The sequence below is a fragment of the Schwartzia succinivorans DSM 10502 genome, from assembly GCF_900129225.1.
Classification (GTDB): Bacteria; Bacillota; Negativicutes; order Selenomonadales; family Selenomonadaceae; genus Schwartzia; species Schwartzia succinivorans.
The window spans coordinates 344,844-460,186 of sequence record NZ_FQUG01000002.1 but is presented as its reverse complement, the minus strand read 5'-3'; the positions used below and the strand labels follow the sequence as shown (position 1 = coordinate 460,186).

At 48.1% G+C, this 115,343-nt stretch carries 94 protein-coding genes and 1 tRNA gene (2 of these 95 cut by a window edge); 11 read left to right on the top strand and 84 right to left on the bottom strand.

Translation table 11 applies throughout. The annotated features are described in order from the left end of the window. The 8 genes from mraY to BUA83_RS01930 all read right to left on the bottom strand — a co-directional run. Positions 1 to 332, bottom strand: partial view of a phospho-N-acetylmuramoyl-pentapeptide-transferase gene (mraY, locus tag BUA83_RS01965; protein WP_072934492.1) — the beginning only. The gene continues 634 nt to the left of window position 1, outside the view; the window shows 332 of its 966 coding nt (coding positions 1–332); the start codon lies at positions 330 to 332; its stop codon lies beyond the left edge, outside the window. A gap of 193 nt (positions 333 to 525) precedes the next feature. Then, a complete protein-coding gene (locus BUA83_RS01960) occupies positions 526 to 1,899 on the bottom strand; it encodes a UDP-N-acetylmuramoyl-tripeptide--D-alanyl-D-alanine ligase (protein WP_072934491.1) in 1,374 nt (457 codons plus the stop codon). Further along, the gene (locus BUA83_RS01955; protein ID WP_072934490.1) at positions 1,899 to 3,389 is read right to left on the bottom strand and encodes a UDP-N-acetylmuramoyl-L-alanyl-D-glutamate--2,6-diaminopimelate ligase; all 1,491 of its coding nucleotides are present in this window, start codon (positions 3,387 to 3,389) and stop codon (positions 1,899 to 1,901) included. The genes BUA83_RS01960 and BUA83_RS01955 overlap by 1 nt, the downstream gene beginning before the upstream one ends. A gap of 134 nt (positions 3,390 to 3,523) precedes the next feature. After that, a complete protein-coding gene (locus BUA83_RS01950; RefSeq protein ID WP_072934489.1) occupies positions 3,524 to 3,892 on the bottom strand; it encodes a septum formation initiator family protein in 369 nt (122 codons plus the stop codon). A gap of 53 nt (positions 3,893 to 3,945) precedes the next feature. Then, on the bottom strand, positions 3,946 to 4,881 hold the full coding sequence (gene rsmH / locus BUA83_RS01945; RefSeq protein WP_072934488.1) for a 16S rRNA (cytosine(1402)-N(4))-methyltransferase RsmH: 936 nt from the start codon (positions 4,879 to 4,881) through the stop codon (positions 3,946 to 3,948). A gap of 12 nt (positions 4,882 to 4,893) precedes the next feature. Then, complete coding sequence (gene mraZ, locus BUA83_RS01940; protein ID WP_072934487.1) at positions 4,894 to 5,325, bottom strand: division/cell wall cluster transcriptional repressor MraZ; 432 nt, start codon at positions 5,323 to 5,325, stop codon at positions 4,894 to 4,896. A gap of 366 nt (positions 5,326 to 5,691) precedes the next feature. Continuing rightward, positions 5,692 to 6,534 carry a polysaccharide deacetylase family protein gene (locus BUA83_RS01935; RefSeq protein ID WP_072934486.1) on the bottom strand — a complete coding sequence of 281 codons (843 nt, stop codon included), beginning with the start codon at positions 6,532 to 6,534 and terminating at the stop codon, positions 5,692 to 5,694. Positions 6,535 to 6,547: 13 nt separating this feature from the next. Next, positions 6,548 to 7,348 carry a prolipoprotein diacylglyceryl transferase gene (locus BUA83_RS01930; protein ID WP_072934485.1) on the bottom strand — a complete coding sequence of 267 codons (801 nt, stop codon included), beginning with the start codon at positions 7,346 to 7,348 and terminating at the stop codon, positions 6,548 to 6,550. A gap of 171 nt (positions 7,349 to 7,519) precedes the next feature. On the opposite strand from BUA83_RS01930, the gene BUA83_RS01925 reads away from it, so the two are divergent. Further along, positions 7,520 to 7,723, top strand: coding sequence for a DUF1858 domain-containing protein (locus tag BUA83_RS01925; protein ID WP_072934484.1), 204 nt, complete (start codon positions 7,520 to 7,522; stop codon positions 7,721 to 7,723). Positions 7,724 to 7,770: 47 nt separating this feature from the next. Here the strand turns inward: BUA83_RS01925 and dtd are convergent, their stop codons facing one another. Continuing rightward, on the bottom strand, positions 7,771 to 8,235 hold the full coding sequence (gene dtd, locus BUA83_RS01920; protein ID WP_072934483.1) for a D-aminoacyl-tRNA deacylase: 465 nt from the start codon (positions 8,233 to 8,235) through the stop codon (positions 7,771 to 7,773). A gap of 185 nt (positions 8,236 to 8,420) precedes the next feature. Here dtd and BUA83_RS01915 point away from each other — a divergent pair, with 185 nt between their 5' ends. Beyond that, the gene (locus BUA83_RS01915; protein WP_072934482.1) at positions 8,421 to 10,100 is read left to right on the top strand and encodes a DUF4127 family protein; all 1,680 of its coding nucleotides are present in this window, start codon (positions 8,421 to 8,423) and stop codon (positions 10,098 to 10,100) included. A gap of 176 nt (positions 10,101 to 10,276) precedes the next feature. Here the strand turns inward: BUA83_RS01915 and BUA83_RS01910 are convergent, their stop codons facing one another. From BUA83_RS01910 to BUA83_RS01865, 10 genes are all read right to left on the bottom strand, one after another. Then, entirely contained in the window at positions 10,277 to 12,466 is a 2,190-nt protein-coding gene (locus BUA83_RS01910) for a Tex family protein (RefSeq protein WP_072934481.1), read from the bottom strand. Between the two features lie 151 nt (positions 12,467 to 12,617). Further along, a complete protein-coding gene (gene nifJ, locus BUA83_RS01905) occupies positions 12,618 to 16,142 on the bottom strand; it encodes a pyruvate:ferredoxin (flavodoxin) oxidoreductase (RefSeq protein ID WP_072934480.1) in 3,525 nt (1,174 codons plus the stop codon). A 246-nt stretch (positions 16,143 to 16,388) separates the two neighbouring features. Beyond that, complete coding sequence (locus tag BUA83_RS01900) at positions 16,389 to 17,006, bottom strand: hypothetical protein (RefSeq protein WP_072934479.1); 618 nt, start codon at positions 17,004 to 17,006, stop codon at positions 16,389 to 16,391. A 133-nt stretch (positions 17,007 to 17,139) separates the two neighbouring features. Then, a complete protein-coding gene (locus BUA83_RS01895) occupies positions 17,140 to 18,744 on the bottom strand; it encodes a CTP synthase (RefSeq protein WP_072934478.1) in 1,605 nt (534 codons plus the stop codon). 33 nt (positions 18,745 to 18,777) lie between these two features. Next, entirely contained in the window at positions 18,778 to 19,113 is a 336-nt protein-coding gene (gene rpoE, locus BUA83_RS01890) for a DNA-directed RNA polymerase subunit delta (protein ID WP_072934477.1), read from the bottom strand. 42 nt (positions 19,114 to 19,155) lie between these two features. Continuing rightward, on the bottom strand, positions 19,156 to 20,811 hold the full coding sequence (gene argS, locus BUA83_RS01885; RefSeq protein ID WP_072934476.1) for an arginine--tRNA ligase: 1,656 nt from the start codon (positions 20,809 to 20,811) through the stop codon (positions 19,156 to 19,158). A gap of 26 nt (positions 20,812 to 20,837) precedes the next feature. Beyond that, positions 20,838 to 21,281 carry a YwiB family protein gene (locus BUA83_RS01880; RefSeq protein WP_072934475.1) on the bottom strand — a complete coding sequence of 148 codons (444 nt, stop codon included), beginning with the start codon at positions 21,279 to 21,281 and terminating at the stop codon, positions 20,838 to 20,840. Positions 21,282 to 21,432: 151 nt separating this feature from the next. Next, the gene (locus tag BUA83_RS01875) at positions 21,433 to 21,891 is read right to left on the bottom strand and encodes a chemotaxis protein CheX (protein ID WP_072934474.1); all 459 of its coding nucleotides are present in this window, start codon (positions 21,889 to 21,891) and stop codon (positions 21,433 to 21,435) included. Positions 21,892 to 21,895: 4 nt separating this feature from the next. Beyond that, on the bottom strand, positions 21,896 to 22,756 hold the full coding sequence (locus BUA83_RS01870; RefSeq protein WP_072934473.1) for a response regulator: 861 nt from the start codon (positions 22,754 to 22,756) through the stop codon (positions 21,896 to 21,898). Positions 22,757 to 22,936: 180 nt separating this feature from the next. Beyond that, complete coding sequence (locus tag BUA83_RS01865; protein WP_072934472.1) at positions 22,937 to 24,322, bottom strand: NAD(P)/FAD-dependent oxidoreductase; 1,386 nt, start codon at positions 24,320 to 24,322, stop codon at positions 22,937 to 22,939. Between the two features lie 285 nt (positions 24,323 to 24,607). On the opposite strand from BUA83_RS01865, the gene putP reads away from it, so the two are divergent. Next, positions 24,608 to 26,086: a sodium/proline symporter PutP gene (putP, locus tag BUA83_RS01860; RefSeq protein ID WP_072934471.1), complete on the top strand. Its 1,479-nt coding sequence runs from the start codon at positions 24,608 to 24,610 to the stop codon at positions 26,084 to 26,086. 107 nt (positions 26,087 to 26,193) lie between these two features. On the opposite strand, the gene BUA83_RS01855 is transcribed toward putP, so the two are convergent. The 10 genes from BUA83_RS01855 to BUA83_RS01810 form a co-directional block, all read right to left on the bottom strand. After that, on the bottom strand, positions 26,194 to 27,015 hold the full coding sequence (locus BUA83_RS01855; protein WP_072934470.1) for a hypothetical protein: 822 nt from the start codon (positions 27,013 to 27,015) through the stop codon (positions 26,194 to 26,196). Between the two features lie 53 nt (positions 27,016 to 27,068). Beyond that, the gene (locus BUA83_RS01850; protein WP_072934469.1) at positions 27,069 to 30,458 is read right to left on the bottom strand and encodes a DEAD/DEAH box helicase family protein; all 3,390 of its coding nucleotides are present in this window, start codon (positions 30,456 to 30,458) and stop codon (positions 27,069 to 27,071) included. A 38-nt stretch (positions 30,459 to 30,496) separates the two neighbouring features. After that, a complete protein-coding gene (locus tag BUA83_RS12585) occupies positions 30,497 to 30,640 on the bottom strand; it encodes a hypothetical protein (protein ID WP_159430461.1) in 144 nt (47 codons plus the stop codon). A gap of 87 nt (positions 30,641 to 30,727) precedes the next feature. Then, entirely contained in the window at positions 30,728 to 32,815 is a 2,088-nt protein-coding gene (locus BUA83_RS01845) for a restriction endonuclease subunit S domain-containing protein (RefSeq protein WP_072934468.1), read from the bottom strand. A gap of 143 nt (positions 32,816 to 32,958) precedes the next feature. Next, the gene (locus BUA83_RS01840; protein WP_072934467.1) at positions 32,959 to 34,128 is read right to left on the bottom strand and encodes a restriction endonuclease subunit S; all 1,170 of its coding nucleotides are present in this window, start codon (positions 34,126 to 34,128) and stop codon (positions 32,959 to 32,961) included. A 23-nt stretch (positions 34,129 to 34,151) separates the two neighbouring features. Then, positions 34,152 to 35,624 (bottom strand): type I restriction-modification system subunit M, encoded by a 1,473-nt coding sequence (locus tag BUA83_RS01835; RefSeq protein WP_072934466.1) that lies wholly within the window; start codon positions 35,622 to 35,624, stop codon positions 34,152 to 34,154. Between the two features lie 830 nt (positions 35,625 to 36,454). Beyond that, complete coding sequence (locus tag BUA83_RS12450; protein ID WP_094756401.1) at positions 36,455 to 36,787, bottom strand: zinc-ribbon domain-containing protein; 333 nt, start codon at positions 36,785 to 36,787, stop codon at positions 36,455 to 36,457. Positions 36,788 to 36,940: 153 nt separating this feature from the next. Next, the gene (locus BUA83_RS01820; RefSeq protein ID WP_072934465.1) at positions 36,941 to 40,096 is read right to left on the bottom strand and encodes an efflux RND transporter permease subunit; all 3,156 of its coding nucleotides are present in this window, start codon (positions 40,094 to 40,096) and stop codon (positions 36,941 to 36,943) included. Between the two features lie 20 nt (positions 40,097 to 40,116). Further along, complete coding sequence (locus BUA83_RS01815; RefSeq protein ID WP_094756423.1) at positions 40,117 to 41,274, bottom strand: efflux RND transporter periplasmic adaptor subunit; 1,158 nt, start codon at positions 41,272 to 41,274, stop codon at positions 40,117 to 40,119. 238 nt (positions 41,275 to 41,512) lie between these two features. Beyond that, positions 41,513 to 42,223, bottom strand: a complete 711-nt coding sequence (locus BUA83_RS01810) for a LytR/AlgR family response regulator transcription factor (protein ID WP_072934464.1) — start codon at positions 42,221 to 42,223, stop codon at positions 41,513 to 41,515. An 84-nt stretch (positions 42,224 to 42,307) separates the two neighbouring features. Between BUA83_RS01810 and BUA83_RS01805 the strand changes: the two genes are divergently transcribed. Continuing rightward, positions 42,308 to 43,648, top strand: coding sequence for a sensor histidine kinase (locus BUA83_RS01805; RefSeq protein ID WP_072934463.1), 1,341 nt, complete (start codon positions 42,308 to 42,310; stop codon positions 43,646 to 43,648). A gap of 17 nt (positions 43,649 to 43,665) precedes the next feature. On the opposite strand, the gene BUA83_RS01800 is transcribed toward BUA83_RS01805, so the two are convergent. Next, positions 43,666 to 45,852 carry a clostripain-related cysteine peptidase gene (locus BUA83_RS01800; protein ID WP_072934462.1) on the bottom strand — a complete coding sequence of 729 codons (2,187 nt, stop codon included), beginning with the start codon at positions 45,850 to 45,852 and terminating at the stop codon, positions 43,666 to 43,668. Between the two features lie 53 nt (positions 45,853 to 45,905). Further along, the gene (locus BUA83_RS01795) at positions 45,906 to 46,595 is read right to left on the bottom strand and encodes a TIGR00266 family protein (protein ID WP_072934461.1); all 690 of its coding nucleotides are present in this window, start codon (positions 46,593 to 46,595) and stop codon (positions 45,906 to 45,908) included. A 284-nt stretch (positions 46,596 to 46,879) separates the two neighbouring features. Here BUA83_RS01795 and BUA83_RS01790 point away from each other — a divergent pair, with 284 nt between their 5' ends. After that, the gene (locus tag BUA83_RS01790; protein WP_072934460.1) at positions 46,880 to 47,236 is read left to right on the top strand and encodes a hypothetical protein; all 357 of its coding nucleotides are present in this window, start codon (positions 46,880 to 46,882) and stop codon (positions 47,234 to 47,236) included. A gap of 82 nt (positions 47,237 to 47,318) precedes the next feature. On the opposite strand, the gene BUA83_RS01785 is transcribed toward BUA83_RS01790, so the two are convergent. The 10 genes from BUA83_RS01785 to preA form a co-directional block, all read right to left on the bottom strand. Continuing rightward, positions 47,319 to 50,516 carry an autotransporter outer membrane beta-barrel domain-containing protein gene (locus tag BUA83_RS01785; RefSeq protein WP_072934459.1) on the bottom strand — a complete coding sequence of 1,066 codons (3,198 nt, stop codon included), beginning with the start codon at positions 50,514 to 50,516 and terminating at the stop codon, positions 47,319 to 47,321. A gap of 52 nt (positions 50,517 to 50,568) precedes the next feature. Next, positions 50,569 to 54,228, bottom strand: coding sequence for an autotransporter outer membrane beta-barrel domain-containing protein (locus BUA83_RS01780; protein WP_072934458.1), 3,660 nt, complete (start codon positions 54,226 to 54,228; stop codon positions 50,569 to 50,571). Positions 54,229 to 54,489: 261 nt separating this feature from the next. Continuing rightward, positions 54,490 to 55,764: an SPFH domain-containing protein gene (locus BUA83_RS01775; RefSeq protein ID WP_072934457.1), complete on the bottom strand. Its 1,275-nt coding sequence runs from the start codon at positions 55,762 to 55,764 to the stop codon at positions 54,490 to 54,492. Positions 55,765 to 55,922: 158 nt separating this feature from the next. Beyond that, positions 55,923 to 56,663 carry an NADH-quinone oxidoreductase subunit NuoB gene (nuoB, locus tag BUA83_RS01770; RefSeq protein WP_072934456.1) on the bottom strand — a complete coding sequence of 247 codons (741 nt, stop codon included), beginning with the start codon at positions 56,661 to 56,663 and terminating at the stop codon, positions 55,923 to 55,925. Positions 56,664 to 56,678: 15 nt separating this feature from the next. Then, positions 56,679 to 58,199 carry a hydrogenase large subunit gene (locus BUA83_RS01765; protein ID WP_094756399.1) on the bottom strand — a complete coding sequence of 507 codons (1,521 nt, stop codon included), beginning with the start codon at positions 58,197 to 58,199 and terminating at the stop codon, positions 56,679 to 56,681. Continuing rightward, positions 58,199 to 59,701 carry a proton-conducting transporter transmembrane domain-containing protein gene (locus BUA83_RS01760; RefSeq protein WP_072934455.1) on the bottom strand — a complete coding sequence of 501 codons (1,503 nt, stop codon included), beginning with the start codon at positions 59,699 to 59,701 and terminating at the stop codon, positions 58,199 to 58,201. The genes BUA83_RS01765 and BUA83_RS01760 overlap by 1 nt, the downstream gene beginning before the upstream one ends. Positions 59,702 to 59,708: 7 nt before the next feature. Continuing rightward, on the bottom strand, positions 59,709 to 60,338 hold the full coding sequence (locus BUA83_RS01755; protein ID WP_072934454.1) for a hydrogenase: 630 nt from the start codon (positions 60,336 to 60,338) through the stop codon (positions 59,709 to 59,711). A 12-nt stretch (positions 60,339 to 60,350) separates the two neighbouring features. Further along, on the bottom strand, positions 60,351 to 61,241 hold the full coding sequence (locus BUA83_RS01750; RefSeq protein WP_072934453.1) for a respiratory chain complex I subunit 1 family protein: 891 nt from the start codon (positions 61,239 to 61,241) through the stop codon (positions 60,351 to 60,353). Beyond that, the gene (locus tag BUA83_RS01745) at positions 61,241 to 63,223 is read right to left on the bottom strand and encodes a proton-conducting transporter transmembrane domain-containing protein (protein WP_072934452.1); all 1,983 of its coding nucleotides are present in this window, start codon (positions 63,221 to 63,223) and stop codon (positions 61,241 to 61,243) included. The genes BUA83_RS01750 and BUA83_RS01745 overlap by 1 nt, the downstream gene beginning before the upstream one ends. Before the next feature lie 213 nt (positions 63,224 to 63,436). Beyond that, positions 63,437 to 64,936 carry an NAD-dependent dihydropyrimidine dehydrogenase subunit PreA gene (gene preA / locus BUA83_RS01740; RefSeq protein WP_072934451.1) on the bottom strand — a complete coding sequence of 500 codons (1,500 nt, stop codon included), beginning with the start codon at positions 64,934 to 64,936 and terminating at the stop codon, positions 63,437 to 63,439. A 209-nt stretch (positions 64,937 to 65,145) separates the two neighbouring features. On the opposite strand from preA, the gene BUA83_RS01735 reads away from it, so the two are divergent. Continuing rightward, on the top strand, positions 65,146 to 65,613 hold the full coding sequence (locus BUA83_RS01735) for a MarR family winged helix-turn-helix transcriptional regulator (RefSeq protein WP_072934450.1): 468 nt from the start codon (positions 65,146 to 65,148) through the stop codon (positions 65,611 to 65,613). 103 nt (positions 65,614 to 65,716) lie between these two features. Here BUA83_RS01735 and BUA83_RS01730 read toward each other — a convergent pair whose 3' ends face one another. The 18 genes from BUA83_RS01730 to rsmD all read right to left on the bottom strand — a co-directional run bounded on the left by BUA83_RS01730 (position 65,717) and on the right by rsmD (position 80,579). Continuing rightward, positions 65,717 to 66,529: an MBL fold metallo-hydrolase gene (locus BUA83_RS01730; protein WP_072934449.1), complete on the bottom strand. Its 813-nt coding sequence runs from the start codon at positions 66,527 to 66,529 to the stop codon at positions 65,717 to 65,719. 75 nt (positions 66,530 to 66,604) lie between these two features. Further along, entirely contained in the window at positions 66,605 to 67,324 is a 720-nt protein-coding gene (gene rnc, locus BUA83_RS01725; RefSeq protein WP_072934448.1) for a ribonuclease III, read from the bottom strand. Position 67,325: 1 nt separating this feature from the next. After that, a complete protein-coding gene (fabF, locus tag BUA83_RS01720; RefSeq protein ID WP_072934447.1) occupies positions 67,326 to 68,570 on the bottom strand; it encodes a beta-ketoacyl-ACP synthase II in 1,245 nt (414 codons plus the stop codon). Positions 68,571 to 68,586: 16 nt separating this feature from the next. Next, on the bottom strand, positions 68,587 to 69,531 hold the full coding sequence (locus BUA83_RS01715; RefSeq protein ID WP_072934446.1) for an NAD(P)H-dependent flavin oxidoreductase: 945 nt from the start codon (positions 69,529 to 69,531) through the stop codon (positions 68,587 to 68,589). A gap of 92 nt (positions 69,532 to 69,623) precedes the next feature. Continuing rightward, complete coding sequence (locus tag BUA83_RS01710) at positions 69,624 to 69,854, bottom strand: acyl carrier protein (RefSeq protein WP_072934445.1); 231 nt, start codon at positions 69,852 to 69,854, stop codon at positions 69,624 to 69,626. A gap of 46 nt (positions 69,855 to 69,900) precedes the next feature. Beyond that, positions 69,901 to 70,644: a 3-oxoacyl-[acyl-carrier-protein] reductase gene (gene fabG, locus BUA83_RS01705; protein WP_072934444.1), complete on the bottom strand. Its 744-nt coding sequence runs from the start codon at positions 70,642 to 70,644 to the stop codon at positions 69,901 to 69,903. A gap of 1 nt (position 70,645) precedes the next feature. Continuing rightward, positions 70,646 to 71,587 (bottom strand): ACP S-malonyltransferase, encoded by a 942-nt coding sequence (gene fabD / locus BUA83_RS01700; RefSeq protein WP_072934443.1) that lies wholly within the window; start codon positions 71,585 to 71,587, stop codon positions 70,646 to 70,648. Positions 71,588 to 71,610: 23 nt separating this feature from the next. Beyond that, entirely contained in the window at positions 71,611 to 72,558 is a 948-nt protein-coding gene (gene fabK / locus BUA83_RS01695) for an enoyl-[acyl-carrier-protein] reductase FabK (RefSeq protein ID WP_072934442.1), read from the bottom strand. Positions 72,559 to 72,783: 225 nt separating this feature from the next. Continuing rightward, positions 72,784 to 73,821, bottom strand: a complete 1,038-nt coding sequence (gene plsX / locus BUA83_RS01690) for a phosphate acyltransferase PlsX (RefSeq protein WP_072934441.1) — start codon at positions 73,819 to 73,821, stop codon at positions 72,784 to 72,786. Positions 73,822 to 74,009: 188 nt separating this feature from the next. Next, positions 74,010 to 74,189: a 50S ribosomal protein L32 gene (gene rpmF / locus BUA83_RS01685; protein ID WP_072934440.1), complete on the bottom strand. Its 180-nt coding sequence runs from the start codon at positions 74,187 to 74,189 to the stop codon at positions 74,010 to 74,012. A 36-nt stretch (positions 74,190 to 74,225) separates the two neighbouring features. Beyond that, the gene (locus BUA83_RS01680; RefSeq protein ID WP_072934692.1) at positions 74,226 to 74,744 is read right to left on the bottom strand and encodes a YceD family protein; all 519 of its coding nucleotides are present in this window, start codon (positions 74,742 to 74,744) and stop codon (positions 74,226 to 74,228) included. 104 nt (positions 74,745 to 74,848) lie between these two features. Further along, entirely contained in the window at positions 74,849 to 75,730 is an 882-nt protein-coding gene (locus tag BUA83_RS01675) for a YitT family protein (RefSeq protein ID WP_094756422.1), read from the bottom strand. A gap of 158 nt (positions 75,731 to 75,888) precedes the next feature. Continuing rightward, positions 75,889 to 76,689: an ATP-dependent sacrificial sulfur transferase LarE gene (gene larE, locus BUA83_RS01670; RefSeq protein WP_072934439.1), complete on the bottom strand. Its 801-nt coding sequence runs from the start codon at positions 76,687 to 76,689 to the stop codon at positions 75,889 to 75,891. 12 nt (positions 76,690 to 76,701) lie between these two features. Next, entirely contained in the window at positions 76,702 to 78,003 is a 1,302-nt protein-coding gene (gene larC, locus BUA83_RS01665; RefSeq protein ID WP_072934438.1) for a nickel pincer cofactor biosynthesis protein LarC, read from the bottom strand. A 6-nt stretch (positions 78,004 to 78,009) separates the two neighbouring features. Next, positions 78,010 to 78,768 carry a nickel pincer cofactor biosynthesis protein LarB gene (gene larB, locus BUA83_RS01660; protein WP_072934690.1) on the bottom strand — a complete coding sequence of 253 codons (759 nt, stop codon included), beginning with the start codon at positions 78,766 to 78,768 and terminating at the stop codon, positions 78,010 to 78,012. Between the two features lie 176 nt (positions 78,769 to 78,944). Continuing rightward, positions 78,945 to 79,472, bottom strand: coding sequence for an ATP synthase subunit B family protein (locus tag BUA83_RS01655; protein ID WP_072934437.1), 528 nt, complete (start codon positions 79,470 to 79,472; stop codon positions 78,945 to 78,947). A gap of 49 nt (positions 79,473 to 79,521) precedes the next feature. Continuing rightward, positions 79,522 to 80,016, bottom strand: coding sequence for a pantetheine-phosphate adenylyltransferase (gene coaD, locus BUA83_RS01650; RefSeq protein ID WP_072934436.1), 495 nt, complete (start codon positions 80,014 to 80,016; stop codon positions 79,522 to 79,524). Beyond that, positions 80,013 to 80,579: a 16S rRNA (guanine(966)-N(2))-methyltransferase RsmD gene (rsmD, locus tag BUA83_RS01645; RefSeq protein ID WP_072934435.1), complete on the bottom strand. Its 567-nt coding sequence runs from the start codon at positions 80,577 to 80,579 to the stop codon at positions 80,013 to 80,015. The genes coaD and rsmD overlap by 4 nt, the downstream gene beginning before the upstream one ends. A 245-nt stretch (positions 80,580 to 80,824) precedes the next feature. Here rsmD and trpS point away from each other — a divergent pair, with 245 nt between their 5' ends. Then, the gene (gene trpS, locus BUA83_RS01640; protein WP_072934434.1) at positions 80,825 to 81,871 is read left to right on the top strand and encodes a tryptophan--tRNA ligase; all 1,047 of its coding nucleotides are present in this window, start codon (positions 80,825 to 80,827) and stop codon (positions 81,869 to 81,871) included. A gap of 53 nt (positions 81,872 to 81,924) precedes the next feature. Here trpS and ftsZ read toward each other — a convergent pair whose 3' ends face one another. From ftsZ to BUA83_RS01610, 6 genes are all read right to left on the bottom strand, one after another. Next, the gene (gene ftsZ / locus BUA83_RS01635; protein ID WP_072934433.1) at positions 81,925 to 83,184 is read right to left on the bottom strand and encodes a cell division protein FtsZ; all 1,260 of its coding nucleotides are present in this window, start codon (positions 83,182 to 83,184) and stop codon (positions 81,925 to 81,927) included. Positions 83,185 to 83,299: 115 nt separating this feature from the next. Further along, positions 83,300 to 84,571 (bottom strand): hexokinase family protein, encoded by a 1,272-nt coding sequence (locus tag BUA83_RS01630; RefSeq protein WP_072934432.1) that lies wholly within the window; start codon positions 84,569 to 84,571, stop codon positions 83,300 to 83,302. Then, entirely contained in the window at positions 84,568 to 84,945 is a 378-nt protein-coding gene (locus tag BUA83_RS01625) for a VOC family protein (RefSeq protein ID WP_072934431.1), read from the bottom strand. The genes BUA83_RS01630 and BUA83_RS01625 overlap by 4 nt, the downstream gene beginning before the upstream one ends. Positions 84,946 to 84,968: 23 nt before the next feature. Then, complete coding sequence (gene abc-f, locus BUA83_RS01620; RefSeq protein ID WP_072934430.1) at positions 84,969 to 86,858, bottom strand: ribosomal protection-like ABC-F family protein; 1,890 nt, start codon at positions 86,856 to 86,858, stop codon at positions 84,969 to 84,971. Next, positions 86,855 to 88,213 carry a hemolysin family protein gene (locus tag BUA83_RS01615; protein WP_072934429.1) on the bottom strand — a complete coding sequence of 453 codons (1,359 nt, stop codon included), beginning with the start codon at positions 88,211 to 88,213 and terminating at the stop codon, positions 86,855 to 86,857. The genes abc-f and BUA83_RS01615 overlap by 4 nt, the downstream gene beginning before the upstream one ends. 57 nt (positions 88,214 to 88,270) lie before the next feature. Beyond that, a complete protein-coding gene (locus tag BUA83_RS01610) occupies positions 88,271 to 90,643 on the bottom strand; it encodes a DNA topoisomerase III (RefSeq protein WP_072934428.1) in 2,373 nt (790 codons plus the stop codon). Positions 90,644 to 90,829: 186 nt separating this feature from the next. Between BUA83_RS01610 and BUA83_RS01605 the strand changes: the two genes are divergently transcribed. Together BUA83_RS01605 and BUA83_RS01600 are read left to right on the top strand one after the other, a co-directional pair. Further along, positions 90,830 to 91,372, top strand: coding sequence for a DUF4337 domain-containing protein (locus tag BUA83_RS01605; RefSeq protein WP_094756398.1), 543 nt, complete (start codon positions 90,830 to 90,832; stop codon positions 91,370 to 91,372). Positions 91,373 to 91,390: 18 nt separating this feature from the next. Next, on the top strand, positions 91,391 to 92,659 hold the full coding sequence (locus tag BUA83_RS01600; RefSeq protein ID WP_072934427.1) for a diaminopimelate decarboxylase family protein: 1,269 nt from the start codon (positions 91,391 to 91,393) through the stop codon (positions 92,657 to 92,659). A gap of 80 nt (positions 92,660 to 92,739) precedes the next feature. Here the strand turns inward: BUA83_RS01600 and sfsA are convergent, their stop codons facing one another. The 9 genes from sfsA to pyk form a co-directional block, all read right to left on the bottom strand. Next, positions 92,740 to 93,408 (bottom strand): DNA/RNA nuclease SfsA, encoded by a 669-nt coding sequence (gene sfsA, locus BUA83_RS01595; protein WP_072934426.1) that lies wholly within the window; start codon positions 93,406 to 93,408, stop codon positions 92,740 to 92,742. A gap of 311 nt (positions 93,409 to 93,719) precedes the next feature. Next, positions 93,720 to 95,042 (bottom strand): lipase family protein, encoded by a 1,323-nt coding sequence (locus tag BUA83_RS01590; RefSeq protein ID WP_072934425.1) that lies wholly within the window; start codon positions 95,040 to 95,042, stop codon positions 93,720 to 93,722. Positions 95,043 to 95,074: 32 nt separating this feature from the next. After that, positions 95,075 to 95,548 (bottom strand): SsrA-binding protein SmpB, encoded by a 474-nt coding sequence (gene smpB / locus BUA83_RS01585; RefSeq protein ID WP_072934424.1) that lies wholly within the window; start codon positions 95,546 to 95,548, stop codon positions 95,075 to 95,077. Between the two features lie 23 nt (positions 95,549 to 95,571). Next, complete coding sequence (gene rnr / locus BUA83_RS01580; protein ID WP_072934423.1) at positions 95,572 to 98,097, bottom strand: ribonuclease R; 2,526 nt, start codon at positions 98,095 to 98,097, stop codon at positions 95,572 to 95,574. A 3-nt stretch (positions 98,098 to 98,100) separates the two neighbouring features. Next, the gene (locus BUA83_RS01575; RefSeq protein WP_072934422.1) at positions 98,101 to 98,520 is read right to left on the bottom strand and encodes a PaaI family thioesterase; all 420 of its coding nucleotides are present in this window, start codon (positions 98,518 to 98,520) and stop codon (positions 98,101 to 98,103) included. A 1-nt stretch (position 98,521) separates the two neighbouring features. Beyond that, positions 98,522 to 99,271, bottom strand: coding sequence for an alpha/beta hydrolase (locus BUA83_RS01570; RefSeq protein ID WP_072934421.1), 750 nt, complete (start codon positions 99,269 to 99,271; stop codon positions 98,522 to 98,524). An 82-nt stretch (positions 99,272 to 99,353) separates the two neighbouring features. Next, entirely contained in the window at positions 99,354 to 99,566 is a 213-nt protein-coding gene (gene secG / locus BUA83_RS01565) for a preprotein translocase subunit SecG (RefSeq protein WP_072934688.1), read from the bottom strand. An 83-nt stretch (positions 99,567 to 99,649) separates the two neighbouring features. Continuing rightward, a complete protein-coding gene (locus tag BUA83_RS01560; protein WP_072934420.1) occupies positions 99,650 to 100,111 on the bottom strand; it encodes a type III secretion system chaperone family protein in 462 nt (153 codons plus the stop codon). A 19-nt stretch (positions 100,112 to 100,130) separates the two neighbouring features. Further along, positions 100,131 to 101,546, bottom strand: a complete 1,416-nt coding sequence (pyk, locus tag BUA83_RS01555) for a pyruvate kinase (protein ID WP_072934419.1) — start codon at positions 101,544 to 101,546, stop codon at positions 100,131 to 100,133. Positions 101,547 to 101,794: 248 nt separating this feature from the next. Here pyk and BUA83_RS01550 point away from each other — a divergent pair, with 248 nt between their 5' ends. Continuing rightward, on the top strand, positions 101,795 to 103,207 hold the full coding sequence (locus tag BUA83_RS01550) for an alanine/glycine:cation symporter family protein (protein WP_072934418.1): 1,413 nt from the start codon (positions 101,795 to 101,797) through the stop codon (positions 103,205 to 103,207). Between the two features lie 91 nt (positions 103,208 to 103,298). Here the strand turns inward: BUA83_RS01550 and BUA83_RS01545 are convergent, their stop codons facing one another. The 8 genes from BUA83_RS01545 to BUA83_RS01510 form a co-directional block, all read right to left on the bottom strand. Next, positions 103,299 to 105,482, bottom strand: coding sequence for a diguanylate cyclase domain-containing protein (locus tag BUA83_RS01545; RefSeq protein WP_072934417.1), 2,184 nt, complete (start codon positions 105,480 to 105,482; stop codon positions 103,299 to 103,301). Between the two features lie 109 nt (positions 105,483 to 105,591). Further along, a complete protein-coding gene (locus BUA83_RS01540; RefSeq protein WP_094756397.1) occupies positions 105,592 to 106,764 on the bottom strand; it encodes a nitrogenase component 1 in 1,173 nt (390 codons plus the stop codon). Further along, positions 106,765 to 108,084, bottom strand: coding sequence for a nitrogenase component 1 (locus BUA83_RS01535; RefSeq protein WP_072934416.1), 1,320 nt, complete (start codon positions 108,082 to 108,084; stop codon positions 106,765 to 106,767). Then, complete coding sequence (locus BUA83_RS01530) at positions 108,084 to 108,914, bottom strand: nitrogenase iron protein NifH (RefSeq protein WP_072934415.1); 831 nt, start codon at positions 108,912 to 108,914, stop codon at positions 108,084 to 108,086. The genes BUA83_RS01535 and BUA83_RS01530 overlap by 1 nt, the downstream gene beginning before the upstream one ends. 126 nt (positions 108,915 to 109,040) lie before the next feature. Further along, the gene (locus BUA83_RS01525; protein WP_072934414.1) at positions 109,041 to 109,511 is read right to left on the bottom strand and encodes a flavodoxin; all 471 of its coding nucleotides are present in this window, start codon (positions 109,509 to 109,511) and stop codon (positions 109,041 to 109,043) included. Between the two features lie 122 nt (positions 109,512 to 109,633). Then, on the bottom strand, positions 109,634 to 109,960 hold the full coding sequence (locus BUA83_RS01520; RefSeq protein WP_072934413.1) for a hypothetical protein: 327 nt from the start codon (positions 109,958 to 109,960) through the stop codon (positions 109,634 to 109,636). A 243-nt stretch (positions 109,961 to 110,203) separates the two neighbouring features. Next, positions 110,204 to 111,454: a tRNA nucleotidyltransferase/poly(A) polymerase-related protein gene (locus BUA83_RS01515; RefSeq protein WP_072934412.1), complete on the bottom strand. Its 1,251-nt coding sequence runs from the start codon at positions 111,452 to 111,454 to the stop codon at positions 110,204 to 110,206. A gap of 81 nt (positions 111,455 to 111,535) precedes the next feature. Continuing rightward, on the bottom strand, positions 111,536 to 111,808 hold the full coding sequence (locus BUA83_RS01510) for a hypothetical protein (RefSeq protein WP_072934411.1): 273 nt from the start codon (positions 111,806 to 111,808) through the stop codon (positions 111,536 to 111,538). 169 nt (positions 111,809 to 111,977) lie between these two features. Here BUA83_RS01510 and fliD point away from each other — a divergent pair, with 169 nt between their 5' ends. Then, entirely contained in the window at positions 111,978 to 112,760 is a 783-nt protein-coding gene (gene fliD, locus BUA83_RS01505) for a flagellar filament capping protein FliD (protein ID WP_072934410.1), read from the top strand. 139 nt (positions 112,761 to 112,899) lie between these two features. On the opposite strand, the gene BUA83_RS01500 is transcribed toward fliD, so the two are convergent. Both BUA83_RS01500 and BUA83_RS01495 read right to left on the bottom strand, forming a co-directional pair. Next, positions 112,900 to 112,977: transfer RNA gene (locus tag BUA83_RS01500), tRNA-Arg, on the bottom strand. Between the two features lie 161 nt (positions 112,978 to 113,138). After that, positions 113,139 to 115,343 carry the 3' portion of an ATP-binding protein gene (locus tag BUA83_RS01495; protein WP_072934409.1) on the bottom strand. 1,329 nt of this gene lie beyond the right edge of the window, so the window shows 2,205 of its 3,534 coding nt (coding positions 1,330–3,534); its start codon lies beyond the right edge, outside the window — the gene reads right to left on this strand; the stop codon is at positions 113,139 to 113,141.

Sequence of the window (115,343 nt, the reverse complement as noted above, 5' to 3'; positions counted from 1 at the left end):
TGCTTCGCCTTGAGGCCCAGATTCCTTTTCTTTACTACCTTTATATAGTCATCCACAAAACCGATTACACAGTGCCCAAGCATAACAAAAAGTGCCAAAAGCACAGATGGCTCTCCCCCGCTCGTCAGAAGCGATGCCGCAGTAACCGCCGTTACTATCATAAGTCCTCCCATCGTAGGAGTTCCGCTTTTTTTCTGATGGCTCTTCGGACCTTCATCGCGAATGCTCTGTCCGAATTTGAGCTTATGCAGCTCCGGTATAACAAACGGCCCCATTATGAGGACAATGACGAGTGAGAATGCCGCAGCCTGCAGCAGCGTACTCAGTTCCATGAAAAATACAATCTCCTTCCGGCATCACAGTGCCTTTTACTTACAAATTTTCCTGCAAAAAATCCATTAAACAACAAGTTAATATTATAACGCCATTGTTCAAGTTTTGCCATAGGCAAAACATTCTTCTTTGCGTTTCATCAAGCAAAGCTTGATATACCTCTATAATGCAAGTTTTGCCACAGGCAAAATCTCACAGCAGGTCAATTATTTTATCCATGTGCATACCGTGGGAACCTTTGAAAAGAATCGTGTCTCCCGGCTTTAATATTTTTTTCAATACTGCTGCCGCCTCTTCATGTGTCCCGCAGCGATAAACATCCTCAAGCCCTGCACCTTCAGCACCGGCCGCAATTTCTTCCCCCATATCACCGCGTGTTACAAGAGCACATATTCCGGCCTCTGCCGCAAGCCTGCCCACCTTTCGGTGAGCCTCGACAGCTATATCTCCCAGCTCGAGCATATCCCCGAGTACGGCTATTTTTCTACCCGGCGCAACCTCGGTAAGCGTTGCAAACGCAGCCTCCATAGATGCCGGACTTGCGTTGTAAGCATCATTTATGACAGTATACTCTCCGCGCTTTTCGCACTCAAAGCGCTGCTTTGTCATATCAGGCTTCTCCAATCCATCCGCCATTTTCTCAGGAGCTATATTCAAGGCATATCCAACAGAAAGTGCCGCAAGAGCATTCAGCACATTATGGCGTCCTGCCATAGGAAGCCTGATGGGAGCAGTTTTCTTTCCTTCAAATACCGCAGTAAAGCTCTGGGAAAGGCCGTCTGTTTTTATATCCACGGCACGCACATCCGCGTCCTTTTCTATCCCGAAGGTAATAACACGTACACCCTTTGCTGCCTTCCCGGACATTGCTGCCGTATATGGATTATCAGCATTCAAAACTACAGTACCGCCGGGCTTTATTGCCTCAACCATTTCGCCCTTGGCTTTTGCGATATTTTCCATGGAACCGAGCAGCTCCATGTGTGTCTCGCCTACGTTGACAACAACACCTATGGTCGGTGCTGCCAAAGGCGCCATTGCCGCAATCTGTCCCAGTCCACGCATTCCGATTTCAACGACTGCAGCACGGTGTTTTTCCGTGAGATTGAGAAGCGTCATAGGAAGTCCGATTTCATTGTTGAAATTTGCCGCTGTCTTGAGAACAGGGAAAGCCGCCCCGATAACCGATGCGGTCAAATCCTTTGTTGTCGTCTTTCCGTTGGAACCGGTTATCGCCACAACAGGAATATCGAACCTCATACGCCATGCACAGGCAAGCTTCTGATACGCCTCAAGAGTATCAGGAACGCAGAACACCGCGGCAGGAACAGAATCAATAATTTCCTTTTTGCACGCATTGCTCACCACAACGCCCGCCGCGCCTTTTTTTGCCGCCTCTGCCGCAAAATCCTCTCCGTTGAACCTTTCTCCGCGAAGGGCAACAAAAAGCGCACCCTTAGTGATTTTCCTTGTATCAGTCGTCACATCAGTAAAGACAGTATCTTCGCCGTGAGCGCAAACAGCACCTGTCGCTTTTAAAACTTCCTCAGTCGTAAATTGTGCCATCAGACAATTCCTCCCAGTGCCTCACGGGCAACTTCACGGTCATCAAAATGAATTGTTCCCGTCTTCAAAATCTGGTAATTCTCATGGCCCTTTCCTGCAATAACAACCGTATCGCCCGGCTGTGCCATGGCAATCGCCACAAAAATGGCTTCGTGTCTGTCCTGTATCTTTTCATAGGGCTTTGTCCCAATCTTTTCCTCTACACCCTTCATAACATCCTCAAGGATTGCCGCCGGATCCTCTGTGCGTGGATTATCAGAGGTCGCAATTACCGCGTCTGAAAGCTCCGCGGCGATTCTTCCCATAATCGGACGTTTTGTCTTATCACGGTCTCCACCGCATCCGAATACGGTTATAATTTTTTTCTCTGTAATCTGACGTGCTGTACGAAGAATATTCTCAAGTCCGTCAGGAGTATGGGCGTAGTCCACTACAACAGCGAAGGGCTGTCCGCAGTCAACAAGCTCAAACCGTCCCGGAACCCCCATGAAATTCTCCAGTGCCTGTTCAATGATATTCACCGAAACATTTTCGGCAACGGCTGCCCCGACAGCGCCCAGTACGTTATAAATATTGAACATACCTGTAATATGCAGATTCAGCTTAATGCGGCCGAAGCTTCCCTGCACCGCGAGTGATGCCCCTGTCTGACGTACACGGACTTCCACTGCACGGAGATTTGCTTTCTCAGATTCTACCGCATAGGTGATATGCTCACAGGCTGCATGTTCCAGCATATAGGCTCCCGCTGCATCATCTATATTGACAACTGCCGTCTTTCCTGGCTTCAATCCCGGTCCGCCGAGCATATCAAAGAGCTTCGCCTTCGCATCACGGTAATTTTCCATGGTCTTATGGTAATCAAGATGATCCTGCGTAAGATTTGTAAACACTGCCGTGTCAAATTCGCAGCCGGAGATACGGCCCTGGTCAAGGGCGTGGGACGAAACCTCCATAACCGCATACTGCACCCCGTCCTCTACCATCTGATGCAGCGTACGCTGAAGGTCTACTACGTTCGGTGTTGTATTGTGAACCGGAAGAATTTTATCTCCTATCATTATCTGAATAGTTCCGATAAGACCTACCTTATATCCTGCCTGCCGCAGCATAGCCCGCACAAGGTAGCTTGTTGTCGTTTTTCCGTTTGTACCCGTAATTCCAATCATACGGAGCTGCTGTCCCGGATAATCAAAAAATGCCGGGACAATTACCTTAAGTGCCTCATCAAGATTCGGAACAACAAGCACAGCCACTCCGGCAGGTGCCTTTACACCCTTTCTCTGAGTTATAATGGCGGCGGCTCCTTTTTTTGCAACATCACCTATAAAGGTGTGCCCGTCCACATGAGCGCCCTCCATACATACAAACATAGACCCTCTGCCTGCCTGACGGGAGTCCTGTACAATATCAGTGATAAATGTATCAGCATTTCCGATTATTTCAGCACCATCAACAAGTGCTGCCAGATTTTTGAGTTTCTTTCGCATAATATCCCCTTCATTTCAAAATACCTATATATAATAACACTTTGTACCATAATGTATATATTATATCAAAGTTTGTTCCAAACAAAATATCCCCTCAAAAACAAAGGGGTGCCCTGAGGCACCCCTGATTTTTGTTATTTTTCCGCAGCGAAATAAACATCGCGCGGAACGCTCATCCCGAGATCATTCGTCGCAATATTTTTTATACGCTCCGGCGACCGCATCTCTGCAATCTGCAGCTCAAGCTGCTTATTTTCTCTTTCCAGCTGCGCAGCCTGATTCTGTGTCTGCACAAGCTCATACCCGCGCGTCGCATTTATAACGGTACGCGCAACCGTAATCGAAGCCGTAAGCGTCAGAGCAACTGCCAGCACTCCCACGCGGAACCGAAGATTTGTGTTTATATGCGGGCGCTCCTTTAGAGCCCGTTTAGGTGCAGGCTGCACGACTTTCGCAGGCTGTTCTTCATAGTAATAGTCTTCCCGAAGTTGTCTGGCTGGCATTCCTATTCTCCTCCCCTAAGAGCATCCCCGTCATGCTTCCTTACAGACGCCCGTCAAAGTTTTTCGGCTATTCTGAGCTTTGCGCTCCTGCTCCTCGGATTCTCAGCCATCTCATCCTTCCCCGGTTGAACAGCCTTTCCGATTTGCTTTATTTCCGGCTTATGATTGCATACGCACACCGGAAGCTCCGGTGGACATATACAGCCCCTTGCCAATTCTCTCAATGTATTTTTTGCGATTCTGTCTTCCAGCGAATGAAACGTAATAATCGCGATGCGTCCGCCCGGTTTCAAATGCTTCACGGCAGCCCTGAAGGACTTCTCAAGAATCCCAAGCTCATCATTCACCGCAATGCGTACCGCCTGAAACACTCTCTTTGCAGGATGTCCTCCAGCCGCTCTGCGCACCGCTTTTGGAATCGCCCGGCAGATTATATCCACCAGCTCGCCGGTTGTCTCTATGCGTTTTTCGCTCCTTGCCTCAACTATGAACTGAGCAATACGCTTCGACCATCGTTCCTCACCGTATTCGTGAAATATACGGTTGAGCTCATCTTCTTCCCAGTCGTTTATGATATCCTCCGCGGTCAGAAGTCCGTTCGGATCCATTCGCATATCCAGCGGCGCATCCTGCATGTAGGAAAAGCCGCGTTCCGCATCATCTATCTGATGCGAGGATACCCCCAGGTCGAACAGAACCCCGTCAACCAAAGGGGCACCCTGTGCCTCAAGGATCGCATCAAGATTACGGAAATTGTCATGGACTATATCAACACGGCACCGGCTTCCCGCGAGATGTCTTCCCGCTGCCTCGATAGCCTCGGCATCCTGATCGATACCAATGATACGCCCATTTTCAGTCAGCTGTTCGGCGATACGGCCCGAATGGCCCGCTCCGCCCAATGTGCAGTCAACATAGATACCGCTTAAGTCCGTCAAAAGTCCGCGAATGGTCTCCTCCGGCATCACGCTTACATGATGAAATTCCATCGAAGCCCCTCCTCAGATACCCAAATCTGCCAGCGTTGCCGCCATCTGTTCGACAGAAGAAGAAATAGAATCGTTGTAAGTATTCCACTCATCCTTGCTCCACACTTCGATGCGGTTTATAACACCGTTCAGCACGACATCCTTTTTCAATTTTGCGTGCTGGCGGAGATTGCTCGGAATCAGGAATCTTCCCTGACGATCACACTCAAGCTGACGCGCCCCTGAAAGGAAATAACGTACAATAGCGCGTGCCTCAGGATTCGTCGTAGGCAGAGACATAAGCTTCTTGGAAAACTTATCCCATTCCTCTTCCCCGTATACGAAAAGGCAGGTATCAAGTCCGCGTGTGATGACGAAATGCTCCCCCAGATCCGCGCGGAATTCCGCAGGCAGAATGACACGGCCTTTGGCGTCCACCGTATGCGCGTGCTCACCCATTAACATTTCATCATCACCACCTTTCAACCTTTACAACCACATTTTACCACTTTTCCCCACTTTTATCCTCATTTTATTTCATTCCTCCCACCTAATTCCACCAAGCATACGTTCCAAACATTATAAAAACCGTCACAAATCAGGATATTTTTCCTAAAATGTAACGGTTTTATATACATTTCATCTTATTAAATTTTAATTCCGGTCATACTATATTTTTGTGTTATTTTTTTCATAGACACAATATCATGTGTAATTTTGTATAACTTCTGTTATATTTAATTCAAAATAAATGCGCCGTATATATTATCGGCGCATTTGATTGGGACAATTATCTCATTTTTATTTTCTGTGGTCTGAGCGTGGTAAATGTCAGCTTTTAATCCATCCGAGACGCTCAAACACAGGGACATACTGCAGTCTCTCAAGGAACGAACGGTATGTGTCTTCCGTATGGAAAATCGGCACGCGCTCCAGTGCGTAGAGATTGCTTGCACGGTCAACATTTCCGTACTTTATGGTAAATGCTCCCTTGTACCCGGCTTCCTTCACAAGGCTTGCGATGTGAAGATTGAAGGTTCCCGTCGGGTAGGCGATAAAGCCCACTGTCTTTCCAAGGCGCTGCTCTATATCCCGTTTTGACTCAGCCATCTCGTAACGCAGCTGCTCATCCGTCTGCTCTGTCATTGAGCTGTGTGTGACTGTATGGGACTCTATGTTTATAACACCGCTGGATTCCATTTCCTGTGCCTGCCCCCAGGTAATATAGCCCGGCTGGTTTCTGTCAAGAAAGCTGGTAATTACAAATATGGTTCCCTTGAAGCCGTACTTTTTGAGAATCGGATATGCGTACTTGTAGTTGTCATCATATCCGTCATCAAATGTGATGACTACCGGATTTTCTGGAAGCTCCGCCCCCTCAGTCAGAGCAGCGTACATTTCATCCATAGTAATCGTGTGGAAGTTATTATCCTTCAGGTATTTCATCTGACGATCAAAATCCTTTGGAAGAACAGACAGAGATATATTTTGGTTATCAACCTTGTGATAATTCAGAACAAGTATTTTTACGCCGTTCACACGGTCCATTCCCCTAGATGCCGTAAGGCTTTTAGGACTGGACAGCAGAAGCGGCAGCATAGCAATGAAAACAAACAGCAGTATTTTACTGAGTAAACTTACCTGCCCCCTGTTTTTTGGTGTTTCTATTCTCATTCTCTTTCTCCTCTCAGCGGTAAACAGACCACTTTTTCACGCCGCGCCGTGTGATAAAAAGCACTGCACAGGCTGTCATAACAATGAGCGCCGCAATCTGCCCCATATGCAGTCCCGGCTTCGTAGCAAGATAAAAGAAACCGCATCCGAACCGCACCAGAGCCGCAATAAAAATCGACATCAGTGCCAGCCGCCCTGCGTTCATTATATTTCCGCGCGCCTGAAATATCGTCATAACAATTGTAAGCAGGAAAACAATCCCCATAAGCCCTGTCTGATAAAGAGCTACAGGCTTGAAATATTCGTAACCCTCAAATCCCGACGGGCGGTATGAATACTCGACATATTCTGCCAGCGCATCATCATTCGGAATATCAAGGGGCAGCGGCATTCCAACTGTCATTTGCAGGAAAAAGCCGCTGAAGGCATACAGCACCAGCATCAGTGATACAGCAGGCACCATGACATCCATCCAGCGCCAGAAGGATTCCCCCTCCTTTTTGCAGCACAGAAAAAGTGCGGCAACAAATCCAATGCCTGCTCCGTAGGGAGAAAAACCGCCCTCCCAGAAATACATGATTTTTACTGGGTCATCGGCAAAAAATTCCCAAAACCTCAGCACGTGTCCGATACGTCCGAAAATAAGGCCAAGCGGAATGCCCCAAAGTGCCACGTCAACAGCAAACGGGAACGACTCATCATAAAGCCATGCCGTCCACCTTGTCAGCATCAATCCCAGCAAAATCCCCACTGCGGCAATACTTCCGAAAAGATACATAGGAATGCCGCCAATGGAGCCTATCGTCATACTCATAAAAATCCTCCCGAAAATTACTTATCGTTTTATTCTAACGCGTCTTAAACGAAATTTCCATAGGTTTTGTTGATAAGTTGTTCTTTTGCAAATTGCATATTCCCCACGAACATGATATAATTTATTTGCTAATTCAAAAGCAAAGATTATATTAATCAGGAGGTTTATAGCATGACGATTACAAAGGACATGAGCATTATGGAGGTTGTCCAGAAATATCCGGATACCGTTGAGGTATTCATGAATTCAGGAATGGGCTGCCTCGGCTGCGCTGCTGCTCATTTTGAAAACATTGAACAGGGTGCTCTTGCTCACGGCATTGACGTTGATGTACTCATGCAGGGACTCAACGAAGCTGTTGAAGCAAAGGCTTAATTCATCTGAATGATATAACGCTCACGGAATATCCGTGAGCGTTATTTTTATGCATTTTTTCCGCCGCCATCCCTGCGTTCACTGTCAAATAAAAGCGTCACAGGACCGTCATTTACGGACTCCACCTGCATTTCTGCACCAAACTCACCGTGCTCAACATCAAAACCATGTGCGCGGCATGCCTCCATGAATTTTTCGTAAAGCGGCTCCGCAAGTTCAGGCTTCGCGGCCTTGGAAAAACCCGGGCGTCTGCTTTTCAAATCTGCGTACAGCGTAAACTGTGAGACAACGAGAAGCCCTCCCCCGACCTGTTCAAGGCTGAGATTCATCTTTCCTTCCGCATCCTCAAATACACGGAGCGCGCAGATTTTATCTGCCATTTTCTCTACAATTTCTTCGTTATCATCCGGCCCAATCCCAAGCAAAACCAAAAAACCCTGTCCGATTGCCCCGTTCACACTGCCGTCGATTTTTACCGATGCGCTCTTTACCCGCGTTACCACCGCCCGCATAAAACCCCTCCATTATTTGTTCACGCTTACGAGCTATGTTATGATTAATACATAAGCAGATTCTATTCATTTTTGTGTATTACACTAGATGATTATAACGCATTTGATCCAGTTTTGCCAAAGGCAAAACTTCCTCTGCGGCATTTTCTCAAAATGTCCTATTCACATGAGACAGGAGGATTCCCTTGAAGCGAAGGTACAGTGCCGCGCTGCTCGCGGTAATTCTTTGCGTTCTCATCGCAGCCTACAATATCATATATCATCCCGTACAGTCAGGCGTTCCTGTCACCTCATTCCCGAAGGTTACACATCGTATTCTGCTTGTACCTCTGGACAGCCGTCCGCCATGCCGCACCTTCGTAATCGACGCGGCACGTATTGCCGGCTGCGAAATTGTGACGCCTCCCACCGAAATTCTTGATTACTATTCGCAGCCCGGTGAAACTGAGGCTTTGCAGAAATGGACTATGGAGAACATAGCAGGCTGTGATGCCGCCATTCTTTCCATAGACCAGCTGCTGCACGGAGGTCTCCTTGCCTCCCGTGAAGCAAAAAAGACATCAGAGGATGCCGACAGACTGATAGCGTTTCTAAACTCCCTTCATACCGCTTACCCCGCCATACCGCTCTATGCCTTCAACATACTTCCGCGCATACTTCCGCCGGACAGCATTGACGGCCGTGATGAAAAAAAATATCTCATGGAATACTCACGTCTTGCCGACCGCATAGATATTGCAACTGCACCGTCAGAGGATGAGCTTGGCGAGCTTGAGTGGCTCCGTTCAGTTATTCCACCTGAAAGTCTCAGACGTTATGACCTGCTCTTCTCCGAAAACGCGCGTCTTAACAAAAGACTTATTGAGCTTGCCGCAGGTGGGGCACTTAACCGCCTGGTAATCGGGCAGGATGACGGAGAACGCTACGGCATACCCAACCGCGAAAAACGCGAGCTCATCCGCCACATAAAGACCTTGAAGCTTAGTGACGAAAAAGTATTTCTCACCTTCGGAGCAGATGAAATCGCCCTGTCGCTTCTCGCCTATATAGAAGCACAAAGAGACGGATTTTCTCCAGGCATTTCAATAAAATGCAACAGCGAAGCGACACCCTGGCGTATTATGCCATATATGGCCGCCACGATGGAAAACACCGCACAGGAAAAAATCATCCTTGTGGGCGGCCGCCATACCTCTGAAGCAGCGTCAGATTTTACACTGTATCTTTCCGCAAATGACCGCGAAACACTTTCCTCCCGCAGGAAAAATTCCGATGAAATCAAGACCGCAATTGACAACGGAAAACACATTGCCCTTGTAGACCTTGGTTTTGAATTCCGCGGCGATGAAGCGCTGCTTCCGTTCCTGACAAAAAACGGAACGCCTCTTCACGCTCTCTATTCTTATGCGGGATGGAACACGGCAAGCAATGCCATAGGCACTGCCGTTGCCCAGGCCGTCATATTTGAAACAGCGCGCCGCAGGGCAGAATCGCCTGAAGAGCTTGCTGCACTCGCTCATGCGCAGTTCACATATCTCGACCAGCGTTTTCTTGAGGACTATTTTTATCTGAAGGATATCATCGACAGCGTGAACTTTTCACTCATTCGCGCAGGCTATGTAAATACCTCTGACCTGGACCTCGACCATAATTCACGCTGGGCAAATGCCATGCTCCAACGGGCTATGCGTCTTCGCGCGGAATCCTTTTCCGGCTCTTATGCGTGGCGTGCTCCAGTAGAGCTTCATTCAGAAAATTCCTTCGGAACATTCTCAGCCCACCGTCTATCGCAGGATTCATGGTTCCCATGGCCCCGTACATTTGAAATAATGCTGCAGGCAAAAACAGAGCTGCTGCAAAAATAAAAATCCCGAACATATTCCACATTTTGCAATGTGATTATGCTCGGGAATTTTTATGGAATCCAAACCAGAAACAGTGTAGCACACCATCCGTGTCATTGCAAATTAAGTTGCAAATCGAAGCGCAGACTACCGGAGTTGGACGTTTTTATTAAGGTGACCGGTCCAAAAACTGCCTCTCAGACCGCGCTCTGCTCTGCCGGAACCTGCCGAAGTGACAGGCCTATACGTCCCCGCTCCTCATCCACATTGATGACCATGACGTTCAGCACGTCGCCCACGGCGACTACGTCCAGAGGATGGCGCACGCGCTTATTGCTAAGCTCGGAGATATGGATGAGTCCTGCCGTCTTGATACCGATGTCCACGAATACGCCAAAATCAGTAATATTACGCACTGTGCCGCGCATTATGGTACCGGGTTTGATATCAGAGAGCTTGACGATGGCCTGCCGTGTCAGCGGCGCAGGCAGGTCCTCACGGGGGTCGCGGCCGGGCTTCACCAGCGCCGCGAGGATGTCACGGACGGTTGGAACACCAGCGTTCAGCTCCTTAGCCAGCTTTTCCTCATTTACGAGTTTGGCCTTTGCCGCGAGGAAATCTACGGACTTACGATCACCAAGGTCGCTTGGCTCAAGTCCCAGACGGGCAAGTATCTTTTCCGCAAGCTCGTATGATTCGGGATGCACCGGAGTATTGTCAAGGGGCGATGCGCCTCCCCGGATGCGCAGAAAGCCCGCGCACTGGGTAAATGCCGCAGGGCCAAGACGCGGTACCTTCAAAAGCTCCTGCCTTTTCTTGAAGGAGCCGTTTTCATTCCGATATGCTACGATATTCTTCGCAACGTTGGCGTTAACGCCTGAGATGTGGCGCAGTAGCTCACCCGACGCTGTGTTTAGGTCGACACCAACGTGGTTGACGGCAGATTCGATGGTGGCGTCCAGCGTGTGAGAAAGCTCCGCCTGATTGACGTCATGCTGATACTGCCCGACTCCGATGGCCTTCGGATCAATCTTGACAAGCTCGGCGAGAGGGTCCTGCACGCGGCGTGCGATAGACACCGCACCACGTATTGTCACGTCATACTCCGGCAGCTCCTCCTTCGCCAGCTTTGAGGCGGAATAGACAGAAGCCCCTGCCTCGTTTGTAATCAGGTAATGAACGTCTTTAAGATCATGCTCCTTGATGAGCTTCGCGGTGAATTCCTCTGTTTCAAGAGAAGCTGTGCCGTTGCCTATGGATACCAGCGTCACATGGTGTTTCTTTATCAGTCCCAGCACCTTCTGCTCGGCCGCCTGCTTCGCGGCGTCGCTCTGCGTTACCTGAATGACACCGTGGTCGAGAACGTGGCCCGTTGCGTCCACCACAGCCAGCTTGCAGCCCGTACGATAACCGGGGTCCAGTCCCAGTACCACATGACCGGCAAGCGGCGGCTGCAGGAGCAGCTGTTTAAGGTTAGCGCCGAAGACATGAATTGCCTGCGCTTCAGCGCTTTCCGTCAGCTCCGTACGAATCTCGCGCTCCAGCGTTGGAAAGAGCAGCCGTTTATAGCCGTCCGCCACAGCGAGGCGCAGCGGCTCGGCAAAACTCGACGGCTGCTTCAAAACACCACGATAGATAGCCTCGCAGTTTGCCTCATGATCCGTCTTGAGGTGAACCTTGAGACAGCCCTTCTTCTCACCTCTGTTAATAGCCAGCACGCGGTGGGAAGGCAGTGTACGCACAGGCTCCTCGTAATTGTCATACATCAGGAAGGTCCGGCTCTCCTCTGCCTCTTTGTCCAGCTCGGTGACGATAATTCCCGTCTGCCACAACTTCTTGCGCATCTTCTGACGAAGTGCCGCTTCCTCCATAACCGTCTCAGCCACGATATCCTCGGCGCCTGTCAATGCATCCTCCGCTGTGGCAACACCCTTTTCCTCATCGATGAAATCCGCCGCCACATCAAGAGCCTCCCGCACCGTTTCCTGCTGGGCGAGCATCGCCTCCGCCAGCGGCGCGAGACCACGCTCCCTTGCTATCTGCGCACGGGTACGTTTCTTCTGCTTGTAGGGAAGGTATATGTCCTCCAGCTCCTGAAGCTTTTGTGCTTTTCCTATAGCTTCCCGAAGCTCGTCCGTCATCTTCCCCTGTTCCTCAATCTTCGCGACAATCTCCTCCTGCCGCTTCACGAGGTTGCGAAGATACGTCATCCGCTCCTCCACCGTGCGCACCTGCTCCTCGTCCAGCTCTCCCGTCGCCTCTTTACGGTAACGTGAGATGAAAGGCACCGTGTTCCCGCCGTCCAGAAGCTCCATCGCCGCCTCAACCTGCTTTGGTCTTATCTTCAATTCACGCGCGATAACCGCGCCTATATCCTCTATCCGCATCTAGTGTCTCCTTCCGTGTGCATCCGCTGACGCACTGTCATCTGACTATATCCTGCTGCAATGCCGGAATCAGTGTAGCAAACCCTATCTGACATTGCAAACCAAGTAAAAAATACCGACACCCGATAAAGGTGCCGGCATTTTTTATTCTTTACTTGCCTGCAAGCTTCTGATAACCTGCGAGACGTGTCTTTGCATCCTTTTCTGTCTTCTGATAAAGCTCCTCGGCAATATCCGGGAAAGCTCTCTTCAGTGACGAGAAGCGAACCTCTCCCTGCAGGAATTCCTGGAAATCAGCCGTCGGCTCTTTTGAATCAAGCACGAACGGATTCTTATCAGTTCCGACAAGCTCCGGATTGTAGCGGTACGTAGCCCAGTATCCGCAATCAACTGCACGTTTTTCCTCAAGCTGGCTCTTGCCCATACCTGCGCGGATACCGTGGTTGATGCACGGTGCGTAAGCAATAATGAGGGACGGTCCCGGATAAGCCTCTGCCTCCGTGATTGCCTTGATTGCCTGATTCTTGTCAGAGCCCATAGCAATCTGTGCGACATAGACATAGCCATAGCTCATTGCCATCATGCCGAGATCCTTTTTCTTCGTTTTCTTACCCGTTGCGGCAAACTGCGCGATAGCAGCTGTCGGTGTGGATTTCGAGGACTGGCCGCCGGTATTGGAGTAAACCTCCGTATCGAGAACAAGAACATTAACATCCTCGTTGGAAGCGAGAACATGGTCAAGTCCGCCGTAGCCTATATCATAGCTCCAGCCGTCGCCGCCGATAATCCACTGGGAGCGTTTGACGAAGAAGTCCTTCTTGTCATAAATCTTATTAAGAAGCTCATCTGAGCCCTTCTCTTTTTCAAGAAGCGCGGTGAGCTTATCTGCACGCTCGCGTGTTCCTTCACCGTTGTTTATATTATCGAGCCAATCCTGCAAAGCAGCCTTGAGTTCATCAGAGCCTTTTCCTGCTTCAAGCGCAGCACGGAAATCGTCTGCCAGCGTCTCACGGACAGCCTTTGTTCCGAGGAACATACCAAGACCATATTCAGCATTATCCTCAAAGAGGGAATTTGCCCATGCCGGGCCATGTCCCTGCGCGTTTTTCGTGTACGGCATGGACGGTGCGGAAGCGCCCCAGATAGAGGAACAGCCTGTAGCATTTGCAATCATCATGCGGTCGCCGAAAAGCTGCGTGATAAGCTTTGCATACGGTGTCTCGCCGCAGCCTGCGCACGCGCCGGAGAATTCGAGCAGCGGCTGCTCGAACTGGCTGCCCTTGACAGTCTTTTTGTTCATCGGATTCGGTTTTGCAGCAACTTCCTTGACAGCGTAATCGAATACCGGCTGTTTATCAATCTGCTCACCCAGCGGCTTCATAACAAGAGCCTTGCCCTTCGGTGCCGGACATACCTCTGCGCAGTTGCCGCAGCCAAGGCAGTCCTTCTGGGATACAGCGATTGTGAAGTTGAGGTCCTTTGCACCCAGCGCCGGTTTGAATTCCATCGCAGACGGTGCTTTTCCTTTTTCTTCATCCGTTGTAAGAACAGGACGGATAGCAGCATGCGGACATACGAAGGAGCACTGGTTGCACTGGATGCAGAGGTCGCTCTGCCATTCCGGAACCAAAATAGCGACGCCGCGTTTCTCGTATGCGGCAGAGCCTACATCGAAGGTACCGTCAGCATAATCAGTAAATGTGCTGACAGGAAGCTTGTCACCCTCCTGACGGTTCATAACCATCTGAATGTTCTTCACGTATGCCGGTACATCTTCCTCAACCTGCGGAGCATCAGCCGCATCCTTCCAGGAAGCAGGTACCTTGACCTCGATAAGAGCCTCAGGGTCAATACCCTTGTCAATGGCTCCGTTATTCATATCAATGACCTTCTGTCCCTTGTTGCCGTAGGAGGTAACAACGGAATCCTTGAGGTACTTGACAGCTTTATCAAGCGGAATGATATTAGCAAGCTTGAAGAATGCCGACTGCATAATCATATTGAAGCGTCCGCCAAGGCCAAGCTCCTGAGCAATCTTTACCGCGTTGATAATGTAGAATTTAATATTGTTGTTTGCAATGTAACGGCGCATAGCTGCAGGCAGATGCTCGTCAAGCTCAGCCTCAGTCCAGGTCGTGTTCAAAAGGAATGTACCGCCCGGCTTGAGTCCTGCCAGAAGGTCATAGCTCGTTACATAGGACTCCTTGGAGCAGGAGATAAAGTTAGCCTTGTTGATAAGGTACGGGGAACGAATCGGGGACGAACCGAAGCGGAGATGCGAAATCGTGATACCGCCTGATTTCTTGGAATCGTAAGCAAAGTACGCCTGTGCATACATATCCGTATTGTCGCCGATAATCTTGATAGCGCTCTTGTTTGCGCCGACAGTACCGTCTGAGCCGAAGCCCCAGAATTTGCACGCCGTTGTTCCCTCCGGTGTGAGGTCTACATCGCTCTTTGCCGGTGCAATGGAAGTATTCGTTACATCATCCTCAATACCGATTGTAAAATGATTCTTTGGAGCATCCTTCTTGAGTTCTTCAAACACACCGAAAATCTGGTCAGGAGTAACATCCTTACCGCCGAGACCGTAACGGCCGCCTACGACCTTGCGTGCTTCTCCGCTTTCAAAGAAAGCCGAGCATACATCGAGATAAAGCGGCTCACCGAGAGCACCCGGCTCCTTCGTACGTTCGAGGACAGCAATTTTCTGAGCCGTCTTCGGCAGTGCCTTGAAGAAATATTTCAGTGAGAACGGACGATAGAGGTGTACGCAGAGCACACCGACCTTTTCACCGTTCGCGTTAAGATAATCAACAACTTCCTTGGCTGTCTCGCAGAAGGAACCGATTGCGATGATTACACGGTCGGCATCGGATGCGCCGTAGTAATCGAATACATGGTGCTCGCGGCCTGTAATCTTGGCAAGCTCTGCCATTGTTTCCTCAACAAGGTCAGGAATTGCCTCGTAGTAGTTATTTACGCTCTCACGCATCTGGAAATATACATCCGGATTCGTGCTTGTACCGCGGATTACCGGATGGTCCGGATTCAGAGCGCGGTGACGGAACTCCTCAACAGCCTTATGGTCAAGAAGCTTATCGAAATCCGCATAATCAATGACCTCAATCTTCTGAATCTCATGTGATGTGCGGAAACCATCGAAGAAATTAACGAACGGAATACGGCCCTTGATTGCGACAAGATGTGCAACAGCAGCGAGATCCATTACCTCCTGCACGCTGTTTTCAGCAAGCATCGCAACACCCGTCTGACGGGCAGCCATAACATCCTGATGGTCGCCGAAAATGTTCAGCGAGGATGTAGCAAGCGCACGCGCACTGACATGGAACACGCCCGGCAGAAGCTCACCGGAAACCTTATACATGTTCGGAATCATGAGCATCATGCCCTGGGATGCCGTATAGGTTGTTGTGAGCGCGCCTGCCTGCAGAGAGCCGTGTACAGCACCTGCCGCGCCGCCCTCTGATTCCATTTCAATCAGGCGAACCTTCTGGCCGAAAAGGTTCTTCTTGCCATGGGCAGCCATTTCATCAACATGCTCTGCCATCGGTGACGATGGAGTAATCGGATAAATCGCGGCAACGTCAGTGAACGCGTACGATACATACGCGGCAGCTGTATTGCCGTCCATAGTTTTCATGTGTTTACTCATTGAAAAATACTCCTCCTTTGAGTTGCTAACGACCGGGCGGAGGCAATCCACCGCCCTCAGCGCACAGTTTGATTCTGTGCACGCCATCCCTATAATTATACACCGAGCCAAAAAGATTGTAAACGTGAAAAAAATCTTTCGTATTGTACACAAAACACAACACAAAAGATTAAATTAAAAATTTTTGCAACATATTATAACACAATGATTTTTCTAACGAAACCTTTGTTTATTTCTAAAACACAATTACCGGTCTCCTGCCATCCCCGGCACCAAGAGCTCGATATATCTTCCAATGTGAGCAAGGTCGCTGGCTTTTTCTGCCCGAAGGGTGTAGCAGCTGCCACAGTTTGCGCATGAAAGCACAATATAGTGCCCGTGAAGCTCAGCAGAAATATCGCTGTGCCCACAGGAGCATGAAATACATCCGGTGGATGCCATTTCATCCACACGGTTCAGCACTCCGAGAAGTACCCGCTGTTTCTCTATGAAATTCTTTCCGTCGCTTGGGTGCAGTGCTTCAAATTCGGCCTGATTGAAGGAAAGAAGCTCTTCAATCTTTTTTCTGCAGCCGATATAGCCCAGCTCAAAATGATCTTTCCTGCAATATATTTTCTCCAGCTGTACGGAGTGAAGCCTTTTCAGTGAGAACACAAAACGATTATTTTCTCCGCATACCACACAGTCCAGCTCAACGGAAATCCTGCCGCCATTCAGGCGTTCAAGAACAGCCTGCTCATGGCCGCACGTATCACACCGAAGCACAGTTTTTCGCGCATCGGAAAAGTACGGTATTTCATGCACATGAATCTGTCCGCAGCGCTGACAATAAAACGCCGCGCAGCACGCCTCACGAATCAGCATCGCCTTGTACCTCCCATCATTATTTCTACTTATGATTATTCGCTAAATAAAACTAAAATCCTTCTTTTTCTATATTGTATTTTATAAAAAAATACAGCCCATCAAAAAGTGATGAGCTGTATTTATTGTTCACTTACTGAATTTTAAGAGCCGCAGCGACAAAGTCCCTGAACAGCGGATGCGGATTGTTCGGACGCGACTTCAGCTCCGGATGGAACTGCGAACCGACAAACCATGGATGATCCTTTACCTCAACGACCTCAACAAGGCTGTCATCCGGAAGAGTTCCCGCAATAACAAGACCTGCTTCCGAAAGCTGCTTACGGTAAGCATTGTTGAATTCAAACCGATGGCGATGACGTTCCTCAACAAGCTCTTCACCGTATGCGCTGCGTGCGTTTGTGTTTTCTGCAAGCTTGCACGGATAAGCGCCAAGGCGCATCGTGCCGCCCTTCTTGACGACATCCTTCTGGGAATTCATGAGCGCAATAACAGGAGCTTCCGTATCTTCGTTAAACTCCGTGCTGTTGGCATCGGAAAGTCCGCAGACGTGACGGGCAAACTCAATAACAGCGCACTGCATTCCGAGGCAGAGTCCAAGGAAAGGAATTTTATTTTCACGGGCATACTGAATTGCCTTTATTTTTCCTTCTACGCCGCGGTCTCCGAAACCGCCCGGCACCAGGATACCCTTACAGTTGGCAAAAACCTCGGAAAGATCTGTTTCTCCGCTCTCGATTTCCTCCGAATTAACCCACTGGATACGAACATCGCAGTCATTTGCGATACCCGCGTGATGAAGTGCCTCCGTAACAGACATGTAAGCATCAGGCAAAGCAACATACTTGCCGACAACGGCAACCTTGACCTTCTTGGCAGGATGGTTGATTTTATATACCATACGCTCCCAGTCTTCCATGTTTGCGGGGGAAACGTCCATATTCAGCTTCTCAAGGACAATACGGTCGAGGCCTTCCTTCTGCATCATCAAAGGAACCTCATAGATAGTGCTTGCGGTGCGGTTTTCAATAACTGCATTGGCATCAACATCGCAGAAAAGCGCAAGCTTCTCCTTCATTTCCTTGGACAGTTCCTTTTCAGTACGGCATACAAGAACATCCGGCTGAATACCGATGCCGCGGAGCTCTTTGACACTGTGCTGAGTCGGCTTTGTTTTGAGTTCCCCTGCAGCAGAAATGAAAGGAACCAGAGTTACATGAATGTAAAGCACATCATTCTTTCCGACTTCTTTTTTGACCTGACGGATTGCCTCAAGGAAAGGAAGGCTCTCAATATCGCCGACAGTACCGCCGATTTCAGTGATAACAACATCAGCATTGTCAGCCTTCGCGACGTCATAAACACGCTGCTTGATTTCGTTGGTGATATGCGGAATGACCTGTACAGTGCTTCCAAGATAGTCACCTCTGCGTTCCTTGTTCAAAACGTTCCAGTACACCTTGCCTGCTGTAATATTGGACATCTTCGAAAGGTTGATGTCGATAAATCTTTCGTAATGTCCGAGATCCAGGTCTGTTTCCGCGCCGTCGTCCGTAACAAAGACCTCACCGTGCTGATACGGGCTCATAGTACCGGGATCAATATTGATATACGGGTCGAACTTCTGAATCGTGACCTTGATGCCGCGGTTTTTCAGCAAACGTCCAAGAGACGCGGCCGTGATGCCTTTACCAAGTGACGACACAACGCCGCCCGTAACGAAAATATACTTTGCCATGCTTCTCCTCCTAACCTTAAACAAATGACCTGCTTAGTCTTCCTGAATGCTCTCCAAAAGCTTCTCGCGGCGGCGGCTTGACTTGGATGCTGCCGATGCTGAAGACGATGACGAAGACGATGCATGGGAATGCTTGACTTCAGGCGGATTCCATTCTGTCAGTCCCCACATTCCCTTGCCTGTATACTGGAAACGGCTGTCCATGTTAATAAGCGTATAAACCTCTGAAATCGTCTGAGAAAGCGATTGTACCGGTTTTGCCTTCTTCTCTATGACATCCAGCACGAGGTCTTTATAATACATAGACTCACCCTTCTGTGTGAGCACATAATATGCGATATCAGTTTCCGTGCTTTTCAAAAAATCCATTCTTCTTCTTCCTTTCAATACATATTTATTTCGATGGACTTATTACATCTTTTCCGGTGCCGAGATACCAAGAATACCAAGTGCGTGACGGATGACCTGCTGAGCCTTTCCTACAAGCGCAAGACGGGCTGAAGCAAGCTCCGGCTCAATGCCCATTATGCGGCATTTCGCGTAGAAGCTGTGGAACAGCGCCGAGATATCGTAGGCAAAACGCGCAATACGCTGCGGAGCAAGGTCTGCTGCCGCCTTCTCGACTTCCTCAGGATATTCCTCTATTTTCTTTATGAGCGCAAGCTCTGTGTCATCCGTAAGAAGCGAAAGCTTCGGAGACTCCCCGACAGAAAGTCCCGCGCCCTCCGCCTGGCGGAAAATGCTTGCGATTCGTGCATGAGCATACTGTATATAATAGACCGGATTTTCATTTGACTGCTTTTTCGCAAGGTCCAAATCAAAATCAAGCTGGCTGTCAAGGGAACGCATGCAGAAGAAATAACGGGCCGCGTCTGCGCCGACTTCCTCAATAAGCTCTGCAAGCGTAACGCTCTGCCCTGTGCGCTTGGACATCTTCACAAGCTCACCGTTTCTGTAAAGCGCAACCATCTGCAGAAGCAGTACTGTAAGCTTTTCCGGATCCTTTCCGAGAGCCTTCATAGCTGCCTTCACACGGCATACATAACCGTGATGGTCCGCACCCCAGATATTTATGAGACGTCCAAAGCCACGTTCATATTTATCGCGATGATATGCGATATCCGCCGCCAGATATGTCGGAACACCGTTATCACGGATAACAACGCGGTCCTTGTCATCACCGTAATCCGTAGAACGGAGCCAAAGAGCGCCGTCCTTTTCGTATATTGTGCCGTTGGCCTTGAGCTCCTCCACAGCCTCGCGGACTTTATCCGGATGCAGTGTACGCTCGCTGTACCAGAGGTCAAAGGTTACATTAAATGCCTCAAGGTCTTCCTTGAGAGCCGCCAGCTTTTCAACAAGAGCGACCTCCTTGAATACCTTCAGACGCTCTGCCTCATCCATGGCGAGATACTTGTCTCCGTCCTTTTTGATGATACGCTTCGCAGTATCAATAATATCGGCGCCGTGGTAGCCGTTTTCAGGGAACTCAACCGTTTTACCGAACTGCTCAAGATAACGCGCATTAACAGATGCCGCAAGATTATCAATCTGATTGCCGGCATCATTTATATAGTACTCACTTGAAACAGGATATCCCGCAGCCCTCAGAAGATTTACCAGTGCACTGCCGACTGCCGCGCCGCGGCCATGCCCTACATGCAGAGGTCCGGTAGGATTTGCACTGACATATTCCACCTGCGTAGGAGCAATATCCTTTTTAGGAAGATTTCCGAAATCCTCGCCCATTTCAATCGCCTTGGCAAGGCCGTCATAAATGACATTCGATTTCAGATAGAAATTGATGAAGCCCGGGCCTGCAATCTCCGCCTTCTCAAGCTCAGCAAGCTTCAGGCGCTCAACAAGAGCCTCCGCAATCTGACGCGGATTCTTATGAAAAGCACGCGCCGACTGCATAGCAAAATTTGTCGCAAAATCTCCCATTTCCTTCTTAGGCGGAACCTCCAGCACAACGGCCGGAAGCTCTGCCTCCGGGAATACACCGTCGTCAATTCCCTGTTTTGCGGCAGCCTCTATAGCCGCCGACAGTATATCCTTGATTTCCAAAGAAAACTTCCTCCCCAAATGCTCATTCAATTCAAACGTTCAGCCTCACCGGCTGCCATACTGACCTCTATATGAAGCAGATTACGGCTCTGCGGACGGCCGTTTATTGATACATCGTATCCCACATCGACACATCCGGTTGCCGTTCCGTACTCAATAGCAAGCTCATCCGTCCTTATGACCATCTCAAGCTCACCAAAGGGAGTGCGGTACTGACTTACACTCTTTTCCTGCAGCGCAAAATGCTGCTCCATCTCGACTCCGCCGTGACGCAGAAGCGTAAGCGAATCCGGTGATATTTTCAAAACAGCAGCAGTCTTTCCTGCTTCCTCCACCGAAGTATCGTCATAAAGAACGTAATGCTTACCGCCTTTATAATAATGACGTCCTTCCGTTACCATCTCAATTGAGCTTTTTTCGCCCATGAGATCCTTCTGCTCGCCGCGTACCCGTACAATAACACGCTCCAAGCTTTAACCTCGCTTTCAAAACAAAAAGGGGAAATCCCCAAACAAACAATCTTTATTATTATAGTACACACTATCTTTCCCGTCTATGAAAAATTATTTTTTTCACAAAAAAAGAGCAGAATCCCTGTGATGATTCTGCTCCAATTTTTTATTACTGAACTGCGATGTTCAGTTCCATGTTCTCTCCGCCAAGATCCATGACTACAACCAGATACTGCTCTCCGCTGATTTTAATCTGGAAATCCTGACCGACTGTCAAGCTCGGCGTAGAAATATCTACCTCGTAGCCCATCGCCGTAAGATTGGTTGCCGCATTTGCCGTCAGCATATTAGACAGCTCCGAAAGGGCACTCTGTGCCATTTCGTCCAGATTCTCAACCGGCATTCCCATCATCATCTTCGAAGCGATAAATTTCGCGGACTGTTCAGTCATATTGTAGACAACATTGCCGCGAAGACCTTTCGTGAAACCGACGATAAGAGACACGCCAAGACTCTTGCAGGTCTGATTCTGCACGCTCATACTTACACGCTTTGGTACATCAAATCCCATCTGTGGCATGACGTTAACGAGGGCATCAATAAATGGATTAACGAGTTTAGCATCCATCAGTTCATTCCCCCTCCGCGAAACCTATATTCATACAAATATTTCCAAGGCGTGTTTCTGCCGTGATGACAAATGATGCCATCTTGAAATTCGCAATGCGGATATTGCTTCCCGCAATCGTTCCCGGCGGTGAAATACGCATCTCACTGTCGTGCAGGTCATTGATTGTAGACGCGCCGCGTCCGACAATGATGTTGGCAGCTTCCTCTACCGCATCACTTGCCTCCTCCTCGGTAAGCTCAGCGTCGCTTTCCTTACCAAGCAGCACGCACGCGAATTTGCGCATCGTATCATGATCCATATATACAATCGCACGTCCCATCGGCATTCCCGTAAGTCCGATTATGACAGCAATACCGTCAACGTCCAGGTAATTCCCTACCGCAAGATGGGACGATACCTCGCTGTGAACACCGACGAGACTGAAAAGACTCTTCTGAAGCACCTTCACAAAGGCATCAACGTAGAGATCCTTAAGTTCACCAATCTTATCCGATATATCCTGACACAGGAACATCAATGCGTCAATGAGCTCGTTAGGATTGACAGGCTTCTGCAGGAAAGAACTGATACCGGCAGAACGCCCCTGAGCAATCAAGCTGGCATCCTTCATGGCGCTTATCATCAGAATCCTCGCACTTGGATCTATATCCTTAATGCGGCGCGTACACTCGATTCCGTCAGCATCCGGAAGATTCATGTCCATCGTGACGATATCCGGCTTGAAGCTCTGATATTTATCAATAGCTTCCGCACAGCTGCACGCAACTTCACAAGTTCCAAAATTGGTTTTCGACAGAATATTCTGCAGGATTGAACAGCTCACTCTTGAGTCGTCCACGATTAAGACCTTAAGGCGTTCCATTCTTTTCACCCATTTCTTTCAGCATCGAAATATATTTTGAACTTCTAACTTGTATCATACCATATTTATATACGATTTTTCAGCATCCGTATAAAATATTTTATGTCCCAAAAATTCTGCTATTAAGATAATTCGTTAAATATGCCAAAATCCCTGCATGAAAATAAAATTTTTTTAATTTTATTTTTTGTCCATACGCGAAAGAATTGTCCTTCCGACATAAACGCCGCTCGCCCCTGCCTGCGAAAGTCCGCGAGTAACTCCTGCGCCGTCGCCCGCCGCAAAGATGTTTTTAAGCGGCATTTCAAGCTCCTTCGTAAGCGAAATACGGGAGCTGTAGAACTTGACCTCTACACCGTAAAGAAGCGTATCGTCATTTGTCATTCCCGGCGCAATGTTATCAAGCACCTGAATCATTTCCATTATGTTGTCCAGATGACGCTTTGGAAGCACCAGCGAGAGGTCACCCGGGGTAGCCGCAAGCGTCGGCCTCGTGAAGCTCTTGGCAAGACGCTTCGCATCCGTGCGGCGTCCCTTGAAGAGGTCACCGTAGCGCTGCACCAGAGCACCGCCTCCCAGCATGTTGGAAAATGATGCAATACGTTTGCCGTATTTGTACGGCTCATTAAAGGGTTCCGTAAAATGATTGCTGACGAGCAGCGCGAAATTCGTATTATGACTCTGGAGCTTCGGGTCGCTGTAGGAGTGACCGTTTACCGTAATGACTCCGTCAGTGTTCTCCGTTACCACGTGGCCGTGAGGATTCATGCAGAACGTCCGCACAAGGTCTCCGTAGCGTTTCGTGCGGTATACCAGCTTTGCCTCGTACACCTTGTCGGTAATGTGGCTGAACACCGCGTCAGGCACCTCTACACGCACTCCTACATCAACCTGATTATTAAGCAGCTTAACGCCAAGGCGTTTGCACTCGTCGCTGAACCATTCTGCGCCTGCACGTCCAGGCGTCACGATAAGATATTCCGCGGATACCTTCTCCCCGTTTTCAAGAATAAGCTGATTGTCTCCGCTGCCGTCTGACTCTATGTTTTTTACCGGCGCAAGGAAATGGAACTCAACCTTGTCCTTCAGATGCTCATATGTTTTTTTCAGCATGGAAAGATTGTTTTCTGTTCCCAGATGACGCACGCTGGCATCCAGAAGATGAAGGTCATATCCAAGTGCCAGCTTGCCAAGCTCGCTGCCTGCCGTTGTGAAAACCTGCGACGGAGCTCCGTGCTTCATGTTAATCTCATCAACATACCGGATAAGCTTCATGACCTCCTCGTCATCAAGATATTCATTGAGCCATCCGCCGAACTGTGTCGTAAAATTATATTTGCCGTCGGAGAACGCGCCGGCGCCTCCGAAGCCTCTCATGATATTGCAGGGAGTGCAGCAGATGCATGTCTTTACCTTTCCTGCAGATATAGGACACGCACGATGATAAATATCGTTTCCGCTCTCAAATACACCAATCTTCAGATCAGGCTTCTTTTCAATCAGCTCATAGGCAGCAAAAATTCCTGCCGGGCCTGCTCCAACAATAGCAACATCATACTGTTTCATTTTTCTTCACTCCATATGAAAAAATAAACAACCAATTAATGATAGCACATTTTGCCGCAAAGCACCAAATTCCGTTGATTTTTCATACTTTCTTAACATATAACCCGGCAAAAAATATCCCCCATTTCTGTAAGTGGCGACGAGAAAAACAAATGAAATTGAACATATTGCGCCTCGTTGAAATGCCACAGAAGTAAGTTTGCATATGGCAAACTTTGATTAAAGGCATTATAATATATCACGTATGCTATTTATGCCATTATATTATGGAAGGAGTGTCCATTCGTGACACAGAATATCTATATCATCATTGCATTTATTTTTTACCTCTCATGCATGATGATGATAGGCGTTTACTATTATCGCCGCACACACAACATGGCCGACTACATTCTCGGCAACCGAAAGCTTGGGGCATGGGTAACCTCATTGAGTGCCGAAGCATCCGACATGAGCGGATGGATGCTCATGGGACTCCCGGGCTACGCCTATGTCGCAGGCCTCAACGCAGGCTGGATTGCCCTCGGCCTCGCTCTGGGAACCTTTGCAAACTGGAAATTCGTTGCCTCACGGCTCCGAAAATACACCGAGCTTGCGGACAATTCCCTTACGCTTCCGGGATTTTTCCAGAACCGTTTTCACGACAAAAGCAATCTTCTGCGCATTATTCCGGCCGTATTTATCTTAATTTTTTTCATCATCTACACATCATCAGGTTTTGTCGCAGGAGGAAAGCTCTTCGAAACCATATTCGGTCTTCCATATCTCTGGTCCCTTGCCCTCGGCGCCTTCGTTGTCGTGTTCTACACCTTCGTAGGCGGATTTCTTGCAGTCGCATGGACCGATTTTATCCAGGGCGTCATGATGTTTTTTGCGATACTCATCGTACCTGCAATGGGTGCCTGGGCAATCGGAGGCTTCCAGACAACAGCAGAAGCAATCTACACAATCAATCCTTCGTTTTTCAACCCATTCACAAAGCCTGACGGCTCAATGATTGGTTTCATCGAATGCATCTCGCTCCTTGGATGGGGACTTGGGTATTTCGGTCAGCCGCATATCCTTGTACGCTTCATGGCAATCCGCTCCTCAGGTGAGCTTAAGCAGGCCATGCATATCGCCATGACATGGGTAGCCATTTCCCTTGCTGCAGCAGTTCTGGTCGGCATGGTAGGAAAAGCATATCTCACCCACGCCCTCACAGGAGCAGACACCGAGACAGTTTTCCTCGTAATGACCAACGAGCTTTTCAGCCCGTTTGCGGCAGGCATAGTTCTTTCTGCTGTTCTGGCCGCAATCATGAGCACGGCGTCCTCGCAGCTTCTTGTTGCGGCATCTGCTTTTGCTCAGGACTTTTACCACACCACAATCCGCAAAAACTCCTCTGCGAATGAGCTTGTCTGGGTTGGACGTTTTTCCGTTCTCGGCATCGCCCTCATCGCGGTAATACTTGCCATGAACCCGCAGAACCTCATTCTGGATATTGTCGCATACGCCTGGGCAGGCTTCGGAGCAGCCTTCGGCCCTGCGCTTTTGATGGCACTCTTCTGGAGACGCACCACATCCCGCGGTGTCATCGCCGGCATCGTAGTCGGCGGCCTTACAGTACTTATCTGGAAGCAGTTCGCATGGCTCGGTCTTTATGAAATCATCCCGGGCTTCATCCTCTCCCTCGCAGCGATTTATATCGTAAGCAAGCTGGACAAGGAACCGCCCAAAGAAATAACGGACGTCTTCGATGCTGTAGAGCACAGCAATATCTGATAACACGAAAAGAAGACACTGTGACAAAACGTAAAATGTTTTATCACAGTGTCTTCTTTTACTTTCCGTTTAACCAACCTTACCCCTGAAATACAAGAGTAAAGCGATTAACTCTCAAACGGTTTTCTATTTGAAAAATCAAGTACCAAATTCAAAGCTTGTCCCGCCGTAACATGCAATTCTCCATAAGCGCAAACAGGCAGTTGGCAATTATTTTTAAATCTGCGATCAGGCGAACCGTCCTTATTTACATATTGCCACGTCATTTCAAGAACTTTAGTATCGTATGTAGCATGCTCTTCTATGTATTGTATGGCGGAATACTCAACCTTAAGCTGATCATATGCCACAGTCGCGATGCGCCCATCCTTAATAATCACAATCCTGTCAGGAAAAAAAGAAACCGACTCATTTGGCAATTGCACGGATAATATCTTGATGTTTGTTTCAAAAGGCAATGGAGGCTCGGAAGATATTACGCAGCGATGAGGATCTATTGATGTTCCGGCGCCTGCTGTATAACGTATTTCACGGACCTTGCTGATACTTTTTATCCAATAAATTCTCGATGATTGTCTAACTTTTTCTATGTCGCTTATAGTTTTTCTATAAAGCGCGCTCTGTTTTGCCGTGAGACGATATTTAACCTCGACGGTCTTATAATACGAATAATAAAAAAAGTAAATGAACACCGGAATAAAAACCAGTAAAAATTCATACTTAAAGATACATAAAATACCAATACCGATAAGCACTTTTTTGGAAGAGTCGCTTTTATCCATGATTGAGATGGCTTCCTTTATGACCTTATCCACCATCTTTACATCTATCATGTCTTTATCCAATGTTTTTCTATCTATTGGCTTAGTTGCAATATTTTTGTAATACTTTGTGTCATACAGATTGTCTTGATAATTTTTATATTTCATTGCTACTCTTCCTCACATATGAAAACCTGAGTCCCCGAGCCCAATTAAAAGTCTTATGACGCCTCTACTATCTCTTCCGAGTTTCTCTTGATTTGCGCGACTCTCTCCATAATCCGCTTTACCAGCGGCATTTTATCTCTAAACAGCGTACTGACTCCACCGCCAAAATTCTTGAAAGGCTGTTGGCTGAATGTCTTTTTGACGTCCACAATATTTCCGTTCTTCACAATATAGGCAATAATCATATTCACAAAATCAATCTGCTTGCTGTTGAGATTCCCCTGAGAGATAAACTCGCTAAAAGCTTCATTTACGGCAGACTGCTCCATTCCTACAATTTCTCTGACCAGCAACCCAATGGGCTTTTCCCCGTAATCTTTAGCATACTCGTCTTTAGTACCTAACTCTTCCCACAAAATCTTTTCAAGCATCTTCAAATCCACAGAAGTCAGCGGCTTATTATTGCGGAGTTTATATACAGCCAAAGTATCCGCATGTTCTTTCAAATAGCTGGTTATACGCTCCTTGTACGGCTTCAGGTTTATGCCTCCGCCAAGAGGATCGCCTTGCGTAATATTCGTGAAAATATCATCAAAATGAGAATAATAAATCTTCTGCTCTTCCTTATCAATAAACTGCATTAACTCCCTAAGAGCTTCTCGTGCCTGTTCGTAATCCGGCAGCTTTGCTTCAGTCCAATACCCGTCAGTAATAACACGCTCAATCAATGCACGTTTAGCCGCCACTTGCGGAATAGTATATTTCTTCGTCAGCATAGTACAGCTCTGCACTACAACACTTCTTGGTTTATCTACGCTTGTCTTATTAAGATTACCAAGCATAATACTGTACATCAGATAATCAAACCGACGAGCCAGTTCGTTTCTATCTGTCGGCATTATAATTGGAGATATTTTCTTTTTTATCTCAGCAACTTTCAGCTCATTCAAATCCTGCCAATTATTTATATCCCGATAAACATCTACCTGCTCCCGACGCATCTTCACACGGAAACTGTCATCATCCAATCGCACCACAGCCTGACACATATCTTCTGCCATAGACTGCCTAAAAGCGACATAATCCGCGTCCGCTGTATACTCAGCATCCTGCAGCGAGCGCAGTATCTCAGTTTTAGTGTTATAAATCTTCTCCATCAAAGTTAACTGCTTGTTATTCTCCTGGCCATTCGTATTTTCCCTGAAGAAATCAAAGTTGCCACAGAAATCAAAGATCAGGAACTTCTCTTTGTCCTGGCTCGGTCCAAACAAATCTTTGCAAAGACGCGTACCTCGTCCAATCATCTGCCAGAATTTCGTATAGCTCCTAACCTTCTTGTAGAAAACCAAATTAAGAATTTCAGGCACATCAATTCCGGTGTCCAGCATATCCACGGACACTGCAATCTGCGGATACTTCTCCTTCGTACTGAACTCATCCAGCAGGCTATCCGCATATTTTATGCTGTAGTCAATTTCCTTGATAAAGTCGCCGCCGTACTCAGGGAACAGCTTATTAAACCGTTCAACAATAGCTTTAGCATGCAGACTGCTCCTAGCAAAAATTATAGTCTTGCCAAGAATATCTCCGCCCGCGACCTTCAATCCTTTATCCATAAGTTCTTTCAGCATATTATCAATGGTATCCTGATTAAAAAGCCACTTATTCACCGCAGTATTCGGAACTGTTTTAGTCACACTTACCATCGGATCATCAGCGAAAGTATCTTCAAAATGACGCTTCTCCGCTTCAGAAAGCTGGTCGTAATGCACGCCATTCTCTATAATCTTATCTTTGTACTCTATGGTGCTGTATGTCACCAAATAGCCTTCAGATACCGCAGAATCATATTCATAGGCAAAAGTAGGATTTCCCTTTTCCAAATCAAATACCGCATAGGTATCTTTATCAATCTCGCTCTTCGGTGTAGCCGTCAACCCCAAAAGCATTGCATCAAAATAGTTAAAAATATCCTGATACTTGTTATATACAGACCTATGAGCTTCATCCAAAATGATGAGATCAAAATGCCCCGGCGTAAACAGGCGACTTCCATCTTTGCTCTTTGTCTCATCTATAGCATTCATAATCGTCGGATAGGTAGAAAAAATCATCCGGCACTGCTCCGGGTCTTCTTTATTTTCCATCAGATTGCAGCAGGTCAGATTTGTCAAAAGATCCACAAAATTCCTTTTAGCCTGACGCACCAAAGCCGTTCTATCCGCCAAAAACAATATATTCTTTATGTAGTTATGCTTCAAAAGCACATCAACCAAGCTGATACTTACCCTGGTTTTTCCTGTACCGGTAGCCTGCACAATCAAAAACTTGCGATGACGATTGCTGATATCCTCACAGGCATTAATCACTGCATTTTTCTGGTATGGACGATTCGTTATTTTGTCATCAATTTCAATATTCGTCAAAGGAATACGGCTCGTCCGTCTGTCCATCTCAAGCTGCAATTCATCCTGAGTGAAGAACCCTGATATCGGGCGTCTTGCCTCTTGCATATAGTCATTGGTGTAAAAAATATCAAAACCATTAGTGGTGAATATCAAAGGCCTCCGCCCATACTGCTTTTCCAAGCAATCAGCATATAATTTGGCCTGCTGGCTTCCAACCAAAGGGTCTACCGAAGCCTTCTTCGCCTCCACAACAGCTAAAGGAATCTGGTCCTGCCCATAAAGAACATAATCTACAAAACCTTGTCCTGTGGCATTAGGCATGCCCTCAACAGGAACTTCAGGATAACAATTCGGGGACGTCACCCCAGACTCCGCCATACGCCACCCAGCATCCATAAGCGCAACATCGATATATTTCTTTCTTGTTTCCGCTTCACTAATCTTATCTACTTGGAAGGTGCGCTGCTGTTGATAGGTTTCCTTCATTTGCTGAAGCTGAACCATCAATTCCTTGTTTATTTTGGTCAGTTCCTCAATGCTTTGAGTCTTGCTATTCAATGTATCAGCTAACTTCTGCAGCTGTTCCTTAGTCTGACGTTCAGAATCCGATGAAGGCAAAATGCTGACATCAAATTCCGTCTGCTCATACTCGTCAGAATACGAATAATCTATCCAGTCACAGAAATTATGCAGATTTCGCAATGCCAATACCGCGTCATCACGCTTGATGGGGCTGTTGGAATGCACCGCCATATTTCCCAAATGCACGATGAACTTAATCAAGTGAAATAACTGCACGCCAATTTTACCTTTGAAGGTATAGTTATGAATCAAAGCAGACAAAGTCTCCCTGTAGGGAATGTTCAGTTCCGGCTCTACTGAGTATATAAACTTCACGCCCAATTCCAGTGCTTTTCGAGCATGGATTGCCGAACTTGCAGGAGATACCGCCAGACATTTCTCAGCTTCAACTGCTGCTTGAGCAAAGTTCTTATAGCCTTTTTTATTGATTAAATGCTCAAAATTTGATGCCATAGCGAACACTCCTATCTATACTTTATTTACATTCACTTCTACAACTTTTGATTTGAAATTTCATAGACATTTACTGTCTTCTCTTTAAAAGTCTTTGACATTACTTCCTTAAGCTTTCTCATCTGTGCTACCGACAGATATCCGGATATCTTATTCAAAATTGCGGCTACTTTTTCTTCCATGCTGGCATCCCCCATGATACCAGCATCCTCCAGCCACTAAAAATACCATAATACATCCATTAACGTCTAAATATTATCGAATATAACTCAGTCACCCAAAACACTTTTTATTACACCATAAGCATCTTTTCCAATTTCTATATCTTCTGGCTGACCTTCATAATGATATGAAATATATTTCGTATTATTCCCCTCCAATCGGCTATAAAAATAACAAGCATTTTTCGCATCAATTGGTGAATTTTTCATAACCAAAAACGGCGGCAGCTCAAAAACTCCATCTGAATCAAGCATTCTAATATAAAGTTTTCCTTCCTCAAGAGCCATATCACCTTTTATTTCACCTTTTTTGAATATAGCATTTGATCCCGTTAAAATTTCAACAGTGTTTATAAAAATACCGTCTTTTCGTTTTAAATATACCGGGCGAACCAACTGAATATTTTCATATGCTTCTCGCATTTTAGATTGAAATTCATATAAATCCTTTTCCAAAACACGCACATGTTCTCCGTATATCTTCTCACTTGTTATTCCTGAATGTCCCCGCCAAGAATTTCTATTATCAGCCGCTGTTTGCAATATTTTACATATTTCATTATTACATAACGCTTTAATAGTTCCTCTATCTTCTGTATGGAAACATTCAAGAATCATATCCATGCTTTTTTTATCATCGACTCTTTTTCTTATAGACTTAGATAGAGCTCTATTCATTTTTACCCATGATCCAAATGATGCTTTTTCAAAAAACGATGCACTGACATCAATAGAATCTTTATCTGCGCATAAATTTTTCCCATAAGCTCCAACTAAAATAGCCGTTTCAAATATAGAATACGCTTCAAAGAAGAAAAGCAGCATCTCTTGTTTTTGCGCCTCGTCAATAGCTACTTGATATTTTTTTAAAATTGTAGCCATAGGGTATGGCATTTCTTCTATCCACTGTTCAAATCTGTCACCTTTATTGTTTATATCTTTCATTTCTTTAATGACACATCTGTATGCAGCTGGCATTTTACGTAACTTCTCTCGCAAATTACTGCTTGTCGTCGCTATCTGCTGTAACTCGTCATCTAATTTTAAAATTTTAATCTGAAACTCAATGTCAGGGACTGGGATTTTTATATCTAAAACATCTGCCGAATTTAACGAAGGAATTGTTGCCGTACCTGCTCCTGTCATATATCTTAATCTAAGCTCAATACCTGCTTCTGTATTTAAAACAAATGCTAAAAATTCTGGAAAAATCTTATTATGGTCAATTATTAGTCTAAAGTAATTCTGACTTTTAAGCGTAAAATCTGCAATTCTCGTAACAACATTCGATTTGCCAATCCTAGGAATATAAATTACACTTTCTATTTCATCTTGAAACCCAGTTTTAGGAGAACGTTCTAATTTCACGTGCAAGTCGCTAAGTGACTTTAATTCTCCCTGATAATTTCTCTCTAGTTTTTGTTCAAGATTCAATATTCTGTTGTGGTTTTCATACGTTAAATAATCAGGATATTCCCCCCTAATGACCCATTTCCCCAAGTGTTCTATTTTAGAAGATTTATGATTCAAGAAATTTGTAATCACTAACTCAATATCTTGAATATTATTTACCTTCGCAAGAAAAACATCATCTTTTTCACCTTTGCTAAAAATAATAATCTTGCTTGCAACCAATGAAACCGGCGTGTACACTCCAGACGGCAAATCAATTATAGCAGAAGCAAATATACCATTCTCCTCAAGATTGTTAAGCCATTTTTTCCCTATAGTGTTTAATGTGATATCACCATTAATGGAAAAAATCGCATATTTATCAAATCCAATTTTGCAAGCCTTATCTACGATAGATAGATGCATTGCATTACACATTACACGTAAAAGAGGTAAATTCGCAATAACTACATCAAAATTTTTTCCATCTACCTCAGCATCAGGCAATGCGTCTATACCTGTTTTTTCCTTAATATAGCTACAAATTTCTGCATTTATATTTTGATACGCAACCGACAACCCTGCATCATGAAAATCAATCACATCTTTGCCTTTAGCATGTGGAATATAAATGTTATGACAATTTAATTTTTGAACTATGGTCTCAAAAAATATTCTTATCATATCTGGGTATAGTTTTTCATCACTACGTTCCTTGTTACCCCATTGTGGCATTGTATTCATATACATTCTCCTTAAATAAAGTCCACAAGTTATAAATCAAATTTCATTCACCTTATAATATATATCCCTTTTACCATGTTTATTTATTACACATTTCAGCAACGTGCGCCTTACTTTTGTAATCTTTCATAACAAAACAAGTTTTAAGCGAAATACTCCTGCATCAAACTGTCAAATAATTTTTGTGTTTCATCAAGTGCTTTTTGAACGACAACTTTTGATTTGTCGACTTGTTTTACGAAATCTGCAAACTCCCCTTGTTTCTCTTTTGAAGGAAGCGGAATTGGTAATTTTAAGAAATTTACAGTAGTAAAACTCGCTTGATTGACCGCTGGTTGAATTATATTTTGCAAATGTCTATAGTAATAATCACTCATAGCAAACCAATTATAGTAATATTCATCACAATTATCAGCAAGCTTCATTCTGAAAATATTTGTTGTATAAATGCAATCACGCCCTATATCACGATATATTGCTGTCTTACCAATCTGTGATGCACTATTAATGAAATTCACCAAAACATCACCGTCATCGAGAATATAATCCTTTGTATTTGCGCCCTGCGGATCGTCAATATACCAATATTTTACATCATCGAATATGAACAGCCCATCCCGTATATTTCCAGATCGTATAACCGGTAAACCTATATCATCATCTGACAATTTTCGTGACAATCCACTTTTTAGAAATGTAGAGACATCAGCAATTGTCACAACTGGCCATCCTAATGGATTTTTCATCAAATCGCCAAAGAACTCGACAAATCGGGCTTTGATAAGTTCATCAAAATACTCAAGTTCCTTTCTCCGAGAATCTATTACTCCTGTCAGTTTATCTAATACAGATATAATTTCAGCTTGTTTTGTTTTATCTTCTTCTATGTTTACAACGAACTCACCAAATTGTGTTTTATTTATTATTGGAACTACAGGTGAATTTGCTATGGCTACAAGCTTAGGTTTTGAATATAAAAGATTGTATGCCAGGTAACGTGGTAGAACTTTTTCATTCGACTCTATGACATTTATCTGTTGATTAAAAGCATAGTCACCATAATCCGCTATTCCTACTTTACCAATACTACCAATACAGGTAACAAATATCGCATCTTTAGATACTACTCTGGCCTTGCCACGTGCATTCTCCGATATATATTCTGATGAATCATTAATTAGTGTAATTCCTTCGTCTGCTATTCCATCTGGTTTTACAAAACATATATCTGTCGAATCCCAATATCTTGCATCTTTCTTACTAGGGGTATTTCCTGTTGTTATTTTTCCCAGTTTTTTTAATTCAATCTCCATCTATCATCCCTACAAATCTCAATTTATTTTTTCAATAATTTCTTTAATTCCGCTAATTCTGCCTGTATTTCGCTCTCAAGTGCATCAATATTGCTCAAGATTTCCTCTGTTGGAGGATATTCTACAGGTACATATTCAATTTCCTTGTACTCGTTTATCGACAAATCATAATCATTTTTCTTGATTTCCTCTACAGGCACAAAGAAAGACTGTTCTGTACGTTTTCTGCTTGATTCAGCTTCTAAATTAGAGTATCTTGCAACGATATCAGGAATATCATTTTCCTGCACAGGCTGACGTTTATCATCAAGACTGAAGCCATCAGCCTTCATATCGTAAAACCAAACCTTATCTGTACCACCAGCTCCTGTCTTTGTGAAGAACAGTATTGCCGTAGATACACCTGCATAAGGTTTAAACACGCCACTTGGCATTGATACTACTGCAGTTAGTTTGTTATTATCAATTATTTCTTTCCGTATCTGTTTATGGGCTTTACTGCTGCCAAAAAGCACCCCATCAGGAACAATTACCGCAGCACGTCCACCTTTTTTCAGTACACGAAGAAACAAAGCCAAAAACAACAGCTCTGTTTTCTTCGTTTTAGTTACTTTTAAGAGGCTTGATGCCACAGCCTCGGCATCCAAACTGCCTTTAAACGGTGGATTAGCTAAAACCAAGGAATATTTTTCTTCATCAGTATTGAATTCCGACAAGCTGTCCCTGTAACTGATATTAGGATTTTCAACACCATGCAGCATCATATTCATAGCTCCGATACGAAGCATAGTAGAATCCATATCATTGCCGTAGAACATCGTGTTATTAAAGTGCTCACGCTGAGCATCATCCATGAACAAATCACTGTGATGCTCTCTAAGATAAGTCTGAGCTTCTATCAAGAATCCGGCAGAACCCATTGCCGGATCAATAATTGTATCTCCCGGATTGGGCTGAACCATATCCACCATCATTTTTATGATGTGCCGTGGAGTACGAAATTGACCATTAGTACCAGCGGTTGCGACCTTTGACAGCAAATACTCGTACAAATCTCCTTTAGTGTCTCCACCCTCACTAGCTTCATCCAATCCCAATCCTTCAATACCATCAACAACCTTACTCAACATGCCAGGTGTCGGTATCTTAAATATCGCATCTCCCATATAACGAGAATACGCAGAATCACTATCACTATGAAGATTCTTGATAAATGGAAACACCTTGTTTTGTATAAGGGCATACATTTTAGCCGAATCGCCTAAATTTTTAAATTTACTCCATCTGTATTCCTGTGCATCATCAGGAAATATTCTGTCAGGCTCATATCCCAAAACAGCCGCATCCGCTTCTCTCTTAGTCTCTACTTCATCAAGCTGTTTGATAAACAGCAAATACGTAAACTGTTCAATAACATCCAGCGGATTCGTAATACCACCAGTCCAAAATGTCTCCCAAATCCTATCTACTTTGTTTTTCAACTCACCTGTTATCATCAAAAGACCTCTTCTCTTTTATTGTTCTTGTTAATATGGCAATAAAACCTATAATTAAATCATTTAATCACTCACAGTAACTTTTTCCTATATCCACTATAGATTCTAGTATACACCTTGTTTTTCCTGCTTGTAATGCTTAAAAATTCATCATAAATTTAACCATTTAAGAAAAACATGAAAAAACGCCTGAATCCGTCATTGGATTCAGGCGTTTAAGTAGATATTAACTTTCGGGGCTACTCTCTGTCTGTCCCGGCATTCGGTGTTTTGCTTCCGTTTGTCGGGCTGACGCAGAGATTGCGACAGAGACTATATGCGACTGTAATTCCTGTACTCTCCCGGCCGGGGATAGAAGTCACCTTTGGCAGCTTCTACAGAGTGCGGGCATTGCTGTCGATTTTTGCAATTCAAAGAGCGTTATACGGTTTTGGGACGTACTTTCCCCTAGGTCAATTTCAATACTTTTAATAATGTAAAACTTTGGTTCGTTTGTATGCCTGAACTTCCCTGCTGCGCGCGGCTCCTTGCGGAGTCTTTTAAAATACAGTTCCATCTTCGGCGGTTTGTGTGTGAAGGGTGCTTAGTAAAACATTGCTGCCTCATCAGCTGCAGCGAGAAATTACTTGTACGGTATATCGGAGTGCTGTTACGGTTGAATGTTTTTATTTAATTACCCTTTCACCTATATACATGCCCTGAAGAGGACAAAATACAAACGTGCTGTAAAAAAAGTTTAAATAGTTGATAAAAACCGTCGTTCAGATTGAAATACCACACAAAAACGCCGTGAAGAACGAAATCGTTCTTCACGGCGTTTTTCATTGTTTTCAGCACTCGCCGTTGTATTCTTTGACGTCCTTATAAGCCCAGATCATGCTTGCAATCCAGCCTGCAATGCTGCCCATTCCACCTGTCAGGAAGCTGACAACAACAGTTGCGACAACCAGAATCAGAGCGTGCTTGACATTCGCGTACAGCAGACCGATTGGTCCGAACAGGAAAGTCAGAAGCAGAGCAAGCCACATTTTCTTCTTTCCATGATACTGAAACGGCGGAACTGCCTGCGTATCAGTACCTGCTTCTGCTGCAGCACCGCATTCAGCACAGAACGCTGCTCCCTCCGCAATTTCATTTCCACAGTTTGAACAAGATTTAGCCATTTATAACGCCTTCCTTTCAAATCGTTTTCGACAACTCTGATATTGTACCACGTTAATAAAAAAATCTCCATCTTTTCAAAAAACCACATCATTTTCTTTCTCTGTACATGTAAAGAGACGGCTGTGAGTATATCCCCAGCCGTCTCCTTAAAATCACATATAATCCTCTGCCGTTTTCTTCTTTGCCCCATGCGCGCCTGATAACTTAGCCGAAATAATCTCGACAATTACGAAGAATATCGGTATCAGGAATACACCGAGCGCCGTCGCGAAAATCATTCCGCCAACAACAGCGATACCCATGTTGTTACGCGCCGCAGCACCTGCACCTGACGCAACAGCCAAAGGCAGACAGCCGATGATGAAGGCAAGCGACGTCATGATGATAGGTCTCAGACGAAGTCCTGCAGCCTCAACAGCCGCCTTAATCGGATCCATTCCCTTATCTGTACGCGCCTTTGCGAACTCAACGATAAGAATAGCATTCTTTGCGGCAAGACCGATAATCGTAATGATACCGATCTGCATGTAGATACTGTTCTGCTGATTCATTACATACTCTGAAAGCAGTGCTCCGAAAATACCTGTCGGAACAGTAAGCAGTACCGCAAAAGGTACGCTCCAGCTTTCATAGAGCGCGGCAAGACACAGGAATACGAAAATCAGCGCCATTGCAAGAACCTGGACTGTCTTGCTTCCCGAGGATTTTTCCTCACGGCTCTGACCGGACCAGTCAATGTTGAAGCCCGCAGGTGCCTTTTCACGAACAACCTCTTCGATGGCGTTCATGGCCTGACCGGAGCTGTAGCCCGGAGCAGGAGAACCCTGGATTGCGACTGCACGCGCCGCATTGAAACGGGAAATAACGGATGTACCTGTTGTTACACGCGGTTTAAGCAGTGTATCCAGCGGTACAAGAGTACCCGTGTTGCTCTTTACAAATACGAATTTCGCAGCCTCTGCCTCGTTTCTGTAGGTCGTATCCGACTGCATGACAACCTTATAGGTACGTCCGAAACGGTTGAAGTCATTGACCTCGTATCCGCCGAAGTTTACCTGAAGTGCCGTGAACACGTCGGAAAGCTGTACGCCGAGGTTCTTGACCTTTTCACGGTCAACATCGAACTGATAAACCAGTGAATTGATTTTGAAGGTTGAATAAACACCCTGAAGCTCAGGACGCTGGTTTGCTGCCGCGACTATTTCCTTGACGATTACATCAAGCTCTTCGTCAGTATGTCCCGACATATCCTGCAGCTGCAGGTTAAAGCCGCCGACCATACCAAGGCCCGGAAGAGCAGGTGGAATAAACGCGATGACAGATGCCTCAGGAGTTACCTGCGCGCCCTCACCAAAAATCCTTCCGATAGCAGCCTTTATCTGCGTTTCTGCAGTTTTACGCTTGCTCCAGTCATCGTAACCGATGAACAGCGTTCCTGCATTGGATTTCGCTGCCGAAGTCAATACATCATAGCCTGTAATGGCCATGACATTTCTGACACCCGGATTTTCTGCAATTACACTGTTCAGCTTCATCATGGATCTGCCTGTCTGGTTAAGGGAAGCACCCTCAGGCAGCTGCAGTGACGCAATTACAAAGCCCTGGTCCTCGTCCGGAACGAAGGTAGACGGCACAACCTTGAACAATGCGCCTGCCAGTACAGTCAGTATCACAAGGCTGAGCACTGCCAGCTTGATATTGCCTGTCAGCCAGCTGACTCCGCCAAGATAGCGTTTGGTAATTTTTTCAAACCATACATTGAAGGAATCAAAGAATTTATCAATTCTTCCCTTTTCCTCATTTTCCTGATGCGGCTTAAGCATAGTCGCACAGAGAGCCGGTGTCAGCGTCAATGCCACAAATGCTGAGAGCATAACGGACACTGCAATCGTAAGAGCAAACTGTCTGTACAGCACGCCCATCATACCGCCAAGGAAAGCAACCGGCACAAATACCGCCGCCAGAACAATAGCGATAGCCACAACAGGTCCCTGCACCTCATCCATAGCGATTTCCGTCGCCGTCTTCGGGTCAAGATTTCTCTCTGTCATGTTACGCTCGACGTTCTCGATAACAACGATAGCATCATCGACAACAAGACCGATTGCGAGAACCATAGCAAAGAGTGTCAGTGTATTGATTGAGAACCCAAGAATGACAAATGAACCAAAGGTTGCAATCAAAGAAACAGGCACGGCAAGCATCGGGATAACCGTCGCGCGCCAGCTCTGCAGGAACACAAACACGATAATCATAACGAGAAGCAGTGCTTCAAAGAAGGTCTCTGCAACCTCAAATATGGATGCCTTTATGAAGTCGGTAGTATCGTTGATTTCCACATACTCCATATCAGGCGGGAAATCGCGTTTAGCCTCCTCAATGACCTGTTTGACACCGCTTACAGTATCCATAGCATTTGCATCGTTGGTAAGCATGATACCAAAACCGATACCGACCTTACCGTCTGTGTTAGATTCTACGGAATTTGTACGGGCGCCCTCTTCAATACGGGCAATATCCTTCAGACGCACAAAGGAGCCGTTTGCGCCGGAACGAACAATAACATTTCCGAAATCCTCGGCTGTAACAAGACGTCCTGCAACCTTACCTGTATACTGCTTCTCCTGTGTATCAGGAGCAGGCATCATACCGACTGTACCTGCAGGAGCCTGTATATTCTGCTCCTTTACCGCAGACGTAACATCGGCTACCGTGAGCCCCAGCTCGGCAAGGCGGTCAGGATTCAGCCATACACGCATGGAATAATCAGGGCCAAAGATGTTGACATCGCCGACACCCGGAACGCGCTTGATTTTATCCATGATGTAAATATCTACGTAGTTTTTAAGGAACTCACGGGAATATGTCCCATTCGGTGAATATATAGACCCGATGAGTGCCATATCTGACGATGCCTTTTTCGTGGTAACACCACGGGTCTGAACATCGGCAGGAAGGCTGGCATTCGCGATAGCAACGTTGTTCTGTACCTTGACAGAGTCCATGTCGCCGTCCGTGCCAAGGGTAAACACGACCGAAAGACTGTATTTACCTGAGTCATCTGAGCTTGATGACATATAATCAACGCCCTGTGTACCATTAACCTGCTGCTCTATTACCTGAGCAACCGTCTCATTGATAACGTTTGCGTTCGCACCTGTATACGTTGTAGAAACCGAAACTGTCGGCGGTGAAATCTGCGGATATTGTGCAACCGGCAGACTAAATGCCGCCAGCGTTCCGACTATTACCAGAATCAGGGAAATGACAATGGCGAATATCGGACGCTGTATAAAGAATTTAGCCAAAACGCAACCCCCTTAAGATATCACGACTTGCTTTTTTCAGCCGGAGCCGCATCCAGGGTGAAGCCCATCTGTTCAGGAGTAACATCCGTAACATTCAGGTCCATGCCTGCCTGGAGCTTTGTGAGTCCCTCGACAACCACCTTGTCGGCTGCGGTAACTCCGCTCTTAACAATATAGTAGCTTCCGACCTTTTCTCCGAGTTCAACATTGCGGGTTTCGGACTTGTTGTCTGCACCGACAACAATTACAAAGGTCTTATCAAGAATCTGCTGCACTGCACGCTGAGGAATAAGAATTGCATTCGGTACAACCTCTCCCCCAAGACGGACGCGGGCGAACATTCCCGGCAAAAGGATACCCTTCGGATTCTCGAATATTGCCTTTACTGTCAGTGTACCGGTGTTCTCAGAGAGAGCGCGGTCAGCCTGCACAAGACGTCCGCGGACAGGATAAAGCTGCCCGTTTGAAAGAGTAACCGAAACAACTGCATCATCCATGCTTCCGGAGTTCAGATTATGGAGATTCATGAACTTCAGATACTCGGTCTCAGAAATACTGAACTGAACATACACCGGGTCAACAGAACCGAGTGTCATGAGCGTTGTCTGTCCTGCAACAGCATACGTTCCGATTGCAACATCATTAACGTCAACACGGCCGTCCATCGGAGCGCATACAAGCGTATCATCAAGATCCTCCTGTGCCTTCTTCAAAAGAGCGCGGTTCGCATCAACAAGCGCCTTATACTGGCTTACCTGAGCACGCTGTGTCGTGACTGTCTGCTCGGAAATCGCATCCGACTCCAGAAGAGCCTCATCACGTCGTAAGTCAATAAGGCCGTTGTTCAGAGTTGCCTCGGACTGGGCAAGATTTGCACGGGCAGAAAGCACCGTTGACTCATACTGACGGGAGTCAATCTTGTAAAGCGGCTGCCCTGCGGTTACAAACTGACCGCCTCGTACATATTTCTCCATAATAGTACCGGATACGCGGGGCATGATTTTGACCTCATCCAGGCCTCGTACCTGTCCTGCGTACTCAGAGGACAACGGAGTATCCTGCTGCAGCACCTGCATTGCCTTAACGGATACGGCGCTTGTCTGCTGCTGCTGCACTCCTCCACAGCCCGTAACAAAAAATGAGCCGGCTGCTATCATAGCGGCCAACGCAGCACCCATCCATTTTTTTTGCTTCTTCAAAATGAATATACCCTCCTTCACCGCCCGGAATCCCCATCAGGAAGCCGACACGGATGTCTGACTAAAGTCGATAATAGTAAACATCTATTTACTATCGTATAGTATATGGTATCTTATCCCATGATAAATGTCAAGAATTTTGATTGGCAAGCCAGCCGCTTTCAACGAAAACAAAAAGTGCCGCCGAATTTTCATTCATTCGAACGGCACTCTGAAATCATCTTTTACTGTGAGCGCGGTATTCGATATATGCGCGCTTGCATTCGTTGTGATAGGACTGACCGATGGGAACCCGTTCTCCGTCCTTCAGCAAAAACTCATTACGGTTCATCGACTGTATGCAGTCGAGAGCGACGGCAAAGCTTCGGTGCGGACGGATAAAATCATTCTTCGGCAATAGCTCCATGAGACTGCCCAGCCGCATATACGTCTTGATATCCTCCGCCGCGTGTATAATACACGCCTTCCCCACGACCTCAACATATCGGATGGACGAGGCAGGAATCAGAACCGGATGATAATCGCAGACTACCTCCACCATGGATTCCTGCGGCTTCGACGTATTCCGCCAAAGCCTCTCGAAGATTTTTTCTATCTCACCGAAGGTAGCAGGCTTGATGAGATAATGCAGCGCCCGCACCTCATAGCCGGACAGCGCGAACTCCATGCTCATGCTTACGAAAACAAATTCCACATCATTGTCAAGCTCACGTGCCTTACGCGCCAGATCAATTCCCAATCCGCTTCCTATATAATTATCGAAGAATATCAGCTTATATTTCTGCGGTGCAAAAGCACGCAAAAAATCCTCACCGGAAGCAAACGTGTCAAGCTCAAGGCTTATTTCATGACCTGCAGCGTATGCCTTAATTACATCCACAAGCTGCTCCATATCCTTTTTATCATCTTCAACGATTGCAATTCGCATGCTTCATCACCTTCTTTTATGGTATAATTTATCATATAATTTTTGTGTGAAAATACATTTCATGATAGAAACGAAGGGATTCGTATGACTTTTATCATAGGTATGGCTTTGGGGATTACACTGATTCAGCTCATAGGCGCGTATCTGCGCTATCTGCCCTTTGAGTCAAAGCTCAGCTTCGAAGAACGCGTCCGCCTTTGGAAATACTTTCTTCTTTGGGCTCCCGTCACCCTGACGATATATGCCATATATTTTTATCATACAGGACTCGATGCCGAATCCTTCAAGCGCGTCCAGTTTTTCGGATGGCTTCCGTTCTTCGCGTTTTCTCTCATCGTCATCCGCCACGAGGTCACACATCATATTTTCGTGGTTGGCATGCAGATGCTTTGGTATTTTTTGCTGCATACACTGAGCGGCGCTCTGATTCTTACACTGCTTCCGCCGTTTTTCGGGACAGGAGCCTATCGTCTTACGACACAGACAGCTATTTACGTCGCCCTGTTCCTTGTGTTTCTTCCGTTGGAAAAACCACTCTTTCGGAAGCTTCTTCCCCCTCATCTTTTCTCCGGCAGCAAACTGGAGAACTGGTGCTTCGCAATCTTCCCCTTCGGACTCTGCTCCACTCCGCTCATCATGCTGATCGACCGTCCGCTGATGCATACGAAATCAGATATACTTTTGCGCTTCGCCCTGTTCTTCTGGGGTGTCATACTTTATCAATATTCACTGTACGCCGGTGAACGCGCCGCGCGTATACAGAGCGACCTGCATACCAACGAGCTTGTGACGCAGCAGCTGGAAGCACTGAAAACCCACGCAGCGATGCTTCAGTCCAGAGCAGAGGATGTGCAGCGTGTACGCCACGACCTACGTCATTACAACCGCCTTTTGGCAACACTGCTTGAATCAGGAGAGGTGGAAAAAGCCCTGGAGCTGGTGAAGTCACAGGACAAAGAGCTTCTTGCGCAGCCCATAGCCGCTTACTGCAAAAGCCCTATCGTAAACGCGGCACTGACCGTCTATATCAAGCTTGCGCAAAAAGACGGCATACGTATTTCCTGTGAGGTAAACCTCAAGGACGATGCCCTCAATGAAGCAGACAACGACCTCTCAATCCTTCTCTCCAACGTAATAGAAAACGCTGTAATCGCCAGCCGCAGACAGCCTGAGGGTGAACGTGAAATCCGCATATCCCTTGCATGCACAAATCATGAATACGCGCTTGTTGTCGAGAACCGCTGCAGCACGCCGCTCCTTTTTGGGGACGACGGCCTTCCGGTAGCGAAGGAAAGCGGCCATGGAACGGGTATGATTTCCCTCAGAAGCTTCAGCAGGAAATACAATGCGGAGGTATTATTCGAGCAGACAGACGGCTGGGTGCGTCTTTTTATGTACTGGAACGAAACAAAACAGGAATCATAGCTAATATTTTTTATCTTCTACACTCCAAGCGACTCGGCAATGCTTCCGCCGCCTGACGGCGCACTGCCTAAAACAGAACCGCCCGACAGGGAGTCAGCAATACTGCTGCCGCCGGTCGGCTGCAGTCCCCCACCTGTCCCTGCAAACGGATTGCCTACATATGTAGTAATTTCTCCGTTTCTAATCGTGTAGGTGACCATTTCCGACAACGCGGAATTATTCAGCGGGTCAACAAACTCGAAGAAATACCCGTATGTGCCGTCGCCTACCTCTTCGTCCCGCACCGTAGGATTAGCACCGATAGTGAAGGTGTCCACCTCGACCTCGGTGTATTCGGTGTCCGAGCCTGAAAGAGTCATACCGTAATGAAGTGTCGTAATAACGTCACCCGGCTTCAGCTTTATCAGCTCACGGCTCGCCACCATACTGGCAATGCCTGTATTTTCGTCCCTTCTTGCGCCGAGGATTCTATATTCCTCCCGTCCGAAATCATACACTACCTGCAGATTACAGGGAACTCCGTTCAGCTTGATAGGAATGGAGTACAGATTAAAGCCGTCCTCCTCATAGGTAATCTCAACATAAACAGGATGACCGTCCAGCATAGGCCATGTGCCGTAGAAATTGTCCTTGAATACCCCCGTATCCCAGTCAGCTACGATATTCGAATCAGAGCCAAGGTCGAGTATAACATCCTGCTCTGCATCCATATAGATGAGCTGGCAGTGTACGGAACTCAAAAGGTCCGCCGCCGCCGGCGTAAGCCGTACAAAGGCTACACCATCACGGTCGACATCAACCGGCGTATCCTCCAGCTGCTGGACATTATATATCGGATGTGCCGACGGCCCCGGCGCATGCGCAGGTGCAGAGCCTGCAATCGCCGCGCCCGTCCCCGGTGCTTCCTGAGTATAGACAGGCGCGCCGGAAATATATTCCTGCGCAGCATCGGGCATATATCCGAAAATCAGGTAATAGTACAGATACTTAATCGACGCAGGCGAAACATCCAGCTCCGCGTAAGCACGCCATACATCCGCGTCGCCATCGTATGGATGATAACAGGAAAGTCCGAGACCTTTGGGACGATAATTACCGTTCACACGATACAGCACACAGTCATCCAGTGCAGAGAGCAGCCTCCCTGTAGTGGCAGGCATCGCGCTTTGCGTATTCCGTGCAAGTCCTCCCATATCCACCATATCGTAATAGCCCTGCTCACGGGTGTTGCCGCCATAGTTCTCCGCAGCCTCCGCGCCACGGGACAGCTGAGAGAACAGCTGACGGGGATTTTCCGCGGCAGCCTGAAGCGCCTCCACACCGTAAGCACCGTAAGCGTTGAACAGCTCAGGAGCTTTTGACACATCGGAAAGAGACAGCGTAGCTATATCATCCACATCATACGCCCTGCAGCCGTCCATATAGGTATCGCAGATTACTTTGCCCAGCGCGGCTCCGCCCATGGAAGGATCCCTTGCAAGAGCCCCTACCCAGCCACTGTAATTCCAGCCGCAGCCCGGCTCAGTCTCCTGTGAAGCCACCATATACCGCGAAAAGCCATGCACCGAATTAAGCGTATCAACTGTCGCCATCAGACAGGCGTCAAAGCCGATAACCTCAAAAGGCGGATTATCGGGGTTCGCTCCATATACCGAATCAAAGGCATCGTGAACCTCGTCGAGACTAATCATAGTCTGATAGCGTTCATCAAGACAGATGCCTCCGGCACTGCCGCCGCCGTGATCCCAGAAAACGAAAACACTGTGGTCTGCGGAAAAATTCTCCTTGCCAAAGCGCAGGAAATCCGTAAGCCCCTCTCCCGAGCCCATATTCACATCCGCACTCACACCGAGACTGTGGAGCCCGTCCGAATCATAAACAAAACGGCCCACAGCCCCCGTCGGGATACCATTTGTGTGCCATCTGTCCGCGCCGCCGGTCTGGATTACGACCTTCACGTTAGGCGGCAGCTGAACCTTCATAAGCTCTGCCAAATCATCAGAAGCAGCACCCTCATTCGTCTCAAGGTCAGTACCGCAGAGATACCAGTAAATCACCCACGTATCAGACGAACTGTAGGGACTTGAAAAATCAGCTCCGTAGCGCGTATGTGCCGCAGCACTGACCTCCGTGCTGAAGCCCATAAAGAATATGCACGCAGCAACGGCAGCCGCTGCAAGTTTTTTGATAAGCCTTCGTTTCATGGCAGTTTCCCCCCGATATAGAATACCTGCCTATATAATATCAGACATCCGCCTCAGTCGCCACTGCTCGGGAACATAGAACGAATCCATCCTGCGAAGCCCTCAGGATTGCGTGTCTGTATCAGCACAGTGCCAGGCCCCCTGAAACGACAGACGAGCCCCTCTCCCGATTTCAGGCTGGACAAAATACCGCCGCTTGAAGCCTTTTCGATTTCATAATGCATAGTATCAGGCCATGCCACCAAATGACCGTTGTCAATAATAACTTCCTCTCCCGCAGGAACCTCAATAGGATGTATCATCCCGTAGCTTGATACGAAAACCGTGCCCCGGCCTCTCATATTCATCACAAAGAAGCCCTCACCGGAAAACAGGCCCTTTGAAAGATTCTGCACCTTCGTATCAATATCAACGCCCTGAGAAGCAGCCAAAAATCCGCCCTTCTGAACAGTCAGCCCATGAGAACCGTCAAGCTCTACAGCATGGATACCACCCGGCAGAGGATGACCTATCAGCACGCGCCCTGCCCCACGGCTGGCAACAAGCTGCTGCATGAAAAAGCTCTCACCCGTTAGCATCTTCCTCATGAGTCCCCCCATGATACCGCCGCTTGTCTTGCCCTCAACATCAATAGTCGGCGACATGGCAATCATAGCATCAGACTCCGCCTGCAGTGATTCGCCCTTCTGCATTTCTACCTGAACGACCGGGAACGCCTCCGGGTAGAGAATTTTGTAATCCATGTGTATTCCTCCTTTGAAAATGAACTCCGAAATCTTTCCCCAAATAGGAAAAACTGTTTATCCTATGTTACCTTACACCCGTTTTTTCTATTGTCAACGATTATGCCGTAGACAGTAAATTCATTCCGTAAACAATAAAAAAATTTTCATTCACGCCATAAATTTACTATCTGCTCCCAAATCCTTGTTTTCTGAAAATTAGATGATAAACTGATAATGACAGAGATGCGGGTACACGTCATCTCACCAGGAAAATACCTATTCATCAGGAGGCGTATCCACTTATGAAGAGAATCAAATCCCTCAGAGTCTTTTTACTTGCTGCAATGTTCGTCATGGCTTTTGCCAGCGTCGCATTTGCAGGTGCACAGGATTTCGTGCTTGTAAACAACACAGGCTATCCGATTTATGTTGTCAACGTCAGCCCGGCAAGCTCCAATGACTGGCAGAACGACATCCTCGGCAGCCAGATTCTTGGCAACGGACAGTACTGCGAAGTTACTTTCCCGACAAACGGTGTTCAGTATTGGGATCTTCAGGCAGCTTTCGAGGACGGCAGCAGCCTTTCCTGGTACAACATTGACCTTCTGAGCGTCGCTCAGGTCACACTGAACGGCGACGGTACTGCATCGTTCCAGTAAGGCAATAATCGAAATTCCCTTTATATCAGAAATCCCCGTCGGTATGTACCTGCCGACGGGGATATATTTTTTTATTATTCCTTTAGAAGTTAAACGTCACAGCCACGCCGCCTGTTAAGCCGCGTTTCTTTCCTGCGAAGCCCGAGAGGTTGAAGTCCAGTGTAATCGGGCCGTCCTTCTTAGGGTTCAGGACCGCGCCCAGCTCTGCACGCAGGCTTCCGCCGCTGGTGTCAGCGCCGCGGATTGCCATGCCGTCTGCCGTACCCTCTGCCTTGCCGGAGAATTCCTGCTCGTATGCCAGTCCACCGTAAAAATTCCACTTTTCACGCTTCATGACATACCGTGTACCGAGCCTCAGAACGTCGCTGTTCACTGCGTCCAGGTCGTAGTGGCCGCCTGCATCAAAGCTTACGCTGTTCCTGTGGTTATGGAAGAATTTTCCGTAGACGTCAAGCTCACTGCTTTCATTGAGGGTGATGACCTTGCCCACACCCACATGAACGCCCCAGTATGGCGCGTCTGTCTCGTAGCTGTAGGGATTGCCCATGGCATCACGGAGAACGTTCTTCGCGTCGTCGTGAACATTTCCCGCGCGAAGGCTTCCTTCAACATAGATGCCGTCCTTCTTCTGCCATTTCGCCAGAAGTCCGCCGCCTGCGTAGTAGGTGGAGCCGTCGCCCCGCTGGTCTCCGTTGTGGGTGGTGTAGTTTCCTCTGCCGTATTCGAAGAAGGCGCCGTACTCGAAGGAGCATTTTTCCTTGTCGTTTTTATGGCCGAGAGCGATGATGGCATTCCATGTACGGGCATCCACATGGCTGCCCGTTTCCTGACGCATAGCGCCTCCGCCCATTGTTGCGAAGGAAGCAATACCGTCAGCACCAACATTGGCTGTATGCCCGAGGCCGTCCTCAGCCGCGAGAATAAAATCATCTCCGATGTCGATGGTGTCCATTCCGACCTCTTCGCTCATGACAGTATTATGTGTCTGCTCCTGTACTTCAATTTTTCCCGCCGTGGTATCGGTACGGAAAACAAGATTGCTTCCTTCAAGGGATGCTTTTCCCTCACCCTGCAGTGTGGAGCCTACCATGTATTTCGTGCCCGTGATGGTTCCCACGGTATCGCCAAAGCCCCCCACGAGAGTCATTTCTTTATTGGCTTCCAGCTCCTTTATGTTTGTGAAGTTGATGTTGGAGGTATCCACCGCCGCGCCGTTGAAGGAAACATTCGTCAGCTCCGTATTATGGTCAATCAGCATGCCGCTGTCCTTCCACTCCACGTTGCCGAAGGTCAGCTTCGAGGCGTTGTTCGCCGTTGCGGTATATTCGATATTATTTCCGTTATGCTTCACCGAACCCAATATTACGCCATCCATTGTCACGCCGGATGCAATGGACGCGTTCGTGTAGTCAACGGACTTCTCAACGTCTGACAGCGCAGCCGTCAGCGTATCATTGGCTTTAAGCAGCGTTGTTGTCCCCGTCACAGCCTGCGGATTTTTGAAGGATAGCCCATCTACATTCACGAGCGCACCATTTGTCACGCCCGCGTAGTTATAAGTCGAGTCGCCGGCATCCCGGGCCTTTCCCCACTCCATTTCTCCGAATGAAATCTTTTTGACCGTGCCCTTGATATTGTAATTGACCTTCCTTCCGACATCTGCCAGGGAAATGCTGTGTACAGTATCACATGCCAGCGTAACGCCGTTTGCTGCACTGGACGCACCCGTTTCCGTCTTGAGCTGGACACTTCCTGAAATAGCTGCCGCATCGGCATCCGAATATTTAAGCTTTAGATTATTGAAATTATTTTCTGTCCCCGACTGTAAAAGCGTCATAGTTCCACAGCCGGGTCCACTGATATTCATGTCCCTGATATCCAAAGTAGTGTTGGTTAAATCGTATGAACGAGGAGTGCTGATTACACTTTCATTATACTCAAAGGATTTTGCCGCCAGAACAGGTATTGTCTCACTCCATTTCACATTGTGCAGGACGATAGAATCAAAATTCTCTACAGACTTCACAGTATTCGTTTGCACCCAGGCACCGCTGTCATTCTTGGCATAGGCCGCAAAAACCTCTCCGTCGGTTATAACAGGTGTATAGCTGTCACCGCTTTTCGTATAGGTTTTGACGCCGCCAAGATGCAGCTCGTTGCCGCTTTGGCTGCCTGTGCCAACCTTAAAGGCTCCAAAAAGCCGAACCTTTCCACCGTCACTTCCATCGACGCCCATTGCCCCCACAAGACTAAGGGCGTTGTTGTTAGAGTCTGCATTGTTCGTAGAAGACGCGCTAACATCATAATTTTTCAAATTCACGTTCTCGCTAAAACGCAGAGTTGGGACGCCTTCCTTAATTGTTCCCTGCAGGACAAGAGTATTATATTCTGCCTTCCCAAGCATCATGCTCCTAGCGCCAGTCAAATATAAGTCGGGGGAAAGTCCTGAAGGGTAAAGTGGAAGGAGTCTCGGATTATCTAAACGCCTTGGCCCGAAGACGCAGTCCTGCAGCCTGACGGAATTACCATTAGCCTTAGCCCCGCTGCTATCAGCTTCACCACCGTAAATGTCAGTATTTACCTTCACATTTCGCAATATAACGGTATTGTCACTGGCACTTAGGTCGCTTACATTATTCATGCTCTCACTGTAGCCACCATAGATAGCGTCCTGCACCTCTCCTCCCGTGAGCATGACCTTATTGTTGTCGGCATTATTTCCCAGTGCCTCACCACCTGAAATAAACGACGTGAATATACTGTTTTCACCAATCACTGTATTATTGGAGGCAGGACCGCTGCCATTATTGCTGTAACGGCCATAGGTTGCCCCAACCGTGGAATTTTTCACGTAAACGGTATTTCCATTTTCGGAATTTCCCCTATATGCACCATAAAGTTTAAGGTAACTGTCATTGGTTTTAACAAAATTTTCTACCTGCAGCGTGTAGCCGCTGCCACTACTTTCATAGCCGCCGCAAATATACCAGAGAGCAGTGTCAGTGTTCCACTCTCCGCAGCTGACATAAAAGTACGGCTTACCGGAGGAGTCAAACCTTTTTTCCGCTGTTACTCCGGGTGGCAAGGTTCCTGTAAAAGTTGGGGTATCTGCATCATTAAGGTATAGTTCGTATGATGCATTCGCACCCGCCACACCGCCTCCCGCTATCCACAGCGATACAGCAAGCGCCAGAGCTGCCTGTGCTTTCCTGTCAAAGTTTCCGATATGCCCCATTGATGCGCAGTTGTTCTTCATTTTGAATGTCCTTTTCATCTTCATTCTATCAGCCCTCATCCTGATTTTTGCACCATTAAAACAGTCTGCCTATCCTTTAGAAGTTAAACGTCACAGCCACGCCGCCTGTTAAGCCGCGTTTCTTTCCCGCGAAGCCCGAGAGGTTGAAGTCCAGCGTAATGGGCCCGTCCTTCTTCGGGTTCAGGACCGCGCCCAGCTCTGCACGCAGGCTTCCGCCGCTGGTGTCAGCGCCGCGGATTGCTCTGCCGTCTGCCGTACCCTCTGCCTTGCCGGAGAATTCCTGCTCGTATGCCAGTCCACCGTAAAAATCCCACTTTTCACGCTTCATGACATACCGTGTACCGAGCCTCAGAACGTCGCTGTTCACTGCATCAAGGTCATAGTGGCCGCCTGCGTCGAAGCTTACGCTGTTCCTGTGGTTATGGAAGAATTTTCCGTAGACGTCAAGCTCACTGCTTTCATTGAGCTGAATGACCTTGCCCACACCCACATGAACGCCCCAGTATGACGCGTCTGTCTCGTAGCTGTAGGAATTTCCCATGGCATCACGGAGAACGTTCTTCGCGTCGTCGTGAACATTTCCTGCGCGAAGGCTTCCTTCAACATAGATGCCGTCCTTCTTCTGCCATTTCGCCAGGAGTCCGCCGCCGGTGTAGTAGGTGGAGCCGTCGCCCCGCTGGTCTCCGTTGTAGGTAGTGTAGTTTCCTCTGCCGTATTCGAAGAAGGCGCCGTACTCGAAGGAGCATTTTTCCTTTTCGTTTTTATGGCCGAGAGCAATGATAGCATTCCATGTGCGTGTATCCACATGGCTGCCTGTTTCCTGACGTATGGAGCCTCCGCCCATCGTTGCAAAGGAAGCAATACCGTCAGCACCCACATTAGACGCATGACCGAGCCCGTCCTCAGCTGCCGCGATGAAGTCGTCGCCTGCGCCAAGAGCTTCAAGAGCAACCTCTTCGCTCATGACGGTGTTGTGTGTCTGCTCCTGTACTTCCATTTTTTCCGCCGTGGTATCGGTACGGAAAACAAGATTGCTTCCTTCAAGGGATGCTTTTCCCTCACCCTGCAGCGTCGAGCCTACCATGTATTTCGTGCCCGTGATGGTTCCCACGGTATCGCCGAAGTTCCCCACAAGAGTCATTTCTTTATTGGCTTCAAGCTCGGAGATGTTGGTGAAGTTGATGTTGGAGGTATCTACAGCTGCCCCTGCGAAGGTGATATTCGCAGGACGCTCCATAAGTGCCCCTGTATCCTTCCATTCCACATTACCGAAGGTGAGCTTGTCGGCCTTGTTCTCAGTCGCCGTGTATTGTACTTCATTAGCATTTGTCGTCTTGTAGCTGCCGTTTACGGTGCCGTTGACCGTGACGCCGGCAACAGGACTGTAGGCATAGGAAACTTTCTTCTCCGTTGCCGCAATCTCAGCGAGGGTATTATTCGCCTTTAAGAGGGTCGTGCTTCCCGTGACGGCGTCGGGATTCGTGAAGGTAAACTTTGAAAAGTCAATATTGGCGTTTGTATAATCATATCCGCCTTTGGCATCCATATCCCAGCCCCATTCCATCCCGCCAAAGGAAATATTGCTTACATTTTTATCGCTCCGGGCATAGACAAGATTTTTGCCGTCAGTGGAGGCTTTCACTCCCTTGGACTCGGAGTAAGTTAATGTAACACCTTTACACGTATCAGAGCTGGAGCCGTACTCTTTATATTTCAGTGCGTCGGTAATTTGATTGTCGTTGAAAAAGTTTTCCGTGCCCGAGGTCAAAATGTTTTGTTCATTTCCCGGGGCCACGCTCGATCCATCGACGCTCACTGCCGTTATTGAGCTGTTACCAAGGGCCGATGTCCAGCCGGTAGGAACCGCTGCAGTGTTGCAGTCCCAGCCCGTAAGGTCGATACCATTAAGAGCAGTTCCCATAGCTGTATAGCCGATTTGTCCTTCAGTTTCTCTGGTCACGTTGCCGGAAAGGGTGGCCGACAAAGTTGCGCCGTTTACTTCTTTGGTAAAATTCTGGCTATGGGTAATGCTATCCCCTGTTGCTAATCCCGCTGCACTGGAAAGCAAAGTCATGGTATCATTTTTTGTGACATTCTCAGGATTTGTAAATTTGAGGTTATTGGCATTAACAACAGCATTGGTAGCAAAATCATACCCCGTGCCGTTAAATACCGTGCCGCCAGCGTTCCACGCGATGGTGCCAAGGGTGATGTTGTTGACGGGGCTGTTGGCGACAACGTAGTTTATCGCCTGGTTTGTATCGTCACGAACCACGGAGTGGGTGCTGTTGTAGCCGATGGTGACGCCGTCCGCGCCCGCGGTCTTCGCCGTGCTCTGTACCGTCACGGGACTCTCTGCACTCAACGTCGCCTCGGTCTTGCCGCTGGCGCCGGTATAGGCTACCTTTTGGGGCGGGTTAAACCCTCCCTCCGTCTTCAACAGCGTCATGGTGCCGCTGTTTGTTCCCACGATTGACTGCACTCCCGAGACGTCCAGCACCCCGCAATTATTAAAGCCCCACTTCGAGGTCAGCACCGGGGCAGTGGTATTCCATGTCAGCTTGGATGCGTCGAACTCGATGGTCTCGAAGTTATTCACACTATCATTCACTGTACTGCTGCCAGAAAGGATTAGCGTATTACCAGTGTCATCATGAAGCTCTGCGTCGCCACAAACACTTCCTCCAACTGTGGCATCATGAAGGACCACAGTGTTATTACAGCTATTTTTAAAATCACCATAGACGTCGCTATCCACCGTTCCGCCTAGAATTTCAACTTTGTTCCATCCACCATCAGAGGGATTACTCGAACGTCCACCATAGACACTGCCCGACACTTTGCCCTTTATGATAACATGATTATGCGCAGCTCCGCCAAATCGGGCATCGCCTCCATAAACATCTAATAGCACTGTGCCACTGTTGATGGTAACTTCATTGCCCGTGGCATTTTCCATAGACCCGAAGGTTTCGCCACCATAAACCTGTCCACGCACTACACCACCGCTGATGGTGACTTTATTATTCGTGGCCTGACCATTGTCTGAGTGGCCACCATAAACATGTCCACTCACTTCACCACCGCTGATGGTGACTTTATTATTCGTGGCCTGACCATTGTCTGAGTGGCCACCATAAACGTGTTCTACTTCCCCCCCCTCAATGGTCACAGTATTTTTCTCAGCATCCCCTCTGAACGAATATCCGCCATAAACATTCATGTTTATTGTGCCGCCGTTGACCGTGGCGGTATTGCCTGTAGCAGTACCATCACCTCCCCTTACGCGACCACCATAGACATTTTCGCCCACCGTGCCAGTGACGGTAACCTGATTGCCCATGACGTCGTAACCGTGGCCAGACTCGCCGCCATAAACAGCTTTTGTCACCGTGCCGTTGATAGTAACGATATTATTGGTTACTTTACCATCTTTGTTGAAGTAGTATCCCCCACGGACATCTCCCGTAACCTTAACGGCCGCATTTACTGTGACCTCATTGTCATTGGGGTCGCCAGTCCGATCCCCCCAATTATCTCCGCTATGATTTCCGTTTACCTCCCCTGTGTAATCCGTCTCGACAGTCGTAATCTGTCCCGCCACGACAACACCGCCTCCCGCTATCCACAGCGAAACGGCCAGTGCCAGAGCTGCCTGTGCTTTTCTGTCAAAGTGTCCTCTGTTCCACATTGATGTACAGTTGTTCTTCATTTTGGATATTTTCTTCATTTTCATCTCAATTTGCCCTTCTCCCTGAAATTAATGCTCCCTGCAAAAACACTCATATCCATTTTTGAACATACAATAAATTCTGAAAAAAATCTATAGCAAATCAAAAAGTGATGGAAAAAACGAAAAAGTGATGAATTTTTATACCTTTTGACTTTTTATTTTCTCATTTTTGTAGACAATTTGATAGGAAAAAGGACACAAAAAAGCCTCCCCCTAAAGGGGAAGGCAAGAAAATTACACAGTGCTTTTAAATTGATATGAAATTTATGCTCTTGGTTTGCCGCAGTTTGAGCAGAATTTTCCTTCGTTCTGCGTACCGCACTCACATGTCCACGGTCCTGCAGGCATCGGCTTTCCGCAGTTGGGGCAGAATTTCCCTGTGTTTTGCGAGCCGCATTCGCATGTCCACGAGGCTGCAGGCTGCGGCTTTGGTTTTCCGCAGTTGGAGCAGAATTTCCCGCTGTTATGTGTACCGCATCCGCAGGTCCATCCGTCAGCAGGCTGCGGCTGCTGTTGCTGCTGCGCCCCCATCTGATAAAGCTGGCCGGCATTCATGCCGCCTGCGTTCTGTGCCATACCCATACCGATGAAGGCCCCCATTGCCCCTGCTCCGCCTTCGTTGGCTGCGGCATTCTTCATTGCGTCAGCCTGAGCGCCCGTGAGATGAGCCGCCGCCATAGTCGGGTTGCGGAGAGCACCGTTGCGCTGAAGCTCCTTAATCATCTCGGCGTCTTCATCGCTCACGTTTGCACTGGAAACACCAAAGGAAACAACCTTAATTCCTCTGAGCTCTCCCCATTTCTTTGAGAGCACTTCGTTCAGCGAATCGGCAATCTCCGTCGTATGCGCAGGGAGCGCACTGTATCGTATTCCCATTTCGGAGATTTTTGCGAAGGCAGGCTGAAGCGCCGACATAAGCTCGGATTTCAGCTGGCTGTCGATTTTGTCCCGCGTGTAGATATCGTCCACGTTTCCGCAGACATTGGTATAGAAAAGAATCGGGTTCTCGATTTTGTAGCTGTATTCGCCAAAACAGCGAAGTGAAACATCCACGTCAAGCCCCACGTTGTGGTCAACTACACGGAAAGGAATCGGTGTCGGTGTGCCGTATTTGTTTCCGGGAATTTCTTTTGTATTGAAATAATAGATGCGCTGGTCTTTTCCCGGATCTCCGCCAAAGGTGAAGCGTTTTCCCATGGTTTTGAAGACATTGACTATTCCTTCACCAAGGCTTCCTGTAAACACGGAAGGCTCCGTGGAGGTGTCGTAGGTGTATTCGCCCGGCTCGGCGCAGACCTCAACGACCTTGCCCTGCTCAACTATAATCATGCACTGTCCGTCAGCAACGGCAATCAGTGAGCCGTTGGAAATAATATTGTCCTCGGCTGTCGTATTTGAACTGCGTCCCTGCGAGCTGCGGCGTTTCTCTCCCTTCGCCACGAGAACATCTGCTTCAAGCGCCTCACAGGTAAAAAATTCTTTCCACTGGTCAGCCAAGGTTCCACCTGCAGCTCCTGCAGCAGCTTTGATAAGTCCCATGAAAAATCCTCCCTTTTTAAGATTTGCATATTCTTCGTTACTGATTTGTATTTCATTTCATAATTTCATTTCTATGATAGGAGATAATTATGAAAAGCGCAAGAAAAAGGGACTAAAAAAAGCCTTCCCCAATGGGGAAGGCAAGTAAAAAACATTTTTCAAAGCCGTTCGCTGAGCATGTCCGCGGCAGCGAGAAGCGCGGCAATCATGGCAGACGGTCTCGGGGGACAGCCCGGCACATAGAGGTCTACAGGCACGACCTTGTCCGCAGCGCCCACGACAGCATAGCTCTCTCCATAGGTGTTTCCTCCTGCGGCACACGCTCCGCAGGCGAGAACCAGCTTAGGCTCAGGCATTGCTTCATAGGATTTTCTGAGTGCTTCCTCAAGGTTGCGCGTGACTACACCGGTGACCATGAGAAGGTCCGCGTGGCGCGGTGAAGCGTCAAAGTGCACGCCGAAGCGGTGCAGGTCGTAGACGGGGTTTGACATGGCACCCATCTCAAAATCACAGGCGTTGCAGGAGCCGGCATCGAGATGACGTACATGAAGGCTCCGCCCCAGCTTTTCTTTTATTATTTCCGATGTTATCTGCCGGGCGTTTTCCATGAGCACAGGCATGACGTCCTCAGAAGAATGATGAAGTCCTGCTTCCTCTGCCGCGGTCTTCATGGCTGCCTCGACGCAGCGTCCGCAGAAGATGCAGCGGCGGTAGTCAATCGTATATTCTCCGTCCCCCTTCGCCTGAAAAGCCTGCACGGGGCACGCCTTGGCGCAGTCCGAAAGTGCTTCCGCCGGGCATTTACCTTCTATACGTCCTCTGTAGCGTTCGCTGCCAGTAAAGGTGACAGGCTCGGTGGCAATTTTATCGGAAAATAGTCGTTCAAACATTTTCAGCATATTGTTTTCCTCCCCTCACCTGTCAATACACGCATAGCAAAGCTCAAAGCTCTTGTTTATAAGCGGGAAGTCAGGGATGATGTCTCCCTGCACGGCAATCGGCAGAGCAGGCCAGTTCGCGTATGAAGCGGAGCGGACAAATATGCGGTCGATGCGTCCTTCGCCGTCAAGGGCGACGTAGTGGAAATTGCTCCCCCGCGCCGATTCGGATATTCCGAAGCCTTCACCCTTTACTGAAGGAAGCTCCACAGAGAGTGTCATTTCCTGCTCCTCATCAAGCAGCGTCAGAAGCTTTTCTATCATGCGCAGGGATACATGAAATTCTTTGATGCGGATTTTGATGCGGGCCGCCACGTCTCCGTCCTTTTCCAGCGCAGGCTCGAAGGGCAGCTCCGGGTAAACTCCGTAGGAAAAATCCCTGCGGCTGTCGTGCAGGAATCCGCTGGCACGGGCGCCCACGCCCACCATGGCGAGGTCTGCCGCCGTGCTTTTGCGCACGATGCCTGTGGTGCGCACGCGGTTCCGGAAGTTCGACTGGTCAGCAAACATCTCTGAGAGGTCTTCAATGTTCTTCTTTGCGGCAGCAAGCACCTCGCGTATTTTTGCGCGAAGCTCGGGCGTGATGTCCATGGAGACTCCGCCGGGGACTATGATGCCGCGGAGGAATCTGTTCCCTGCGACGGCTTCCTGCAGACGCATGAGCATTTCCTTCGTGCGTCCGCCGAGGCTGATGGCCGGGTTAAAGCCAACACCGCCGGGGATGTTTCCAAGGTCTCCCACATGGTTCGTGACACGCTCAAGCTCTGAAAGAAGTGTACGGATAATCTCCGCTCGGCGCGGAATTTTTGTTTTCGCAATCTGCTCCACAGCCTGACAGAAGCTCCATGTGTTGGCGATGCTGCAGGCTCCGCAGATTCTTTCAACAATCGGAAGCGCCTCAAAGGGTGTTTTTCCTTCCATTATTTTCTCAAGTCCGCGGTGGGTGTAGAAAAGCTTCGCGTCAAGCTGAAGCATTGCTTCGCCTGCCTGACTGAAGCGGAAATGTCCCGGCTCTATGATACCTGCGTGTATAGGGCCGACGGGAACCTCAAAGAGTCCTTCGCCGTGGGCTACATGGATGTCATATCGGCGCTCACCCCGCGCCTCGGTGTTCTTCGCCACGTCCTTCAGAAGCGGGTGAAAGCCCTCCGGGAAGCTCTCATGGAGTACCAGTGGACGCGGGTCGGGGTGTCCCTCGGGGACTATGCCGAACATGTCCTGTATTTCTCGCTCGTACCAGGCTGCCGCAGGAAGCACGTAGGTCAGTGTAGGGAAGCGGTACGGCACTCCTTCTTTGAACACGGCTTTCAGTGCTTCCATTTCATGTGTGCCTGTATTTTCAAAGACGCAGTATATAGACAGGCCTTTTACGTTTTCGTCCCTTCGCTCGTCGCGTCCGAACATTGCTGTAAGAGGGTGTGTGCCCTCTGCCGAAAGGCGCTTTGCCGCCTCAGGAAGCTCAGAGGGCTTTACAAGTTCAATTTTCATTGGCTCCATCAGAGGGCACCTCCCATCACAATTCCTGCTGCCTTTGTCAAAAGCTCGCCAAGATACGGCAGCTCATGGATAAATCCGCTTACGATTCCGCTGCCAAGCAGGAGAACGAGCATTGCAAGGGCATCAACTCGGCCCATAAGCTCGCCTGCCGCCTTGCGCTTCGGTCTGCCTCCCAGCATTCGCATTGCATGGTAAAGGATACCTATGAGCATACCTGCCAGCAGTACAAGGGCGAGAATCCCCAGATACGGATGATTTGCCTTAAAGAAGCCGGCAAGGATATAAAACTCGCTGAAGAATACGCCCATAGGCGGCATGCCCAGGATGCCTACGATACCCAAAAGCCAGAACATTGCCGTGCGCGGCGCCTGATGTATCATGCCGTGGATACGCATAAGGTTTTTCGTCGAGTAGGTTTCTACGATAGTTCCTGCCATGTAGAACAGAATGTATTTTACGAAGGCATGGTTCATCATGTGAAGCAGGGAGGCCTCCACTGCCATCGGAATAAACAGTCCGAAGCCAGCCACCATGAGTCCGTAGTTTTCCATGGAGGAGTACGCAAGCATACGTTTGACATCACGCTGAACTACCACGAAGGGGATAGCGATACCTATGGTAAGGAGTCCGAAGAATATGCTCATGGTGCCGATGAAATCAACACCTACCGCGGGCATCAGGATGATTGTCGCACGCAGGAGGACGTAAATAACGCAGGTGCAGAGCGCTCCCGAGAGCATGCCGCTGGTAAGGGACGGCGCTTCGGAATATGTATCGGGAAGCCATGCGTGCATAGGCGCAAGGCCAATCTTTGTGCCGTAGCCTACAAAGAGGAAGCAGAATGCCATTTTTGCAAGGCGTGGATTGAGCTCACTGCCATGCTCCGCGAGATACGCCCAGTCAAGGGGCATATCTCCGCCAAGGGCACCAAGCTGCGCGTAATATACGAGGATTGTACCCAGTAGCGCAAGGCAGATACCCACGGTGCAGACCATGACGTATTTCCACGCTGCTTCAAGAGAAGTACGGGTGAATTTGAAGGCAACGAGAAGCGCGGAAACGAGTGTTGTCGCCTCAATCGTTACCCACATGAGGCCGAGGCTGTCCACCAGCACCACCAGCATCATTGTCCATACGAAGATATGGGAGAGTGCGTAGAAGCGTCCTTCAAGATGGGTGAAGCGTCTAAGATAGCCGTAGCGGATGTTTGTATCGCGCTCAAGGTAAGCCTTGCTTGTCCACGCAAAGGCGAGGTAGAGCGTTGAGATAATCAGAAGCATCCACACGCTCAGCGCGTCGATATAGAAATATCCGTCATGCACCGGCATGTCAGGATTAAATGTTATAAGGAGCAGGCCCGCGGCGCCGGCGACAAGTGTCGCGGTCAGGCGGTCAGCCCAGTGCAGAAGCGGCAGGCTCAGCACATTTGCTGCAGCCGTCACGCTGAAAATAATCGGCAGCGCCAGGATGAAATACAGGAGCTGCGTTGTCGTAAATTCCATGTTTTCTTTATCCTTTCAGTTTGCGCATAACCGTCGTGTCCGTCGTCATAAAGGAAAGGCTCATGCGGTTTGTCAGTATTACAAGCACCACCGCGGCGATGAGCACGTCCAGAAAGACGCCAAGCTCTACCACCATGGGAAGCCCTTCTGTAATGAGAAGGCCGAGAAGATAGATTCCGTTTTCCAATGTGATGAGTCCGCACATCTGTATGATGGCACGTTTTCTGAGCACCATCATGGAGAGTCCCGTCATTATCATGAGGATTGATGCCGCGATGATATCGCGCCCCTCAATGCCCGGGAAGAGTCTGTCCACCAGAAGATAGCCCATCACGAGGAACACCGCCGCCGCAAGGGATGAATAATTCACCCGGCTGGTGGAGGTGATTTCCCTGTCGTCCGTGATTTTTTTCACAAGACGGAGCATTGCCCCGGGTATGAAGATGACCTTGACAACGAGAGTCAGCAGTCCCGGAAGCACCGCATGAAGTCCTCCACCCACAGAAAATCCTACCACAAGGCAGGCACAGGCAATGATACCCGACTGAGCCGCGAGGCACACAACCGCCCGTTTAAGCCCTGTCATTCGCGTTTGCAGGAAGACGGCAAAAATAAGCAAAACAACAAGATACTGCATAATCTTCCTCCTTTACTGAGCGATGACGGCTACCGCCAAAAGAATGACGGCTGCAGAGAGATAAACACGAACCTTGAAGAGACGCATTTTGTTGTTGAGCGTCTCAACGAGACCTATGATGAGTGTTCCTGCCAGTACCTTCAACGCCATCGGAATCGGCAGCGGAAGGTAAAGCGCTCCGAACATAACGAGGAACACAAGAAGCTTTATCATGCTTCCGAGGTGGATGAATGCCAGCAGACGTCCCGAATATTCGAGAGTCATGCACTCGTGAATCATCGTAAGCTCAAGATGTGTGTCCGGATTGTCCACCGGCAGGCGGCTGTTTTCCGCCAGCATGATGAGGAAGAACGCCGCGCAGCTGAGAACCGCGGGCACGGTGAAGAAGAACTGGTCGTACTGGATGACCATCTGTGAAAGAGTCGTGGAGCCGTAGCGTGTCGCGTTGACAAGCACTGCCAGCATGACGGCAGGCTCTACCAGTACGGAGATATATATTTCACGGCTCCCGCCCATACCCCCGAAGGCTGTGGCAGCATCCATGGAAGAAAGTGTCATGAAGAAGCGGCCCAGTGCCAGCACGTAAACGAATACAAAGGCATCACCGAAGCTGAAGCTCCCTGTTAGAAGCCCCGGCACCATCATTGCGGCGATAATGCTCGTAGTGAGGTAGACGACAGGCGCCGCCACAAATATCCATCCCGTGTACTTCGTGAGAATTACAGGCTTTTTCCACCATTTATAAAGGTCAAAATACTCCTGAAGGATGCTTGCGCCCTGCCGTTTCTGGAGAACAGCCTTCGTTTTGTTGATGATGCCTGCTACAAGAGGCGCGAAAAGCACAAGGCACAACGCCTGCAGGATACCGGGAACCAAAAGCCCCGCAACAGAATTTTGCAGCATTACATCACCCCCCAAATCAAAACGGCAATCATAGCTATCATTGTGTAGCCGATATAGAGGCGCACGCTGCCCTGCTGCAGTGCGCGCATTGTGTCAGCCGAGCGCACTACGAAATGCTCCACCGGCTTATAAAGAAACTCCGAGAACTGATCGGGGATATGCAGATGATATTCCTGCTGCCGTCCGAAATACTCGTGATTTTTCTTCAGATATACACGTTTTCTCTGCGGATTCAAAATGAAATCAAAGGCACGGCGCAAAGGCTTTGAAAAGCCTGTAGCCGAATACTGCTCCCGGCGTGTCGGCACTGTACCGCAGTTCCATGTTTCCTCCTGCTCCACGAAGCACTTTTTGCCTGAAAGAGTGAACCAGAGAATGCCTCCTATAAATACCGCCAAAATCGCGAGAATCAGCGGACTATAGATGGAAAAGCTTCCGTTTCCTGCCCAGAACACCCCGAAAAGATTTTCCATGGGCATGATAATAACGCCCCCTGTGAGGGCACTCTGCATAAAGCCTACCATAGGCGCGGGCAGGATTCCGAAAAAGAGGATAAGAACTGCCTCAAGCCCCATGCCAATGAGCATGGAGGCCGGCATTTCATGTGCCTTCAGGACGAGGCTTGAGCGACGGCGTCCCAGGAAGGTCACTCCGTAAAGGCGGACGAAGCAGCCAAGAGCCAGCGCTCCTGTAAGTCCCATGAGGATAAATGCCAGTATGACAAATACGCGCATCTCCTGCGCGTCTGCCTGCCACGCCAGTGTGATGACGCTCTGCAGCGTCATCCATTCACCCACGAGGCCGCTTGTAAACGGCAGTGAAGCGAGGGACATGGCTCCAATCAGGGTAAAAAATGCCGTCAGCGGCATACGGGATGCAAGAGCGCCAAGCTGCTCGATGTTTTTCGTGCCCGTGGCATGAAGAACAGAGCCTGCCCCCATGAAGAGCAGGCATTTCATCATACTGTGGCTCAGGGAATGAACCAGTACAGCAGTAAAGGCAATGAACGCCATGCTGCCCTTCCCCGTTGCCGTCAAAAGCATACCGCAGCCGAAGGCCGTGTATATGATACCCATATTTTCAACGGAGGAATATGCGAGGATCCGTTTCATATCCTTTTCCATGGACGCGTAAAGAACGCCGAGGAAAGCGGAGACGAGTCCCACGCACATGACGATAAGTCCGTATGCAAAGGTCGAGCAGTCCAGAAACCAGAACATGAAGCGTCCGAAGCCGTAAACAGCGACCTTCAGCATGACACCGCTCATGAGGGCGGACACGTGGCTCGGCGCAGCCGGATGGGCGTTTGGCAGCCACACATGAAGCGGCATGAGGCCGGATTTCAGTGCGAAGCCGATAAAGGCCGATGCAAACACGATGTGACGCATAGGCGTGTCAAGGGTATTTGCAGCCATGGCAGCAAATGAAAAATCCTCCGAGGCGCTGCCCAAAAGATAAAACGCAACAAGTATGGCCGCCGTGCCGAGATGCGTCATGACCATGTACTGATATGCCGCGTACACGACCTCCTTCTTTTCACTCTCGTGATTCACGAGAAGGAAGGACACCAGCGCCATTACCTCCCATGAAAGGATAAAGGTAAAGGCATCTCCTGCCACGATGACAAGCACCATAGACAGTATGAAAAGGTTCCAGAGTCCGGAAAGCAGACGGATGCGCTGTCCGAGGTAGCCCTTTCCGTAGCCTATACCGTAGATGCTCACTGCCGCGCCGGAAAGCCCTGTGATAAGCAGAAAGGCAGCACTCCAGGTATCTACCATGAGAGAATATCTCCCGAACACCAGAGGGCCTACAGTCATACCGGTGACAAGAATCCCAAGGCTGAACAGCAAAACCAGCATGCTTGCCCCTGCCGCCAGAAGCATTCCCGAATAATGCGCCCCAAGCTCCAGCCTCTTCGGCAGGAACATAGTCAATACACCAAGAACAAAAAGCCCCAGCGCTCCAAATAAGTAATCCATACATCCTCCTTCAGCTATGCAAAAGGAAAACAGACAAGAGTTTCCCCTGTCTGTTTTCCTGTCATACCTATGATGTTGATATCTTGCATTAATACGCTATCAGTTTCATAGCTATAGATAAATTTAATAATATCCCTAAATGCTATAATTTGCAACTAGTTTTTGAAAGATTCCCCGGCAACTGTTATCACCGGATAAATCCATCGGAGCATGTTACCTTGTCAATTGCTTCGGTACGCGTTTTCCTACGGTAATGGCGCCCGCCGGGCATACCAGACGGCAGAGCTGGCAGCCTACGCATTTTTTCGGATTCATCTGCGCTTTGCCCTTCTCATTCATCACAATGGCCTGATGTCCTCCGTCGTAGCAGGAGAGGTAGCAGCGTCCGCAGCCAATGCATTCCCCGGGATTGAATTTCGGATATTCGATGGTGTCGCGCTCCAGGTCCTCAGCCGAAACAACATCCGGCAGAGCCTTTCCGACAAGCTCTGCTACCGAATGCATTCCATTGGCGGCCAGATAATCGGAAAGCCCTTCCTTCAGGTCATCAATTATGCGATAGCCATACTCCATGACGGCTGTCGTAATCTGGATATTTTCGCAGCCCATGGCAAGAAATTCCGCCGCGTCGCGCCATGTTTCAATTCCACCCATGCCGCTTACAGGGTAATCCTTCAATATCTCATTTTTATGGATGTCGCTTATAAATCTCAGCGCTATCGGCTTGACTGCTTTTCCTGAGTATCCTCCGACGGTGCATTTTCCGTGAATATTCGGCTCCGAGGCGAAGCTGTCAAGGTCGATATTCATTATGCTCTTGATAGTGTTTATTGCGGCAATTCCCTGCGCCCCCGACTCAATCGCAGCCACGGCAGGAACCTCCATTGCTGTTATGTTTGGAGTCATTTTGGCGAGGATGGGAAGTCCTGTGCCGCGCCGTACCGCCCTCGTATACATCCACACGAGAGACGGGTCTATTCCTATCTCTGAGCCCAGCTTGTCTCCCACCATCTGAGGACAGGAGAAATTGCACTCTATGATATCAGCGCCTGCTTCCTCCACATCATGAGCAATCTGCGACCAATCCATGACGTTTCGTCCCATTATTGAGGCGATAATAACCTTTGACGGGAAATCCTGCTTCAGACGTCTTATCATATCAAGATTTTCTTCGTACTCGCATGTTGAGAGCTGTTCGAGATTTTTGAAGCCAACGAAGGAACGTCCTTCCTTCTTCAGAACGGAGAAACGTGGAGATACCTCTCTGATGTCCAGCTTTGATATGGTCTTTACGCTGACTCCTGCCCATCCCATTCTGAACGCTTTTGCAATCATCTCATAGCCGCTTCCCACCACGGAGGATGATAGAAAAAACGGATTCTCGCAGCGCACGCCGCAGAAGTCAATTGAGAGGTCAACCTGTTTATCCGGCACCTTCAGCTCTTGGGCAGCTTCTCTCAGGTTATTCATAAGCGACTGAATGTGCACAGGATAATCCATATCCGCACGTCTGCACACTCCCTCGCATGGAGCCTCACAGCCTTCACAGCTTTTATCTCCGAGAGCGCGGGCCGCACCCATGATATTTTCAAAGTTAAGCGCTCTTATTATACGTCCTGTATCTATTTCCCGTGGGCACACCGTCGAGCACAAGGGTTCCGCGCACAAAACGCATCTCCCTGCCTCCGCCGCAATTTTTTCACGTATAAACATTGTGCCACCTCCTGCTTTTTAATTATGCCTTCAAACATTACCCTACACTTTTCATATTCTATAAAAATTTTCAAAATCCTTTTTGCATCACGTCTTTAAGTGATACCTAATCTTAAATAGTAAACATCTATTTACTATTTATTGTCCATATAGTATAATACTTAAAGAGTTTTTCATTGTATTTCATATTCAAGGAGAGATATCAGAATATGACCGCTTCTTCCAATCAGCAGGATTCCCTTTCGCAGGTTACATCCGGTTATTTTACGGAGGTCATGCGTCTTATAAGTCAAAGCTTTCTCAGGAAAACATCCCTTCTTATACCAATCAACCAGTTTTCCGTTCTGAAGGTTCTTGAAGCAGAAGGACACCTTACCATGAGTGAGGTGGGTGACCGGCTCCATCTGGTAAAGCAGCAGATGACGCCCTTGGTCGACAAGCTTGTACGCATGGGGTACATCATACGACAGGGACGTGCGAACGACAAACGGTATATTGATTTGGTGCTGACCGACGAAGGCCATGCTTTTATAAAGGAGTGCAACGAGCTTCTAAAAACAAAGATACAGGCAGGTCTTACCGCTCTTTCCAAGGATGAGCTTGCTGTTTTTGCCAAGTCAACCGAAAATCTTATTCCGCTTCTGAAAAAAATAGCTGAACATCAGTCAAAGAAATAAAAAAAGCATTCTGCATCGGCAGTTTTTCGCCGGCAGAATGCTCTTTTTTATTCAGGGCGTGTTGATTAATTCGCCTAGCTCAAGTTCATTTAATCAACACTCCCTAGTCAATTTTTATGACGTCAAGATCGTCAGGCACAAAGATATTTCCCTTGTAGTATTCCTCAGCCTCACGGGTATAGCTTTCTTTTCTTTTATCAAGGTTCTTGTCCTCCGTATGATAGAGAACAAGATTTTTCGCATGGAGCGTTTCGCCAAGCTCCGCAGCCTCCTTGACGGTGCTGTGATTTTTCTCATAGGGCTTGAAAATATCACGGTCCTCATATCTGCAGAAGGCTTCGGAAAGGAGCCAGTCAGCGCCCTCCGCATACTGTCTGTTATGTTCATTGTACGGTTCATCCCCAAGACATGTAAGACGCAGGGGAGAATCATCGAACCGAAGCTCATACCCGAACTGCTTTGCCTTGGTTGAGAGTATATCAAATGCAGTGAGAGTCACGTCAAGAAAATGTACTGTCTGTCTGTCCTTTACTTCATGAAGGAAAATGCGCTCACCAAGACATGCTGCCTCAGATTTTTTCAGCATCATCCGAACCATCGTTTCGATGATATGACACGCGGTATCATGGGCATATATATGAAACTCTCCCTCATACCCGCCCTTGTTCATCATGGCAGCGATTTTTCTCACAACCCATACGCACCCGACAATGTGGTCAGTATGGCCGTGGGTTACGAACATGTGATGAATGTCGGCAAAGCTGACTCCTGCCTGCTTCATCCTTTTAAGAATACCATTGCCGCCCCCCGCATCGGTCAGGAAATACTCATGCTCCGAAAGCTGCAGAAGGAAACAGGTGTTATAGCACTCTGTTGCCATCGCCATTCCGGTTCCGAGAAAGATAAGCTGTTTCATCGTTTTCCCTCCACAGACAAAAAGGACTCATGTCATCACCGCTGACGCGGCAACGGCAATGAGTCCGTCCTGTCATTATTTTTTATTGTATTTCTCCAATGCCGCACGGGCAGCATTCTGCTCTGCAGCCTTTTTTGTACGTCCTGTTCCTTCGCCGAAGACCTTACCATCCACGGATACAGAAAATCTGAATTCCTTGGCGTGGTCAGGGCCAGTTTCACCAATAAGGGAATAAACAGCCTTTTTCCCCGGATGACGCTGCACAACCTCCTGGAACATTGTCTTATAGTCCTTGAGATTCTCCCCAAGGTCTACTTCAACAAGCTCCTCATGGAGCTGGTCAAGAACGTATTCTCTTGCCACATCAAAGCCGCGGTCAAGATATATTGCTCCGATTACCGCTTCGAATGCGTCAGCAAGAATAGAAGGACGTTCTGCTCCTCCCGTCAGCCGTTCTCCGTGACCGAGAAGAAGAAATGTCCCGAGACTGACCTCCGCTGCACGGCGGTGAAGAGCCGGCTCGCAGACTACAGACGCCCTTGCCTTCGAAAGGTCGCCCTCCGAAAGCTGCGGAAAATGCTTGAAAAGATATGTACTTGTCGCAAGCTCAAGCACGGCATCTCCCAAAAATTCCAGCCGTTCGTTATGCTGCACCCTCGCATCATGGGCTTCATTGGCATACGAGGTATGCGTAAGTGCCTGATCCAGAAGGGCAAGATTATTAAATGAAATTCCAAGCCGAGAGGAAAGCTTCTGTAAATCGGCCTCCCTCTCGGCAGTTAATACTCTATCCATCTTATTCGCTGAATTTCTTCACAACAAGGCACGCATTGTGTCCGCCGAAACCAAAGTTGTTGGAAATAGCTGCACGAACCTTATGGGCACGGGATTTGTTCGGAACATAGTCAAGATCCATTCCATCATCCTGTGTCTCATAATTGATTGTCGGAGGCAGCATATCGTTCTCTACAGCAAGAACGGAAGCGATGCACTCCACGCCGCCGGCCGCGCCAAGAAGATGACCTGTCATTGATTTGATGGAGCTTACAGGAACATCCTTGGCACGTGCGCCGAAGACCTTCTTGCAGGCTTCTGTCTCGCCCTGGTCATTCATGTGTGTTGATGTACCGTGAGCGTTTACGTAGTCAATATCATCAGGTGTAAGTCCTGCATCCTCAATAGCGAGCTGCATGCATTTAGCCTGATATTCTCCCTCAGGAGCCGGGCTTGTGATATGGTATGCATCAGAGTTCGAGCCATAGCCCGCAAGCTCTGCATAGATATGAGCACCGCGTTTCTGGGCATGCTCAAGAGTCTCAAGTACGACAATACCTGAGCCCTCGCCCATTACAAAACCGCTGCGGTTTTTATCGAACGGACGGGAAGCGTGAGCCGGGTCATCGTTATGATCCGTGCAAAGTGCCTTCATGGAGCAGAAGCCGGCAACAGCAGCCGGGGAAACACTTGCCTCAGTTCCTCCTGCGACCATAACGTCAGCATCACCGCGCTGAAGAACACGCAGAGCATCGCCAATGCAGTTCGAACCCGTTGCGCATGCTGTAACATTACAGCTGGACGGACCGTGCAGACCAAATGTGATAGCCGTCTGCGCGGCAGCCATGTTTGCAATCATCATCGGGATGAAGAACGGGCTGATAAAGCGCTGTCCCTTTGCAAAAAGCTTCTCATACTGGGAGTGCATCGTTTCGATACCGCCGATGCCTGCACCGATATATGTACCAATACGGTCCTTGTCCTCTTTCTCAAGGTCAATGCCCGCATCCTTCAAAGCCATAGCAGATGCAGCAACAGCAAACTGTGCATAACGATCCATGCGCTTTGATTCTTTTTTATCAATGAAATCCGCAGGGTTGAAATCCTTAACCTCGCCTGCAATCTGCGACGGATAATCCGCTGCATCAAATCGAGTGATTTTATCAATACCGTTTTTTCCGTCCATCAGTGCCTGCCAAAAAGCTTCACGGCCGATACCGATTGGAGAAACAACGCCAAGACCAGTCACCACTACTCGATTCGTCAAAAAAAACACCTCACTCTTAGTTCGCAACAGCCACTTCAGCAAGCAGCTGATCAAAAATATCCTTCACCGGAATAATCTTCTTAATCCTTGAGATATACTCACCGGTGAAAACAAGTCCTGTTTCAACATCACCCTGCTGTGCGCGTATAAGAGAGCGAATAATACAGAAATTGTGCTTACATGCCTTAAGGCAGTTGTCGCAGCGTGTCGGCGGAACAGGCCCGTTCATGATACGCTCCGCGAACGGATTGCGCACCGCACGGCCCGGAAGTCCGACAGGACTGTGAATTACAACAATATCCTCAGGCTTCGATTTAAGATAAAACTCCTTCAACATAGGAGCTGAATTTGCTTCAACACTGGAAGCGAACCTGGAACCCATCTGGACTCCGCTCGCACCCATCTTTATCAGGTCAACAACATCCTGACCGTGCAGAACTCCACCCGCGGCAATAACGGGGATATCGACAGCCGCAGCTATATCAGGAATAAGCTCGCGTACGGACGTGGATGTTCCCAGATGACCGCCGGCTTCCTTTCCTTCTACGACAATCGCCGATGCACCAAGACGCTGTGATATTTTCGCTAATTTAACGGAAGACACGATCGGAACGATCGGAGTCCCCGACTCTTTACCTAATCCAAACATATCCCTGGAAAAACCAGCGCCGGCTACTACGAGGTCAATTCCCTCGTCAATTGCCGTCTTCACGACTTCACTGAACTTTTTCGCTGCCACCATTATGTTGATTCCAATAATTCCATCTGTCAGCGAGCGCGCAAGCCGGATTTCATAACGAAGTTCTTCCTCCGACATGCCTGAAGCCGCTATGAGGCCAATGCCTCCCTGATTTGCCACTGCCGAAGCCAGCCGGGCCGTTGAGAGACGAATCGCCATGCCGCCCTGTACGACAGGAACCTTTGCAATTTTGGCGCCAATTCTCAGCTCTGGAAGCTTCAAGTGTAACTCCTCCCATCTCTGTACCCTGCCTTTAGAAAATCCCGTGAATAATTCACGGGATTTTACTAAAAGAAAGGAACATACCAGAACGATTACTTGTTCTGATCAATATAGGTCACAACATCCTGAACCGTCTTAATCTTTTCGGCGGCTTCGTCCGGGATCTCGATACCAAATTCTTCTTCGAAAGCCATGATAAGCTCAACGATATCCAGGGAATCAGCACCCAGGTCATCAATGAATGTAGATTCGATTGTAACTTCATCAGCCTCTACGCCGAGCTGTTCAACAACGATATCTCTAACCTTTTCAAATGTCGACATGTCTTTCACCTCCCTCCACAGGTTCTAACTCAATATCCTAGTTATATCACATAACCATGCCACCGTCTACCTTGAGCACCTGGCCCGTAATGTAGGCAGCCTGATCTGAGACTAAGAAAAGTACCGCGTTAGCCACATCTTCCGGCTTTCCTGCGCGGCCCAGCGGAATTCCGCCCATCATAGCTTCCTTCGCTTTCTCAGGAATAACAGCCGTCATATCCGTCTCGATGAAACCAGGCGCCACCATGTTCACCGTGATACCGCGTGCTGCAAGCTCCTTGGCTGCAGATTTTGAAAAGCCGATAACACCGGCCTTTGCCGCAGCGTAATTCGTCTGACCTGCGTTACCCGTAAGTCCGACGACGGAAGCCATATTGACGATGCGGCCGAAGCGTTTTTTCATCATGAGCTTCGACACAAGCTTCGTCGTGTAGAAAATACCTTTGAGGTTTGTATTGATAACTGCGTCGAAATCTTCATCCTTCATGCGAAGCAGAAGTCCATCACGTGTGATACCGGCGTTGTTTACAAGAATATCAATCTGTCCGAACGCATCGACAACTGTCTGAATCATGGCTTCAACGGAAGCCGGGTCTGAAACATCAGCCTGTACCGTGATTGCCTGTCCGCCGGCAGCCTCAATCTCTTTTTTTACTTCCTCGGCAGCGGCTGCATTTCCTGCATAGTTCAACGCAACCTTCGCGCCCTCGGAAGCAAGCTTGACTGCAATGGCTCGCCCAATGCCGCGGGAAGCACCCGTCACAAGGGCGCACTTTCCATCTAAAAGCATATTAGCGAACCTCCTTCCATGTGTCAAGCGTTTTTTGCAGGCTCTCTACATTTTCAACGTTCATGTTTTTGAGCGTGCGGTCAATGCGCTTGTTAAAGCCGCAGAGCGTTTTGCCCGGGCCTGCCTCAATGAAGTGTGTTGCTCCGAATGCCGTCATGGCAGCAACGCAGTCTTCCCATTTTACCGGATGGTCTGCCTGCTTTACAAGGTTTTCTTTAATCTCGTCGGCTTTTGTTTCAAGCTCACCCGTGTAGTTCGAAACGACAGGGAATTTAGCGTCGCGGATTGTTACCTTGTCAAGCTCCGCTGCCAGCTTTTCTGCAGCCGGCTTCATAAGTGTGCTGTGGAACGGTGCACTTACCGGCAGAATAACGGATTTCTTGGCACCTGCTTCGGAAAGAGCCTTCACAGCTGCCTCAACACCTGCCGTAGCGCCGGCAATAACTGTCTGCCCCGGGCAGTTGAAATTAACTGCCTGCACAGGAGAAAGCTTGGAAGCCTCCTCACAGATTTTAACGATTACATCACGCTCAAGACCGAGTACAGCAGCCATTGCGCCTTCCCCTACGGGAACTGCCTCCTGCATGTACTGTCCGCGGTGATGCACCAGACGAACCGCGTCAGCGAAATCCAAAACTCCTGCCGAAACAAGGGCGGAGTATTCACCAAGGCTGTGGCCACCGGCTACTTCCGGAACCACGCCGTTTTCTTCAAGAATTTTTGCAGCAATAACACTGACCGTCAGAATTGCCGGCTGCGTATTTGCTGTGAGTTTAAGGTCATCGGCCGGTCCCTCAAAGCACATTTTGCTTATGGAATAGCCAAGCGCATCGTCCGCTTCCTCAAAGAGGCGTTTTGCGGATTCATAGCGGTCAAAGAGCTCTTTGCCCATTCCGACCGTCTGCGCACCCTGACCCGGGAAAATGAATGCAAGTTTACCCATTCAGTTTCCTCCTTTCCTTACAATTATTTCAATGCCGACTGTGCCTGTTCAATAGCCGGCTGAATACCGTTTACGAGCTCCTGCATAATCTCGTCGCAGGATTTGATATCCTTGAGCAGACCTGAAATCTGTCCAATCATTACGGAACCCATCTCTACGTCACCCTCGCGTGCGGCAAGACGGAGCGTTCCGATACCAAGCTTCTCCAGCTCCTCAACCGGCGCGCCGTTGCGCTCACGGTCAAGATAAATACGGGAAAGCTTATTCTGCAGAACACGTGCAGGATGACCTGTTGCCATTCCCGTAACTACCGTGGAACGGTCACGTGCCTTGAGAACCATGTTCTTATAGTTTTCATGTGCGATACATTCTTTGGAAAGTACAAAACGGGAACCCATCTGGACTGCCTTTGCACCCATAGCAAAAGCAGCAGCGATTCCTCTGGAATCACCGATACCGCCTGCGGCAATTACAGGAACGTCTACAGCGTCAATAATCTGCGGAACGAGCGCCATTGTCGTTACCTCACCGATATGACCGCCGCTCTCCATACCCTCGGCGATAACAGCGTCAACGCCTGTGCGGACAAGACGCTTTGCAAGAGCAACCGATGCAACGACCGGAATAACCTTTGTACCGATTTCCTTCAGGGCCGGGATATACTCACCCGGATTTCCTGCGCCTGTTGTAACAACCGCAACTCTTTCATCAACAACAACCTGCATTACCTCCTTAACAAAAGGAGACATCAGCATGATGTTTACACCGAAAGGCTTATCTGTACCGGCCTTTGCTTTCTGAATTTCTGCACGCAGAACGTCAGGCGGCATGTGACCGGCACCTATTATACCGAGTCCGCCGGCATTTGAAACAGCAGCCGCAAGCTCAGCCGTCCCCAGCCAGGCCATACCGCCCTGAAACACCGGATACTTGATGTTAAGCATTCGGCAGATTACATTCTCTTCAAACATGTTTGTTCCTCCTTAGCCCATCGTTTCATGCAGGACAACCGCATAAGTCCGGCATCGAATCCCGCCTACGCAGCAGCATTATGCCGCAAAGCGCTGTGCCCGCTGCTTAAGCCTGGGCTTTTTTGGAATCGATGCGTTGGAATTTTTTGCATTCTAAACTCTATATTATAACTTTTTCCTACACTCTGGCAAGTAGTGTCAAAAATCAGCCGTAAAATCAGCGATTCAGATTTTTTCGGTCTCCTCAAAATCATTCTGAAGAGCCTCATCCTTGATTATTGTTTCCTTTATGACCTCAAGCACGTTGCTCTTCGCAAAATCATTTGCCACGCGTATCGCGTTGCAGATTGCCTTTGCGTTTGAGGAGCCGTGGCTTATGATACAGCAGCCGTTGACTCCAAGGAGCGGTGCTCCTCCATATTCGGAAACATCAAGGCGCTTGCCGAGACGTTTAAGTGCAGGTTTTATCATGAGCGCACCTATCTTTGTGAGGATTCCCGCGCTCTTAATTTCATCTTTAATCAGCCGGATTATTGTCTTTGCAAGTCCTTCACCGAACTTCAGAACAACGTTTCCGACAAAACCGTCGCAGACAACAACATCAACCGTGCCCTTTGGAATATCACGTCCCTCCGCATTTCCAACGAAGTTCAGAAGCGATACGGTTTTAAGCCGCTGGTATGTCTCTTTTACAAGCTCGCAGCCCTTCGTATCCTCTTCCCCGATATTCAAAAGACCGACGCGTGGCTGCTTATGCCCGAAAACAAGCTCCGAATAAATTGAACCCATGACAGCGCTCTGCACCAAATGCAGCGGCTTGCTGTCAACGTTCGCGCCGGAATCCAAAAGCAGGGTTGCTCCCTTTGGCGTTGGAATCGGAGTCGCTATTGTAGGACGCTTGATTCCCCGTATGCGCTTCAGCACAAGCTGTGCAGCCGCAACCGCTGCGCCTGTGCTTCCCGCCGAAATAACTGCGTCGCACTGGCCTTCATGGACAAGACGCATTGCAACAACAACCGAGGAATCCTTTTTCTGCCGTACGGCATCTGCCGGATGCTCTCCCATTTCGACGACCTGTGTCGTATGATGAATCGTAATCGGGAGCTTTTCCCAGCCCTTTTCACGCTCCAGCACCTTGCGGATCTGAGGCTCATCACCGACCAGCACAATCTCACAATCAAACTGTTTAGCGGCGCGCACCGCTCCGAATACAATCTGCTCCGGAGCAAAGTCACCGCCCATAGCGTCAACTGCAATCTTCATCAGGAAACTCCTTCCTGTAACAACACGGGTGCACTGCATCCGCACCCTCGCATTAAGCTATTTAAGCATATGATAGACCTGCTTCATAACTGAACAGGCAATCATAGTGAATTATTATAACGACTTTTTAAATAAAATGCAAGCAAAAAGAGAGCAGGGGCAAATTCCTGCTCTCTTTCAACATTTTCTTATTCACCCTGGGAGATAACTTCTTTGCCGTCATAATAGCCGCATTCCATGCATACATGATGCGGGAGCTTCGGCTCATGGCACTGCGGGCAAGAAACATAGCCCGGCGCAGTAAGTTTCCAGTTAGAGCGACGCGAATCGCGGCGCGACTTAGACATTTTACGCTTTGGCGCTGCCATACGGGGTACACCTCCTTAAACATCCACTTCTTGAACTCAATCTTCGGTCGTCATGAAATCCTGCAAGGCAGCCAGCCGCGGATCCACCGAGCGGCGGTTACAGCCGCACTCGCCCTGGTTCAGATTCGCGCCGCACCGGGAGCAAAGGCCCCGACAATCCGTCCGGCACAGGTTTTGCATGGGCTGCGCTGTCAGAATCGTATCCCGAATCAGAGCAGCAAGATCTATCATATCTCCGGAAAAAACAGTACACCCGTCTTCCCCGACCTCAGAATCCTCTTCCGACGATTCCCGAAAATCCTCACGGAAGGGATATTCTTCCTCCCGTTCAATCTTTTCAAGACATCGGTCACAGACAAAAGAGCGGATACATTTCACCGCCCCGGTCAATCGATATGCACCGCCCGTATTCTCCATCGTTCCCTCAATGACAACATCATCCGGGATAGATGAATTCTGCGGAACAGCATCTAATGCTTTTGCTGTTGTTACGAAGCGGAAATCCACGCGCTCACCAAGCGCCGCCGCATCAGTAACCTTCAGTTTTATACTCATGTTCAGCATCAACCTCGTTCTATTATAGCGACCGACTTTCCCCTTGTCAAGAAAATCCGACAACGTGAAAGGGCACAGTCATTTGATAAGTATACCACATTTTGTCAATGAATTGCTTTTTTACGCACGCGTCCTCCGACAATATCACTGACCGCGTTAATCGTAAGAAAAGCGTTCGGGTCCTCCTCGAGAACAACCTCCTTGAGCTTTCTTAACTCAAGACGGGTGACAACCGAGTAAAGAATTTCCTTGTCTATTCCGCTGAAGCCTCCTGCACCGTGCAGCATGGTGACACCTCGTCCAAGACGGTGAAGAAGCGCCTCGCTGACTTTCTTATGCTCAGAGGTAACAATCATTACCGCATAGGATTCGTCAATACCCTTCAGAACCACGTCAATCATTTTTGCAATGACGAAGTAGGCAATGAGGGAATACATTGCTTTATCCCATCCGAAGAGGAAGCCCGCGCCTGACAGAATGAAGAGATTCATAAACATTACAATCTCACCGACGGAAAACACCGTACGCCTGTCAGCGATAATCGCAACTATTTCTGTACCATCCAGCGAGCCGCCTGCCCGCATTATGAGTCCGACACCGATACCGTCAATAATGCCGCCGAAAATGACCGCCAAAAAAACATCCTCCGTAACATTCGGTATCGGCTCAAAAACCTCCGACCAGAAGGACAGACACAAAATCGCAACGATTGTCGTGACTGCAAAGCTCTTGCCTATCTGCTTATACCCAAGATACAAAAATGGTATGTTGAGTAAAATGAGGAAAACCGTGAAGGGCAGGTCTGTGATTACACTGCCCATGATAGAAAGACCGACTATACCTCCGTCAATGACGTGATTCGGTATCAGAAATTCCTCAAGTCCTATGGCAGTAAAAAAGGCGCCGATAAAAATCGTAATATATTTTCTGATATAAACAGCGATCCTTCTTTTTATCGGTCTTTGTTTTTTCTTTATTGTAGTCATAATCTCCCCGACGACAGGGATATTATCTTCTGCCGCCTTAGGCTTCGACGCATCCTGCATCTCTGTAGGCATAATTGAAAGCCCCCCATTTATTATCATTCCATCATAATATTATCAAAAAAAATTGAAAAAAGGCAGGACACCGCCCCGCCTTTTATTTAATCCAAAACTTCGTTTGTACTTCCCATACGATAGCCCAAAAGGTCAAGGGTCACATATTGAAATCCAAGCATGCGCAGTTCTTTTGTAATATTTTCCCGCTGATTCAGTAAAATCTGAAAGGCCGCCGGTTCTGCCTCAACACGTGCAAGCTTCCCGTGATGCCTTACACGCAGCTGCCCCGAAATATACGAGCGTAGAATTTCCTCCGCGGCATCTACCTGACGAAGACGTTTCGGTGTAAGTTCAATTCCGTATTCAATGCGTGAAGCCAGGCAGGCTGCACTTGGACGGTCCCACACTGAAAGTCCCCACTCTTTTGCCTGACGTCTGATGTCAGACTTACCCCATCCGCAAATCATGAAGGGAGAAACTACTGTCGGGGCAAGCTCCTCCAAAGCGCGCATACCCGGACGGTAATCTTTTGTGTCGTCGATATTTCCTCCGTCCGCAACGAACGCAAATCCTTCTTTTTTCGCGAAATTCACAAGCTTTTGAAAACGTCCCCTTTTGCAGTAATAGCAGCGCTCCGGAGTGTTCGCGCACACGTCGGGATCATCAAGGTCATGCGCATCTATGATAATATGGCGCACGCCTGCCTTTTCAGCCATTTCTTTGGCAATCTGAAGCTCTTCCACTGACATCATTTCGGATTTTGCAGTCACAGCGACTACTTTTTCACCAAGAGCGAGATGTGCCGCATATAGAAGAGTTGAGCTGTCCACTCCCCCCGACAATGCTACGACCAGGCTCCCGCATCCACTTAGATAATCCAGCAGTTTTTGCAACTTTTCTTCCATTATATTATTTCCTCACTCTCCGAGACGACGGTTAAGCTCAGCAAGTGCCGCAAAACGGACCTTTTTAAGGGGCACCTGATTCTCCTCAGCGAGCCGTCTGCAGTCATCGTACTCTGCAGATACAGATACAATATGACCTCTGTATGCTCCGATTTTACAATTGACCTCTCCATAAGGAGTATCCACATGTGCCGTGCGGCGGGTTGCCTCAATGCGTTCGTCCACGGCAAGAACACGAATCCCAAGACTCGTTGTCTCCTGCAGGATGATTTCCGTGCAGGCTTCCTTGTTTTCCGCGTCTGTAAGAACCGACAGCATATACGCAGGACGGTTTTTCTTCATATATATAGGAGTTGACCATGCGTCAAGGCAGCCTGCCGCAAAAAGTCTGTCATAAATATATCCGAAGTTCTGCGGATTCATATCGTCAATATTGGTCTCAAGGATATACCTGTTCTGCCCGCGTGTCCCTTTGAATTCGCCAAAATATACACGAAGCACGTTTGGAATACTTAAATCCCACGAACCCGCGCCATAGGCAACTGATGAACCTTCAAATTCATAGGGAATATTATCCGAGAATTCGGCAAGTGCATGAATCACAGCCGCTCCGGTCGGTGTCGTAAGCTCCTTTTCATCTGCCGCATGATAGAACGGGAAGCCGTTCAAAAGCTCTGCCGTTGCAGGTGCCGGAACCATCATGGTTCCATGCGCGCATTTTACGAATCCGCTTCCGGTATTGACACGGGAAACAAAAATTTTTTCAATCTCAAGGTATTCAAGGCATACCGCAGCCCCTACAATGTCAACGATGGAATCTGTCGCTCCCACTTCGTGAAAATGCACCTTTTCCATCGGCATTCCATGTACCTTTCCCTCTGCTTCCGCAAGGCAGGAGAAAATTGCAATGCTTTTTTTCTTGACCGCATCGCTTAGCTCGGAATCCTCAATCATACGCCTTATATCCAGCATCGAACGGTGGACATGGGCACGGTGCAGATGCTCCGGGGTATGCCCGAAATCATGACGGTGAACATGGTCGTGTCCATCATGTTCGTGGGTATGGCCATGTTCCCCATCATCTTTGGATTTCGATTCAAACTCAGCCCCCGTCCCCTTGACCTCAACATCAACATATTTTGCCTGAATCCCATTTTTCATTACATCAGAAACATGAAGCTCAAACTCGTCTCCCGTGATAAGCTTATGAAGCTCCTGCTCCAAATGCTTCTGCGGAACTCCCAGCTGGAGAAACGCGCCGAGAAGCATGTTGCCGCTGATTCCTGCAAAACAATCCAAATAAACAGCCTTCATCAATATTCACCTCATACGATTTATCTTCCCGGCGAGTACTCCCGCACCGAACCCGTTATCAATATTCATAACAGCAACTCCTGCTGCGCAGCAGTTAAGCATAGCCAAAAGCGCGGAGACTCCGTGGAAGCTTGCTCCGTATCCCACACTCGTAGGAACAGCAATAACCGGCTTATCAGTCAGCCCTCCGACTACGCTGGCAAGAGCTCCTTCCATGCCCGCGGTGACTATAATAACATTTGCTTTGACTATCTCTTCCTTATGGGCAAAAAGACGATGGATTCCGGCAACGCCGACATCAAAGCAGGTATCCACGGCATTCCCCATGAGTCTTGCCGTGAGCGCGGCTTCCTCAGCTACAGGAATATCGCTTGTTCCTGCCGACAGCACCAAAATTCTTCGCGTTTCATCAACCGGTTCGCTTCTTTTCTGCTCTATGTAAAGTATCCTTGAGACCTCATCATAGACCGCATCAGGAAGCTCATTTCTTACAAAGTCCGCCTTTTCCGCAGACACATGGGTTGCCATCACATTATGACGGCTTTCCTCCGCAAGTGATTTCATTATGGCAAGAATCTGCTCCTTTGTCTTGCCCTCTCCGTATATTACCTCCGGAAAGCCCTGCCTGAGCTCACGATGATGGTCTATCTGCGCAAAGCCGAGGTTTTCATAAGGCAGCTGTGAAAGAGCATCCACTCCGTCATCTATTGATATTTTTCCTTCTTTATATTGCTCAAGTAATTCACGAATTGATTTTCTGTCCAATTCCTCACCTGCTTTCTCAAGGTAATATCTACAGATAAAATTCGACACTTCTTTGGCAAATCCTTTTTTCATTTGTATTTTGACCTGTGTATCACACAAATCCCCGGGATTTTCCTTCAACAGCAAAAAAGCACAGCCGCCATATAGGCTGCTGTGCTTCAGCTTCAATAGTATTATTACTGTTCCTGCTGCCCGTAGTCACGTTCCTGCGGCATCGGCTGCTGAACAGGCATGCGCTGCAACTCATCCTTTGCCTGCTGGAGAACCTGCAGGGCATTTCCTACGTTTACAATAAGGTGGTCAAATACCTGATTTGCATACTGGCTCGAATCCGTGCGCAGCTGCTGTGCAGTGGAATAGGCCGTGTTCAAAATCTCCTGCTCCTGGGCCTTTGTCTGCTCCATGATGAGTGCCGCCTTTTCCTGCGACTGCTTGACGACTTCACTTTCGTCCACAAGATGATTTGCATATTCCTTAGCCTGATTGACAATACGCTCCGCTTCCTCACGGGCCTCAGTAAGAATAGCTTCTTTATCCTGCATTACCTGTTCGGCCTGCTGCAGCTCCAAAGGAAGCTCGTTGCGGAGGTCATCAATGAGACGAACCAGGTCCGGTTCCTCGATTATACTTTTATTGGTAAATACGATATGCTTTCCATCAACAACGAGATTTTCAATTTCATCCAAGATATTGCTTACTGCCATCTGCCCCAGCTCTCCTTTTTATCCATTTAAGCTTAGTCTGACAAGACTGTCAGCTTTTCGCTTCTATTTCCATAATGCGCCGCTTCACAGCCTCTTCCACGCATTCAGGTACAAGTCCGTGAATATCACCGTGGAACATCGCAAGCTCACGAATCCCCGAGGAGCTTACGAAGTAATACTCCTGACCTGTAAGTATAAATACTGTTTCCAAATCCGGCGCGATATGCTTCAGCATCTGCGCCTGCTGAACCTCATATTCAAAGTCTGTCACCGAACGAAGTCCACGTACAATGACATTTGCTCCGTTGGCGTGCAGATAATCAGGAATCAGCCCTGAGAAGGAACTGACCTTGATATTTGGAATATGCCCGGTTGATTCCTCTATCAACCGTACACGTTCCTCCACCGAGAAAAAGGGTTCCTTCCTTATATTATGAAAAACTGCAACGGTCAGCTCATCAAACATTTTGCTGGCGCGCTCGAAAACATCAATATGACCGTATGTTACGGGATCAAAGCTTCCGGAACAAACCGCCTTCGTCATATATTCTCCTCCCCGCTTTTCAGCTCAAAAAAGCTCAGCTGCGTAGTGCGTCCATAAGTCTCATTTCGTACACGTTCAAGCCTTAAAAGCACGGGAAGCTCATTTTCATCCCGTCCATGCTCGACGACAACAAGTGCCTTCTCCGAAAGCAGCGGCATTGTATCAAGCATAGTAAGCACCTTTTCCCAAAGACCTTTGTGATACGGAGGATCGGAAAACACAAGATCAAACTCCCTGCCGTCACGGGCAAGACGTCCGAGAATGGCCTCCGAATCTCCGCGATAAACCTCGGCTCTGTCGGAAAGATGCGTATGCTCGGCATTTTCCTTTACCAGCGCGGCAGTCGTTCTGTCAATAAAAACAGCATGCTCAGCACCGCGGGAAAGCGCCTCAAGTCCGAGATTTCCTGTACCGGCAAAAACATCAAGCACCCGTGTGCCATATACACGCGTGCCGAGGATATTGAACAGCGATTCCTTGATGCGGTCAGCAGTTGGCCGTGTTTCCATTCCCTTCGGCGTTTTCAGCTTCATACCGCGTGCTGTTCCGGTAATAATCCTCATACAGCCACTCCAATCTTCGGGACTGCCGATTTTCCTACGGCATCCCAAACTAACAAACCGCTTTTATTTTAACACATTTTTCTATATTCGTGAACATATATACATATTAAGTACAAAAAAATCAAAATCTCATTGTCATCTTTACACTTTTCAGACATGATTTGAGTATTTTGCCTTTGGCAAAACACAAACAATGCCGTATAATAAATATTGTTGTTATAACCACAAACGGGGAGGAAATAACTTTGAGCGATAAAATAATTCTTACAGGCGACCGCCCGACAGGGCATCTTCACATCGGCCACTATGTCGGTTCTCTTCGGCAGCGTGTTGCGCTTCAGAATACTGGTGAATTCAAAAAAATATTCATAATGATTGCGGATGCGCAGGCTCTTACAGATAACTTTGCCGACCCAGGCAAGGTGCGCAGAAACATCACCGAGGTAGCTCTTGATTATCTCGGCATCGGTCTTGACCCGGAAAAATCGGTCATCTTCATTCAGTCTCAGATACCTGAGCTCACAGAGCTTACAATGTATTACATGAATCTTGTCTCCCTTGCACGCGTCGAACGCAACCCGACCGTCAAGGCTGAGATTCAGCAGAAAAATTTTGGTGAGGGTGTGCCTACAGGCTTTGTCTGCTATCCTATAAGCCAGGCCTCCGACATCACAGCCTTCAAGGCAACTACCGTGCCTGTCGGTGAAGACCAGAAGCCTATGCTCGAGCAGACACGTGAGATTGTACGCAAGTTCAACGACATTTACGCGCCTGTCCTCGTAGAGCCTGAAATTCTTCTCGCATCCAATGAGGCATGCCTGCGTCTTCCGGGAACAGACGGAAAGGCAAAGATGTCAAAATCAATCGGCAACTGCATTTACCTCTCGGATTCCGCAGACGACATTAAAAAGAAAATCATGTCCATGTATACTGACCCGACTCATATTCAGGTCAACGATCCCGGACATGTGGAGGGCAACACTGTCTTCACTTATCTTGATGCCTTCTGCAAGCCGGAACATTTCGGAAGATATCTTCCTGATTACGCAAATCTCGACGAGCTCAAGGCGCATTACGAACACGGCGGTCTCGGCGATGTCAAAATCAAGAAGTTCCTCAACGAAATTCTTCAGGAGGAGCTTGAGCCGATCCGCAAACGCCGTGAGGAATACGCAAAGGATATTCCCGCAGTTTATGATATGCTCAAGAAGGGCTGTGAAAAAGCAGAAGAAACAGCCGCACAGACATTGGCTGAAGTAAAGCATGCCATGCAGATTGATTACTTCTCATGAGAAAACAAAAAACGGGCCTTTGGCATTTGCCAAAGGTCCGTTTTTTACGTTAATTATTTTCCAAAAGGTCTGAAGGGTGGAATAACGCCCGAGGATTTCGAATTGAAAAAATCAGGAACCTTGATATCCTCCGCGCCTTTCTTCTGTTCCAGAGAAAGCTTTTCCGCCCCTTCCACGGCAGGCAGCGGGCGGACATTCGGTATTTCACGCACCGGAGGCTGCTGCGCAGGCATCGCTGCAGCTGTATTTTCTGTCGGAATTCTGTTTCTATCCACCGATGCAGGCTGCATAGCAACCTGCGGCGTCTCCGGAAGCTGCTGCCCAAGCATCGGCTTACGCACAATGAGACTATCTACGAAATCGGTTGCAACAATGGTTGCACGGACAACTCCGTTAAGACTTTTATCGATAACTGTTCCGAATATGATATTAACGTCGGGATGAGTATTATCATAAATGTACTGCGTTGCTTCATTGACCTCAAAGAGACTGAGCGTTTCATCTCCGCTTACGTTAAGAATGATTCCCCGGGCACCACTGAGGGAGCGCTCAATCAGAGGGCTTGCGACAGCGTTCTTTACGGCTTCGACCGCACTTCCCGTTTCGCTTTCTCCGATTCCGAGAATAGCATCACTGGACTCGCTCTGACGGAAAATTGAATTTATATCGGCAAAGTCAACATTCACGACACCTGTAGTCAGGATAACTTCGGAAATACAGCTGATTGCCTGCTTCAAAACTCCGTCCGCCAGCTTGAACGCTTCCATAAGAGGCATCTTGCGGTTGTCAATCATCTTCATGAGATTATCATTGTGAATTACGACAAGCGCATCCATCTGCGACTGAAGCTTTGCAATACCGTCCATAGCAACGCGAAGCTTTCTTCTTCCTTCAAAGGAAAACGGCGCAGTAACGACACCTATCGAAAGAATACCCATATCGCGGATGCAGCGGGCAACAACAGGAGCCGCACCGGTTCCGACACCGCCTCCCATACCTGCTGTAATAAACACAAGGTCAGCGTCGCGAAGCGCAACCTGAAGACGTCTTTCATCGCTCACCGCACTCTTTTCGCCGATTTCGGCAGAGCCGCCTGTCCCGCGTCCCTTTGTCAGGCGTTCTCCAATCTGAAGCGTCGGCACGCCTGCCAGCTGCAGTGCGCCAAGCTGCTTTGCATCCGTGTTGATTGCCAGAAGCTCAACTCCCGGAAGCTGGTCCTGCGCCAATCTGAGCAGTACGCTGTTTCCGCCTCCGCCGATACCGACTACCTTAATCCTAACGATTGCGTTGCGGATATTTCCATCAAAATCCATAGGGTTCGTCTCCTCCCCAAGGGAATAATTCCTTCACATTTCCTCAACTATATATAATTCGCGCTTTATGGATATTTTCCTTCTAAAATCTCATTAAAAACGCGATTTCATCAAATTATTCTGAAATACATGCCGCAATCGCAGCTCCCAAAGCAGATCCGTCCTTGACACACGCGACTGTAATTTTCCTTGAATCGCTTCCCAAAAGCTCCACTAACGCGTCGTGAATGGCAGCTTGCAAAAACGGAATTTTTTCGTAAACAGAGCCGTCCACCGCAATGCTCTGAGGAAGTATCATGCCGCTGCCTGCAAGATGCCAAAGCGTCCCTGCGAATTCTGCCGCCACAAGTCTTGCCGAGCGTCTGAGAACCGCCTCTGCAAGAGCTTCTGCCTCTTCGTACTCTTCTTTGGACAGACCGTCTATTCCATGAAAATGAAGAATATTTTCCGCTCCGTCGGAAAGAATACCCGAAAGCTCCGCAGCCGAAAACACAGGAACAGTTCCTTTCTCACGGCCGAGACAGTATTCCAGCGCAAGAGCATACAGCTCTCCAAGATATCTGCCCGAAGTCATTTTTTCCATCCGCTGCTCTCCCGGCTTTTCCGAGCGTGCGTCAAGAGCATTATCGTACTCATTGGGAATAAGCTTCGAAAAACCGCCTGACTCCATATTCAAAATCATCTTCGGCTGTTTTCCTTCAAAGCTTTCCAGATAGCAGACATTATGACCTGTTGCGTATATCGAGCCGATAAACACCGGACTCATACAGTATGCCGCAGCCAAAAGCACCGCGACGGTATCATTTACGACAGCCACAGGCTTTACGTTTGCAAATCCGTGACGCACCAGAGCTTCACTCAAAAGAGCGTTGACGTATTCACCCTCGACTCCCGGCACGGCAAATTCCTTTGTCCAGATAATCAGTTTTGCATCCTTCAGAGAATCCTGCTCCGAGGGGAAGGAAAAGGTATGTCCGAGCCTGCATGGCGTTTTTGTATCTCCGTCCATTGCAGAATCTACAAGTCCTGCCAAGAAATCAAAAAGCTCCTCCCGCGGGGTGTCCTGTGATGTAAAATCATATACGGCACAACGGAGCGGAGCCGCTGCCTTTTTCAGTATCTCCCATTTTCCCCCGCCCAAAAGGCGTATACGCTGCACCCGTACATTCGTGCCGCCGAAATCCAGAGCAAGAAAATCTCCCTGTTCCCCGCCGTCCGGAAGCGCGGTATATGAAGGAAGCATCCGAAGTGAGGAAACATCCTTATTTTTGAGTCCCTGTTCAATATCAAACCGGAACGACGCTGCCGTCTGTGCAAGCTCTCCGGCGCGGATGCAAAAGGCAGCTTCAGCCGCCTGCGCCCTTACACTGTCCCAGCCGCCGCTCAACGGAAGCTCCCGTGATCTGACGGGAGGATTTCCGTCCAATATCCATCGGGATCACTTATAAAGTATATTTCATGCTCAGGATCTTCATAGCAAATGCAGTTCATCTGCTCATGAAGCATGTGCGCAACCGCAAAATTGTCCACGGAAAAGGCAAGATGAACTTCATTCTCTCCAAGGTCATAAGGTGCCGTACGGTCATGCACATACGTAAGCTCAAGCTCGTGACCGGAATGTCCGTCACTGAGATAAACAAAGGTACGTCCGCGTCCTTCCACGCGGCGGCTCTCGCGAAGTCCCAATGCCTCACCGTAAAATGCGATTGAGCGCTCCAAATCAAAAACGTGCAGATTATTATGAACAAATGTAAACTGCATATCAGATTCCCCCTGTTCGCATATCAATTCCCCTGCTCTGCAACACTTTCCAAATATGTCCAGCGCTCAATGAGCGCGTCAAGTTCTTCACTGAGCCGCGTCTGCTCCCTTGTAAGCTCTGCAAGCTCCGCATAATCATCGGCCGCCACAAGCGTCATCTGCACCTCCACGCCCTTGAGCTCAGCCTCCTTGGATGCTATAACATCCTCTATCTCTGCGTATTCCTTCTGTTCTTTGAAGGTAAGCTTTTTCTTCGGGGAGGACGGCTTCACTTCCTGCTTTTGTTCCTCCGGCACGGGTATTTTTTCTGTCCTGCTTCCTTCTTCCTTCGCGGCTTCGATGCTTTCTTCTATACGGGCCTGCTGCTCAGACCAGCCTCCCGTGTAAACCACCCATTTACCATCTGCCTCCGGCACGAGCACACGATCTGCCAGACGGTCAACAAAGTAACGGTCATGGGATACGAAAATAATAGCTCCCGCAAAATCATCAATAAATCCCTCGAGAGCCTGCATAGTCTCAAGATCGAGGTCATTGGTCGGTTCATCAAGAAGCAGTACATTCGGCGACTCCATCAAAATACGAAGAAGGAACAGCCGTCTTTTTTCACCGCCTGACAGCTTTGAGATAGGTGCCCACTGCAAATCCTCAGGGAATAAAAACCTCTCCATAAGCTGCACAGCCGAAAGGCGTGTCCCGTCGGCCAGAGTAACATGACGCGCAGTCTCCTGAATATAATCAACAGAACGCATCCTTGTGTCCATTTCGGCCGTATCCTGTGTGAGATATCCGATTTTTACCGTCTGTCCTATTGTCACCGAGCCCTTATCGGGTTCAAGTCTGCCTGAAAATACATTAAGAAGTGTTGATTTTCCTGCTCCGCTTGGGCCGAGAATTGCCAGCCGGTCTTTTCTCCGCACCGTGTACGTAAAATCGCGGACAACCTGTCTGCTTCCTGCCGAGGCAGAAACATTTTCCAGCTCTATTACAGTGCGTCCGAGACGGCTTCCTGCCAGCCCGATTTCAACAGTCGGTCTGGCCAGATCAACCTTCTCTGCCTTTACAGCCTCATAACGCTCAATACGGGCACGCTGCTTTGTTGAGCGTGCCTGTGCTCCGCGGCGTATCCACGAAAGCTCGCGCCTGAGAAAATTCTGGCGTTTGCGTTCACCTGCTTCCTCCCGTTCTATACGGGCAGCCTTCTGTTCAAGAAAGCTTGAGTAGTTTCCTGTATAGGTATAGGTTTTGCCTTTATCAAGCTCCAATATGCGGTCTGCCGTATGGTCAAGAAAATAGCGGTCATGCGTAACCATAAGGAGGGCGCATTTCTGCTGTCTGAGGTATTCCTCCAGCCATACTATTGTATCACTGTCCAGGTGGTTTGTGGGCTCATCAAGCAGCAGTAAATCCACCGGACGTATCAGGGCCGCCGCAAGCGCAAGTCTTTTTCTTTCTCCGCCGGACAGCGTGCCGACCTGCTTACGAAAATCCTGAAAGCCGAGACGCGTCAGAATCATCTTCGCTCTGCTTTCGAGCTGCCAGCCGTCGAGAGCGTCAATGCGCGAGGAAAAGCGGACAATATTTTCTTCGTTTCCTTCCGCCATTGCCATCTCATAAGACCTCAGCGCCTCCATCAGAGGGCTTGTTCCCCTGAGCGCTTCCATAAGAACTGTATTTTCCGGAGAAAGCTCCTTTTCCTGTTCAAGATACTCTACTTCAAGCCCGCGCATGCGGTGAATCGTACCTTCATCTGCAGGAAGTACTCCGGCGATGGTTTTCAAAAATGTAGATTTTCCTGTACCGTTAACACCGACTATACCAATCTTGTCACCTTCGGAAACAGCAAGATTCACATCGGTAAAAAGTCTTTTCTCACCGTAACTCTTTGTCCATCCTTCCAAAGACAAAATCATTCCGCATCTTCCTCCTGTTTTCCGAGCTCGTGAATTTCGTCATGCTCCTCCTTCAGGTCATGTCCAAGCTTCACAAGCACGCGTGTGATGCGGAGATGCTCGACCTCCTCGACAAAGAACGAACTGCCTCCGAATGAAGCCTTCTGTCCGATACGCGGCGGAGTTTCCACCCTTGCATAGAGCCATCCTCCAAGCGTATCTACATTATCCTCCTGAATATTTATCTCAAGAATCTCGTTGACCTCCTCAAGCATCAGCTTGGCGTCAACAGAGAAGAGACGTTTTCCCTTGCGCTCGACTGTCGGTCTTTCCTGGTCAAATTCATCCTGAATATCCCCGACAATTTCCTCTACGACATCCTCGATTGTAACCATACCTGCTGTCCCGCCGTATTCATCAACGACAATGGCCAGCTGTACCTTCTTATCCTGCATTGTCTTCAAAAGACGCGGTACAGACATCGGCTCAGGTACAAAGAGCGTCCTCCTTGCCAGACGGCGAAGATTCGGCCTACGCCCGTGACACAGCGGATCCAGAAGGTCCTTTATGTGCAGAAAGCCTATAATATCATCCTTGCCTTCGCGGCAAATCGGATAGCGTGTCATACGGTTTTTGAGCGCAACCTGTATATTTTCTTCCACTGTATTTTCCAGAAAAAGACACACCATATCGGTACGGGGCACCATGATGTCACGCACCGCCTTATCCGAGAAGTCAAAAACATTGTCCACGAAATCGTATTCAGTCTTATTGATTGCGCCGTGCTTCCTGCTCTCCGCCATCAAAATGCGGAGCTCTTCCTCAGAATGCACATCCTCCTTTTCAGAAGTCGGCTCAAAGCCAAAAAGACGTGTTACGAAATTCGCGACATGATTCAGAAGCCATACAAACGGATATGTAATTTTCTTGAAGAGCAGCAGCGGAACAGCGAGAAACAAAAGCGCGTCCAGAGCTTTTTGTATCGCTATGTTTTTCGGGGCAAGCTCTCCCAATATAATATGGCCTGCTGTGATGAGGGAAAACGCGACAGTGAAGGAAACAGTCTCCGCAGCCGCCCCCTCAAGGCCGACCAGCTCAAAAAAGGGCTGCATGAGACGGCTCAAAAATGGCTCACCAATCCAGCCAAGAGCAAGGGATACAAGAGTAATTCCCAGCTGTGTGACAGACAGTGAAACATCCATACTGTCTACAAGCATCTTGGCATACCTGGCCCGTGTCTTTCCTGCCTTGATGAGCTCTTCAAGCTGTGACGGGCGAACCTTGACAATTGTAAACTCTGCTGCAACGAAAAAACCGTTGAGAAGAATCAGCACAGCAATCAAAAGTAAATTGCCCGAAACAAACGCAAAATCCAAACAAACAACCCCCAGAAATTTTAAAAAATCACTTCTATTGTAACATTATGTCCCGTGTCACGGCAAGACCGGACGTCCCTTGGCATCATCGTATGTAGCCGTACAGTTCGGGTAATTCGTGCAGCCCCAGAAATCACCGTTTCTGCCATGTACGAGCTGAAGGCTCCCCTCCCTGCAATGCGGGCAAAGCCAGGGGCTCTTTTCCTTCGCTTTTTCCATGTGTTCCATAGGCGCCGCGGAGGGTTTGGGCTCTGTTCCCCATTTTCGTACCTTAGGCGCCGCTGTCGTCGACAGAAAAGCCTGCGCCGAAAACTCAGGCTGATACTGCGCCGTGAATGCCGCCATTTCCTCATCACTCATCATAAAGGAATCGGAAGGCGGTGCATTGTAAACAGGTGCGGCAGTCTGCCCTGCACGGGAAGCACTGCGCCTGGATGCACCTTCAAGGTCCGGCTTTCCATCCACATCATCGCAGGTCATACGGCAGCGCGGGAAATTAGTACATCCCCAAAAATCACCGTTTTTACCGTGTCTCTTTGTCATTATTCCCTGATGACAGCGCGGGCAGGGATACTCTCCCTTTACCTCCATCTTCACTCCAAATGCTTTTTCACAAAGACGGCGCGCAAAGTCCTCCTGCTCCTTCAAAAAAGCATCAATGGTTCCGTTGCCTGCTGCCATGGAATGGAGCTCATCCTCCCACACGGCTGTTTTGTCAGGGTATGTCATGTCATCAGGAAGAGCATCCACAAGAAGCTCCGCAGACGGCTGTGGAATCAGATATTTCTTTTTCCCCTGCTGCTTCAAAAATTTTCTTTTAATAAGGTCATCTATAATAGATGCGCGCGTTGCTTCGGTTCCGATTCCGCTTACATCCTTCAGCTGTTTTTTTGCTTCTGCATCCTTGACATACTTATGAATGTCCTTCATAGCGGCAAGAAGAGTTGAAGGAGTAAAACGCTGAGGAGGTTTTGTTTCCTTCTCATCCATTTTTCCATTTTTGTACTGCACGGCATCCTGTTTCTTCATCTGCGGAAGCTGGGTGCTGTCCTCGTCCTTCTCATCATCCTTCTCCGCCTGCTTTCCGCTGTAAAGAGCCTTCCAGCCCGGCTCCTTTACCACTCGTCCGCTTGCGGCAAAAAGCTCCCCTGCATAGCGCACATTGATTTTAGTCTGGTCGTAGGTGTGCTCCGGGTAAAACTGTGCCAGATATGCCTGCGCTATCAAAAAGTAAATATCCCTCTGCATCGGTGTCAGTGAAGAAAGCTGCACACGGACAGTTGTAGGAATTATTGCATGGTGGGCCGTAATTTTTTTATCATTCCATGCGCGGCTCCGGATACTCCCATCAGCGCCCGCTGCCCACACTTTCAGCTGTTCATCGTCAATTCCGGTAAGATTTTTCAAAATAGCCTTTGAGGCAGGTATCTGATTTTTCGGCAGATATTCACAATCCGAGCGGGGATAGCTGGTCAGCTTCTTTTCATACAGCTCCTGCGCTGTATCAAGAACCTGCTGCGGGTCATAGCCGAACCTCTTGCCTGCAAGCACCTGCAGCGACGAAAGTGAGAAGGGCAGACGCTGCGGTTCCTTCTTGGCTGTCGTCTGATAGGACGAAATAACACCATCCGTGTTTGCCAACGCAAATGCCTGAAGCATTGACTCAGCCTCTGCCTTATCAACGAGACGTCCCTCGCTGTCAAGGCCCTTCTGACTCTCCTTCGGTTTCCACACCGCATCAAAGGAACCGTTCTCATGATTGAAATTCGCCTTGATTGTATAGTACGCCACGGGATGAAAATCTTTAATTTCCCTCTCCCTGCGCACAACAAGCGCAAGCGTCGGTGTTTTTACGCGTCCGATGGGAAGCGTCATATCATGTCCCGCCCGTCTTGCAGCAAGCGTATACGCTCTCGAAAGATTCATTCCGATAAGCCAGTCCGCCCGGGCACGCGCGAGAGCTGACTCTTTAAGGTGCGCAAAATCCCTGTTGTCACGTAAATCCGCGTTTGCCTCACGGATGCTTTTTTCATCAAGCGCATTCAAAAGGATACGCAGCACAGGCTTTTTATTTCCGACGTACTCAAGCACCTCATCAATGAGAAGCTGTCCCTCACGGTCAGGGTCTCCTGCATGGACGATCTCGTCCGCGCGCTCAATGAGTCCCTTGACAATTCCGAACTGCTTACGGCAGGACTCTGCCACCATCAGCTTCCACTCCCTCGGAACTATAGGAAGGTCCTCAGTACGCCATTTTTTATATTTTTCATCGTACTCCTCAGGCTCTGCCTGCCTCAGAATGTGGCCGAAGCCCCATGTCACAACACCATTTGGTGTTTCCAAAAAACCGTCGCCCTTACGCACGGGCGCACCGAGAATTTTTGCAATCTCCCTGCCCATGCTTGGCTTTTCCGCTATATATAATCGCATTATTTACACCTCATCTATGGGAAAGCGACTCACTCACGTCTGTACATCGCTTTTCTTTCCAAATACATACAGTATTTTACCATATTTTCATGGTTCTCTCTTGCATTTTCAAATCTCTCAGGTATAATATTTTTGTATATGTACACTTGTAAAGTATAACATTAAATAGATAAAAGGAGACTTATTATGGCAGACGAACAGACAAAAGAAGAACCAAAAAAGAAAGAATTCTCTGAGCGCGTAACACAGCTTATCGCGCTTTCTGCGCTTTTCCTTGCAATATGCGCCACCTTTGCATCACTGAAGGCAGGAGCCTACGGCAACAAGGCAATTCTTGCGCAGAATCAGGCCTCGGACGGCTGGTCTTATTATCAGGCAAAAAGCCTCAAGGAAAACACCTACAAGGTGCAGCTGGACCAGATGAAAATGAATCCCTCCCTTGATGCCGAAGCGAAAGCAAAAACTACGGAGAAATATAAGTCGACAATAGAGCGTTACAAAGCAGAGGAAAAAGAAATCAGCGAAAAAGCAAAGGCTGCCGAAAGCCTGCGTGATAAATCCCTTGCATTTCAGGGGCGCTTCGCCGAAGCACTGACCTATCTGCAGATTGCCATTCTGCTGGTTTCTCTCGCGGCTCTTGTAAAACACATATACTTCTGGTACATCGGCCTTGGAATAGGTTCAGTCGGTGCATACCTGTTTATCTCAACTTTAATCGACACACTCTAACCACAGGAGGCAGACAACATGACGAAGAAAACATTCCCTCTGAATCAGGCACAGCTTGAGGAAGTTATAAAAAAATATCCTACACCATTTCACATTTACGATGAAAAAGCTATCCGCGAAAATCTCCGCCGCCTTTTTAAGGCTTTTTCCTGGGCTCCGTCCTTTCGCGAATATTTCGCGGTAAAGGCAGCACCAAACCCGGCACTCCTTAAAATCATGAAGGAGGAAGGCGCCGGAGCAGACTGCAGCTCCATCGCAGAGCTTGAGCTCTCCCACATGGCAAACATAGGCGGAGAAAAAATCATGCTCACCTCCAACGACACACCCGCGGATGAATTTCAGCGTGCAATCGAGCTTGGTGCCATCATAAATCTCGATGACATCTCTCATATCGACTATCTTGAAAAGAACGCGGGCTTCCCTGAGGTTCTTTCCTTCCGCTACAACCCGGGAGCGTGCATTGCAGGCAACGACATCATCGGACGTCCTGAGGAAGCAAAATACGGACTTATGCACGACCAGCTCCTTCAGGCATATAAAATTGCCAAGGACCGCGGTGTAAAGCGATTCGGACTCCACTGCATGGTAATATCCAATGAGCTTCATTCCGATGCCTTCATCAATACCGCCCGTCTTATGTTCAATACGGCGGTTGAAATCTACAAAGAAACAGGAATTAAGCTTGAATTCGTAAATCTTGGCGGTGGTATCGGAATTCCATATCATCCTGAGGACAACGCTGTAGACCTTGAATATGTAGGAGAAGGCATTCATAAGGTCTACAAGGAAATCATAGAACCTGCAGGCCTCGGCGGTCTTGCTATCGCAATGGAATCAGGCCGTGCTATCACAGGCCCTTACGGATGGCTGGTGTCCACCGTGCTTCACGAAAAGAAAACCTACAAGGACTACATCGGTCTCGACTCCTGCATGGCAAACCTCATGCGCCCTGCACTCTACGGTGCATATCATCACATCACCGTCGTCGGAAAAGAGGATGCTATCTGTGACCATGTATATGATATAACAGGCTCGCTCTGCGAAAACAATGATAAATTCGCCATAGACCGCTGGCTTCCTGAAATCTCCATAGGAGACCGTATAATAATCCACGATGCAGGTGCGCACGGTCACGCTATGGGCTTCAACTACAACGGAAAGCTCAGAAGCGCTGAGCTTCTTCTGAAGGAGGACGGAACGGTAGAACTCATCCGCCGCGCCGAAACTCTGGACGATTACTTCGCAACCCTGAATTTCCCAGGCTGCAGGTATCAAATGAAAAAGTAAAACAGGACACGAAAAAAGAAGGCATTCCACTTAAGGAGTGCCTTCTTTTCGTATATCACGGCATATATATTTGTGCATTTTCAGGTTATTCTGATGGGGCTTGTTATCTCAAGGGAATTTTTATCGACACTGCACGTAAGATTCAGCACGTGGACACCTGCCTGCTTTGCTTGTGAAAGCGCTTCTCCGAATTCGGGATGAGTTTCCGTGTTGGGAAGAACCTCATCGATTCCATTCATCTGAATTACAAAGGCAATACCGCACCAAAATCCCTGCTTCTGTGCCTTCATAAGCTCTCTTATGTGCTTGACTCCTCTGACAGTCGGTGCATCGGGAAAATATCCTGTCCCGCCAATTTCAAGAGTGCAGCCCTTTACCTCCAGCAGATATTTTCTGTTTCCCTTTTCCATATAAAAATCAATCCTGGAGTCACCGTAGGAATATTCCGGTATGACAACGTCAAAATCCTGCTTGGTCAGCCATTCCTTTACTACCTTATTGGGAGCCTGACTGTCTATGTTAATCCAGCCAAGTTTCTTTTTTCTCACTGCAATCAGATCATATTTCGTCTTTCGGTTTGGATTATCAGATTTCTCCAGTACCACAGGTATGTTGGGAAGCAAAAGCTCCCTGCAGCGTCCCGTATTCTTTACATGCACTGTCTCCGTCCGCCCGTCAAGCTCCACATGGGCGATAAATCTGTTAGGTCTGTCAATAAACCGTGCTTCTGCTGTATCTGCATAAATCATAAACCCTCACGTTATCTCCTTCGATTTCTCCATAATACAAAATTAATTTTTATTTATCTTTATCATGAAAAAAAACTATGGATTATTTTCGATAATAATGTTATTATATAAATAGAGAAAATTGGTTTACATTACAAAATTGCATTCCCCGTGTCTGTGCTTGCTGTACACAAACCACCGAACAGTAGTCTCGGACCCACCCCTGTTTTCCGGTCCTGAGGCATTAGTTGATACCCCACTCCTAAAACACTGAACACACTCTTCAGCACAGGCACACAAAAAGGCCCCGCTCCCCGGCGGGGTCTTATTTTTTATTTATCAGCCGAAAGCACAGTCTCCCGCATTTCTTTTCCGGCTACTGCGTTGTATAAGCCTGCAAGCACCACAGACATCCTGTTTGTGCTTGTTGTCATCTGCTGAACAGAAAGCACATTTCCTTTAGCATCTATCACGGTTTCTGTCAGTGTTACCTCATAATCATAATAACCGCGCGTATTTTTTTGACGCTGAGTTTCATAGTTATGAACAACAGCATATTTGCAGCCATTTGCCCGTGCAGCAGAAGCGACACCGAATAATGTGTCAGGCATTTCACTGTCCCTTGCTACAACGAGCCCCGGAATCTGCCGATGCAAAAGGTCTGCCGCGGCACGGAAAATATACGGCGCATCTCCTGCTACGGGCTCATCCAGTCCCGCACCGGCCACAAAATATACACGAGGCTTAACTCCGGGGGCAAGACTGTAATCCGGTGGTATCGTATCGTAATATTCCCGAAGAATACCGTCAAGATATCCAACCATCTCATGCGCCCCTCTCACCGAACCTCTGGGCGGAGCAATTTTCATCTGCTCACCAAGCTGTGTGTACCCTGAACGAAGAGACTGCAGTACTGCTTTCACCGGGTCTCCTGACATGGTCACCCTGCGGATATTGAGTTTTTCATATTTTTTTGCGAAAGCGTCATTACCCACAGCAGGTGCTCCAAAGGTTACAACGTCAATCTGCTCGGGGGGAACCCCCATGTCAACAAGCCTTGCCGCAAGCAAAACAGAAACCGCGCCGCCAAGGCTGTGTCCCGTTATACAAATACGGCTTTCAGGCTGCGCAAGAAGCTCATCACGAAGCAGCTCTCCTACCGTCCACCCGTTTACCTTATTCGTAAAAAAAGCCGTCTGGGTATATGCGTTGAAGCCGCTGTGCACCAACGGCTCCTTTGAGCTCATTGTTTTCCTTGACGCTTCGGCTTCAAATTCCTCAGGTGTAGTTCCGCCGAAAGGAATCTTTGTAAGGGACAGGTCGTTCTCTATATCCTTCCAGCTTGTCGTCCCCATAACCGAAAGCATGTACTGTGCCCTGTCTCCCGGGACGTCCCGTCGGACAAGAAAATATTTGGCATCCGCTTTATCCGTTTTTTCGCGGAAGGGCTTCATGTTCCAGCCATTGGCATCAAGCTCGCTCCTTGCAATCTGTCCGAGTCTGTCATTGTAGCTTGCCAGAGACAGCCATGCACACATGTAGTCCTGCTCAATTGTCGATGCCGCCTGCACATGGGAAAACAGTCCAAAAAACAGAAAACACACAACCGCAAACGCTCTTATTAAATGCTTCTCAATCTGAAAGCTCTTTTCCATAGCTGTTCTCTCCTGTTTCTTCCGCAAACATGTCAATATTTCTGACGTTCCCTGAGGTCACGTTCCATATCGCGCTTTGCAGCCTTTTCAGCAAGGTCGCGGCGCTTGTCATAGGTGTGCTTGCCGCTTACAAGCGCAAGCTCTACCTTTGCCCGTCCACGTTTGAAGTACACCTTCAACGGAACAAGTGTGAAGCCCTTTTCCCTCGTTTTTCCGAACAGCTTGAGAATTTCTGCCTTGTGCATCAAAAGACGCTTGGGGCGGAGAGGATCGCGATTGAAAACATTTCCATGATCATACGGGCTTATATGAAAATTTTCAAGGTAAAGCTCTCCGTTTTTTATCGTTCCATAGCTGTCCTTCAGGTTCGCCTGGCCTGCACGAAGCGATTTGACCTCCGTGCCGAAAAGCTCTATTCCTGCCTCGTATGCTTCATGTATGAAATAGTCATGGCGTGCCTTACGGTTTTCACAGACCGTATGCTCAGCCAGATTTTTCTTTCCCATACTGCTACCTCCAGGTAATTTTTTTACTTGCGGCGTCCTGCTTTAGTCTTCTCAGAGGAGGCCTGCGGCTTCGGATCCGGCCATACTGCCTTGCTGGGGAGACCTTCAAGAATCGGATTGACCTTCCGTGAGGACGAACGCTTTGCCGTTTCCTTTCCGGCGGTCTTTTTTTCTGCGGTCTTTTTGTCGGCAGTCTTTTGGGAAGCTGTCTTTTTTGATTTTGTCTCAGCTTTCACAGCTTTCTTCGAAGATTTTTTTGCCGTTTCTTTTTTTTCTTCCTTCTTTTTCGATGCTGCCGTCTTTGCCTTACTCTTAGATGCTGTTTTCTTCGGAGCAGCCTCTGATTTTACTTTTTTCGCCGATGATTTTCCTTTTTGCGGCTTGTCGGACTCACCCTGAACATAGACACCGTTGTCCTTAAGAATGAAATCAATGTTTCTTTCTTCAACGCTTGCACGTACAAGAACAACCTCTACCTCGTCGCCAAGCTGGTAGGCTTTGCGTGTACGTTCTCCAATAAGGGCGTACTGTTCCTCAACGTATTCGTAGTAGTCATTGACCATGCGAGATACATGAACGAGTCCCTCAACTCCGTTTTCAAGCTCGACGAAGAGACCGAATGCCGTAACACCGCTGATAACGCCGGTAAAGGTTTCCCCCACGAACTGCGTCATGTACTCAATTTCCTTCATTTCCGTTGTCTCGCGCTCCGCCTCAACAGCAACACGCTCACGCTGTGAGGTATGATCCGCTATATCGGGAAGAATGCCTCGGGCATGATCCTGCATTTTTGCCGACATCGTGCCGCTTGCAAAGGTCTCACGCAAAAGCCTGTGAACAATGAGGTCAGGATAGCGGCGGATTGGCGAAGTAAAGTGGGTGTAGTACGTAGCCGCAAGTCCAAAATGACCGAGATTCGCGTCTGCATAACGTGCCTGCTGCATGGAACGCAGAGAAACAGCACTTACTATGCGCTCCTCAGGTCTGCCTTCAACACGCTCCAGCACCTTTTCCACATCTCTTGGCCGGATTTCTCCGTCCTCATTTGCCTGTACATGAAGACCGAACATTGCGAGAAGATTATTAAGTCTCTCGATTTTTTCACTGCTTGGCTGCTCATGAACGCGATACAGGAAAGGAAGCTCCTTCTTTTCCATATGCTCGGCAACTGTTTCATTCGCCAGAAGCATACATTCCTCAACAATTGATTCAGAAAGAGAGCCTTCACGCTTTATAAGTTCAATGGGATGACCTTCTCCGTCGAGCTTAACCTTAATCTCCGGAAGGTCAAAATCAATAGAACCGCGGGCATGGCGCACCTTTTTGCGCGCATTGCGGAGGTCTCTGAGAGTTTCCAGCATTGGGAGAAGGTCTCTGTTTTTCTCGACTACCTCAGGCTCTCCGTCCACAAGCACTTTGTTGACGATATTGTACGTCAGGCGCCGATATACACGGATAACCGCAGGAATTATCTCGTAGCTTTCCACATTTCCATTCGGGGAAATCTGCATCTCGCATGCCATGGAGAGACGGTCCTCTCCCTGATTAAGGCTGCAGATACCGTTGGAAAGCTCAAAGGGAAGCATAGGTATAACGCGGTCAACAAGGTACACACTTGTTCCGCGTGCATAAGCTTCCTTGTCAAGAGGTTTTCCCTCCCGAACATACCAGCTCACATCGGCAATATATACGCCCAAAAACCAGCCGCCGTCTTTTCTGCGCTCGGCATAGACAGCATCATCAAAGTCCTTAGAATCATCGCCGTCAATCGTAACTGTTGTAAAATCGCGGCGGTCGCGGCGTCCTTCATATTCCTGCGGCATCACCGTCTGCTGAATATGATTTGCCTCTTCCTGCACCTCCGGGGGAAATTCCTGTGAGAGGTCATACTGACGCATGACGGAAAGAACGTCAACGCCCGGATCTCCCGTTTTTCCGAGAACCTCTGTAATCTGTCCCTCTGCACTGTGACGTCCCTCAGGCCATTTCGTTATTTCGACGACGACCTTCATTCCGTTCTTCGCACCGCCAAAGGCCTTTTTCGGAATAAAAATATCCTGCCCCAGCTTCTGGTCGTCAGGTGTTACAAAAGCAAAGGAGCGCGTCGATGCAAATGTACCGACAATTTTCGTGTTCGCCCGCTCAACAATGCGGATAATCTCGCCCTCACGGGAACGTCCCGGGATAGGCGACGGCGAAACACGTGCAACAACACGGTCTCCGTGCATGGCGCTTCCAAGCATTGCCCCCGGCACGAATACATCTGTTTCAGCTTCCGTAAGCTTCACGTCAGGTATTATAAAGCCATATCCCTTCCCGGACATGCTCAGCTTTCCCACAACAAGGTTCATATGCTCAGGCAGTCCGTAAAGACCGCTTCTGTTTTTTATCACAGCGGCACGTTTTTCAAGCGCTGCAAGAGCTTCCCAAAACATATCAAGCTCCGCGCCCGAAAAATCCATCCCGGCTGCCAGCTCCTCCGCGGGCATCGGACGGTGTACCGTCTCCCTCATATAACTCAGTATTTTTTCTTCAAATTCGTTTTTCATATTTCACTCCATTACGGCTATGGTAGCCGTTCCTTCTGCTGTTATCGTCCCATCAGGCAGAGCTATTTCTGCCTTCATCTTGACGAATTTTCCTTTTTTCGAATCAATCCATCCTGCAATTGTCAGTTCTTCGCCAACAGGCGTCGGATGCCTGTAACGCACATCCATGCGTGCCGTAACCGACCTTTTGCCGCTTATTTCGTACAAATATCCGCCCATAGCTTCATCAAGCATTGTAGACACGATACCGCCGTGAACAGTTCCGCCATAGCTCTGATATTCACGTGTCAGCGTCTTTTTCGTCACGAAACGCTCCCCTTCTTCCCGAAAATCGAGATGAAGTCCGTAGGGATTATTCGGCCCGCAGCCGAAGCAATATCCGTCTCCCTCCGCCTGATTACGGTTCAGTACTTTTTCTTCCATATCAAAACATTGCCCCTGTCTTCAAAAACATTACCGTTTTTTCAAAAACGGTCTCGCGTTCGCAGTCAAGCATAAGGCGGTGTCCCGACTGCTTGAGCCATAAAAGCTCCTTGTCTGACGAGCTGACATGCTCCATTATAAAGCGCGCGCTTTCCGCGTCTACCGTATGATCCCGCTCGCTCTGCACAACCAAAAGGCGGTTTTTGACCTTGTAAAGCCGTTCCTTCGTATCCTCCATAACCGCCAAAAGCTCATGTATTGAACGAAGCGGAGTCACCCTGTAGCAGATGCAGTATTCAGGCGGTACTCCGTGCATTGTCTTTTTTACCTTCGGCAAAAATTTACCCCAGCAGTCTTCCATTGGCGGCAAAAGATGCAGCTGCCGCGCCTGTCTTATATAAATAGGAGCGGCCAGAGATACAGTCTGCCAAACAGGTTTTATCGAAGAGAGCCATAGCGCCAGCAGCGCTCCCATGGAAACGCCGACTGCAGCAGTGCGTTCACAAACCGAGGATAAAACATTCCACCCGTCAATGACAGCATTTCTCCAATCCTCAGCCGTCATGCGTTCCATATCCTCAGGTGTCGTTCCGTGTCCCGGAAGGCGCACCGCAAGCACGGTAAACCCTGCTCTGTTAAGTGCCTCACCGAAAAGACGCATCTCTGACGGTGAACCCGTAAATCCATGAATCAGCAGAACCCCGTCAGAGCCTCCCGGCATAAAAAACGACTCTGCACCCTCTTGTATCACCTGCAAACTCCTCTCTCAAAACTACTCCTTCATAGAACAAAAACGTTCCCGGCTTTACGTCGGGAACGCTTCAATCGTCTTCTTACATTGTCATTTTTGCAATGACCAGCGTAATGGCTGCGAAAAGTACCGCAAACACTACTGTAATACGAGCTAAAAGTGCATCTATTCCTCTTGCCTTCCCGCTGAAAACGGTATCTCCTCCGCCATCGAGTCCGCCCATGCCGGCTGACTTCGGCTCCTGTCCCAGGACTGCAGCAATGAGGACGATTGCAACCAGTGCGTCGAGTACCATTAAAACCGTAAGCAATGTGCTGCCTCCTCCATACTATGTAAACCTATCGCTTCATATTAACACATCTTATGAAAGTTGGCAACTTATTCTTCCTCAGGAGCAGGTGCCTCCATCTCATAGCCTACAGCACTTTCAATGAGAACATATACCTCCTGCAGATGTGCGTACGCAGAGTCAATAATCTCTGTCATGAGCTTCGCATCGAAATGTTCTGCGTCACACGGAACAACGGCATCGAGAACAAGATCTCCATCCTCGTTAACGTAGTACTTAAAGGATTTGAACTGACGGTTCATCTGATTGATGTAGTCAGCAATCTTCGTGCTGTTTTCAGCTGTCACAGAACGAAGCGCAGCCCAGATACGAACGATGGAATACACCGTGTTGTCAAGCACAACTATCATAGGCACCTGATATCCGTCCTTCACCTCGAGGCTGGAACGAAACAGCACCGTATCAAAATCGTCCTGTGTCTCCTGAATACTGAAAATGTCATTTCCCAATGTGGAAACATATTCGTTAAAAAGTTCTGCCTTCTTGTTCAAAAAAATCTCTCCTCATCATTTAGTCAATTGTATAAACACGCATTGTACTTGTTTTTCCGGCTACATTTTTTATACCGGATGTAATCACGGCAATGTCACCGGGTTTTACAAGACCATATCCCTTTGCAATGTCAGCCGCTGTTTCAAGAATTTCCGTGGTATTCTTCCAGCGTTTTTTGGTCAGCATCGGGAATACCCCCCAGTGGAGATTAAGATGACGTGCAACATTCGCATCGTACGTCATTGCTGCAATAACTGCCTTAGGGCGATACTTTGAAACCATACGGGTTGTATAGCCGCTCTCGGTCGGTGTAATAATTGCCTTGGCGTTTATTTCATAACCGACCTGCACGGTTGCATGGGCAATTGCCTCCGTTGTCGCGCGGCGCATTATGCCCCGTTCCTCGAACAGGCTCTTGTACTTCAGGGATTTTTCAATGCGAAGAGCAATACGGTTCATAGTCTGCACAGCCTCTACAGGATAATCTCCGCCTGCAGTCTCGCCGCTCAGCATTATGGCATCAGTCCCGTCAAGAATCGCATTGGCGACATCAGCCACCTCGGCACGCGTCGGACGGGGATTGGATGTCATGGACTCCAGCATCTGTGTTGCGACAATAACAGGCTTTCCTGCCTTGTTGCATTTTTCGATAATTTCCTTCTGAATCAGAGGAACATCCTCGGCAGGCACCTCTACCCCGAGGTCTCCGCGGGCAACCATAATGCCGTCGGCTGCCTCAAGAATTTCATCAAAATTTTTAACGCCTGCAAGATTTTCAATCTTCGGGATTATCTCCATGTGACCGCCGTGCTTTTGGATAAGCTCGCGGATTGCATTTACATCCTCGACGCGCTGAATGAACGATGCTGCCACAAAATCCATATCATTTTTGATTCCGAAAATTATATCCTTTTCATCCTGCTCGGAAATCGGCGGAAGTCCGAGAGCAACTCCCGGGGCTGCGACACGCTTTCTCGTGCTCATCTGCCCGCTGTTCAATATTTTCGTGACAATATCCTTGCCCTCTATCTTTTCAACCTTGAGCCCAACAAGACCGTCCGAAAGCAGCAGCGTATCTCCCGGCTTTACCTCCTGCCAAAGCTTCTTATGGTTGACGGATACGTGTGTCTCATCACCTGGTGTATCCTTATATGTCAGAACAAAACGTTTTCCCTTTTCCAGCTGTACCTTGCCGTCCTTAAATTCTCCGAGACGCATCTCCGGCCCCTTAGTATCAAGAATTAAAGAAACGACCTTATCTGCCTTCTTAGCCGCCGCGCGCACCTGATTAATACGTGCCTTGTGCTCTTCATGGCTTCCATGTGAAAAATTAAACCGTGCGCAGTTCATTCCGTTTGCCAAAAGCGCGTCAAGAACGCCCTTTTTCTCTGTTGACGGTCCCATAGTGCAAACAATCTTCGTCTTTTTCAGCATTATTCCAACCATCCTTTCCGTATCAAAAATCTTATTTCCGCAACAAGCAATAAATAGCATCTATATGTATTGTACATCAACCACACTGCAAAGAAAATGAAAAATCTATCGTTTTTGAAAATTTCAATGGACACCTCACAAAGTTCACGTTGTTCTCCAGCCTTGACAAAAGTTAGAAAAAATCGGTATGATAAGTATGCTGTTTAAGCATTGTTTAATTTTTACCTTCATATAGAAAGGATTTCTTTATGGTTCTCTTTAATTCTATTGTTTCCGATATCAATAATTTTTTATGGACATACGTTATCATTGTTGTCCTGATTGCCTGCGGTATCGGCTTCACTCTTCGCACGAGGTTCGTGCAGCTTACAATGCTTCCTGAAATGCTGCGGCTTCTTGTGAAGGACGGCCGAAGCAAACGGGTTCACGGGACGGTCAGCTCCTTTCAGGCATTCTGCGTAAGCACCGCTTCGAGAGTCGGTGTCGGTAATATCGCCGGCGTTGCCATCGCTATCGTTACAGGAGGGCCCGGCGCAATTTTCTGGATGTGGCTGATTGCATTTATCGGAAGCGCCACAGGCTTTATCGAAAGCACGCTGGCACAGATTTATAAGCTTCCCCGCGGTAAAAACAGATTTCATGGCGGCCCTGCCTACTACATTCAAAACCGTCTTCATCAGCCAGCCGTAGCAAAGCTCTTCGCGGTGCTTATCTCGATTACCTTCGGTCTGATTTATGTTTCAGTACAGGCAAACACAATCGCGCTTTCCCTTGAGACGGCATTTACCGTTCCGCCGCTTTTGACAGCGGCTGTTATCGCGATATTAACGGCAGTTTCTATTTCAGGCGGCATGGTCCGCATCGCGCGTATTACAGCGTATTTCGTTCCGATAATGGCAGGTCTTTATCTGCTTACTGCCTTTGCCGTCATCCTCATGAATCTCGACAAGGTTCCCGGAATGTTCGCCCTCATTATTCATGACGCGTTCACTCCGCAGGCAGCCGTAGGAGGAGGAATCGGAACCACGATTCTCACAGGCATCCGCCGCGGTCTCTTTTCCAACGAGGCAGGTGAGGGTTCAGTGCCTAACGCTGCCGCTACCGCCAATGTTTCCCACCCTGTAAAGCAGGGACTTGTCCAGGCATTCGGTGTTTATGTTGATACCTGGATTGTCTGCACCGCCACAGCCTTTATTGTTCTCCTTTCGGGGCAGTACACCATCGGTGGTGAGCTGACAGGCATTGCCCTTACGCAAAAGTCTCTTGAAAGCATTTTCGGCGGGCTTGCCCCGGGAGCAGTTGCCCTGATGATTCTTCTCTTTGCTTTCAGCTCTGTCATCGGCAACTACTATTATGGTGAAATCAACATCGCTTTCTTTGAAACAAAGAGCAGACTTCCGCTCACACTTTACCGCGTATTCGTCGTTGTCATGGCAGCCTTTGGATGCGTTGCCGAGCTTCCTCTCGTGTGGAACCTCGCCGACCTTTTTATGGGCTTCCTCGCCCTTACCAATCTTTACGCCATTGCACGCCTTGCAAAATATGCCTGCGCGGCTCTTGATGATTACATCACGAAAAAGAAATCAGGTATCACAGAACCCGACTTCTCATCCAACACACTTGGAGATAGCGACGGCATTCACGCCTGGAATTCAAAATAAAATAAGCACACAAAAAGAGATTCACCGGTACATATAAATTGTGCCGATGAATCTCTTTTTATTCCTCATGAACTCAAATGCAGAGCGTCACTTACCTTCGCCTGTCAACCCCTGCCGTTTTGTAGTACTCAGCCTTATCCTTGTACATTTCCTGATCCGCGTGAGCAAACATTTCATTTATGTTTTCAAACGGGCCGTCACTGCTTTTGGCTGTGCCGATGGCAACCGCCAGCTTATTAACGTATTTTCCACTCCAGCCGTCAAATCTCTCTTTCAGTCTCCGCAAAATGCCCGGCCAGTCATCTGCGCCCTTATCCAGTATCGCCGTAAATTCATCGCCGCCGATTCTGTATATCCTTCCAAAAGGTGAAAGTATTTTTTCCATGCACTCCGCGGCGCCTACTATAATTTCATCTCCGGCCTCATGTCCAAGCCCGTCGTTGATACGCTTTAAATCATTCAAATCCATAACAGCGACTACTACATTTCCCTTAGACAGCTTCTTATCCCATTTTTTCAAATCTTCATTAAAGCTCAGCCTGTTAAAGAGACCTGTCAGGCTGTCGTGATGCGCGATGTAATCAAGCTTTTTCCGCGTCCTCCTCATTATGAAGGAATATGCAGTAAGTACGCTGACAACAGCAATCACTATCCCGGATATCAACATGACAGAAGTTATATTCTGCATCAAATAATCCTTAAATGTGGGCTCATTCATCCGGCTTGCATAGGAATTTACGGAAGTCAAAACAATTTCCTGCGGTACAACTGTAACCCCACGGTTCAGGACAGACAAGAGTTCTCTGTTGCCCCGCTTTACGGCAAAGCAGCGGCGTGCACGAACCTTCAGAAGAACTGAATTCAAACCACTGTATGAGACCTTATGGAGATATGCGTCCTTTCTGAAAGCATTCAGAACCGCGCCGTCCACGGAACCATCCAAAACCGCATCAAGCATATCAGGTATGTTATCAAAGTAGACTACTTCTGCACCGGGGATAAATCTTTTTATGTACATGTCAGCAATGGAGGTTCCTCTTTTTGCCGCAATGCGGTTTTTCCTTACATCCGCAAAATCCCCTTTATATATCATGTACATAGGTGTTGCAAATACCTCATCGCTCAAAAAAATATTGCTTTTCTCAGCGAGAGCAACATCATTATTAACAGGAAATGCCACATCGACGACACCCGTCTGAAGGTCGGAAAGCATTGATTCGTATGAGTTGTAAGCCACGAAGGACATGTTCACCTTATCCTTGAGCTTAAGATCTGTCAGCATTTCGTTAATGATGTCCATCATGCTTCCGGTAGGATTTCCATTTTCATCCATGTCACAAAGCGGAAGATAATCATCAAGATAACCAACTACAATATCGGGATGGCTGCTGAGCCATTCAATTTCATCATTCTGAAGAGTTGTACTGACTGACAGCTCCGAAAAATACAGATCGGATAGTTTTTTTGCGAAATACGGATTTGTTGAGTTCAGCCGGTCAAGTGCAGCATTCAGTTCACTCAATATATCGGGTTTATTTTTACTTACCGCCAAAAAATATTCAGACTGTCCGATTTTGGTAAGCGGGACAAGGCGGCTTTCTGCGGAAATCGCATTGTCTGTATCAACGGTTGCCTCTGCCTTGCCGGCTTCAAAATCACTGTACCGCTCATCACTGCCGCTGTAGGTTTTAATGTTTATCTGACGGTTTCCCTTGTCATTCCAATCTCTCAATATACTTTCCATGATGCTGTTTCTGTTAACGCTAACAGTGCATCCGGAGATTCCGTTAATTCCCTTTGCTCCCAAAGGATTACCTTCGATAGTGTAAATATAGTAATTTTCACTGCCCATGGCATAATCAGGAAACAGCAGGGAGTCCAGACGCTCAGGCGTTTTCGAGACACCGGCCATAATATCAATTTCACCGTCATAAAGCATCTGGAGAAGATCCGCCCAGGCGCCGTACACATACTCATAATTCCAGTTGGCATAGTAAGAGATTTTTTGCAGATAATCGTAGGCAAAGCCTGATTTGACTGCGTTATCGGCAGCTCCTTCGGAAAAATTCGGACTGTAAATGTATCCTACGCGAACCTTTTTTCCTTTTATCAAGCCATTGGAATTCGAAGCACTGTTCGCGGGAGCCGCCTCAACTGCATTTTGTGGAATGAAATAAAATATGCTCAAAACAAAAATAAGCGCGCTAATCCAAAATACAGATTTGCTTGCCAAAGAAGAAAAAATTTTCGCCTTTCCTGCAACCTGAATTTTCATAGCGCACTTCCATTCTGCGTATATAATAATTTCTATCGTTTTCAGTATATCACATATTTACGAACAAAATTAAAATTTTTCAAAAATCATGAAAACAATTTTTCTTCAATCACATACCCATAATGAATGCTTTGATGTCAAAGCCGTCTCCCAGGAATACAGGAATATCATCACGAAAAATTCTCCCTGAATATCCTTCATGAGGAAGCGGGATTAGTTTTGCATGACTCCTGCCGAACGCGTTGCGGTAAAGCGGGTCGCAGATTACTGCATCGGCGGCGTTTATGTAGTCCACCAGTGCCTCCTCATCTATTCCCTCATCAGCGTCAGGAAAAAGTGCGCGGATTACAGCGTCCTTTCCAAGCACCTTTTCTGCTGCACCGGCCAATGAAAGTGAGCAGACTTCCTCACCGATAATAATGAGATTAGTTTTTTCCGCTCCCGCATATTCGTCGTTTCCTGCCTTTGCCAAATATTTTCCTCTGTCAAAGACACTGCAGTTTTGGCCGTCCTTCTCCGATTGAAGCACGGCTTCTGCTATTTTATCAGTCATAAAGCTTCCTATGGGGGTACCTTCTACGAAGGGAATTCCTGCTTTATCTGAAAGAAATTTTGCTGGAAGAAGTCCTGCCGATGAAACCACAACATTGACAGAAGCACGGCAGACCTTTTGAAGCTGTTCAAAGCTTTCGCCCATAGCGCCGACGGCGTTTACGGCAAGGCCGCGTTTTTCAAACGCCGTTTTCATCGCATCCACAAGCTCCTGCCGGGAAAAATCAATTGGTGTAACCCCAAGAAGATTTATTGTCTTAGGCTCAGGCTTTAATGAAAAATCGGCAAACCGCCTTATCCATTCCCGAAGTGCCATACCCACCCCGACGGTATACATCCTGAGTCCGTTAGTGGGAACAGGCAGAACAGGAATACCCGTTTTTTTCTCGATAAGATGAGCAACGCCCTTGAAATCAAAGGCTATGATATGCGGAATAGAAGAGCCGCACAGCGTGATAAACCGCGGTTTGTAGTCCTCCGCCGCGGCACAGACATCATTTATGAGCACGTCATCATCTCCGAGAACAGCCGTAAGCTCATCAAGTCCCGAAACAAACATCAGCGCCTTTGAGCCGTACCATCGCGGCTCATCATGGGTGGTATACGTGGAGTTGCAGCCGTCGGGGTCATGAAGAATCGTCATGCCACCAAGCTCGTACATTGCGGAGCAAACGCCCGAAACATCTGCAGTATATGTCGATGTAAAAACATGCACATGCCAGTCACGCACTCAGCAGCCCTCCTCTATATGACAGTTCCAGCCCTTTTGCTGAATCAATGTCCGCATATCCTTCGGCTCAGCGGCAGCCTCACCGATAAGCTCCATAAGATGTCTTATCCCTGCATATCCATAGAGTCCGGCATTCTCCGTCATGTTCACAAAATACGAAGTATCATTAAGGTACGCGCTCTTCTGCCCGATTCCGATTATCTTACCATCGAATTTTGTACGGGCGCGCCGCATATTCCACCCATGAGCCGCATAAATTTTAAGCTCTGGCTTCGCCTTCTGCAGAGCGGTGAAGATTTCCTCAGGCTCTGAATTTACGTCCATTATGACAGATTCAACACGAAATCCGTGCCGCAGAAGATACAGAGCAAGCTCAAGGGGACGGTCTACCGCACTGTCATCCACTGAGACAGGTACATCCCCCAGTGTTTTTTTCAGTTTTTCGACTGCAGCCTCAGTCATTTCCCGCTCTTTTTTGATTTCAGCTTCACTCAACGGTTCAAGCTCCAATGCTTCCGCTGCTTTTCGCATATCTTCATCAATTGTATCGTAATCATAGGATTCACGCATAACGAGCCACCGCTGATTGAGCCGAAGCTCAAGGTCCTTTCCTGCCCAGGCTGCCGCGTTATGAAACGTAAAATTTATACAGGAATGCTCCATTGCCTTAAACTCATCATATTTCTTCATAGTCGTAAGGTCTGAAACTCTTATATTGTTTCTACTCAGGAAATTTGTTAAATCACAGTGCTCCTTCATGGGAAAGCAGTTTCCTATAAATGAAACCTGTCCCTTATCCTTTTCCGCGGGCTTCAGAACACGGAGAATCTGCCTCCTGAGGGACGGCATGGGCGGTGTCTTTCTTCTCATGATGGGATTCATGTAGCAGTCGATAAAATCAATATCAGGATATTCCTCCCTGAGAATTTTATACACGCGCTGATAATTCACCGCAAGAAAATGGTGTATGCAGCTGGTGAAAATCATAACCATGCGGGGACGCTTTTCAAGGGTTTCAATGATACGCTCTGCTCCGTGCAGAACCTGCTCCTCAAGGTCGCCATTCAGGATATTATCCTCACCCACGGCAATCGTCGAAAGCTTTTTCATGGCTTCGAAGCCCAGCTCTGCCGTTGTCAGCACAACACCTCTCAGGCAGCTCACGGGACATACATATATCTGATGTCCCTCCGGTACCAGAGTGCCGTAGTGCACAATATTCCATGCGCCCCTGCAGGGACTTGAATACGAAAGTCCGATGTCCGCTCTGTAGACATAGTCAAGGTCTTTTATGTATTGAAAATCCTTTGAAGCTTCCATCACAAATCACACCTGTCTGCAGCCCGTTTTCCTTCCATATCCGCGCTGGCGTATAGAATACCTCTTTCATCGGAGCTTTGAGGCGCATGCTCCAGGATATAATCAGCAAGGCGGCGAATCTCCTTTGCAAAAGCAGAATCAGGAAACGCCTCCATAAGCGGCTGTCCGGTCTTCTCAGCCTCCGCTATCATGTTATCTCTCGGAAGATCTGCCACAATTTCTGACTCGATGTCACGGCAGAGTGTTTCAACCTTTTCCCTTTCATCGGGAACATCGCGGCGGTTCAGTATCACTCCGCCGAGAGAAGCATAGCCGCGCTCCTTAAAGTTCGCTACCGCCATCGCGATGTTTGCAGCCGCGTATATTGCCATATTTTCCCCGGAGGTAACAATATACACCTGCTCCGCATATCCCTCCCGTATCGGCATGGCAAAGCCGCCGCAGACAACATCCCCCAGAACATCATAGAGAACGACATCGGGCTTCAGGATATCGAAGGCATTTCTCTCATCAAGTGCCTCAAATGCCGCCGCTATTCCACGCCCTGCACAGCCCAGTCCAGGTATAGGGCCGCCTGACTCGGCGCACATGATACCCTTGCAGCCTTCAAAAACCAAATCCTCAAGCTCCGCCTGCGTTCTTTTTTTCCGAAGCGTCTCCAAAATCGTAGGAATACGCTTACCTCCGTGAAGATATAACGTGGAATCGGCCTTCGGGTCACAGCCTACCTGAAGCACGCGCAGTCCCTTTTCCGCAAATGCGCAGGAGAGTGCCGCTGCCGTTGTTGACTTTCCGATACCGCCTTTTCCGTAAATAGCAATTCTGAACATACAATGACCTCCTGTCGGTCGTATATGTATCAGTATACCTTATCCTGATTAAAACTCCTAAATGATTTTGCAAAGAAAAAGAGCACCCCGCATAGCGAAGCACTCTTTTAATTACACAGGCAAGGCTCAGAAAGCTGCTGCCCATTTCTTTAATTCTTCAACCGACATGCCTGCCTTCAGCACAGCACCATCGACAAATTCAGCGTCCTTTGCGCTTGGCTGAAGCTCTGCGGAAGATTTTCCCAGACCGCTGCCGCCTGACGTTGCGAAAACGATAATCTTTTTGCCGGAAAAGTCTCCGCTTTCAAGATACGAATTGACAATATGCGGAGCAACGCCCCACCAGATCGGGAATCCGAGATAAACCGTATCATAAGCTGATGCGTCAGCCTTCTCGGCAAGCTCAGGCCGCGAAGCAGCATCATGCATTTCAACATACGAGCGTGATGTCTTTTTCGTCCAGTCAAGGTCTTCCTTGCTGTAGACTGCAGCCGGCTTGATTTCCTTCAAATCCGCGTTCACTGCTTCAGCGAGATTTTTGGCAACCTTGGCCGTAACACCGCTTGCCGAATAATACGCCACCAATGTTTTGCTCATAAGCTATTCCTCCTTATTATCTATGAAATAATCATACCACAAATATGCTTGTCATTTTCAAAATTCTTCAAACCAAAAATACAGGGACCGCCTAAGCAGCCCCTGTATTTGAATTGATCCCTTTACATAGCCGCCGCAGTCTCAAGAATCTCCTTCTTGACCTTTTCAACGGCCTCTTTCGCTACATCACTCTTATCAATGGTAGCAGCAAGATTATTCATCGCAGTGTCCACATCTGCCTGTGTGCAGTCGAGTGGGAAAACAACATCCTGAATCTGTTCGAAGGTATAAAGATATGTCGAATGCATATCCTCAACTGCCTTCCTCTGTTTCTCCGGGAGATCCTTTGCCTCTTTGACAGCCTCCGCGCTGGCAATTACGGAAATCGTGAATTCTGCCAATTTGAGCAGAGCACGATCCGAAAGATTGATTTTGGATTTTTTTGGCATGAAAAGACTTCCTTTCTTTGCTTCGCTCTGCTTCTTCCCTCGCAAGAATTACAGAGCTTACATTGATAATTATACTGCTGTATATATTATATAACTTTATTTATGAACTTTCCATGTCGTATTTTCACATCAATTTTAACCGCATGTCGTGCAATACCGTTGAACACTGAAAAGAGCTCTTATCCGTAAAAATATTTTGAAACTTTAGTCTCTGCATAAAAAAGCAGAACAACGCCATCTGCGTCATTCTGCTTCTCCTGTATTTTTCCCGGTTCTGCGCCAATTTCGGTACTGCCGGATCTGCTCCGCGAGAATCCACGCTCCAACAGACTTCCCCCGGCAGCCGGACGGGGCATCAGCACCTGAAACCTTCTTCAAAATAGCTATGATTTCCTCGCTGCGCTCAAGATAATCAGGCAGTGTATTATGGTCGGCACGTATAATCTCCTTAAACTCCGATGCCGAAAGCGGTGAACGGTCTACAGCCAGCAAAAGGCTGACAATCTTTCCGGGCTTCCCGAGACGAGGCGCGCGCATGTGTTCACGTATCACGAAAGCGGCTGCCTGATACCACGTCTTTGGAAGCGTCATGCGGCTGTTCCACGCTTCAAGCACGTCCAGCCCCTTCAGCTCATGCCCGTAGTGGTGCGGAAGCATTTCTTCGGGCGTCACACCCTTGCCAAGATCATGCACAAGTCCCGCAAAACGCACCATTTCCGATGGTATTTTCGCTGCCACCTTGTCCACGACATCCATTATATGCTCAAAGGCGTCACCCTCGGGATGAAACTCAATGGGCTGAGTTTTTCCTATGAGTGCATGAAGCTCAGGAAAAATTTTGGCAAGAAGCCCCGCTTTTTGAAGCGCGCGGAAAAATACCGAAGGGTGCTGAGCGCGAAGAGCCCTTACCATCTCATTAAAGATTCTCTCTGCCGGCTCGTCTCCGATTTCCTCACCGCAGGCACGCATTGCCTCATATGTCTCGGGAGCGATGGAAAAACCAAGCTCTGCTGACTGGCGTGCCGCACGCAGCGCACGCACCGGATCCTCCCCAAAGTGCTCTGATACAGGACGTATTATACGCGCCTCAATGTCCCCACGGGCGCCATAGGGATCTATGATTTTATTTGACAGAAGCTCTATTGCTGCGGCATTTATAGTCGTATCCCGTCGATACAAATCCTCTTCAATGGTAAGCTCAGGCGAGCTCACTATGTCAAAGCCGCGGTAGCCGCTTCCTGTTTTTCGCTCCCTGCGTGCAAATGCCACCTCACATTTTTTCCCGTCAATACTTACAAGATACACAGGAAAGGATTTCCCGACACGCTCTGCAGTGGGATAAAGCTCCTGAAACTTTTCCTCACTGAGTCCGCATACAACATAATCCTTATCCTTGGGACGAGCGCCGCGAATTGTATCGCGAACCCATCCTCCGACAACATAAGCCTTGCCGCCTGCCTCTCGGCACACCTCAGCAAAAGCTTCCTCCTTCATGGCACTCTCCCTCCCTTCAACAGCTTTCTCTCAAAATAAAAAAGCCGCGCAAAGATGCCTCTGCGCAGCCTGCGTATATCATTACTTCTTCATATTCTTTGTCATTTCCAGCGCATTGCTCAGGAAAAACTCTCCACCCATCGGGCTCTCGCAGTCGTTCTCCATGAGCACATTCAGCGGTTCATTATGATATGCGACATGAAAAGCGTCATCCGCGATATCGTCCTGGCCTTCCAGCGCCGTAACAAGAGCATAAGCCCCAGCGCCATAGGTTTTCTTATAATAAACTCTTCCCTTCTCATCCTTCTTTTTATCGAAGCCGAGCTTAAAGCAAAAAGTATCATCAAGATTCATAAAACCGCCTCCTTTTTTATAGTATAAAAAAAAACTGCCGGAAGTGCAAAACATTTCTGTACAGCCATTATACAAATAATAAAGAAGTTTTCATTTATCACCTGTCGTAGTATAATATAATTAGAGATAAGGATATGCTGCATTTTTCCATGGAAAGGGGATTTTAAATATGGCAACAATCAGTGCGATGGCGAGACAGACAGCCACCATGTATTCAATTGCCTCCAAAGGACTGTCATATGGTGAAAGCACAAAAAACAGCTCCCTCACCGCTCTTTGGGGCGGCTCCGATACTTCAAGAACCAATTCGTCGTACAACACAAATTCCGCATACTCAACCCTCACGAACCGCTCTGAGCTTGCAGGACTTCTGAAGGAATACGACAACACGAAGGCACAGTTTAACAAGCAGTTCAGCTCCAATATGAATGACCTGGGTACAGCTGCCGCGAAGCTCAAGACGACAAACTTTAATGTCGCAGGCTCAACGGATGAAGAAACCGAGAAGAACACAGCTGCCGTTGCAGACACAGTATCGAAGTTCGTCGGCAAGTTCAACACAGCGATGTCTTTCCTTAACGGAGTGAAAGACACAAGCACAAAAATTTCGAATCTCACAAACAGCTTCAGCGATGCGAAATATTTCTCCCGCAACCTTGAGAAGGTCGGTATATCCGTAAAATCCGACGGCACACTCAAGCTCAATGAAGATCAGCTCAAAGCAGCACTGAAGGAAAGCCCTTCCTCCGTCGAAAGCATTCTCGGCAAGGATGGTCTCGCAGGGCGTATGGATAACAAAGTGAAATCGGCAAAAATGCAGCAGGACAAATTGTTCCCAAGCGCTGCACAGATGATGGGAACATCAGAGACCAACGTAACCTATTCTGTTCGCGCTACAACCGCACAGTTCGGCTACAACATGGTAGGTAATCTTTTGAACATGTACTTCTGAGACATCAAAAAACGCTTCGCATGGATAATCTCCATACGAAGCGTTTTTAATTTAACCTCACTCATTCAACAGGAAGGGACCAAAACAGCAAAAATAAGCAACAAAAAACCCTGTCTCATCGACAGGGTGCGTATTCAAATGGTGACCTGGGAGGGACTCGAACCCCCGACCCTTTGATTCGTAGTCAAATACTCTAATCCAACTGAGCTACCAGGCCATGTCTCATGCTCTCGCAATCAACGTATATTATATTAACACCGACCTCCGCATCTGTCAATACTTTTAAATTATTTTTTCAAAAAAATCTTTGGCTCTAAATTACAATCTGCTCACCCCTTCCACTTAATACAGCGCTGAGGCAGCTTCTGCCAAATTACACTATTTCGCGCACCATTTTGCAAGTACCCTGAACATGTCCTCCGGATCTATCGGCTTTGCGATATGTGCATTCATTCCCGCATCATGGCAGTGCTGAATGTCCTCCGGATATGCATCTGCTGTCATGGCAATAATCGGCACCTTCTTCGCATCCTCCCGGTCCAGTGCTCTGATACATTCTACTGCTTCATATCCATTCATACGCGGCATCCTGATATCCATCAAGATTCCGGCATACGAATCCGGCCCGGCTTCCTTATATTTCTGCAGTCCTTCGACTCCGTCCTCTGCACAGTCTACGATGAAGCCCTTATCCTCCAGAAGGGTTTTTGCTATTTCCATATTCAGCATATTGTCCTCACAGAGAAGCAGCCTCTGACCTTCGAACTCAACATCCTCTATACGGATTACATTGTCCTGAACATCTGCTTCCCTGTACTCAATCGGCAGAAGCACAGTAAACTTAGTGCCAAGTCCCTGTTCGCTCTCAACCTCTATAAAGCCCTTCATGTGGTCAACAATGCGCTTCACAATGGAAAGTCCCAGTCCCGTTCCGCCTGAAATATTCTTAGTCAGCGCATTATGCTCCTGCATGAACGGTTCAAACATCTTAGAAATAAATTCATGTCCGACACCGATACCTGTATCCTGCACAACAATTCTGGTATTGCAGCCCTGTATAGGCTCTTCCAAAATCTCAAACAGGAACATGACCGTTCCCTGCTCAGGAGTAAACTTCACCGCATTTGACAAAAGGTTCAGCATAACCTCCTGCATTTTCAGCTTATCTACAAAAGCCGAAACATTCATTCCCTGCGGAATATCCGTGACAAAATGAACAGACTTCTGCTCTGCCGAAACACGAACGGGGACAACTACTTCATCAATGAGCGAGTTAAGCAGGATTTCCTCCGGATGCATCGTATTCTTTCCGCTGTCCAGACGTGAAAGCTCAAGAACGTCATTTACAAATGAAAGCAGGAGTTTTCCCGAGGAATCAATTTTCTTCAAATAATCCAGCCTGTGCTCCATGTTTTCGGTTTTCAGTGCCAACCGTGTAAAACCAATAATTCCGTTCAACGGCGTACGCATATCATGGCTGATTCCTGCCAGGAACATCGTCTTTGCTTCGTCTGCCTGATGTGCCGACTGCAGGGCAGCGTTGAGTTTTTGTACCCGCTCAAGCTCTCTGCGGTATTCTTTTGTGATATCCTGTCGGCACAGGAATACGTAATTATGCTTTGAATCAAGATAGCAGAATCTTACAAGCTTCCTGTGAATCTGTCCATCTTCTTCGAAGTTCATCGCATACTCGTAGCTTCCGTTTTGCCTCAGCTCAGAACGCACGTGCTCCGGCGACATCGCTTCAAGAGCCTCATTTATCTCTGCTTCCGGTACATGACCTCGTACAAGCTCAGCTATATGTTCATTAAGGTCACCGCCCCACATTCTGACACTTTCATCAGGATGTGCAACGGTATCATGCATGAAATATCTGCCGCTTTCTGTATCAATAACGCCTATCAGGTCAAAATCAAGCTCCTCCAAAAGCGTCATTATCTTTTGGCTTAGTACAGATTCCGTAATATCGTAACCGTAGGTAAATGCCTCAATAGAGCCGTCCGAAAGCGTAAAGGTATTGACCGTTGCCAGTGCCCAGCTGAGACGGTTCGAAAGAGTCTTCCTCTTAAACTCCACAGAAAGTGTCTGTTCTCCGTCACGATGCCTGCGTATGACATTTTCCCTGCCGAGCGTCTCCTTTATTTTTTGACGCTCAGCCTCATCCATAGCCGACTCCATCATGGCCTCAAGAACAGTATCATAATTCATATCGGGCGTTATTTCTACGCCCTTGGCATTATCCTTCACCCAGAAAACCAGCATACGGTTATCGGTAAGATTATATCTGGACTTCGCGAAAAGATTTTCCGGACTGGTCTTCCTCAGCATCATCTTTTCACGATTATAATTTTCAATCAGTCTGAGCTCTGCAGTAATATTCTGGGACATTCCATACCACTGAACCGGCTTACCGTCCGCATCATGGGATACCAGATATGTGATTCGCTCATACCTTTTCTCTGTTTCATCCGGAATGCGCAGCTCAACGTCAATGGAGCCTGATGTGCCATTCTGCACAGCACGGTAAAACTCAATATACCTTTTTCGATCGTTGGGAGCAATGCTGTTTATCAGTGATTCAGG

Bases quoted from the DNA above. Each gene is read 5' to 3' on its own strand.
- BUA83_RS01960 (WP_072934491.1), bottom strand. From the start codon at position 1,899: ATGGCACAATTTACGACTGAGGAAGTTTTAAAAGCGACAGGTGCTGTT.
- BUA83_RS01955 (WP_072934490.1), bottom strand. From the start codon at position 3,389: ATGCGAAAGAAACTCAAAAATCTGGCAGCACTTGTTGATGGTGCTGAA.
- BUA83_RS01950 (WP_072934489.1), bottom strand. From the start codon at position 3,892: ATGCCAGCCAGACAACTTCGGGAAGACTATTACTATGAAGAACAGCCT.
- rsmH (WP_072934488.1), bottom strand. From the start codon at position 4,881: ATGGAATTTCATCATGTAAGCGTGATGCCGGAGGAGACCATTCGCGGA.
- mraZ (WP_072934487.1), bottom strand. From the start codon at position 5,325: ATGTTAATGGGTGAGCACGCGCATACGGTGGACGCCAAAGGCCGTGTC.
- BUA83_RS01935 (WP_072934486.1), bottom strand. From the start codon at position 6,534: ATGAGAATAGAAACACCAAAAAACAGGGGGCAGGTAAGTTTACTCAGT.
- BUA83_RS01930 (WP_072934485.1), bottom strand. From the start codon at position 7,348: ATGAGTATGACGATAGGCTCCATTGGCGGCATTCCTATGTATCTTTTC.
- BUA83_RS01925 (WP_072934484.1), top strand. From the start codon at position 7,520: ATGACGATTACAAAGGACATGAGCATTATGGAGGTTGTCCAGAAATAT.
- dtd (WP_072934483.1), bottom strand. From the start codon at position 8,235: ATGCGGGCGGTGGTAACGCGGGTAAAGAGCGCATCGGTAAAAATCGAC.
- BUA83_RS01910 (WP_072934481.1), bottom strand. From the start codon at position 12,466: ATGCGGATAGAGGATATAGGCGCGGTTATCGCGCGTGAATTGAAGATA.
- nifJ (WP_072934480.1), bottom strand. From the start codon at position 16,142: ATGAGTAAACACATGAAAACTATGGACGGCAATACAGCTGCCGCGTAT.
- BUA83_RS01900 (WP_072934479.1), bottom strand. From the start codon at position 17,006: ATGCTGATTCGTGAGGCGTGCTGCGCGGCGTTTTATTGTCAGCGCTGC.
- BUA83_RS01895 (WP_072934478.1), bottom strand. From the start codon at position 18,744: ATGGCAAAGTATATTTTCGTTACGGGCGGCGTTGTGTCGTCACTTGGT.
- rpoE (WP_072934477.1), bottom strand. From the start codon at position 19,113: ATGGATTTTTTGAAAAGCACGGAAACTGATATCGCATATTATGTGCTC.
- BUA83_RS01875 (WP_072934474.1), bottom strand. From the start codon at position 21,891: ATGGATGCTAAACTCGTTAATCCATTTATTGATGCCCTCGTTAACGTC.
- BUA83_RS01870 (WP_072934473.1), bottom strand. From the start codon at position 22,756: ATGGAACGCCTTAAGGTCTTAATCGTGGACGACTCAAGAGTGAGCTGT.
- BUA83_RS01865 (WP_072934472.1), bottom strand. From the start codon at position 24,322: ATGAAACAGTATGATGTTGCTATTGTTGGAGCAGGCCCGGCAGGAATT.
- BUA83_RS01855 (WP_072934470.1), bottom strand. From the start codon at position 27,015: ATGAAATATAAAAATTATCAAGACAATCTGTATGACACAAAGTATTAC.
- BUA83_RS01850 (WP_072934469.1), bottom strand. From the start codon at position 30,458: ATGGCATCAAATTTTGAGCATTTAATCAATAAAAAAGGCTATAAGAAC.
- BUA83_RS12585 (WP_159430461.1), bottom strand. From the start codon at position 30,640: ATGGAAGAAAAAGTAGCCGCAATTTTGAATAAGATATCCGGATATCTG.
- BUA83_RS01845 (WP_072934468.1), bottom strand. From the start codon at position 32,815: ATGAATACAATGCCACAATGGGGTAACAAGGAACGTAGTGATGAAAAA.
- BUA83_RS01840 (WP_072934467.1), bottom strand. From the start codon at position 34,128: ATGGAGATTGAATTAAAAAAACTGGGAAAAATAACAACAGGAAATACC.
- BUA83_RS01835 (WP_072934466.1), bottom strand. From the start codon at position 35,624: ATGATAACAGGTGAGTTGAAAAACAAAGTAGATAGGATTTGGGAGACA.
- BUA83_RS12450 (WP_094756401.1), bottom strand. From the start codon at position 36,787: ATGGCTAAATCTTGTTCAAACTGTGGAAATGAAATTGCGGAGGGAGCA.
- BUA83_RS01815 (WP_094756423.1), bottom strand. From the start codon at position 41,274: ATGGGTGCTGCGTTGGCCGCTATGATAGCAGCCGGCTCATTTTTTGTT.
- BUA83_RS01810 (WP_072934464.1), bottom strand. From the start codon at position 42,223: ATGCGAATTGCAATCGTTGAAGATGATAAAAAGGATATGGAGCAGCTT.
- BUA83_RS01805 (WP_072934463.1), top strand. From the start codon at position 42,308: ATGACTTTTATCATAGGTATGGCTTTGGGGATTACACTGATTCAGCTC.
- BUA83_RS01800 (WP_072934462.1), bottom strand. From the start codon at position 45,852: ATGAAACGAAGGCTTATCAAAAAACTTGCAGCGGCTGCCGTTGCTGCG.
- BUA83_RS01795 (WP_072934461.1), bottom strand. From the start codon at position 46,595: ATGGATTACAAAATTCTCTACCCGGAGGCGTTCCCGGTCGTTCAGGTA.
- BUA83_RS01790 (WP_072934460.1), top strand. From the start codon at position 46,880: ATGAAGAGAATCAAATCCCTCAGAGTCTTTTTACTTGCTGCAATGTTC.
- BUA83_RS01785 (WP_072934459.1), bottom strand. From the start codon at position 50,516: ATGAAGATGAAAAGGACATTCAAAATGAAGAACAACTGCGCATCAATG.
- BUA83_RS01780 (WP_072934458.1), bottom strand. From the start codon at position 54,228: ATGAAAATGAAGAAAATATCCAAAATGAAGAACAACTGTACATCAATG.
- BUA83_RS01775 (WP_072934457.1), bottom strand. From the start codon at position 55,764: ATGGGACTTATCAAAGCTGCTGCAGGAGCTGCAGGTGGAACCTTGGCT.
- nuoB (WP_072934456.1), bottom strand. From the start codon at position 56,663: ATGCTGAAAATGTTTGAACGACTATTTTCCGATAAAATTGCCACCGAG.
- BUA83_RS01765 (WP_094756399.1), bottom strand. From the start codon at position 58,199: ATGGAGCCAATGAAAATTGAACTTGTAAAGCCCTCTGAGCTTCCTGAG.
- BUA83_RS01760 (WP_072934455.1), bottom strand. From the start codon at position 59,701: ATGGAATTTACGACAACGCAGCTCCTGTATTTCATCCTGGCGCTGCCG.
- BUA83_RS01755 (WP_072934454.1), bottom strand. From the start codon at position 60,338: ATGCAGTATCTTGTTGTTTTGCTTATTTTTGCCGTCTTCCTGCAAACG.
- BUA83_RS01750 (WP_072934453.1), bottom strand. From the start codon at position 61,241: ATGCTGCAAAATTCTGTTGCGGGGCTTTTGGTTCCCGGTATCCTGCAG.
- BUA83_RS01745 (WP_072934452.1), bottom strand. From the start codon at position 63,223: ATGGATTACTTATTTGGAGCGCTGGGGCTTTTTGTTCTTGGTGTATTG.
- preA (WP_072934451.1), bottom strand. From the start codon at position 64,936: ATGTTTATACGTGAAAAAATTGCGGCGGAGGCAGGGAGATGCGTTTTG.
- BUA83_RS01735 (WP_072934450.1), top strand. From the start codon at position 65,146: ATGACCGCTTCTTCCAATCAGCAGGATTCCCTTTCGCAGGTTACATCC.
- BUA83_RS01730 (WP_072934449.1), bottom strand. From the start codon at position 66,529: ATGAAACAGCTTATCTTTCTCGGAACCGGAATGGCGATGGCAACAGAG.
- rnc (WP_072934448.1), bottom strand. From the start codon at position 67,324: ATGGATAGAGTATTAACTGCCGAGAGGGAGGCCGATTTACAGAAGCTT.
- BUA83_RS01710 (WP_072934445.1), bottom strand. From the start codon at position 69,854: ATGTCGACATTTGAAAAGGTTAGAGATATCGTTGTTGAACAGCTCGGC.
- fabG (WP_072934444.1), bottom strand. From the start codon at position 70,644: ATGCTTTTAGATGGAAAGTGCGCCCTTGTGACGGGTGCTTCCCGCGGC.
- fabD (WP_072934443.1), bottom strand. From the start codon at position 71,587: ATGGGTAAACTTGCATTCATTTTCCCGGGTCAGGGTGCGCAGACGGTC.
- fabK (WP_072934442.1), bottom strand. From the start codon at position 72,558: ATGTTTGAAGAGAATGTAATCTGCCGAATGCTTAACATCAAGTATCCG.
- plsX (WP_072934441.1), bottom strand. From the start codon at position 73,821: ATGAAGATTGCAGTTGACGCTATGGGCGGTGACTTTGCTCCGGAGCAG.
- rpmF (WP_072934440.1), bottom strand. From the start codon at position 74,189: ATGGCAGCGCCAAAGCGTAAAATGTCTAAGTCGCGCCGCGATTCGCGT.
- BUA83_RS01680 (WP_072934692.1), bottom strand. From the start codon at position 74,744: ATGAGTATAAAACTGAAGGTTACTGATGCGGCGGCGCTTGGTGAGCGC.
- BUA83_RS01675 (WP_094756422.1), bottom strand. From the start codon at position 75,730: ATGACTACAATAAAGAAAAAACAAAGACCGATAAAAAGAAGGATCGCT.
- larE (WP_072934439.1), bottom strand. From the start codon at position 76,689: ATGGAAGAAAAGTTGCAAAAACTGCTGGATTATCTAAGTGGATGCGGG.
- larC (WP_072934438.1), bottom strand. From the start codon at position 78,003: ATGAAGGCTGTTTATTTGGATTGTTTTGCAGGAATCAGCGGCAACATG.
- BUA83_RS01655 (WP_072934437.1), bottom strand. From the start codon at position 79,472: ATGGCAGTAAGCAATATCTTGGATGAAATTGAAAATCTCGTTGTTGAT.
- coaD (WP_072934436.1), bottom strand. From the start codon at position 80,016: ATGACGAAGGCGGTTTGTTCCGGAAGCTTTGATCCCGTAACATACGGT.
- rsmD (WP_072934435.1), bottom strand. From the start codon at position 80,579: ATGAGGATTATTACCGGAACAGCACGCGGTATGAAGCTGAAAACGCCG.
- ftsZ (WP_072934433.1), bottom strand. From the start codon at position 83,184: ATGGATTTTGATGGAAATATCCGCAACGCAATCGTTAGGATTAAGGTA.
- BUA83_RS01625 (WP_072934431.1), bottom strand. From the start codon at position 84,945: ATGCAGTTTACATTTGTTCATAATAATCTGCACGTTTTTGATTTGGAG.
- abc-f (WP_072934430.1), bottom strand. From the start codon at position 86,858: ATGATTTTGTCTTTGGAAGGATGGACAAAGAGTTACGGTGAGAAAAGA.
- BUA83_RS01610 (WP_072934428.1), bottom strand. From the start codon at position 90,643: ATGCGATTATATATAGCGGAAAAGCCAAGCATGGGCAGGGAGATTGCA.
- BUA83_RS01605 (WP_094756398.1), top strand. From the start codon at position 90,830: ATGGCAGACGAACAGACAAAAGAAGAACCAAAAAAGAAAGAATTCTCT.
- BUA83_RS01600 (WP_072934427.1), top strand. From the start codon at position 91,391: ATGACGAAGAAAACATTCCCTCTGAATCAGGCACAGCTTGAGGAAGTT.
- sfsA (WP_072934426.1), bottom strand. From the start codon at position 93,408: ATGATTTATGCAGATACAGCAGAAGCACGGTTTATTGACAGACCTAAC.
- BUA83_RS01590 (WP_072934425.1), bottom strand. From the start codon at position 95,042: ATGGAAAAGAGCTTTCAGATTGAGAAGCATTTAATAAGAGCGTTTGCG.
- smpB (WP_072934424.1), bottom strand. From the start codon at position 95,548: ATGGGAAAGAAAAATCTGGCTGAGCATACGGTCTGTGAAAACCGTAAG.
- rnr (WP_072934423.1), bottom strand. From the start codon at position 98,097: ATGAAAAACGAATTTGAAGAAAAAATACTGAGTTATATGAGGGAGACG.
- BUA83_RS01575 (WP_072934422.1), bottom strand. From the start codon at position 98,520: ATGGAAGAAAAAGTACTGAACCGTAATCAGGCGGAGGGAGACGGATAT.
- secG (WP_072934688.1), bottom strand. From the start codon at position 99,566: ATGGTACTCGACGCACTGGTTGCAATCGTCCTCATTGCTGCAGTCCTG.
- pyk (WP_072934419.1), bottom strand. From the start codon at position 101,546: ATGCTGAAAAAGACGAAGATTGTTTGCACTATGGGACCGTCAACAGAG.
- BUA83_RS01550 (WP_072934418.1), top strand. From the start codon at position 101,795: ATGGTTCTCTTTAATTCTATTGTTTCCGATATCAATAATTTTTTATGG.
- BUA83_RS01545 (WP_072934417.1), bottom strand. From the start codon at position 105,482: ATGAAAATTCAGGTTGCAGGAAAGGCGAAAATTTTTTCTTCTTTGGCA.
- BUA83_RS01535 (WP_072934416.1), bottom strand. From the start codon at position 108,084: ATGGAAGCTTCAAAGGATTTTCAATACATAAAAGACCTTGACTATGTC.
- BUA83_RS01530 (WP_072934415.1), bottom strand. From the start codon at position 108,914: ATGTTCAGAATTGCTATTTACGGAAAAGGCGGTATCGGAAAGTCAACA.
- BUA83_RS01525 (WP_072934414.1), bottom strand. From the start codon at position 109,511: ATGAGCAAAACATTGGTGGCGTATTATTCGGCAAGCGGTGTTACGGCC.
- BUA83_RS01520 (WP_072934413.1), bottom strand. From the start codon at position 109,960: ATGCCAAAAAAATCCAAAATCAATCTTTCGGATCGTGCTCTGCTCAAA.
- BUA83_RS01515 (WP_072934412.1), bottom strand. From the start codon at position 111,454: ATGAAGGAGGAAGCTTTTGCTGAGGTGTGCCGAGAGGCAGGCGGCAAG.
- BUA83_RS01510 (WP_072934411.1), bottom strand. From the start codon at position 111,808: ATGAATCTTGATGATACTTTTTGCTTTAAGCTCGGCTTCGATAAAAAG.
- fliD (WP_072934410.1), top strand. From the start codon at position 111,978: ATGGCAACAATCAGTGCGATGGCGAGACAGACAGCCACCATGTATTCA.